The organism is Halobacillus yeomjeoni (genome assembly GCF_020171525.1).
GTDB classification, from domain to species: domain Bacteria; phylum Bacillota; class Bacilli; order Bacillales; family Halobacillaceae; genus Halobacillus; species Halobacillus yeomjeoni.
This window is the reverse complement of the sequence record NZ_JAIVAI010000006.1, coordinates 1-115343: the sequence shown is the minus strand read 5'-3', so window position 1 is coordinate 115343 and position 115343 is coordinate 1. Positions and strand designations below refer to the sequence as shown.

The following is a 115343-nucleotide window of genomic DNA, read 5'->3' as shown; positions in this document are numbered from 1 at the left end:
GTTTTTACCGGTGTATATACATACGACCATTCGGACGTTTATTGTCAAAAATATAATCGGAAAAATCCGACATTATTTGTAAGTAACTTACCACTACGTCTATTATAGTGAACAGTGCCAAAAGACCTATTAATGTGTTTGGTAGATATGTTCACCTTTTTTTTGAAATTTTCCATTTATGAAACTCACTTAAAAAACATGAACAAAGCAAAAAAAAAAGAACATTGATGGATTATTCATCAAGTTCTTATCCCTCTTACATTTTATAGTTCCTTAACTAAGTTGGTGGATGTCCAGGCAACAAACGAAGGGTGGATGCCATTCCAGTAGTAGGTAAACAGGTGGTTCAACATTTCATCCGCTGGTGTTTCTTTGTCCATCACCTGACCAAGTAACACGGATTGGACCAATCCTTGAAACATGCTCGACAACTGATTTGATGTAAAAGGTGAATTGATTTCTCCTTTTTGTATCCCTGCCTCTATAATCGATTGATAATAGGATTTGAACAACTGGTTGATGGTATCTGTTTTTTCCCGCACTTTATGCTCGATGACTTCAGGAGGTGACATCAGGCACTTATGCCAGAAGAGAATCATATACCTTTGTTGAGAGGCAGTGTAGTAGATATTATTTAAAGCGTGATGCAGGCGTTCCCGCGCATGGAACTCATGTGTATCTTCTTCAAATTGATCCACTAATCTTCGGCAGAAAGATACAATTCCATCCAGGACGGCTACGTAAATTTCTTCTTTACTTGAAAAGTGGCTGTAAACTGAGGATTTAGCTATGCCGGATTGTTTAGCGATTTTAGCTATCGATGCCCCTTGGAATCCCTCATACCCGAACTCTGCTAAAGCAGATTCTATAATCCTGCGTTTTGTTTCCATCCATACCACCTCTTTCAAAGATTAACGACCGAATGTTCGTAAAGTTTTATGAATAAATTTATTTAACTATACCATGATTTGCAGGAAAACGCTCTATTTATCTATGATTGACTGACTTATTTGAGGGGAAGACGGAAAAAATATCGAGGGCATTCATAGGAGAAATCATTCGGGGATTTTTCATTATCTTCATATGGCTTAATTCAAAAAACAGATAGGATTTTGGAAGGGGAAGTTTTAGATATTTTTATTGAATGTGGCAGAAAATCTATCTTTATGATTCACCCCTGTGTTAAAGAAGAAAAAGCAGGATTCTTCTCTAGTCCTTATCCAATAATGGTATTGAGGAGTTCGATGTAAACTCCTAACTCCTCCACTCCCATAAACCTTCTCTTTAAGCTTCGGATTTTTGAACGTGGCATACAAAAGTGTAACCTCAATGAGACGTGCTTGATGTGATTACTGACAAATCTGGTGGATTTTCATCTAGCAAAACAAGCTATACAATTTACAGGAAACGTGCTAAGCTATTTGATAGTTTTTTCAGATATGAAATCATCATAGAAATTTGAGGTATGTGTGCATGTCAAAGTTGAAGAAAGCTGCCATATGGACTACTTTGCTCGCTTTAGTCCTGAAGGTGATCGGGTTTGTCCGGGAAGTATTCATCGCGAAGGAATTCGGTGCAACCGATTATACCGATGGATTCATACTGGCTTTTACTTTTGTAACCCTTATGAAAACCTTGATAAAAAATGGATTCAATTCGGTTTTCCTCCCACAATATAAGAAAAATCAAAGGAAAGACCCTGAAGAAGCAGAACGGAATGCAAACAGCATGTTGAATTATACGGTTGTCTTGTTTGTCGTTCTAGGCGGACTCGCTTATGTCTTTACGCCTTACATCATATTGATTTATGGAAGTATGGCTGAGACCACGGAAATGGTTGCGATTCGTATCACGCGCTTCTTCTTCCTGTTTACAGTGATTATCGGATTGACGAGTGTACTCGAGTCCTATTTACAGGCGGTCAGAAGCTTTGTTCCGAACCAGATCGTAAACTTGCTTGGAACAGGTATGGCGACTGTTTTCATCGTCCTGTTCTCAGATCTTTGGGGGATCTATAGCATCGCCTATGGATTTATTACAGGTCTTGCGATCGGTTTAGCCCTGCAAGTCTACTATTTATACAAGTATGGGTATCGATGGACGCTGACGTTCAACATCAACAAAACGTTTGCCAAAACTTTCATCGTATTATTCGTTCCATCCATCCTCCATGCTTCGGTGGGGCACATCAATGTATTCATCGATAAGACATTCGCATCCAGTACAGTCAGTGGTGCGGTCACATACTTGAACAATGCTTCTTTGTTGATGAGTATTCCGAGTGCGATTTTTCAATCCACAGTAGTCGCTATCATATTCACGTTGCTTTCGGAACAAAATGAACAAAAAGATAAGTTCAAGGACACACTCCACATGGGCTATCAAATCGGCCTGCTCACATTGATGCCGATTGCTGCAGGATTGCTGCTGCTCGCTGATCAGGCGATTTCATTCATCTTCGAACGTGGTGCTTATTCAGCGGTTGATGCTCAAAATACTGTGACTGTCCTGTATTACTATATCCCTCTAGTTGTAACGCAAGGGTTGTTATTGATTCCAATCAAAGCGATGTATGCACTTGGCGAAACGAAACAATTGTTGAAAATCAGTTCGACGACGATCATTGCAAATGTCATATTGAACTTCCTCTTTGTCGAGTGGATAGGATATCCTGGCTTGGCCCTTTCCAGTACTGTCGTTTCATTTTATTACATCACCTTTGTAAGTATTTCGATTTATAAAGAGATGCCTGCAGGTGAAATGCCTCGTCTGCTGAAGCTGATCGTGCAGGTTACGATACCTACGGCGATCATGGCAGTCCCGATTCTATTGATAGAATTTTTCACCCCGATACATGAGTTGTATTCCTTGTTCCAGATGATGATTCTCATCCCGGTAGGAGCAGTCGCTTATGTCATCGGCCTATATCTTTTCTATCGTGAAGGATTCAACAGAGTGGTGGAATTTGTCCGTCGAAAAGCGAAGAAAGCATGATTGAAAGAGTTGGTCCTTGACCAGCTCTTTTTTTTGGTCGAGAAAAATCCTTTCGCTTATTTATCGGTTCCCGCCCCTGATAATTTGAAAAATCACCGATAAAGGTAGCAACAAAAAAGCAGGCTTCAACAGCCTGCTTTCTATTCCAGCATATCCTCATATAGATATTCCAGGTTCCTATTCAACATAGAAAAGTCATACTTCCACGCTTGCTCCTTATTGTGTTCGGAAATCCGGTGCATGGTTTCAGGTTCCAGTTCTAATATTTTCTTAACAAATGCATCGACATCCCCAGGCTTGAATAAATAACCTTCTTTGCTGTCTTGGATGATATCCGGGACAGCTCCGACACGAGTCGAAAGGACGACATGGCCAGCTGCCATCCCTTCTAAATTTGATAAACCGAGCGCTTCGAAATAAGAAGGGAGGATGAACATATTCGCACGGTTGAATTGCTCAGCCTTTTTTGTGCCATGCAACGTTCCCAACTGTTCGATATTCAAGTCATGTTTCCTGATTTCCATTTCCAAATGATGGTCGAGGGGACCATTTCCCATTACTAGAAATTTCACATCTGAATGATTTTTCAATATTTTCGCCATTTCGATGATATCCAGAATCCCTTTGTTTTCTCCTACTTTCCCGACAAAAAGGACCACCTTCCCTTGTTCAGGTGGAAGAGGCCTCACATCCTTGAACTGATCTACGAATATGGCATTGGGAACGATATGAAATCGCTCTGGTTCAATTTGAAATGTCTTTATGAATTGCTGTTTCCATATTGGAGATAAACAGACGATACGATCACATTTCTTTAATGTCTCCACCATTTTCTTTTGATGAGCTGAGGATGATTCACGGTAGAATTCAATGAATTTGCCGCTATGGATGTGAAGAACGACCGGAAACCCCATCCATTTAGCCATTGCAATCAAATATCGGCTTTTTGTAAAGGCGCGGTAGGCGGCGGTATGGACGTGGACAAGGTCCGGTTGTTTTTTCTTCAAAGCATAATAGAACTTTCCCAGTATCAATCCATTATGAACCGCCTTGTTCACGCGCGTGTCTTTTTTCGGAAAGATGTTGAAGAAATCAAGGGAATACTTTTCACTTCTGAAGTTCTTCAATTGTTGTAAAAAAACGGACATGCCTCCGATGGGGGGAGGCAGAGGTCCGACTTGTAATACATTCTTTTTCATAGTTTTGACTCCTGACTTATTTTAAAGCTTTCGCTTCACGATAGTCTTTATTCATCTTCAAAATGTTTATAGTCAGCAGAACGATCGAGATTGCAAGGTAAATGCTGACAGCTGGCGCATAAAGGACATGTCCAGCTAAGAATGCAATGCCTGTTCCGAAGCCGATGGACAAGAGGATGAGCATATTTTCAGGGTGCAGCAGCTTGCCTGGGACCAGGAACAGAAGTTTGATGCACATACCGATAATGAATAGGAAAGGAAGCAGGATCAAAATCATACCTAAAATTCCAAAAGAGAAAAAGAGATCGAAAAAGTCCATTTCAATCAATTTCGGATCTTCATAGGAATGGTAATTACCCGCATATCCCATACCGAAAAGTTTCTGGACCACATCCGCTTCGGTGTAATCTTCATAGAGCTCACTGAAGTACAAGTTCCGTGAGCTTAAGATGATGACTAAGATTTTAGAATCCATTAAGTTCGTTTTTTCCTTGGTTACTTCCGGATCATCTTGACTTCCACCTTGCCCGGTTTCTGCTTCATCTTCTGACTGCTTTTTCTGTTCTTTCTTCTGCTCCTCAATGGCTCCCATATCGCCGGAGACATTTGAGAACGTTGGCGAGAATGGTGTCGCTGCCAGGAAAAGCACGAGGAAGATAAATGAAATGATCAGTTTCATGTTGAGCAGGGATTCTTTTTGTTTTTTCAACTTTTGGACAATCCAATAAACCACATAACTGCCGAATACGATGATCGCTGCCCCGAGTACGGCGAAATAAGGAACCTTCGTCCCGATCAAGATTGAAATAGTTGCCAATAGGAAGACGGGCAGGAAGTATATGATTTTCTTCTTATCCTGTGCTTTATAAAGGGCGAACAGATAAGTAAGCGGAAAGCTGATGGCTACGATCGATCCTAATTCGTTACCGGAATAGAACCAGCCTTTGAAACCGAACTTGTTCCAGTCATACGTGGCAGAAGATGTACCGGTGATGATGGCTATGACAAGGGTGATCGAAACAATCAACATCGCTATATAGATGGTTTTCAATACACGCAATCGGACGAATGAGACTTTGTCGATTGTGGTAAACAATAAGAGATAGGCACAAAGCATAATTGAAAAATAGACAGTCTTAGCAAGGAATTGCAGTTCAAGGAACGGATTGAAGACGGGTTTTGCGAAGAAGTTGTACCCGAGGCCTATTCCATAAACGATGGCGATCGCTGCTAAATAATAGAGCACATATTTTTTCAACCAGCTATTATTGCCGAACACGATGAACCATAAGGACAGCCCCATGAACAAGACGCGCACGATGATTCCGATCGTCAAACTGGAATCCAGCGCCTTGATGGATACGTATGTAAGGATATCCAGGACAGGCTGCAATATGACAAACAAAAGCAAGAGCTTTGTATAAAATTCTTTATCCATTAATTTATTCATAGGTGAACACCTCAACGATTGATTTAGACACATTGAAGTATAAACCATTCCCTAATAACTGTCTATCCATCTAAAAGAATGTTACAACCTGTTTAAAAAGCGATGATTTTGTTGAATCCTCTGATTCAATAGAAGTATAATGAATCCATGTGAATAGATGATCAAATATAGTCAGATAGATGGTAGGAAAATGAAGGAGAGAATAAGATGGGTTTGACGGATCGCTTGAATATCAAGCTGATGGAGAAAATGAGAAAGACGAATGCTCTTCACTATTATGAGGAGTACAAAGAAAATCAGTGGAAAGATAGAGAAACACTTGTCGAAGAACAACGGCAGGCGTTTCAAAAGTTGATCCATCACATATATGATCAAGTGCCTTTTTATCAGGACTATATGAAAGAGCACGGGCTCACTCCACAATCCTTTGAATCTTTAGAATCGATTCAACAGCTGCCGATTGTAGGAAAAGAAACGATGAAACGTCATAAACAAAAAATGCTTGCGAATAATATAGATGAACTCGGTGCTGAAGAGAAGCGGACCGGCGGGTCGACCGGTGAGCCTCTGAAGTATTATGTCCCGAAACTGTCCCACTCCATCATGTGGGCCAACATTTGGCGCGGCTGGAACGTCACCGGCTATCAACCAGGGGATAAGATCGCTGTATTGGCAGGAGGTTCACTCCTCTCAAGCTTCGATTACAAACGCCAAATCTATTACTATTTGAACAATTGGATTCCATTTTCTTCGTATGATATGTCAGAAGAAACGATGGAAAACTATATCAAAGAACTTCAGAAAGACCAAGTTGACTATCTCTACGGCTACTCGTCCTCGACATACGAGTTAGCGAATCATATTTTGAAAAAAGGGCTGCGCGTACCTTTGAATGGTGTCATCACGACATCAGAAGTTTTACTTCCTCATTATAGGGAAGCGATAGAAAAGGCGTTCAGTTGTAAAGTCTTCGATCAATACGGAGCCAATGACGGCGGCGTGACTGCTTTCGAATGCGATCAGCATGAAGGGATGCATATCGGCATGGAACGCTGCTTTGTCGAAATCGTCGATGAGGAAGGTAACCCTGTCCCGGACGGGGAAGAGGGGCGCATCCTTCTGACCGACCTTACAAACGAGGCGATGCCTTTCATCCGTTATGAAGTCGGGGATTACGGAGCCATCAATCGGGAGCCATGCGCATGCGGGCGCGGCTTGATCCGATTCACACATATAAAAGGAAGAAAACAGGAATTCGTTTATGCCAAAGGCGGACGTAAAGTCCACGGCGGATTCTTTTCCACCACATTTCGTCAGTACGACGAAGTCGAACAATTTCAAGTTGTACAAGACAAACCAGGTGCGGTTCAGATAAAATTGAAGTTATCAGATCAAAAGTTCAAATCCCAGCTGGATAAAATCAAACAGACGATTGCCAGCCAGGCCGATTTGGATGAAGTTGAAATCACCATCACCGATCAATTTGAAAAAACCAAAGGTGGTAAACATAAATTCGTCATCAATCATGTTGAGGAACAAAGCTGAAGGTAGAGAGCACGAGAAAGGATGTATTAGGATGAAAAAGTCATTATGCGTTGTCGGTTTAGGCTATATCGGTCTGCCGACATCGGTCATGTTTGCGATACACGGACATAAAGTCCACGGCGTCGATATCAACCGAAAAGCTGTGGAGATGATCAATAATAAACAACTGCATATCGAGGAAAACGGTCTGCAGGAGCGCTTGGAAGAGGCTGTGGACAGCGGAATGTTCAAGGCTTCCCTTGAGCCGACAGAAGCGGATGTATTCGTCATCGCTGTACCGACCCCGATCAGGGAAGACAAAACGGCCAACTTGGAATATGTCAGGAAGGCTACGGAATCAATCGTTCCGTTTGTGAAAAAAGGCAACCTTGTCATTCTGGAATCGACAGTACCTCCTCGTACGGTCGAAGACGTCATGCTTCCGGTGTTGAAGGAGACCGGCTTTGAAATCGGAGAAGAGCTGTTCGTTTCCCATTCTCCTGAACGTGTCATTCCGGGCAAAGTCTTTCAGGAGCTGGTCGATAACGATCGGATCGTCGGCGGTATCAACGAGAAATCTTCAGAAATGACGAAGGAACTTTACCAGTCTTTCGTAAAAGGAAATATTCATTTGACCGATGCGACGACAGCAGAGATGGCGAAAGTAATTGAGAATACGTATCGAGATGTGAACATCGCTTTTGCCAACGAGCTTGCTCTCATCAGCGACCGGATCGGTGTGAATGCCTGGGAAGCAATCGAGCTTGCAAACTATCATCCACGCGTGAACATTCATACGCCTGGACCGGGAGTAGGCGGTCACTGCATCGCGGTCGACCCGTGGTTCCTGGCAGAAATCCAGCCGGATCTATCCAAAATCATTCAGTTGTCCCGTAACACCAACGACCATATGCCGCAATATACGGCCGATCAGATTGAAATGATGCTCAAAGAGAATGGCATCGATGATCCGAAGGTCGCGCTTTTCGGACTTTCATTCAAAGCGAATATTGATGATCAGCGAGAAAGCCCGTCCCTCAAAGTCATCACCAATTTGGTGGAAAAAGGAATCAGCTTCACGACGTTCGATCCACACATCAAAGAAAACGTCGCATCCAATCAGACACAGGACATGGACGAAGCGCTCGATGGTGCTGACATAGTCGTCATTCTGACAGGGCATGATGAATTCAAAAACCTTGACCCGAATGAGTTACAAGGTAAAATGAGAAATAAGCTCGTATTCGATACGAAAAATGCGTTGTCTCTCGACCAGTGGAAAGAAGCAGGATTCATTGCAACACGCTTGGGAGATTCCAAAAACGGTTAGGGGTTTAAACATGAAGGAAAAGTTTTTAGGAGTCGATGTAAGCAGCTACTCTTACGAAGAACTTAAACAAAATATTTCAGACGATATCGAGCAAAAAAAACAATCCTTTATCGTAGCAATTAATCCTGAAAAGATTCTTCAAGCGCAAAAAGATGCTGGTTTGTTAATGTTGTTGAATAAAGCTACGTATCAAATACCAGATGGTGTGGGAGTATTGATCGCCTCAAAATTAAGTGGCGGGAAGATATCCCAGCGCGTCACTGGGATTGATATGCTGCTTACTTTATGTGAGCTGGCTTCGAAAAATGATAAATCGGTTTTCTTATACGGGGCCAAACCCGGTGTCGCAGATAAAGCCAAGGACAGCTTACTTGAAAAGTATCCGAATTTATCGATTGCCGGAGTCATTGATGGGTATGAAAAAGATCAGGACTATATCAAACGTTCGATTAATGAAGCGAAGCCTGATATCTTGTTTGTAGCATTAGGAAGCCCGAAGCAGGAACATTGGATCGTGGATCATATGAAAGAGTTGGATGTAAGTATATTCCAGGGTGTCGGTGGTTCATTTGATGTTATTTCTGGAAGGATCAAACGTGCCCCGGTTGCTTTTCAACGACTAGGGCTGGAGTGGCTTTATCGCTTGATTGTAGAGCCATGGCGGATCAAACGCCAGATCAAATTGCCCACATTCATATATAAAGTATGGAAAAACCGCAAATAAAAAGAAGTACTCGTGTCCATACACGAGTACTTTTTTTACGAGGAGAAAGCTTCCAAGGCTTCCGCAGCCGTCCTCTCTGTTTGCGATTGATACGTTTCAGTCAGTTGTTGTGAATTTTTCATAATCCGCTCTCTATTCTCTTCAATATTTTTCACTTCTTGGTAAAGCAGATCTCCGTCCCACGTATCATGTTCAACATGAAAGATGGGACCGACGTCATAAAGGGCAGCGAAAGAGGCAATTTTGGGATCATAAGATAAAGGAATGAAAGGCACTGCGCTTACAGCAGCGAAAATGAGGGAATGCAGCCTCATTCCTATCAACAATTCTGATTCGCTGACGACTTTCAATTTCTCTTGAATCGTACAATCTGCCGGTAAAATAAAAGCTTCTTCCCGCATTCTTTTTAAAACTTCTTTAGAACTTTTTTCATCTCCTTCCCCATGCATAGGAACGAAGAGGATGGTGTACCCATCAGTTCTTAATCGATCAGCCGCATCAGCTATCTTATCTAAATACTTTTCTGTCTTCCATGGACGGACGCTAATAGCGACGATTGGTTCATCGATCTGTTGTTCCAAAAGCCATTTGCTTGGTTCTTCGGGAACCTTCATCCCTAATACAGGGTCTGGGACGATATCAATATCATGACGGATGTTCATGGATTCCAACAGCTTCTTAGAGTCCTCATCACGTACGGTGAGGCGATCTACGTGATTCAACGTGAATGTAGTCAACAATTTTCCGAACCGTTTCTCTATAGGTCCCATTCCTTGGGAATATACGAAGACCGGCTTCTTCAATAACCTTGCAATGTTTATTACAGATGTATAATAAATGATCGAGCGGGGACCAGTTGCGTCCTGCAGTAAACTTCCACCACCGCTGATTACACCGTCTGCTGACTTGATGACACGAAAGATGGCAGGAAGGCTCCAGCGGTTGACGGACTCGATATCGTAGGTTGTCGAAGTGTGCAAAGGATCATTCGATAAAGCTGTAATTCTTATATTTGGCTGAATTCTTTTTAATTGTTCAATCATCGAATAGAGTATTGCTTCATCACCTGTATTATGAAAACCGAAATAACCGGATAAAACGATATGCATCATGATCCCTTCCTTTTCCATTTCATAAGAAGTTTAAAAGCAGCTATGAAGAAAATCCCAATAAGATAGCCGAAAAGAATACTGTAAACTGACCTTAGAGTCGATACGTACAAGGGAATATGGAGGTGTGTGAACGTATTGACGATCGACAAGAACCCGATCACGCCAGGGATGAGTAACAGCATACCTAAACGCTTATTGTAGTTCATGACATACAAGGCAAGGATATAAGCCGGAAAGCCCAGCAAGAACTCTTTTGTACGAGGTCTTACATAAAGGATTTCTTCTAATTTAGTTCGCAGGAATAGTTCCCATTCACTCACCATCCCACTGTTTCCACTCCGCAACACATAATAGGAGACTCCTAACCCCGCCAGGAAGAGGCCGGCCCAATGTAACCAATTAAGGTTATTCTTTACATCCCTTATCGAAATTCCTTTGAATGCATAAATGATGAAGAAAATTAATGGAACGATGTATAAGAGTTTGACGCCTCTGAACAATTCGATACCAGTATAAAACATCGTTCCATTAAGGAGAGTGATAATGATTGATATCCCTATGAAACAAATGCCTAGAGCCTTTAAAAACGTCCAAGTCACTATTTTTATGGATGGGGCTTTATCAGCTGTCGATTTTATAGCGAAAATTGGAGTGATTAAAGCAATCAATAAAGTGTAGGTCTGCAAGAGTAAGAGTCGATCAGTGATGAAATACAATAAAGCGAGACTGATCGGTACCAGCAAAACGTATACAAAGCGCCGATTAGAAAAATTCATTAAAAATAATGTGATAAACAATAAGCCAGCAAGTAAAGAAGCTGTTGTGATGCCTATAGACGGTTTATAAAAGGGATACCCACGTGCTTCACTTCTCTGAAATTGTTCAGGGATTTCAGCCGTTACATTTTCTAAGTAACGGATCGTATGGGGGAAAGAGTCGGCGTTCATGGATGATAATAAAATGGAACGTTGATTTCGAACTTTAATCGCTCGTAGGGTTCGATCCACTTTAGCTTCTACGGATTGATGGCCATGCAAGGTATCCATATCGTGCAGACGGATGAGGTCATAGTGTATGTATTCGGCGAATTTTTTCATCCCTTTTAAAGCTTGGAATTCTGTGACATACACCCCCATACTATAATCATTCAGTAATTCCGCATAGGCAATCATTTTCACTTCTTCAGGGTATCCAGGTACAGCATCCCCGCTGAAATGGATATAATCTCCTCCGTCCTCCTTGTAGCTTTCGATTGCACGGCTGTAATTAAAGGATTTGTCGGAATTTTTCAGATCGAAGGATAGAATAATATCCAGTTCTGCTGAGCGGATATCATTGATTTTTCTCTTTGGATAGGTGCCGTCATCAGCGGTCACCATTACGGTAGTCAGACCGGCTTCTTTCAGCAGGCTCAGCTTCTCTATGAAAGGGATGTCGTCTGCCATTTCTTCAATATGTCTGTATGGCAAAGCCAATTCATAGTCGTTTTGTTCGACTTCTATGTTCCAGCGCTCATATAAACTTGGGATAGTGGCAAGTAATAGTCCTATCAGGAAAATCCAAAGCCAATGGTGCGTTTTCAAAATAACCCTACTTTCTATACGTCATTTGATATATTTCCCTGCAAACGGTAGTTGTTGTAAAAGTTGCCGGTCTACAGCTTTGGTGAAATAAAGTGCAGCACCATAAATAAGAGCACCCACAATAATCGCTGAGACGACGTAGACAAAAGAAAATGGGCGTCCCCAATATTCCATAGAGTAAATGAATGGAGGGAATCCGATAACAGCTCCCATTAGTAAAGAAGCGGAGATTATCTTAATATGAGATCGGTCTAAAACTGTAAAAGGGATTTGACGGAAGATGAAAATACCATTTCCTAAAGTCAGGTAGATGTATACGATCAAAGTAGAAAATGCTGCTCCTTCGATGCCTATCCAATTCACTAACCACACGTTCAATAGGATTTTCAATAGGACTCCGGTAATAATAATCCACGCTGCTTGTCTTACTCGATCGATTCCTTGTAAGATCCCGGTTCCTACAATAGTAAAAGAAGTGAAAATGGAGCTCGCTCCTAAAATGGCTATGATAAAACTTCCCTCTGCGTCTGTAAATAAAGCTACATTCATCGGAACAGCTAAAAAGACCAATCCCATCGCTGCCGGCCATGCGATAAGATGTGTCATTTTACTGGTTTGTTCAATCGTTTCAAGCATTCCTCTTCTATCGTTTTCTTTCATTTTAGATGTCAATAGTGGGATAAGAGGAAGAATGATAGACGTAGCGAAAACAGTGGCAATTTGAACTAAAGAGAGACCTCTTCCATAAATCCCGTACAAATATGGGATGGAAAGATCCGGATCTGTAAGCTTATGGTTTAAACTGGACGGTACAGTGAGAGAATCGACGAAGTTCAATAGAGCCATGGATAAGGTTCCTATGGCAATAGGTATAGAGATCCTCAGAATACTCCTGCTCCAAATGATAAATGTAGAGAATGAGTAGGAAATATTTTGTCTTATGGTGTATGGAGACCGGACATAAATCACTCTAAGATACAAAAGTGATGCAAGTACACCGCATATGGACCCTGCCATCACTCCTCCAGCGGTCCATGAATTTGAAAAGCCTTGACTGCTCAGTACATAGGCAAGAGCTATGACGAAGACGGCCCGGACTAATTGTTCGATGACTTGAGAGTACGCTGTAGGGTTCATGTCGCTGAAGCCTTGAAAATATCCTCGGTACACGGCCATATATGGTGCGAAAATCAAACTTACAGATACGAGGACCAAGGCAGGGTAAGTATCTTTTCCGCCTAATAACAAACTGATCGGCTCTGAAAAAACAACGATAGAACCAAAACTTACCAAACCAAACAGCAAGCCAAGTAGACTTGCTGTCACATAAATTCTTCTGATATTCATCATTTGATTCGATGCACGTTCTTCAGCGATCAATTTTGAAATAGCTAAGGGGATTCCTGCGACGGATAAAATAAGGATGACCATATAAACAGGATAAACCAAAGTGAATATCCCCAGAACTTCATCTCCAGCGATATTTTGTAAAGGAATACGGAACAAACTTCCCAATACTTTGGATAATAGTGTAGCTATAGTGAGTATCATTGTACTTTTCAAGAAAGTGGTTGTTTTCATGTCTTTTTCACCTTTTGCCTGAGCACGCAGTAAGCAAAACGGGGAAGTGCTAGCATCCTTCTCCAACGTCTTGGTTGTTTCAAAAGGCGATACAACCATTCTAAATTCCTGTTCTGCCAACTGATTGGAGCTCGCTCAGCTTTTCCACCCCATACATCCAAACTGCCTCCTACACATAGAAAAATTCCATGGTTGAATTTGTGGATGTTTTCAGCGATCCATTTTTCTTGTTTTGGAGCACCGAGAGCGACGAATATGATATCAGGTCGGGTTTGTAAGATTTCCTCTGATATTGAATTGGAATCCCAGTCGAAATAGCCTTCATGTGCTCCGACTATGTCCAGGTGCGGATATTGAAGCTTGATATTCCGCTTAGCTGCTTCGAGAGTATCTCGATGTGCTCCAAGTAAATAAATTCGATACTTTTTTTGGCTGGAAATCTGAAGTAAATCCATCATCACATCATAACCTGTCACTCTTCCAGGTAAGGGATGGTTGAATAATTCAGCAGCTTTTATTATTCCTATCCCATCCGCGGTGATATAGTCGGCTTTATGTATGGCTCGCATATAATTGTGATCTTCATTTGCACGCATAACGATTTCAGGATTCGCTGTAATGACGAATGACTTTTCTTTTTGTTCAATGTGTGTTTCCAGTTTCTGGACCAGTGTACGGTGGTCGATATGTGTGAATGGGATTCCCATTATTTTGACGTGCTTCATATATGATGTGGCCCCTTTGAGTTTTACACATTCTTACTCTAGTAATATAACATAAAAAAAGGACAAACGAATACGTTTGTCCCTTTTGTAATACCATTGTTATTTACTTTGCGATGTTCAATGTTTCAAGCAGCGTACCGTATGAACCGCCGTGACTATAGACATAAGCGTCTTGAACGTCACGAGTCAAAATGTTCTTCGGTGCAATCTTGTACCACGTTCCATCCGCTTCTACTTTTTCAAGGACTTGTACTGTGATGCCTTTTTTGGAAAGCTTGTACAAATCGTTTCCTTTGGAAACTTTCGCTTCGGAACGGACATTGATCTTATCAACCAGCGTTTTCGCTAAATCATGTTTTCCGTATTCCGGTTCCATATTGAACTCTTTGCTCAAGTACGTATCCATGGAATACATGAAGCTTGCAATCTTCTGACCCCAGTAAGGATCGGATGCGTAACGGATATTCATTCCCGTGCTCTTGTTCCCAAGGTGGGCACCGGCGAACTTCCAGTTTTCATCGTCGAAGTAACCAGGGACGATGAAGGATTCTGCAGCTTCGAGAATACCAGCTTCATAGCTTTCATAGGAGCGTGCATTTTCATAAGGATTATCATCTGTCGCATTGATTCCGAACAGGTTGTTCTTATCTTTTGCGATTTTACTTTCTCCCCAGTAACTTTCAAGAATCGCGTGGGAAAGGAAGTACATCGCGTTGACGCCGAATTCTTCTTCAGCCTTCTTGAATGATACGCCTTGTCCGATTAGTGGGCTTCCAGGACGCGCTGATTCAATGAATGCATCCAGTTGTTCAGCTGTGTACTGAGTCTCTGTGTACAACGGCATGCGGTTGAAATATTGGTGAGCTGTTCCAGCTTCTTTGCCGTTTGCATCATAAAAAGTGCTGCCGTTCCAGCTGTAGTATTTGGACCCTTCCGTCATGAAATCTGGTGCAGGACCGTACACATAGCTGTAATTTCTTTCTGTAATTGCGTTATAGACTTTGTGATAAAGCAAGCCGTTTTTTGAAAGGTAGTAAGACTTGTCTTTCACCATGTGCGTCGGCTTCAAGTTTACGGAATCCGCTTTGACATAACCGATGGTATCTGCAATTTGAACTTTGACATACTCTTCGGTTGCGCCCAGGTATTTCATTTCGATGCCTGAAGTGACATACGTAGCAGCTGTCGTCAATGCATCACTGGTGTAGATGTTCGTGAATTTGTTGGAAACGACTGCACCGTCTTTGATCCAAAGGATTTTGTTCCCTTTCATCACGACTTGGCTGCCAGTCGTTTTGCTTTTCGCCTGCTCAAACGTATCATACTCTCCGGATACGGCAGGCTCTTTACCTTGTTCAAGAGTAGCAACTTCGTACTTCGTCGGTGCAGGCGGTTCGATGATCTTCAGCATACGGTTGATGACACCGGACGTCTGTCCACGAGTCGTACTCGCCATCGGGTCGAAGTAAGACTTCCCATCTTTCACTTTACCGTTGATGATTCCAAGATTCGTCAAGCGCTGTACAGATTCTATGTAGTCATCGTGGATGTCCTCTTTGTCGGTGAAGTTCAATGGATCTTTCTCAGAAACGACACCTTTCAAATCTGTCGCTCTCACAATCATGACTGCCATTTCCTGACGGCTGATTTCTTTATTCGGCTTGAATTCTCCATTCGGATATCCGTTGACCAGCCCCTGGTTGCTTGCTGCAGTGACTGCAGAGTAGAACCAGTCATTCTCAGGGTCTACATCTGAGTAACTGGGAGATTCAGAGACTCCAGCTACTGAATAATCTCCGGAAGCCTGCAGTTCAATTTCCAACGAACGTACTAAAAAGGCAGTGAATTCAGCACGGTTTACAGATTCTTCAGGTTTGTATGTATTATCCCCGTACCCTTTCAAAATGCCTTTTTCAATCAATGTCCTCATATCTTCCTCAAAAAAGTGACCGGTGATATCGTCCTCGGCTTTAGCAACACTCGGTGTGACCAACGAAAGAACCATCGCCAGCAAGACACCGAGAAACAAAAAACGTCTCATGCGTCGCAATTCCCCCTTATTAATAATCTATTAATAATGTATCAGAAAAAAATGACGAATAGTAGTTAATTTTCGCCATAAAGTGCAAATATATCTATGTACCTAGAGGACTATTAACATAGTTTGAAGGGAATATTAACAATAATAGAAAAATTAATATAATATTCATAATGTGGTTATTATTGGAAAACTATGAGAATAGGATAGGACTATATTGAAGAAGGCACATGCAGGCGGATCTGCCTGCATGTGCCTCTAATTAGGAGGAACTTTATGAAAAGACGCCCCTTCGTTGTCCTTGCTATTGTCGTGCTGCTCTTCCAATTGCTGATTCCTGCTGCTGCTTTCTCCAAAGAGAATCATTACCAGGAACACCTGGACTCATTGAAGGATAAGGCAGAGGATACTCCGAAAGTCATCCCTTTGGAAAAAGTCGATAAAATCTTTCCTATGAAAGCCAATCAGTTGAAAGAATTGAATGATCTACGAAAAAATTACAGGAAAGATACGAATTTCAAAGCACAGAATTTGAACTCTATTAATATGAAGAAAGTCGAAAATCGTCGAATTCTCGTCAGTGCGAAAGAGGGATTTGATGCGGCTACATACGGGGTGGAAGAACTCCCTCTATCAAAGACCCTCTCTAAGCGTGGGTATCGTCTTGTGCGCGTACCGAAAGATGTGGATTACCAATCTACTTTGAAACAGATGAACAAAGATCAAAGCATCCACAATGCGGAACCGGATTATATTCATAAAATCTCTTACGTACCTTCCGATGGCTACTATTCGTATCAATGGCAGTACCGCCCCTTGAATATGGAAAAAGCCTGGGATGTGAGTCGTGGTTCGACCGATACCGTCGTTGCTGTTCTTGACACCGGGATTTACCCGAACCATCCGGACCTTAACGGAAAAATCCTCCGGGGGTATGATTTTGTCAACGAAGACTCCAATCCGATGGATGACCATGGGCACGGGACCCATGTAGCCGGACTGATCGGGGCTCATGCGGACCAGACGGGAATCATCGGGGTCAATCCGAAAACGAAGATCCTTCCTGTCAAAGTGGCAGACAGTGAAGGGATGCTTACGCTGGTAGATATTCTGCAGGGAATTTACTACTCCATCGATCAACAAGTGGATATCATCAACATGAGTTTCGGAGGTTATCAATATTCATGGGAAATCGATGACGCATTATGGGAAGCTTATTATAACGGAATCGTGTTAGTCGCATCGGCAGGAAATGAAGGGACATGGGAGCCGGCTTTCCCAGCTTCCTATTACCAGGTCATCAGTGTAGCGGCTACCGCACAGGATGATTTCATCACAGATTTCTCCAACTATGGTCCGTTTATCAATTTGACTTCTCCAGGGAAGGATCTTTTGAGTACTTATTACTTGAACGGCTATCAATCGGGGAGTGGAACGTCATTCTCAGCACCGATCGTCTCGGGGCTTGCAGCGCTCATCAAAGGCAAGCATAAAAACTGGACCCCTGCGGAAATCCAGTGGGCGATGGAAGCGAACGCAAAAACATGGAACAAAAAAGAGTGGGACACGTTCGATGGATACGGGATTCCTGATGGGTATAAAATGATCAAATCTTCGAAAGTCGACCTCACCAAGGATGTTCCGGACGAACTCTTCGAAGGACGTAGAATCGGGAGTGGTTACAGCACGTATGAAAAAATCGACCTTCCACTCGATTACGATGTTTATGAGTTTAAAGTCGACCGGGAGCACCCGAAGGTAAAATTGAGTGTGACATCTCCGACAGAATCGATGGATATGGTCATGTATGTGTTCGATGAAACGCTAGAAAATGGCTGGCTGATCGACGGGAATTTCCAGGGCGAAGGGGAAGAGGCGACTCTGAATCTGCCCGAAGGAATCTATCAATTGGTCGTCATGGATTACTATGGTCACTGGTCGGAAACACCGTATGAACTGCGGATGGATGATGGGACCCAGGACTTCCCGGATGTCGTCGGTAAATGGGCGGAACCTTTTATCGAATACCTCGTCGATGAAGGGTTGATGATCGGTTATCCAGACGGTACGTTCGGCTTCAGTAAACCGATCACCCGAGCAGCGGCAGCGACGGTCATAGGGCGGGAATTGGGACTACCGCAACAGCACGGAAGCTTCAAAGATGTACCGAAAAATCACTGGGCCTCCGGTTACATCGGAGCGATGGAAAAAGCGGGAATTCTGACCGGTTATAAAGACGGCACATTCCGCCCGGATCAACCGATGACTCGTGAAGAGATGGCCGCCGTAATCGTCCGGGCGTATGAACTGACGGGAAGTTCGAATGTACGCTTCTCAGATGTCGATCCTGACTCATGGTCGTATAAGTATATTTCGACACTCGTAGCAAACGGAATCGTCAGCGGTTACCCGGATGGAACGTTCCGCCCGGGACTTGATATCAAGCGCTCTGAATTCGCAACGCTGATGGCTCGCCTGTTAAGTGACAAGTTTTAACCAACAGCATAAGCTATAAAAAAGAGCACCCTGGATATCCCGGGGTGCTTTCGTCTTTCTGATCCTATGAACCTAGCAAATATTTTTTCGGAAAAAAATGATAGACAAGAATCCTTATAAACACTGGACTTTCTTCATATTTTTTATAAATGAACATTCATTCATTCCATTGATTTTTCAGAAAAATAAAAATATAATGGTTTTTGTAAGAATTTAGAAAGGAGTAGGATTTTTTGGAAAAAGAGAAAACAAGGAGGAGAAACGGTTGAATTTGAAAAAGAGCATCGTTTTATTCTTGATCTTCATGATGGCATTTTCAAACGCCGCTTTTGCAGCTGTACCTCAGAGTGCGCTGAAAGAAGCAGCCAAGCCTCAAAAGCAGACGGGGAATGTTTTTGAAGAGAAGAATAAAGAAAAAGAGTATGGTCCTGATGATGAAGTCCGTATCATAGTTGAATTGGAAGATGAACCAACGATTTATTCCGCGCAGAGCTTAGGAAAGAGTTTCAGTGAACTCTCTGATAAAAACAAGAAGAAGCTCCAAGCGGCGGCCCTAGAAGCCCAAAGCCTTGTTAAACAATCTATCAAGAAACAATCGATTCCGATGGATTATAAACAAAGCTTTACGACAGTTTTCAACGGCTTCAGTGGTACAGTGGATTACAAATCCATCCAGCTGATTGAAAAACTACCTAATGTCGGTAAAGTACATATTGCGAACGAATATGAGCGTCCGGCAGAAGAACCAGAAATGCTTTATAGTAAAGAGCTTGTCAAAGCACAGCAGACTTGGCAGGACTACGGCTATAAAGGGGAAGGAATGGTTGTAGGTGTCATTGATACCGGGATTGATCCGGATCATAAAGACATGGTCCTGAGTGATGGAACAGAAACAGCCATCACGAAAGAGCAGGTCGACACCTTGAAAACGGGCGGCTCTTTAGATGGTAAGTTCTTCACAGATAAAGTACCATTCGGCTACAACTATGCTGATGAAAATGATACGGTCCTTGACCTTGGTCCTGGAGCAAGCATGCACGGCATGCACGTATCAGGTACAGTAGGCGCGAATGGCGATGAAGAAAAAGGCGGCATCATGGGTGTGGCACCAGAAGCTCAAATCCTTGGATTGAAAGTTTTCGGTAACGACCCTGAAATGCCATCCACTTGGGGAGACATTTACATCAAGGCGATTGATGACGCGATTCTATTAGGCGCAGATGTCATCAATATGAGTCTTGGATCCACTGCTAGTTTCGTAGATGAAGCAGACCCAGAGCAGCAGGCTGTTGCAAGAGCAGTAGAAAATGGCGTCATGATGTCCATTTCCGCTGGTAACTCTGCTGATTTCGGTGAAGGATTCGCAGATCCATTTGCATCCAACCCGGATATCGGTGTTGTCGGTGCTCCAGGTCTATCAACGGATTCTCTTCAAGTCGCTTCTTTTGAAAACCAATATTTGATGCTTGATGGTTTCAACAAAAAAGTGGACGGAGAAGCTGGTGAGTCCGTGGCTTTCCTTTCTGCAAGTGACGTAGATCCTACATCTCTTGGTGAAGGATTCATTGAAGTCGAGTATGCAGGACTTGGAAGACTGCCTGGCGATTCTGAAGACAATCCAGATGCCAACGATTTTGAAGGCGTCGATTTAGAAGGAAAGATCGCACTGATTCAACGTGGCGAAATGACGTTCGTCAAGAAGACGTTGAACGCACAGGAAAGAGGCGCGGCTGGAGTCATCATTTTCAACCACAGCGCTGGTTATGTAAGCATGGCATCTGATTCTTCTATTAATATTCCTCAACTGTTCATTTTGAAAACAGCTGGAGATTTGATGAGAGAACAGATCAAAGACGGTAAAAATGTAGAAATTGCATTCAAGGGCGAAGAAGTCAAATCCTTGAACCCTGAAAACGGAAAAATGTCCGGATTCACATCCTGGGGTGTGACACCGAACCTTGATTTCAAACCTGAAATCACAGCACCGGGTGGAAACATTCTATCTACACTGCAAGACGACCAATACGGAATGATGAGTGGTACGTCCATGGCGGCTCCACACGTTTCCGGTGGATCAGCTCTTATGATGCAGCGCGTCGATGAAGAGTTCGGTCTTAGTGGATCGGATCGTGTCGTTATGGCGAAGAATATTCTTATGAATACATCCGTTCCACAGACCGATAAAGGTGCCATCAATGGTGGCTGGAATACAGGCATGGATTATTCTCCTCGTCGTCAAGGTGCGGGTCTGATGGATCTTCATGCAGCGATGAGCACGCCGGTCGTTGCGACAGAGAAGAATTCAGGCCTTGGAAAAGTAGCCTTGAAAGAAATGGAAACAAAAGAGTCCTTCACACTTGAATTGGAAAACGTAACGGATGAAAATCAAGTGTACAATGTACAGGGTTCTGTCCAAACAGACATGGTCATTGGTGGAAGTATGTACAGTGGCGAAACTCAAGGGATTTTCAAAGCAGGGACAACAAGTGCAGATGCCCCATGGCTTGGAGAATTTCCTATTGATATCACTTCACCAAATGGTAGTAAAGTGAAAGACGACTATCAGGTCATCGTTCCAGCAAACTCTACTGTTGAAGTGAATGTAAATATTGATTTGGAAAACACAGTCGACTGGGTTTACAACCAGCCTTTGAATGAGATCTTTGAAAATGGTCATTTTGTTGAAGGTTTCATCAAATTTGTTGACCCGAACGATACCAACCCTACATTGAATGTTCCATACGTAGGATTCCACGGAGAGTGGGATGATGCTCCAGTCGTGGATGCAACGATTTACGATAAAGAGGATCCTTCTTTCTACGGTGAAACAGCTTTGTTGACTCTGGATCGTGATGCAGGTCTTCTGCCACTTGGTGTCGACCCACTATTGGGTGAAGACGACGAGCTTGTTGGAGATGAAGATCGCATCAGTTTCTCACCGAACGGTGACGGCACGCATGAACTCGCTCTTCCTTCTCTTTCCTTCCTGCGTAATGCAAAGCAGGTGGCATTCAACGTATTGGATGAAGGCGGTAATCAATTACGTACGATCCGTACATTGGATGAAGTGAGAAAGAACTACTATGATGGTGGAGCTGCACCGATGAGCAAGATTTATGGTGAAGCTGCATGGGATGGAAAAGTGAAAGGAAAAGTCGTAGAAGATGGTCAATACTTCTATGAAGTGAAATCTGTCGTTGACTTCCCGGATGCGGAATGGCAGTCTCAGACAATTCCAGTCACGGTGGATACACAAGCACCTTCTTTAGAAGTCACATTCAATAAGGAGACTGGTGAGGTTAACTGGGATGCATTCGATGAACTTTCCGGCCTTGCATTCTTCGATATCATCGTGAATGGCGAAAGTGTTCTAGAGAAGCCGCTGGCTGCGGATGTTGATTCTTACACATTCAAAGAAATGAAAGGAATTGAAGGCGTGAAAGTCGCAGCGACTGACTACGCTGGAAACACAACAACTGAAAGCACGAATGAAGATACTGACGATGCTGTTCCTGGCCTGCACGTCCTCACTCCTGAAGCGTTGAGCACGACGAATGACAAAGAAGTTGCCGTGACAGGTTACGTGAAAGATGATTCGAAAGTTTCTTCTCTTACAATCAACGGCAATGAAGCGAAATTGTCCTGGAATGCGAAAGAACAACGCTATGACTTCAGTGAAACTCTGACGTTCAAGACGGATGGCGTGAAAGAACTCAAGTTCCATGCGGTCGATGAAAGCGGAAATGAAATCTCCTTCAAGAGAATGTTCATGCTTGATTCTACAAGCCCAGAACTTGCGGTCGAAGGACCACACACATCCAAGGAAAAACAAGTGGATCTTACGTTCACGATGAAAGACAACTTCGATGATCTTCGTTTGTTCATCGATGGTAGTGAAGTGTTCAAGCATGCGTTTGAAGAGCCATTCGAAAAGAGAGCGGCTGAAGAAACGTATACACACTCTGTAACACTTGAAGAAGGACAGAACACATTCGAAGTCAAGCTGGTCGATCTTGGTGGAAACGAAACGGTTCAAAAAGTTACCGTTTACCAATCCAATGACGGTCCGAAAAACTTCGATGACGTATCCAATAACTTCTGGGGTAAAGGAGCGATTGAAAAGCTGAACGTCGCTGGTGTAATCAATGGTTACACGAACGGTGATTTCGGAATCAATGATGAAATCACACGTCGTGACGCAGCTCGTATGATCGTCCGTGCTCTTAAACTGGATACGACTAATGTGAAAGATCCTGGTTTGGAAGATGTCGATAAGAATGACCCGGCATACAAAGAGATCGCTGCCATCGCGGCAAGCGGCATCATGGTCGGTAACCCTGATGGTTTCTTCAAGCCTGATGGATTGTTGACACGTGCTGAAATGGCGAAAGTCGTTGTAGAAGCCTACAACCTATCCGGCAGCACACAAGATCGTTTCCCTGATGTTCCTCTGAAACACTGGGCATTCGATTACATCAACACTCTGGCTGCAAACGGCATTTCCGAGGGTTATCCGAATGGCGAATTCAAACTGGGCAACAAGACGACACGTACAGAATTCGTAATGTTCTTAGCTCGTGCGGAAGATGAACGTTTCAAAACGAACTAAGTAAGTTGAAACCCGCCCAAGGGTACAATCTTTGGGCGGGTTTTTTTGATTTCGTACGACAAGCTTTATTAATGGTTTTTAAAGTTAAGTATGAGGGGACTTGTTTCGATGCTTTTGAGAGAGGCAGGTGGCTATCGAAAACGAGTCGCTTTCCGTGAGCATGTGGTGAGCTTCCTCAGGCGTTTCGCCTTCCGGGATCTCACCGATCATGTACCTCCCACAGGAGTCTCCCCGTTTTCAAAAGCCACCTTACGTTTTTATGCTATCGAAACTTCAATTTTTTGTATAAACATTATTATAATGACATATCCTCTTTCCATCTTTTTTTAATGATTAAGAGATTTAAATAAGGCAAGGGTCATCGGGGAAGGGACTACCTACGAACCTGCTCTCAACGTTTTCTCCAATTAAATCTAACCAAGACACCCTTTAGATAGAAGAATAGATATTATAAAATGGTAAGAAACGTATTTAAAGGTGATTTCAATATGCATTACATCAAAGATTACACACCCATATTCCTTTTCCTCGCAGGAGGATTCATTTTTCTTTTCTTGGTCATAACAAAGTACACAGAAGAAGCCCATAAAAAAGAAATGAAGAAAAACAAATGGATGAAGGAAGACTACTATAATTATGAAAACTTGATATTATACGGGCTTATGAGCAAGTCTTATTGGATTGCAAAAACAATGCTCATCATCGCAGCACTCATTCCTATCGCGTTTGGAATGTTACTTTTATGGTCAATGTTCTAATCCCATAGGCGAAGTCAAGAGCTATGGGCATTAAATTCGCTCCTGTTCACTATTTTCCATCTTTTTTCCTATTATGATAAATAAGTCCATTTCCCTGTATAAATCGACTTTAAACCTTCTTATTTCAGCCGATATATATAACGTAAGCACATATCAGATGAGAAAGGGAGAATTTATTTAATTATGGTAAGGAAAATTTGGAGTTTGTCGTTTATTGCTTTCGTTTTGGTGTTGACATCTTTCCTTCCTGTCCAATCAGTTTCGGCCAATCCATTGAGTGACATCCCGGATCGATCTTCAGAGGAAATCAACTATTTGATTCAACGAGGAGTCATTTTAGGCTTCCCAGACGGGACACTCAAACCTAAAGATCCAGTCACTCGACAAGAAGCAGCCACACTTGTAGGGCGTGCACTTGAACTCAACGGGGAAAAGCGATCAACGAATTTCCCTGATGTTCCAAAAGCCTCCTACGCATCCGGTTACATACAATCCGCTTACGATGAAAAAATCATTACAGGTTATCCCGATGGGACCTATAAGCCGCAAAACTATATAACACGAGGAGAAATGGCTTTTCTCATTTCTAAAGCTTTCTCACTCACATCCACTAGTGGTGAAAAATATAGCGATATACCAACCGACGGGGCTTTGACAACAGCCATCGATCGAGTATCGACAGCAGGTATTGCCAATGGTTACCCGGACGGCACTTACAAACCAGGGAAGTCTATCACACGTGAAGAGTTCTCGTTGCTGATCGCTCGGGGACTGAATCCGAAATTCAAAGTCGACGGCACGAATACGAAGCCCGATCAACCGATGGCTGAGAAATACGTATCAACGTCCATTTTGAATGTCCGAACAGGTCCTGGAGTCTCATATGAAAAAGTAGGGAAGCTCTCATTGGGTACAAAAGTCACGATTTATAAAGAAGTCGGTGACTGGTGCCAAATCTCTTATAATGGAACCCGCGCTTATGTCCACGGGGCATACTTGCTGGATAAATTGAAAGAGAAGCGAGTCATTGCGATCGACGCCGGCCACGGCGGTTATGATGGTGGAGCAAGCGCCAACAGCGTCCTTGAAAAAGAAGTCAACTTAGCCGTATCGAAAAAAGTAAGAGATCTTTTGGAAAAATCAGGGATCGAAGTCATCATGACAAGAGAAGATGATACGTATATCTCGCTTGATGGCCGTGTCAAACATGCCGTCGATAATGGAGCGGATACGTTTGTCAGCATCCATTCCAATGCGTTCCCTAACAATGAATCGGTCAGCGGTATAGAAACGTTTTATTCATCCGCCGCTTTGAATGATCGTGCTTACAAGAGTTACAAGCTGGCGTCTTTCATACACGACCGTCTCGTTGAAGCGATGGAAATGAAGAGCCGCGGTGTCAAAGATGTACCGTATCGAGTCATTCATGCCACTCCACTGCCATCTGCATTGGTAGAATTAGGATTTCTCACCAATAGTTCGGATGCTTCCAAGCTTGGATCCACTTATTGGCAGGAGAAAGCCTCCAAAGCTATTTACTTAGGCGTGATAGATTACTATAATTGGATAGACAAATAAAAAAAGAGCGGACAACTTTGTCCGCTTTTTATTTTATCTTTAGGAGCTGAAGAAATGAAAAACTTCCCTTTGCATCTATTGTTGTCCGTTCTGTTCTTGTTCACACTGCTTCCTTTAAGCGTGTCAGCGGAGGAATCAGTGAATGTAGAAAAGGCAGACCGGTATATCATCGGGTTTGAAGAGTCCATTGATTTGAACGTATTGGAAAAAACCGAGTATACATTACACCATGAATATGAAGGAATCCAAGCTATTTCAGCCTCTTTAGATAGAACAGCTGTACATACGCTTCAAAATGATCCGCGTATTGCATGGATAGAAGAAGATCAAAAAGTGACCGCAGACCGTCAAGTTCGGAACTGGGGTTTCAGCTCTGTCGGAGCTGACACGACGAAAAAGTTGAAAGTAAATGGAAACGGCGTCAAAGTCGCTGTCATTGATACAGGAATCAACCGTGGTCATCCGGACTTGAAAGTCTCCGGTGGGAAAAATTTCGTTGATGACGTAAACAGTTATGAAGACGATAATGGACATGGAAGTCATGTCGCAGGAGTCATCAATGCGCAAGACAATGATATGGGAACCCTCGGGGTTGCACCGGCAGCCAGTATGTACGCCGTCAAAGCACTGGATAGTGACGGAATCGGTAATGAAGCGGATGTCATTGCCGGAATCGATTGGGCGATTCAGAACGGGATGGATATTATCAATCTCAGTTTGACTTCACCTCAGTCCTCCACAGGTCTTGAAAAAATCATTAAAAAAGCACGTGATCAAGGAATATTCGTCATTGCTGCTTCTGGGAATGATAAATCCGGCAATGGACAGTTGACGAAAGACGTCATGTATCCAGCTCGTTATAACAGTGTCATCAGTGTCGGTGCTATTGATGAAGATGAAACCATTGCGGAGTATTCTTACCAAGGTGAATCTTTGGATTTTGTGGCTCCAGGAACACAAATTTACAGCACTTATATGGATACGCCTGAAGGGAATTACGCCCATATGAGCGGCACCTCTATGGCAGCTCCTTATGTATCTGGAATCATCGCTTTATACAAAAGCCAGTTTCCTGAATTAACCTATATGGAAATTAGTAATCTCTTAAACAAGCACGTGAAAGATTTAGGAGTAAAAGGGAAAGACAAGACATATGGCCAAGGTTTGATTCAAGCTCCGATCAGCTTGTTCATCGATTTGAAAGCAAGCGATTGGTTCACACCTTTTGTCAATGAGCTCAGTAAATCTCAGATGATCAAAGGCTATCCTGACTACACGTTCAAGCCACAGGGGGATATCACCCGCCAGGAAGTCATCACTCTCATCGGAAGAGCGCTTGAGCTGAATGGCGAAAAACGCGATACGATGTATACTGACGTAACGAAAAACCATTACGGCTCCGGATATATCGCATCAGCTACTTCCCGTGAAATCGTCACCGGATATCCTGATCAAACATTCAAGCCGAATGCGAACATTACTAGAGCGGATGTTGCTGTCATGGTATACCGTGCATTCAACATCCCGGTATCGAATGAACCGGTTTTTGAAGATGTCGATCCCGATAAATATTACTATGAAGCCATTCACTCTCTAGCGAATGAAGAGATCATCACTGGTTACAGTGAAACAGAATTCAAACCGATGAAGGCAATTACCAGGGCTGAATTCTCCAGTATCCTGGCGAAAACGCTGAATGGTTCATTAAGATAATAGAATAGAAGAAAAGCAGGTTCCAATCTAATTGGAACCTGCTTTTAATTTATTTGAATTTGTATTGGACTATATTTTCGTTTACTAAGAGGTGAGGGTGTCACGCCTAAAGGAGCATCTTGGGAGATAAATGCTGTCTCATTGAAATTTTTCCTTCATTATAATAGCGTCATTAAACAAAAAAGCCACTCTCAGATGAGAGTGGCTTTATCATTCATTTAGTTGATTGCGCGGTATAAGAATACAGTGAACTCAGCACGAGTCGTATCTTTAGAAGGCTTGAAGACGTTACCGTCATAGCCGGTAGAGATATCGTTCGCTACAAGTGCTCTGACTTCATCGTACGCCCAGTGGTTTTGAGGAACATCATTGAAGTTTCCTTCTGCTCCCTGCAAGTTGAATGAACGTTTGAATAAAGCTGAAATTTCTGCACGTGTAATGGCCTGGTCAGGTTTGAATGTGCCGTTTTCGTAACCTGTGATGTATCCAGCGTCTGCTACAGCGTTGATGTATTTCTCAGCCCAGTGGCCGTTATCATCAGAGAAATGATTGTTGGAAGATGGAGAAAGATCCAATGCAGCTGTCATCATCTTAGCGACTTCACCACGGGTAACGTCGTTTGATGGCTTGAAGTAGTCTCCATCATAACCATTAATGATTCCTTGCTTACTCATATATTCGATTTCACTTTGTGCCCAGTAGTCGTTCGAAACATCGTGATAATGCCCTGCTGGTAAAGAGTCGTCTTTGGATTCTGCTTGTACATCTTCTTTAATGACACGGCGTGCACCTACCATACGTTCGCCCCAGTAACGGTTAGGAGCAATAGAAGCCACGGTAACGTCGTCTCTTTCATTTTCTGCAGAAATCATTTTGTTATTTCCAATGTAGATCCCAACATGACTGATGGATCCGCCATCATAATAGTTGAAGAACAAAAGATCTCCTTTTTGCAATTCAGAGCGACTTACAGCATGACCGTTGCTGTATTGTGCTCTGGATGTACGATGTAAATCGATACCTACTTTATTGAATATGTATTGTGTATATCCTGAGCAGTCAAAACCGCTTGGTGAAGTTCCTCCGTAAACATAAGGTGAATCCGAATACTTGAACGCCAATTCTATTACTCTGTCTGCCGTGCTTTGTGCTGCAAAGGACTTAGGAGCAAAGAACGCAAAAACCATAGAAAACGCAACCAAAACCGTCGTCACTTTTTTTAACAATGTAATATCCCCCTGTTGTTTATGTTTCGTTTTTAACCTTGTTCAAGAATACCACAACAAAGTTCGTCATGATTTTACAGTTGTGTAACATTTAAGTTTCATAGGTTTTACCAATTGCTAGAAAGGGTATAAAGAATCTTTGTGGAATAACGGAAAAAGAAAGCGTTATCACATTGTGATTTTTTTTACAACCATAAGAGAAACCCTTATACTAATGTAATGTACATACAAAATTCAGTTTAATTGGACTTTTCGTGCATGTTTAAGATCGGCATAATACTTGAACAATGGAAAGTATGTTTACTTACATATCCATCATTATTCACTTATACTGGATAGTGGTGTAATCGTTAACTAACAGGAGGAACATATAAACATGGATAGTAATGAAAAGGATATCAATGTCAATGATCCTTTGACGAATGACGAAAACGTCATGGACAATATGACGTTCGTGTTGTTTGGAGCGACAGGGGATTTGGCCAAGCGTAAAATCTACCCTGCTCTTTACAACCTATATAGAGAAGGAAGAATGCCTGAAAAAATATCTGTCGTAGGATTAGGGAGAAGAGAATACACAGACTCTAAACTTCAATCGGTCATCAAAGAGGCTCTGGAATCCTTTTCACGTCGAGAAGTTGAACCTTCTGGTTTAGAGGAATTTCTGGAAAAATTCCGCTACTGCATCTTTGATGCGACGAAGCCGGAATCCTATGATAAGCTTCACCAATTCATAAAGGACCGGGAAAATGAACTGGACATACCGGACAACCGTCTCTTCTATTTATCTGTGGCTCCAACCTTGATCAAAACCATTACAGAAGGACTTCATGAGAGTGGAATCAGCAGCAATGCAGGTTGGAAGCGTCTGATGGTTGAAAAACCATTCGGAAGTGACTTGGAGACAGCGCAGGATTTGAACAAGAAGCTGAAAGAAGTGTTCACAGAGGATGAAATTTTCCGAATCGATCACTACCTGGGTAAACCGATGGTTCAAAAATTGGAATCCCTTGTCCACGCCAACCCGATGTTGAAAGCTTTGCTTGATCATGATCAGATTTCAAACGTCCAAATTACAGCAAGCGAAACGGTCGGAGTCGGTACACGCGCCGCTTATTACGATCAAGCAGGAGCAATCCGTGATATGGTGCAGAACCACCTGCTTCAGCTAGTGATGATGACGGCCCTCTATAACCCGGACAAAATGAGCACGGCTGAAATTGAAGCAGAAAAACGCGGCATTATGGAATCACTCAAGCCGATTACGAAAGAGAATATGGAAGAGAATGTCGTCCGCGGGCAATATGCGGCCGGCCAAATTGAAGGGCAGGCAGTACCTGCATATCTTGAGGAAGCTGGTGTCGCAGAAGACTCCAACAACGATACTTTCTTCGCTGCTCGTCTTGAAATCGATAATGAAAACTGGAAAGGTATTCCATTCTATATCCGTACCGGAAAGAGGATGAAGAAGAAGTCCACGCGAATCGTGGTTGAGTTCAAGTGTGATGGAGATGAGGAAGCATTGAAAGACGATGGCATCGAACCGAACCTTCTAATCATCGAAATCAATCCGAATGAAAGCATGACTTTGAAAATCAACATCAAGAACCAATCCGAAGAGAAATTCGAACCGGAATACATCACATTTTCCAATGTTTCCGCGACCCAGCCGGAAGCGTATGAATTACTTCTTCATGATGCGATGCAGGGAAATGAAACTTTCTTTGCCCACTGGAAAGAAGTCGAGCTTTCCTGGAAATGGGTGCAGCCATTGTTGGATGAATTTGAAAAAGACGGCTTGCCGCTTTACAAATATCCCGCAGGCTCGGACGGACCGGAAGCAGCTCATCAGCTGTTGAAGGAAGACGGTCATAAATGGTGGTACGTATAATAAAAAAAAGCTACTGACTTTAAAGTCAGTAGCTTTTTTCTATTTATGAATTTTCAAAAAGCAGGACACGTGCAGGCGAAGCATCTGTGCCCATCAGCTTCAATGGAGCAGCGACCATATGATAGCTTTTCGACTCCACATCTTTCAGGCGCAGACCTTCGATGACGATGATATCTGCTCCAAACAACGTCTTATGAGTCGGGTGGTTCGGCTGGCTGCGCTCGATCCCAAGAGCGTCGATGCCCACGCCACGGATTTTCTTCTCTGCCAGGTACTCAGCTCCATCTTCTTTCAGGAAGATGAATTCAAAGTTGAATTCATCATCAAAGGAGTTTTTCGTTTTGAAGAGTACGAAGTCCCCTTCATCAATGTTCAAGTCTTCAAGGTCGTCTTTACCGATTCCGTCTTTAACGTGAGTCAGGTCAAATACTTTCGCATCTCCAACCAAACGGTCCATCGAGATTGTTTCGAATGTTTCTCCATCATTGATCATATGAAGCGGAGAATCGATATGAGTTCCGGTATGAACATCCATCTCCAGACGGGACTCCGTTACGTGACCGTTGGTGTTGGTTTGTACTTTCGGCTGTTTTTCTGGCTTGTTTTTGTATACAGGCATACCTTCGTATACCGGTGCAGTTACATCAATCATTTTCATGTAGTCATTCACCTATCTTTCATGGATTTTATTGTTCGTATGTCCTCTTTTATTTTGTCATGGTTTCCGCTTGGTATCAACTTTGCGCACAACACCTATGAAAGTACGACATTGTTCTATTCAACTTTTAAAGTTATAATAATAAAAGTTTGTTAATTTTATAGTTAACTTGGAGTGAAATCAATGAACCGATCCAATCAACATATAAAGAAAAAGAAATGGTGGAAGATTCCACTGATTATCATAGCGCTTCTTGCTTTAGGAACCGGTGCATATGCATATACGGTTTACAGTGGTGCCAAAAATACAGTAGATAAAGAAATGCATGAAGAAGTCGCTTCGATAGATCATGAAGTGACGAAGAAGAAAGTGAAAGAACAAGAACCTTTGAACATCTTATTGATGGGCGTGGACGAAAGGACATACGACTCCGGACGCTCTGATGCCTTGATGGTCATGACGCTCGACCCAGGCGATAACCGCAGCCAGATAGTCAGTATCCCACGTGATACCCGTACTAAATTAGTCGGCGATGCTCCTGAATCAGGGATCATGGATAAAATCAATCACTCTTATGCTTTTGGCGGAGCGGATATGACTATCAATACAGTGGAAAATTTCCTTGATATTGAGTTGGATTATTATGTGAAAGTCAACATGCAGGGATTAGCCGATCTGGTCGATGCAGTCGGTGGAATTTCCATTAACAACCCTATTTCCTGGCGGGATGGAAGTTATACCTTCCCTAAAGGATCATTACAAATGGATGGAGAAAAAGCCCTTGGTTATGTACGGATGAGATATCAGGATCCAAGAGGGGATTTAGGGAGAAATGAACGTCAGCGATTGGTCATTCAAGGAGTGATCGATTCTGGAGCACAAGTAGGGGCAGTAAATAAAATCGGGGATGTCATGGATGCGCTAGGAAACAACGTGAGTACAAATATGGACTTCATGGTAATGAAAGATTTATTGATGAATTATCGTGATGCACGAAAAAACATGACGACCTATCAAATGACAGGTAGAGGAACCAAAATTGACGGAATCTACTATCTACAAGTCCCTGAACAGGAAGTTCAAAAGGTACAATCGAAGATAAAAGAATATCAATCCTAAAATAAAATCCCTCCTGACTCAGGAGGGATTTTGTCATCTTAATTATTCAGGGATCTGTTCAAAGACAGCAACGATGGATTTGTTTTCATTCATGTTGACAGAAGATAATGCCGAACTTCCTGACAATGCACCGCGCCACTCTACAAATTCCCATCCATCTGCCGGTAATGCCGTAACGACGATGGCTTCACCTTCTACGACTGTGGTAGCTGAAGTGTTGATGTACCCCTGACCTATGACAGATGTCGACAAGGAGTAGCGTTTTTCTGGTTCAGGTTCTTTCTTAAAATTGGCGGTGACATTCTTATTTGCATTCATTGTCAGAGTGATGGAACTGGAAGAACTGCTTGAACTCCCAGACCACCCGGTGAAGACCCAGCCTTCTTTTGGAGAGGCTGTCAGCTGTACTTTACTTCCTTCAGAGAAGCGGCTGCCGGATTTTGATTTTTGGACGGAACCTTCGCCGGATACATTTACATTCAGGGAGTAGGATTCAGGCTCGGGAGGAACTGGTTCCTCGTTTTCTTCATCGCCTTCATTCGAATCCCGCTCTACTTTTTCAAAAACGGCTTGTAACGTTTGATCTTCATCCATGATTACAGTCACTTCGGAAGACCTGCTTGTAACTGATCCTTTCCATCCTGCAAATTTCCATCCATCATCCGGGCGTGCTCTTAAGCTTACTTTTTCATTATATGGATAGGTGCTGGCTAGGGAGTCGCGAATGATTCGGCCATTCCCTCGTGTCGATAACCGGAGTTTGTAGGATTTCTGCTCAAAGATTGCTTTGAAAGCTAAGTCCTCTTCTATGGTTACTGTAGCAGGGTTCGGTGCACCAGACAGGTCGCCTTCCCAATGGATGAATTCCCATCCTTCAGAAGATTTAGCTTCTATAGTAACAGTATCACCTTCTGAATACTCCTCTTCATTTGGGTTAATCCAAACCGCCCCTTCACCTTCATGGCTTGAGTCTATAGAGAAAGTAGATGCTTCTACGACGATGTTTATAGGAATCGATAATTCCTGATCTTTATATTTTACTTTTATAGTCTCTTTTCCTTCCTTTATTCCTTCAATGGTCACAGATTTTCCTTTGTCTTCATCAAATTCAATCCGTTCTTTTTCAGAGGACCAGACAGGAGAGAAGTCAAAAGGTTCTCCTGCTTCATCAACCCCTGTCACCGATAGTTCTAAGATTTCTCCAACCGGCAAGGTGTCAATTTCTTCTTGCTCCAGGGTCATTTCTTTTAACACTTGCTCGTCTACTTTCATTTCAAAATCCCAAGTCAACGATTGCCAATCTGCTTGAATGGTTGCAGTTCCGGGTTCAATCGCTTTGAAGACAGCAACCTGATTTGAAGACGCCTTAACCTTACCAACTTCAGTGTTGTGGGAGGACCACTCGGCGTCCAAGGATATAACTGCATCTTCTTCTCCTTTCCATTGAAGCTCGACAGTTCTTGTAAAACCTTTTTGGACGAGTGTGCGAGGGGTGTGTATCGTAATTTGTGAAATCAATCGATTATACGCTTTCTGTATCGACTTATGGTTGTTGAACGTTTTTCCTTTGTCGAGTATTTCTAATGCATCTGTAACCTGTTTATTATGTAGGTAGAGGTCTGCGAGGTATGTATAAAACTTCGGTTCTTCTGGGGTGAGTTTGATGCCGTCTTCTAATAGTGTTTCCGCACGATCGAACTTTTGAGTTTTAAGGTAGGAGTCTGCCAACAGCAGGCGTGCTTCGGTGTTTTTCGGCTCTTTTTCTACCACACTTTCTAATAGTTGTATACTTGTTTCATAGTTTTCCTTTTCATAGGCAGTTCGGGCTTTTTCCAAGTCATCCGCAAATGCTTTCGTTTCAACTATGAAGAATGCAGTAATACCTATGCTGAAAGCTAATATACCAATCACAATCCATAAGGACTTTTTTCTCATAGGAACAAATCCTTTCTAATAATTTATTTCATGTATATCAAATTATACATGAAAGTTAATCAAAAAAAGTAAGTTCCTGTCGAAAAAATATTAATTTTTGTTGTAAATGTGATATTTTTCAAATTTTAACACTAATAAACGACTATTGTATGATATACTACTAACGTCTGTTTTATTTCTACTAACATTGGAGGTTCACGAATGGAAGAAACAATTTCATTGAAGGAAATTTTTGAGGTGCTGAAAAAACGTATCCTCTTGATTATCAGTTTGGCAGCAGGGGCAGCCGTACTTAGTGCACTCATTACATTTTTTGTCCTGACGCCAACGTATCAAACTTCTTCACAATTCATAGTCAACCAGTCAGAGAGTCAGTCGCAGAATACGCCTTATGATATCAACGACATCCGAACGAACGTCGAATTGATCAATACATATAACATTATTATAAAAAGTCCTCGCATTTTAGATCAAGTCATTGAAGACTTGGAGTTGAACATGACCGCAACGAGTCTCGCCAATAAAATCCAAGTTTCCAATGCGAATCAATCACAGGTCGTTAACGTTGTCGTAACTGATGAAGACCCGACACAAGCGGTTGCAATCGCAAACAGAACCGTTAAAGTATTCAAAGAAGAAATCCCGCAGTTGATGAATGTGGATAATGTCAACATCCTGACCGAAGCTGTTGTTGCAGCTGACCCATCACCGGTAAGTCCCAAGCCGGCATTGAATATCGCTATTGCGCTTGTCGTAGGATTGATGGTAGGAGTAGGTTTGGCATTCTTACTGGAGTATCTGGATAACACCATCAAAACTGAAGAAGATATTGAAAAATCCCTTGGTCTTCCGATTATGGGTGTCGTATCCACGATTTCTACGGAGGACATCAAACCGACACGCGGTCGATCAGAAAAAAAGTCTAATGTTTCAAGTATGAGAGGTGAGTCTGTTGGCACGTAAGAAAAACAACATCGTACAAAATCGCGCTCGTAGATTAATAGCAAATGACGACCCTAAATCACCGATTGCCGAGCAGTTCCGTACCATCCGTACGAATCTCGAATTTTCCTCAGTAGACTCTAAGTTGGAAACAATGCTGGTTACATCAGCGAGTCCTTCTGAAGGAAAGTCGATTACCACAGGAAATACAGCAGTCGTATTCGCTCAGCAAGGAAAGAAAGTGTTATTGGTGGATGCCGACTTACGTAAACCTACTATTCATTATACTTTCCGTTTGAACAATACAATGGGTTTGAGTAACTACCTTGTCAATGATTATGCAATCAACGATATTATTAATGAAACTCATGTTGAAAATTTGGATGTCGTAACATGTGGGCCGATTCCACCGAATCCTTCAGAATTATTGGGATCGATGAAGATGCAGCGGTTTATCCAGGAAGCAAAAAATCATTACGACATGATTATTTTTGATACCCCGCCTGTACTTGCTGTGGCAGACTCGCAAATTTTATCTAATTTTGTTGATGGTGTCCTTCTAGTTTTACGAAGTAAACAAACGGAACAGGAAGCTGCTATTAAAGCAAAAGAACAACTGGTACAAGCGAAGGCGAATATCTTGGGTGCTGTCTTGAATGATAGGGAAGTCAAGTACAGCAATTACTATTATTATTATGGACAATAAAGTTTGTGGAGGGGGGTGAATAACTCCTCTCTTTTTTTAGTGATTGGATATAAAAGGTCTTGCTTGTAGTAATCTGTGATATAATTCATATAAATTTATAAGTGAAATTAGATTTTGAAAGGAGATTTGGAAGTGATAGATATACATAGTCATATCTTACCTGGAGTCGATGATGGAGCACAATCTATCGAGGAAAGTATACAAATGGCAGAAGCGGCGGTGCGTGATGGAATTGATACGATCGTAGCCTCCCCTCATCACAAAAATGGTGTATATAACAACTATAGAAATGATATCCTTCTTCAAGTGGCAGAGTTGAACCGACATATTGAAACTAGGAATATACCTTTGAATGTCGTACCTGGACAAGAAGTCCGCCTTTACGGGGAATTAATTGAAGGGATTCACAGTGAAGAAGTACTGCCAATTAATATGGAATCAAATTACCTACTCGTAGAATTCCCCTCAAACACTGTACCGAGGTATGCCAGTCAATTGTTTTATGATCTTCAGATGTCAGGTATTCGACCAATTATTGCACATCCAGAGCGGAATAAAAAGATTATAGAAAACCCTGATGTCCTTTATTCCCTAGTGAAGGATGGGGCCTATGCCCAAGTAACGGCTGGTAGTGTATGTGGGAATTTCGGTAAGAAAATTATGAAGTTCTCCCATCAATTGATTGAACATAACCTTGCGCATCTGATTGCTAGTGATGCTCATAACACAACATCCCGCGGTTTCTGTATGACAGAGGCATATCAAGAAGTGAGGCAGTCTTACGGATTGGATATGGTGTACATGCTATCAGAAAATGCTCAAGATATTATTGAAGATAAAGTACTGGCAGCTGAGCCGCCAGAACATATAAAGACAAGAAAATTGTTTGATATTTTCAGAAAATAATAATAAGTAGGTGCGGGTTTATATACTTGCACCTACTTATTATTATTAATTGAAAGCGCATTCTTATAAAAGATTAAAAAAATGGTTTAATCTTTTAAAATGTTTTACAATTCCTCTTTATATGACACAATAAACCTGCTATACTTTAAAAAGTTACAAAATAATGACAGGTGTCAAAAAAGTCTGGGTTATTACATATTTCTAAGTTTTAAAATATAAATGATAAGAGTGTTAAAGTATTGTTAATTCAACCGACCTTAACTGAACACTTTTGAAAGGGGAAACTATTTAAAAATGACCACAGTGTACAAACAGAGGTTGCTCTTATTGATTGCGATTGACTCATTTATTGTCTCTTTTTCTATCTACATGTCGCATTTCTTTTTGAACCCTTATGTAGCCGTATTTGATCAAATTATGATTGTGTCGTCCTTTGCTTTGCTGGTTACTCATCACCTGTTTTCAGGTGTGTTTGGAATGTATAAGAAAAAATGGCGCTATGCAAGCACTGAAGAGTTGTTTGGTATTATCTCAGTCGTGACTTTATCAATCATAGCCACTGCACTTATCAAGATGTTATTTTTTGGTATGATTTACGAACGAGCCCTTACTATTACATGGATGTTACATATACTATTGCTCGGTGGTGTAAGATTGGCTTGGCAGTATTACCGGAACTATGGTCTGTCTATCAAGCCTATGTTCACTTTGCCGTCTCCAAAAGATAATGACTCATATAAAAAGAAAACGTTGATTATCGGAGCAGGATCCGCCGGGCGAATGCTTGCTAGGCAAATCATTAATTCCCAGGAATTCAAGGCTAAAATAGTTGGCTTTCTAGATGACGACTTGACGATTCATCACCTGACTGTTGGTGGATTACCTGTTTTAGGAAGTACAACAGATATTGACCCCGTTGTTGGGAAATATGAGGTTAATCATATAGTCATAGCAATGCCTTCAGTTGAACAATCAAAAGTAAAAGCAATCATAAAAAATTCTAAGAAAGTTGTAAAAGACGTGCAGACTTTACCGATGATTGAAGACATTGCATTAGGAAATGTATCCGTCAGTCAAATACGTGACGTACAAATTGAAGATTTGCTTGGACGTGAACCTGTAGAGCTTGACATAAATTCCATCGACTCTGAGATTAATGGAAAAACTATTATGGTTACGGGGGCAGGCGGATCGATAGGTTCAGAAATATGTCGCCAGTTAGTCAAATTTAATCCTAAACAATTACTTCTATTAGGTCATGGAGAGAACAGTATTTATACGATACATATGGAGCTGTCTCAATTAGGTATAGATACTGAACTGGTGACGGTAATAGCTGATGTCCAGGATCGGGAGAGGATTTTCGAAATTGTAGAAAAATACGAACCTTCTTATATTTATCATGCTGCTGCTCATAAGCACGTCCCATTAATGGAAGCGAACCCGAAAGAAGCTGTTAAAAACAATGTCATCGGGACCAAAAATGTTGCAGAAGCTGCGGATACATATGGTGTTGGAAAATTTGTATTAGTCTCTACAGATAAAGCTGTTAACCCTACCAATGTAATGGGCGCTACGAAAAGGATAGCTGAAATGGTTATACAACTATTGAATAAAAACAGCAAAACCGAATTTGTAGCCGTCCGTTTCGGGAATGTTTTAGGAAGTCGTGGAAGTGTGATTCCGATGTTTAAGAAGCAGATTGCCAATGGTGGACCAGTTACCGTGACCCACCCAGATATGACAAGGTATTTTATGACTATTCCTGAAGCATCACGTCTTGTGTTGCAGGCAGGAGCATTGGCACGAGGTGGAGAAATTTTCGTTCTAGACATGGGTGAACCAGTGAAAATTGTGGATCTTGCTAAGAACTTGATTCATTTATCTGGGTTTACTGAAAAAGAGATACCAATTCATTTCACTGGTATCCGCCCAGGTGAGAAAATGTATGAAGAGTTACTGGGAGATAAAGAGGTTTATACTGAACCAGTTTTTCCTAAGATATTTATTGGGAAAACTACTGAGATTAATGAGCGTGGAGTTTATTCAATTATAAATGAATTTGAGTCGTCCAGTACGGATAACGTTAGAGATTTTGCTGTAGATTTAGCGAATGAACGCCTGGACGTAGGTGAAGTGGTGAATTAAATTTAACATAATCTATGCAGAACATAATAAAGAAGGCTGTTCAAAAGAACTAGCCTTCTCCTTATGTAATATAATTTCTTCATTAATAACCTAAATACAGAATTCATAATATTAGATTTTTCTTCGAAATTAAGAGATGAAAAGATAACACCAGAAATAGAGAGTGAAGTTAAAAATAGCTTTTCAAGTGCTGTATCAAATAATTAAAGTATGCTAGTTGTGAAATTTCTGGAATATTTGTTGATAGGATGAAAATTATAACAAGATTTGATATAAAGGGAATCATAAGAAAGAAAAATTTGACAATCCACACTTTTATTAAGAGTTAGTCTAATAAAAATTTCAAAGGGTGTATGGCAGAATGTATATGAATGTAAAAAGATTAATTGATTTAATACTTTCAGTAATTGGCCTGATTTTATTAACACCATTTTTTTTAATACTGATCATTGCAATTAAAATAGAGTCTCCAGGACCTGTTTTTTTCAAACAAAAACGTGTAGGAATATATAAGAAGCACTTTTATATACTGAAGTTTCGTACAATGAAAATCGATACGCCAAAGGATACTCCAACTCATCTCTTAGATAACCCTAATCTTTATATTACTGGCATAGGAAAAATCTTAAGAAAGACTTCCTTGGATGAATTACCTCAGATATGGAATATATTCAAAGGTGAAATGAGTGTAATAGGACCTAGGCCTGCACTATGGAATCAATATGATTTAATAGCTGAGCGAGACAAATATGGTGCTAATGACCTTCCCCCGGGTTTAACGGGGTGGGCCCAGATAAATGGAAGAGATGAACTTCCAATTGATATAAAAGCAAAATTAGATGGAGATTATGCAAAAGAGATTAGTTTGTGCATGGATGTAAAGTGTTTTATTTTAACCTTTGTAAGTGTTATGAAAAAGGATGGAGTTCTTGAAGGTAGTTACGACATGAAAAAAGAAGTTTCTAAGTCTAAGGAGAGTATTTCTGAATGAAGAAAATTCTAATTACCGGAAAAAACAGCTATGTTGGTAACAGCCTGAAAAAATGGCTCATTAACCATTCTAATAGATATGAGATTCACACCTTAAGTTTAAGGTGTGAATCTTGGAAAGAGGAAGATTTCTCTATATATGATGTTGTTTTTCACGTAGCAGGAATAGCACATGTATCTAGTGATCCCAGGATGGAAGAGGAGTATTATCGGGTAAATCGTGACCTTACTATTAATGTTGCTAAAAAAGCTAAAGATGATGGTGTTGCCCAATTTATTTTTATGAGTAGCATTATTGTTTATGGTGATAGTAGCTTTAATGAAATGGTTATTGACCATAATACAGTACCTAACCCTAGTAACTATTATGGTAAAAGTAAACTTCAAGCTGAAGAGGGGATAAAATCGTTAGAGGATAAAGATTATAATATTGTGATTATAAGGCCCCCAATGATATACGGTAAGGGTTCAAAAGGTAATTACCCTAAGCTAGCAAGTGTAGCTCGAAAAGTACCATTATTTCCAAATGTAGAAAATAAACGCAGTATGCTACATATTGATAATCTTACTGAGTTAATTAGAATTTTAATAGACAGAGAGGATTGTGGGATGTTCTTTCCACAAAATGAAGAATATGTTAATACTAGTGAAATGGTGAGACTAATTGCAGAAGCTCATGGAAAGAGAATTAGACTTACAAAAGTTTTTAATCCTGTATTGAAGATTTTGGGGTTGAAAGTTGAAATAATTAATAAAGTTTTTGGAAATTTGATTTATGAAAAAAGTATGAGTGAATATAAAGTGAATTATCAAATAAGAAATCTTCAGAAAACAATTGAACTGACTGAAAAATAAAATTGGAGGGCAGAATATTGAAAAAACATATCTTGGTTATCGCACAATATTTTTACCCTGAGCAGTTTCGCATAAATGACATTTGTGCTGAATGGGTTGAAAAAGGATATAAAGTAACAGTAATTACTGGCATACCGAATTATCCACAAGGTAAATATTATGATGGATATGGGCTCTTTAAGAGAAGAAAAGAAACATTCAAAGGAGTTAATGTTGTTAGAATTCCACTGATACCAAGAGGAAATACCTCTTTTATGCTCGTTTTAAATTATTTATCATTTGTAGTTTCGGGGTTTTTTTGGAATATATTCACAAAAGTGAAGGCGGATTATGTATTCATATTTGAAGTATCTCCGATGACTCAAGCATTACCAGGTGTATGGTATGCTAAGAAAAGACAGATACCATGTTACTTATATGTTCAAGACCTTTGGCCTGAAAATGTAGAGATCATTACAGGGATTAAAAATAAGCAAATAATTGGCTCTATAGGCAAAATGGTAGATTATATTTACAAGCGTTGCACAAAAATCTTTACTACTTCTAATAGTTTTGTGGATTCAATTATCAAAAGAAATGTACCGAAGGAAAAAGTAGAATATTGGCCTCAATATGCAGAAGAATTTTATAAACCTCTAGAGAGAAAAAAAATTAATGAAATTCCAAGTGATGATACTTTCAACATTACTTTTGCTGGTAATATCGGAAATGCTCAAGGTTTAGAAATATTACCAAAAGCAGCATTGTTAATTAAAGAAAAGAAAGTGAATGCTAAGGTTCGGTTTAATATAGTTGGAGATGGGAGGTACAAAGAAACATTAGTTTCCATTGTAAATTCATATAAAGTATCGGATATGTTTAATTTTATAGATAAACAACCTGCAAATAAAGTTCCGGAATTACTGGCTTCTAGTGATGCAGCATTTCTAAGTCTTACAAGTGACCCTCTTTTTTCTATGACCATACCTGCAAAATTACAATCTTACATGGCATGTGGAGTTCCAATTATTGCATCTGCTGAGGGAGAAACATCCCATATCATTAAAGAATCAAGAGCAGGTTTATTTAGTCCTCCTGGTGATGCAAAGGCATTATCAAAAAATATTATAGAAATAATATATAAATCAAGTGAAGAATTAAAGCAATTAGGCATAAATTCCAGGAACTATTATGAAGATAACTTTAATAAAGAAGACTTGTTAAATAAAATGGACTTATATTTTAACAACAATTTAAAATCGGAGGAGAAAAAATTTGTTTAAAAATAAGACACTACTAATTATTGGCGGGACAGGATCATTTGGAAATGCTGTTATGAAAAGGTTCTTACATACTGACATTAAAGAGATTAGAATTTTCTCTCGAGATGAAAAGAAACAAGATGACATGAGAAAACAATATAACAGTGAAAAACTCAAGTTTTACATTGGAGATGTTAGAGATGAAGCAAGTTTGAAAAATTCAATGCACGGTGTAGATTACATTTTTCATGCAGCTGCGTTGAAGCAAGTACCATCTTGTGAATTCTTCCCATTGGAAGCTGTCAAAACTAACGTTATAGGAACAGAGAATGTTCTTAACGCTGCTATTGAGAGAGGAGTTAAGAAAGTAATATGTCTTTCAACGGATAAAGCAGCGTATCCCATTAATGCAATGGGAATTTCAAAAGCGATGATGGAAAAAGTATTTGTTTCAAAAGCAAAGACAGTTGATCCGGAGAAGACATTAATTTGTGGAACTCGATATGGAAATGTGATGGCTTCTAGAGGTTCAGTAATTCCCTTATTTATCGATCAGATAAAAAACGGTAAGCCATTAACTGTAACTGAGCCTAATATGACAAGATTTTTAATGAGTTTAGAAGAAGCAGTTGAACTTGTGGTTTTTGCATTTGAAAATGCAGAAGCTGGGGATATTATGGTGCAAAAATCACCTGCTTCTACTATCGGTGATCTTGCTCAAGCTCTAAAGGAGCTATTTAATGTTGAAAATGAAATGAAAGTTATTGGTACTCGTCATGGAGAGAAGTTATACGAAACATTACTTACAAGAGAAGAGCATGTGGTCTCTGAAGACTTAGGTGGTTTTTATAGAGTACCCGCTGATGTAAGAGACCTCAATTATGATAAATACTTTGTAGAAGGTGACCAAAAATTAACATATGAGAAAGAGTATAATTCTCATAATACACAAAGGTTAAAAATTGAAGAAATAAAAGAGAAATTATTGAAGCTTGATTATGTTCAAGAAGAATTGAAAAGGTTGGTTGAAGTATGAAGGTTTTAGTTACAGGAGCAAAAGGCTTTATAGGTAAGAATCTTGTGGCAGAATTAAAAAGCCAAAATCATTATGAAATTCTAGAATACAATAGGGACAATGATATTTCTACACTTGATAAATATTGTAGTGAAGCAGACTTTGTGTTTCATCTAGCTGGTGTTAATCGTCCAAAGGATAAGTCAGAGTTTATGGATGGAAATTATGGTTTTACATCAACACTGTTAAAAAAACTAAAAGTGTACAAAAATAATTGCCCAGTATTAATTTCTTCCTCTATTCAAGCCCAACTAGATAATCCGTATGGTATTAGTAAAAGAGCTGGAGAAGATCTACTTTTTGAATACAGTAAACAAACAGGAGCAAAAGCATTAGTGTATCGCTTACCTAATGTTTTTGGTAAGTGGTGTAAGCCGAATTATAATAGTGCAGTAGCTACTTTTTGTCACAATATTGCTAATAATATACCTGTCACGGTCAACGATGCTGATACAAAGATGAGTTTAGTATATATTGATGATGTTGTTGAAGAATTTATTAATGCTTTGAAGAGTAATGAAAATAAGAGGGGCGACTTTTGCGAAGTTCCAATAGTTCACAATAGTAGGTTAGGAGATATTGTCGACTTGATTTACTCATTCAAAAAAAGTCGAGAAGAACTATTAGTTCCTGATACGTCTAATACATTTACTAATAAACTTTATAGCACCTATTTAAGTTATTTACCAGAGGATAAATTTAATTACAATCTTAAAATGAATGAAGATGATAGAGGATCATTTACTGAGTTTATTAAAACACCAGATAGAGGCCAAGTTTCAGTTAACATATCTAAACCTGGTGTTACCAAAGGTAATCATTGGCATCATACTAAAAATGAAAAGTTTTTAGTAGTAAGTGGACATGGAGTTATCCGATTTCGAAGATATAATTCTGAGAAAGTTATTGAATACTTTGTTAGTGGTAATAAATTGGAAGTTATAGATATCCCTACTGGCTACACACATAATATAGAAAATCTTGGTAATACAGAAATGGTTACTTTAATGTGGGCGAATGAGCTATTTAACCCAGAAAAACCTGATACTCACTACTTGGAGGTTTAAGATATGAATAAGTTAAAAGTCATGACAGTTGTTGGTACTCGCCCAGAAATTATTAGGCTCTCATCTGTAATTAATAAGTTAGAAGAGACTGATTCAATAGACCATACACTTGTACATACTGGTCAAAATTATGACTATGAACTAAATGAAGTTTTTTTTAAAGATTTTAGTTTAAAGAAACCAGACTATTTTCTTAATGCAGCTAACGGGACAGCTGTAGAAACTGTAGGAAATATCCTTATTAAAGTTGATTCAATTTTGGGAAAAGTTCAACCAGATGCATTTTTAGTATTGGGTGATACTAATAGCTGTTTATGTGCAATTGCTGCAAAAAGGAGACAAATTCCCATATTCCATATGGAAGCAGGTAATAGGTGCTATGATCAAAGAGTACCAGAGGAAACAAATAGAAAAATTGTAGACCACACAGCTGATATCAATTTAACCTATAGTGATATTGCTAGAGAATATCTATTAAAAGAAGGTTTACCTGCAGACAGAATTATCAAAACCGGAAGTCCGATGTTTGAAGTTCTTAATTCAAAGAAATATGATATTGAGAAATCAAGCGTATTAGAAAAATACAACCTTAGGAAGAATGAATTTTTTGTAGTATCAGCACATAGGGAAGAAAATATAAGTTTAGATACTAATTTCATGGATTTAGTAGATAGTTTAAATGCAATTGCAGAAAAATATAAACTACCTGTAATTCTAAGTACACACCCTAGAACCAGGAATATGATTAATGCTAAAAAAGTCGAATTTAATTCATTAATAAAAATCTCAAAACCTTTAGGGTTTAATGATTATATAAAACTCCAAACTAACGCGAAAACAGTACTGAGCGATAGTGGAACAATAAGTGAAGAGGCTTCTATTTTAGGATTTAAAGCATTAAACATCAGGCAGTCTCATGAAAGACCTGAAGCGATGGAAGAAGCATCAGTCATGATGGTAGGACTGAAAAAAGAAAGAGTATTACAAGGTTTGACTATCTTAGAAGCACAAGATAATAATGTGGTAAGGCCTGTTGAAGATTATTGTATGCCTAATGTTTCAGAAAAAGTAGTACGATTGATTATTTCATATACGGACTATGTCAATAGAGTTGTATGGGGGAAATCCTAACTTAAAGAATGTTTAGTTGTTTTAAAAGATAAATTATTATAGAAGGTGAGTTCATGGAAATAATGGTGGTTCCGGATGGTCATTATTATAGAGACCCTAATGGAAGTGTATATGTCGAATCTGTTTATAACTATGATTTTTTCAAAAGATATTTATCAGTATATAATAAGGTGTATGTGGTAGGCAGAATAACCTCTTTACAATCTATACCAAACAATATGAAGTTAGCAAGCGGCAATAATGTAGAATTTTTAGAACTACCTGCCTATAAAGGGCCTTGGGGGTACGTGAAAAACTATTGGAAGATAAGAAATTTGGCTAAGGATTATTCTAAGAGATTTAATTGCGCAATTTTTAGAGTACCTGGAGCAACTGCGAATATAATGTGTAAGGAATTTGCGCTTACTAAAAAACCATTTGCTGTAGAAGTGGTTGTTGATCCTTGGGAATATTTCTCTAAGGGCTCCGTTCAAAGCATAACAAGACCTTTAGTGAGACGTATTTGGACAAATTTTCTAAAAAGAATTTGTAAAAAGGCTAATGGTGTTTCTTATGTTACTAAAAATTACTTGCAAAAAAAATACCCATCCTATTCTATAATAAATGGAGAAAGTAATTATTATTTTGATAGTAATTATTCATCTGTATCACTCAATGCAAATAGTTTTGGTGAGCCTAAAAAGTATCATGGTAAGTCTAAATTTACAATATCGCATGTTGCCAATGCTTTTGTAAGCTATGGTAAAGGGCATGTAACATTAATGAATGCTTTAAAAATAGTTCGAAATAAAGGGTATGATGTAGATATTGTGTTTATTGGAGATGGGCCGTTAAAGAGTGAGTTCATAAAAATGTCTAAAAGTTTTGGTATTGATAAATATGTAACGTTTACTGGTAGATTGCCAGATGGTGATGCTGTAAGGGAGCTAATTAGTAACTCTGATTTATTTGTTTTTCCCTCAATGGCTGAAGGATTGCCAAGAGTAGTACTAGAAGCTATGTCAGTGGGGCTTCCTTGCATTTCATCACCAGTAACTGGCATACCAGAAATTTTACCATCAGAATATTTAGTAGATCATAAAGATCATGAAGGCTACGCAAATAAGATAATCGAATTAATTCAGGATACTGAACGGTTAGAGGAGGCTAGCGAACGTAATATAGAAGTAGCTGGTAACTTCACTGAGGAAAAATTAAACGCCAAAAGAAAAAAATTCTACAAAAGATTAAAAAAATTAACTCTAGAAGAAAACACTTTAAATTAGTCTGGGTGTTGATAAAGCTTTATAATTTTTATTGATTTATAAAGTAGAGTGCATTTTTACCATCAGCTGTTAAAGGACTGTTTTAATGGGATTTATTTTTATTATAATAACTAATGTAATAATAGTGTTTTTGACACTTTTTCTGCTAAATAAAAAAATGTCAAAAATAACTATATTTAATTTCATTTTTATCGCATTATTCTATATAGGTGTAATGATAAGTTATTTTTATTTGGGTGTTTTCAATGGAGATATAACTAAATTACTATTTCCTGATGAGAGTGTTTATGTTTACGGTGATTATAATAGGGGAGTATTTGATCAACTGATACAATTATTAATTGAATTTGGTGGGTTTTCTTTTACAAGAGGATTGAATTTTTCATTATATATACTATCAATCTCCTTATTATTCAATGAGATATTTAAATTAACATCAAGAAATTATAATTTGAAGCTAGTAAATAATATCAGCATATTATTATTAATAGGATTGTCTGTAGTGGGGAGTTATTGGGCTTTCTTCCTGTTAAAAGAAGCTCTAACTGTGTCTAGTTTATGTATCATCTTTTGGGGTTTAATGAAAAATAAAAGGATTCCAATTTCTGTAGGGAGTATATTTTTGATTATCGCTAGACCACATTACTTTTTAATTTTTATAACCTTAATTCTTTTACAAAAAATTCGTAATTACTCAAAAAAAATTTTTAACATAACTCTCTTATTTATATGTGTAGTTAGCATAATGATTTTTTTCTCCCAATATTTCCTTGATTTAATGAACACATATGCTGCAATTAGATATACAGATTTAAAGTACAATATTTCTGTAACTAAACACGAATTAAAGCAAGAAATAACGTTTGCTTTTAATAATTTGGGATCATTAAAGTTTATTACATCCAATATATTTATAGAGATGGTTTGGAATAACATTGCTAGGTCATATAATCCTTTTATTCAGAAAGGAATTTGGTTAAAACTAATTGTATTCTTAAATGTTATTAGTTTAGTATGGATAATTTTTTTCATAAGACCTAAAAAAGATTATTTGTATTACATGTTTATCATTACGTTACTATTACTTATTTTCACTCATTCAAACTTTAGATATGTTAATACGATAATGATACCTTTTACTATCTATTTTACTTACTCTTCCTTTCATCTATTATGTGAAAAGAAGAATTTAAAGCACAACTGCAAAAAAATTTAGTAAGGAAGTGCAAAACATTGGACTTATCTATAGTGGTAATTTCAAAAAATGAAGAACTAGTAATTGATAAGTGTATTAAGTCAATACTAAATGCTTGTAAAAAACTTTTTAATGTAGAAGATTATGAAATCATTTTGGTTGACTCAATGTCCACTGATAAAACAGTTGATATTTCAAGAGAAATTCTTAAAGTTGCTGAGATAAAGTATTGGACTATCATAAAATATAGATCTAATAAGCATACAGCTGCATTGGGAAGAGAAATAGGGAGGAACCATGCACATGGTAAAAATATATTGTTTTTAGATGGTGATATGGTTCTATATACCAGTTTCCTGAAGAATATTTTTAATAATATGCAAATGTTTGAGAACAACGTTGCTGGAGTTGTAGGAAATAGAATTGATGCATATTATAAACAAAGTAATATAGTGAAGTTAAAAGAATTCAAAAGAAATATTAAGAAAGATTATTCTACTACCCACCCTGGAGGAGGATTATTCTTAAATCTTAATAATACTGATTCAACTTCATATAATATAGAACAAAAATCACGAGAGGAAGAAGCATTTGCAAAGAAATTGTTAGCAAAAGGTAAACAAATTAAATACATAGAGGATAATATGTACTTACACTTAAATTATAAACATAGTGAAAGAGGTTTTCGAAAAAAATTAGAAATGATCAAAGATGTTAATTTCTCTTATGTTATTGCTTTCAAGAGACACATAAATGAATATGGAGTTTTAAGTTTACTTAAAAACTATTCGAAATATTTATCATATTACATTTTTTTACCTGCTTTGTTGCTTATTAGTTCTCTTGTCAGTACAATTTATAAATCATGGATTACATTATTAATTATAATGTTGGCTTTTTTTGCCTTTCTACTGAAGGAAAAGATGCAAACTTTTAATCTTTTTTTCTTTTTAAAAGGCATAATGATAAGAGATGCTTCTAGTATAGATTATGATGTAGTTGAAATTAATGGTTCTTATGATATTAAATAGTAAGATATCAAGCACTATATTAGTCAAGTAATGAACCCAATCTGATTATTTTTATTAATTTTAATTAATGGGTTGTTAATAATAAATTTCAAGTAAAGGAATCAAAAATGGGTAATAAATATAGTAAATTAGGAAAAAACACTTTAATATTTGCTATTGGAACAATAGGATCAAAAGGAATACACTTCTTGTTAATTCCTTTTTACACACGTATTTTTAATTCATATCAGTATGGACAACTTGACATAATTCAAACTTCGATAAATTTATTAATCCCTCTAATAACATTACAATTAGGGGAAGCAATATTTAGGTTTACAATGGATAAAAATGGTGATAGGAAAAGTGTTCTCACTAATGCATTAATTTATAACTTTGGGTTAATTTTATTATTGATTATAATATTAATAATAAATAAGAGTCTGGTGTTATTTAATGTGTCATTTTATTTAGTGATATCTATTATTATTGGTGAGATGTTGTTAATCCAGTTTAAACATTTTATAAGGGCCATCGGACAAATTTATACATTTGTTATTACAGATATTATTCAAGTTATAATGTTTCTATTGTTTAATTTAGTATTTTTAGTAATACTTAGTATGTCAATAGAAGGCTATTTTTTAGCATTAGCTTTATCAAAAATAGTAGCTTTAGTCTTTCTTGTAATAAAATGTAATATATTTAATTATATAGAATTTAAATATATTGATGAAGCTCTTATAAAAAAAATGTTGCTGTATTCTATTCCGCTAATTCCTAACACTTTAATGTGGTGGGTAATGAATGCTTCTGATCGTTATATTATTTCATACTTTTTAGGATTTGAAAGTACCGGAATATACGCCATTTCATATAAACTTCCATCATTATTAGTTTTAATGTATGGAGTGTTTGCATATGCATGGCAGATATTTGCTATAGAAGAGTCTGAGGCAGCTGATAAAAATGAATCCTATGCTACTATATTTCTATATAACCGGATATTTTTTATTATTTCCATAAGTTTACTACTACCTTTCTTAAAGAGTTTTATTACAATATTAGGCTCTAAAGAATTTTATGATTCCTGGAAATATATTCCGATATTACTATTTGCAACAATGTTTTCAGCTTTTTCAAAATTCTACGGAACCGGGTATATAATATCTAAAAAAACTGGAGGGGCTTTTACCACTTCTTTATATGGCGGTATAATTAATATTGTTGTTGGAATATTAATTATACCTTACCTTGGTTTATTCGGAGCATCCCTTTCGACTATGATTGGTTTTTTGGTTATGTGGTTGTTTAGGATGAGGCAGACAAAAAAATTCTTTTATATTAGAATAGAATGGCTTTCTTTTATATCATCTTTAACTATACTAATTATACAAAGTTTACTTCTATTTGTTAATATGCATTCCTTCTTTTCTAGTTTATTACATTTGTTGTTATTTTCATTAGTTGTAATTATAAATAAAAAACCTTTAAAGAGAATATTTTTATTCTTTTTAACTAAAATAAGGATGAATGGTAGTAACAAAACTTTAAAATGAAGAGTTACACTATTAAAAAGCATCAAGTTTCCATAATAAAGGCATTAATATACAAAAGTGATAAAAATACTTAATATTCATCAATAAGACAAAGGGCGTGGTTATTATGCTAAAAAGAATATATAACAAAGTGAATTCCCCTAAATTTAAACCTTCCAATATACAATTATCTCGTCAAGTTGCAGTAGATTCAAACACTATAATTGCTAGTTGGTCAGAATCAAAAGAAACGTCTAATAATTTTGGTGATGCTCTTAATCCATGGCTCTTTAATAAATTGGTTGGGAAAAAACCAGTTAATGTTAAAAACATAATTAATTATAAAAGGAAACCTGTTTATAGTGTAATAGGTAGCGTATTAGATAATAATCCAATTAATGAGTTAATTGTTTGGGGGTCAGGGTTTAAATATGAAAATAGTACTTTAAAAAAAGCTCCTAAAAGTATACATGCAGTTAGGGGGCCTCTATCAAGAAATAATTTAGTGAAATTAGGATTATATTGTCCGGAGGTTTATGGGGACCCAGCATTATTATTACCTAAATTTTATAATCCTGAAATAAATAGAAAGTATAAATTAGGTATAATTCCGCATTATGTTGATAAAGAAAATAAATATTATCGTAATTTGATTAAGAATATAGATTCTGAGGTGCTGCTAATAGATATTGAAGACAATATAGAAGTAGTTATTGATCAAATAAAAAGTTGTGAATTAATAGCCTCAAGTTCATTACATGGTTTAATAGTAGCTGATGCTTATGAGATTCCCTCACTATCGATAAAATTTTCCAATAATGTAAAAGGAGGTAATTTTAAATTTAAGGATTATATGTATTCTGTAGGAAGGGCAGATGTGGAACCTTTAGAAATTACAAATGATATTACAATTAACAATATTATAGATAGTTTTACAGATTATAAAATAGACATTGATTTGGATAGGTTACTAAATTCTTGTCCTTTCAATTAAGAAGTTCCTTTAATATTCAATATTAACAATCTTCACTTTATTCTACGATACACAACTATATTATATAAACAATTTTAATATGAAGTAAAATAACTAGTTTGAGATGTTCAAAGAGCATATTTTATTTAATTAAAAGTGAAGTTATGAGGTACTTAAATAAAATTAGAAGGATGGTTAGAATGTATAAGATAGCAGTAGCAGGTACAGGTTATGTAGGCTTAGTAGCAGGTGTATGTTTTGCAGAAATTGGCCATCAAGTAACCTGTGTTGATATCGACGAGGAGAAAGTAAAATTAATGAAAGATGGTATATCACCAATTTTTGAGACTGACTTGGAAGAATTAATGCAAAAAAATTATTCTTTAAATAAAATAGATTACACAACGAATTATAAAGAGGCTTATAGGGATGCAGACGCAATCTTTATTGGTGTTGGTACTCCTGAGCAACCGGATGGTTCTGCAAATTTATCACACATTGCAACAGTTGCCAGGCAAATTGCTGAGTCGGTAGAAAAAGATTGTTTAGTAATTGTAAAGTCTACTGTACCTGTTGGTACAAACGATAAAGTTGAACAATTTATTCAAGATTTCCTAGTTAATGATGTGAAAGTAGAGGTAGCTTCAAACCCTGAATTTTTAGCACAAGGATCTGCTGTTCATGATACTTTTAAAGCTCAACGCATAATTATAGGAACGGAAAGTGAATGGGCGGAAGAAATATTAACTGAAATATATAAGCCATTCAATTTACCAATTGTTTCAGTAAATAGAAGATCGGCTGAAATGATTAAATATGCTTCAAATGACTTTCTAGCACTTAAAATATCTTATATGAATGACATTGCTAACCTTTGTGAGTTAGTGGGTGCTGATATTGAGGATGTAGCTGAAGGAATGAGTTATGATGAGCGAATAGGAAGTAAATTTTTAAATGCGGGGATAGGATTTGGAGGTTCATGCTTTCCTAAGGATACAAAAGCCTTAGAGTATTTATCTCGACAAAATGGTTATCACCTAAACACAGTTAGAGCAGCTATTGACGTAAACAAAGTACAAAAAACAATGTTATACAAAAAAGCTAATAATAGATTAATTACTTTTGATGGACTTAAAGTTGCAGTTTTAGGCTTAACGTTTAAACCTGGAACTGACGACTTAAGAGAGGCTCCATCACTTGAAAACATTCCTTTATTATTGGACCAGGGAGCAGATATTTATGCTTATGACCCTATAGGTGCCGAAAATTTTTCTAATGTATATCCGGAAGGAAAAAATGGTAACGGTAGTATAAAATATGCTTCCACTATTGAACAGGCTTTAAAAGGAGCTAATGTATGTTTTATCTTTACAGATTGGGGAGAAATCAAGTCTGTAGCTCCTAAAACTTATAAACAGTTGATGAGAACCCCTTTATTGTTTGATGGTAGAAATGTATACAGAGTTGAAGATATGTTAGAAGTTGGGGTAGAATATCACTCAATAGGAAGAGAGCCTGCAACAATAAAAGTTAAGGAGTCTAAAGACGTTGAATTACAAAAATCTTGATCCTAGTAAAATATATTTAATTACTGGTGTAGCTGGCTTCATTGGTTATCACTTAGCTGAAAAATTATTGGAACAGGGATGTATTGTGGTTGGCATTGATAATATAAATGATTATTATGATGTATCTCTTAAACATTCTCGCTTGGAGAAGCTTATACCGTATGACCAATTTACCTTTAAAAAAGGTGATATATCTGACAAGGGTATGTTAATGAATGCGTTTAAGGAATATAAGCCGAATATAGTAATTAATCTTGCAGCTCAAGCTGGGGTTAGGTATTCAATTGAGAACCCTGACACTTATATTAAAAGTAACATAATAGGTTTTTATAACATACTTGAAGCATGCAGATACCATTCAGTTAATCATTTGCTATATGCATCATCTAGTTCTGTTTATGGGGCTAATAAAAAAGTCCCGTTTGAAGAAAGTGATTTTGTAGATACTCCTGTATCATTATATGCTGCTTCAAAAAAATCCAATGAATTAATGGCACATACTTATAGTCACCTTTATGATATTCCTACTACAGGACTTAGGTTCTTTACTGTCTATGGTCCTATGGGGCGTCCAGATATGGCTTACTTTGGGTTTACAAATAAATACTTTGATGGTAAACCAATAAAAATATTTAATAATGGAAATTTTGAACAGGATCTTTATAGAGACTTTACTTATATTGATGACATTGTAGAAGGGATTAACCGACTTATAAATAAACCACCTAATACAGATGTTCAACATAAAGTATATAATATTGGTAATAACAATCCTGAAAAATTAATGGGATTTATATCTGCATTAGAAAAAGCTTTAAGTAATGCTTTAGAGAAAGAAGTGGAATTTGATAAGAGTTTTGAACCTATAAAACCAGGGGATGTACCAACTACATATGCTTCTATCGAATTGTTGAATGAGGCTATAAATTTTCAACCAAAAACTACCTTAGAGGATGGACTCCAAAAATTTGTTGATTGGTATGTGGATTATTATAAGGTGAAGTAACTTTTTGGGTTTAATTAATAAAATTCATTGTTTTTGTAATCTTTCTATTATGGATTGTGTGATAATAACATTATATTTTGACACTTATAAGTTTAAAAAGCGATCTATCTTATTATATAGATCGCTTTTTCTATATATACTTGTCTTGTTATAGGTGAATTTGTATCTAGTAAAATCTAGCTTAATTTAAAATACATTGAAATTTCCAAATCACCATGGCAGAATAAGAGCTTGTCTTCAATCCATAATCAAATGTGGGTGAAAGAGTCGTGATTACAGCCACTTAAATGTACCAGCGTTGACATAGATTTTACCACTAAGTGACAAGGAATGAACCAGTTAATGACAGGGCTTTACCACTCATACCTTTGTATAATTAATGGGCACACCTATGTGAAAGAGTCGCATCTAAATACTACAGAACATTCAAGGCGTTAAAGCAGCTGATGAACGATGAAGAATATGGTAAGTATGCAAAAGATAAAACCTACCTTTTTTCTCTTATGGAAGAAGCAATCGGTAAGCGTGCTATTAAGGATAATTGGTTAGGTTGGAAAGAAGAAGAGTTTTCGTTTACCAACAAGGAAAATCTAAAAGATTTTTATAAATTAGTAATTGGGGATAAGGAAAAGGATGCTGATAATGATCCTGTGATTTCGAATCCCAATCACATGAGGAAATTTGTTAAGCTTTTGGAAGGAAATAAGAATACTCAAGTTATGGGTATTATCGATGGTACGCTAGATGTTGAAGAAGCATACCATAAAGCTTTTCCGACTAAAAAGGTGCCGATAAAAGAGGTTTTATCCAATTTTATAGATGAAATCGGAAAGTTAGAAACCGATGAGGTTGAAGGCCTAGGTCAGGATGAAATTAAAATGTTAGAGCAAATCAAAAAGTTGGTTGTAAAAAGGGCCAAGCAACATTTGGCGCTAAAGGCAATTGATACCGATGAAGATGAGAATGATGAATAAGATTACTCCAATATCGGTTGCTAAATTGGTTAGTCAACATTTTAATCATGTAAGTCCACCTGTTGATATAAAGCAATACTTGCAGCAGCTGATCATTAGCGAGGGTTCAACAAATCTAGGAGAAGTTCAGGTTTTTGAGGAAATAAACAGGAGCTACTCCATGATAAAAAGTGAATTAATTAAGATGCAGAAGAATGCAGAGTCAACAGGTGTATTTTGTCCCTTTATTGTGATTGACCTAAGGGACAAAATACTGGGGTTTTGCTATGAACTGGAATCAGACTCAGCCGAGGTACGCCAATTAAAAAGGGTAGCGCCTTTTGTTGAACAAATGCTTGCGGCAATCAAAATCGGTGCCTGACCCCCATAACGTTAAAGCGATAAAGTAAATAAGGAGAGGCTTTTCAGTAATAAGGCCTTTCTTTAAAACATCATGCTCACTATTGAGCATGATAATAGTTTGGGATTTATAGGAATGAGAAGTTGGGCTGCTTTTTATGAAAGGTTACTTCGCTTATGGAAACGGCCTATTCTCCAACTCATCTATAGAAAATTTAAATTTGGTAATAAGAGATGGAATGGAATTGCCCCTATCGGGAAAGAATCAATGCTTTTTTAATACACTGATAGCATTCAAAATTAAAATATATATGTTCGATAATTTAATTAAGTTTTATTATACTTTACTCAATCCAAATAGGAGGTGGAGGTTATGTCTAGAAAACCTCGATCCTGGTTTCCTGGAGCTCGGTTTCACATTACTGCTAGAGGAAATCGTGGGACAGATTTATTTTATGATGATCTTGATTTCAAGGCTTATTTGGATTTTATCCAGCTCTGCAAGGAAGAAACCCCTTTTATCCTCCACGCATATTGCTTAATGACTAATCACGTCCATCTCCTTATTGAAGTTCTTCAACATCCCCCGGGTGACATAATGAAATTCATCCAATTCCGTTATGCAAAGCATTTCAATAAACGCCATAAACTCCATGGTCATGTTTTTCAGGGACGCTATTATTCCAAGATGATTCAGACACGACCATATTTTTTGGCAGCGAGTAAATACATCCACCTCAATCCTGTTACAGCGAGGATGTGTTTGCTTCCTGATCGTTATGTATGGAGTAGTTACAGACAGTACTTAAGTGAGGGTGAAGGATCAATTGTTTATACCAAAGCTTTACTAGATTGTTTTGAAGAACCTAAAAGAAAGCGTTATGAAGCATATATCATTGAAAAGGGAGGAGTGGCATTTGACAACTATTGTGAAGAGTATCGGCCTCAAGGGTCTTGAAGGGTATGTCGTTGGAGCGGAGGCCCAGTCGTTGAGCGGAGTGGAACAGATATCTGTCATTGGTCTCCCAGATGCATCCATCAAAGAATCGAAAGATCGTTTGAAAGGAGCTCTTCATTCTGTGGGTGCTGATGTTTCGGGAAGACACATGATACTTCTTTTGTCTCCGACTGAACAGAAAAAGAATGGTCCAATGGCAGATTTAGCTATGGCGATTGCTATGTTAAAAGAAACGCATCAATTGGTTGGAGATGTCAAGCCAAGTACTGCCTTTGTAGGAACGTTGTCACTGGATGGATCCATCCATGAAACAGAAGGAATGTTAGCTGCTGTAATGCAGGCCAAAGCACTGGGGTTTTCTTCTGTATATGTTCCTGCTGAAATGGGAGGCTTGGATTATCTTCAGGATATTTCTTTTCTGAAACCAGTCCATCACCTTCAAGAGGTCATGGATCATTTAAATGGAACAGGACAATTGAAATGGTCTTTCGTACCTTCCACAGTAAATGAAACTCCCTTTGAAAAGCATGGTTATTCACTCGATTTTTCCGAGATTGTTGGTCATGCAGTAGCGAAGCGGGGACTCATGGTTGCAGCAACAGGCGGTCATCATGTGTTAATGAGCGGTCCTCCTGGATGTGGAAAGAGTATGTTGGCTACAGCTTTTCCATCTATATTGCCTGAAATGACGGAAAGAACTATGATTGATAGCTACAGTTTATATCAGCTAGCTCATGAAACAAAAACTATTACAGGTGTTGCTCCATTTCGACATCCGCATCATTCTGCATCTTCTGTTTCTTTAATTGGTGGAGGTGCGACTCCTCGTCCAGGAGAGGTCTTACTCGCTCACGGCGGTGGGCTTTTTCTAGATGAAATGGCCGAATTTCCTAAAAAGACGTTAGATATGCTGCGCCAACCTTTGGAAACTGGAAAGGTTACAATCAGTCGTGTTAGTGGAACGGTTACATACCCGGCGCGCTTCATTTTGATTGGAGCGACAAACCCCTGTCCATGTGGTTATCACGGAGCTAAAGATAAATATTGCACATGTACAACGAAACAAATCCATAGTTACCAACAGCGATTATCAGGACCCATATTGGATCGGATCGACATTATGCTACGTTTGACTCCAGTAAACTTAGAAGAAAAATATGAGAAATGGACATCGGTGGATATGAAAGCAAAAATAACTGATGCAAGGAAAATGCAATATGAGCGATACAACGAAGAAATTTTGAATAGTCAAGTTTCTTATGATCGTTTACTCGATAATTCTCCCATTCTTGAAGAGCTAAAAGAAAGACTTCAAGAATGGAGCATGAAATATCACTATAGTAACCGTGTTCAAGTGAATATTCTCCGAACGGCGAGAATAATAGCAGATTTGAATGGTGAAGAAGGAATTTCCATAGCAGCTTTAAATGAAGCAATTCAATTTCGTGTTGGTCATGTGACTCTAGTTGATAATGTGTATAGATAGAATGAAATGATTTTATGGTGTATTAATCGCAGAAGGTTGTAGACGTTGCGAAGATTTTTCAATAAGTATAAAGGAGCGGTCTATCTTTTAAGGTAGACCGCTCTTTTTTTTCTATGTAAGGCCTTTAACGTTACTAAGTATAGCAAAGAAATTGTAATGGAAAGATTCTGTAAATAGTTTTCTAGGGTCGTTACTTCGTTTTATGACTTAAAACTTTAATGCAATGGGGGTCAGGCACTGTTAAAGTTGTCATCACCCTCACCTCAGTTAAACATATGCGGGCTTATGTTTGTCTCATTCAAGTGTATTTTCCTTTTTATTACAAATATTTGTCCTACTTTTCAAAAAAATCAATAAGAATAGTACAAGGAGGGCTAGAAAAAAGGAGGAAATGGATATGGGTAATTGGAAGTTGGGCATTATGATTTTTGGTATACTGGCAGCTTTAGGGTTTCATGTAAGGGCAGACTATTTAACTACACCTATTCAGGGGAAAGCTGCCGGTGAGTTATCTTCTGAGATGGCCAATAGTATGGGTCATCTATTTCTGCCATCTTTCTTGAAGCATTTGATAAACCCTATGAACTAAATGAAATGTCGTATGATCTAGTATGTAACTTGGGTGTACCTTTATTATTACTTCTTATTGCAACGGCTGTATTCGGTTATGTGTTATACCACCTATGTTTATCAATTTTTCGTGACGAGAATACTAAACTCACATATGTATGGAAAGGGATTTTATCGTTAGCACTCATTTATATTTTGGCAAACTCTGCAATAAAAACATTTGGGGTCTTAGTCTTAAACTTAGCTGTTGCAGCTACAGTTGTATTATTCTTTTTGTTCATTGGCTATTATTCTTAATTCTGTCTTTAACAGTGAAGAAAGGGAAGCTTGAGGCTAGTAAGTTTAGTGGATGAAAGCAGAAGGGCTTACAAGAATATGAGAAACAACCAGGTGATCGTACAATCTTTATACAGATACCTGGTGTTTTTAATTTAAGTTTTATAACCACTAATAAAGTAGAATAAACGTTTTTAAAAATAAGGGGGGCTTATTATTGACAACTATTTATTTAGTATCATATACACCGCTATGTTTTAATGCAACAGGTCGAAAAGCGGTAAGTAAGTATAATCTGCATCCATTCTTAGATAGTTCAGTTAGGCGAGAACCGAGTCTAGAAAATGAGCATCCCAGTATAACTTGATTATGTCGAGCATCAAAATTTGCTCCTAAACTAAGGAAAGGTGACATAGTTGTATATATTACGAGAAAAAGTAATTTCGGAGTAAAAATTAACAAAAGCCATTGGAAGCTTACAGCCGTTCTATGTGTTAAGGAGATAATGAAAAACCATTCGGATGCAGCAAAATGGTATAAAAATAGGAATTTTCATATTCCAAAAAATTGCGTGGTTCCAGAAAATCCTCCATTGCCTAGAGAGTTGTCAGGATTCTCACAAAGAACAGAAAGTAGAGCACTAGTTGATTATCGAAGAAGGTCTAGAAAATATTCTAATTATGTTATTTGCGATGTGGCTTTTAAAGATACAGTAAATCCCCCACCAATATTTGAATCAGATTTCAAACGTATCTTGGGTAGAGTCCCAGTTACGCAAGAAGCAAATATAATTTCTTATAAAGCGTTAGATCAGTTACTTCAACTAGCAGTAAAGCGTAAATTAATCAGTGAGAAACGTAGGTTTTATAAAACATTTGTAGAATAATAATGTATGGTAGTAAATGACGGATGAGATTCAATAGAAATCTTTAATAGCAGGTGGTTAAGGGATAATGAAGTTAGCGGAATTAGATCAATTATATAGAAATCTTTTTAAAGATTATTTAGAAAATCAAGAAGGTATAAAATGGGATAGTTATATCAAACAAGAAAAGAAAATAGTGGAAAGTTATTTGATAGATTTACTCAATAAAGGGGATAATTTAAAATCTAGGCAAACGGATACTCCTATAATTGAGACCCACCGAGAATTAGTTAATGAAATTTGGGACTGGGAAAGTAACAGTCAATTAGAGATATTTCCTGATAGATATAGTAGTGGATCCCAGCAGTCTGCAATCTTCATTTGTCCAAACAACAATACACACCCTCCTTATATAAAGAAAATTTATCAGCTATTTCATGAAACACAAGGCTGCCCATATTGTGCTGGTAATTATAAAAGATGTATTACTAACTCTTTTGGTTATCTAAAAAAAGATTTTACACAGTATTGGGATATCAAACAAAATGGTGAACTTACCCCTTTTCATGTTGGGATTGGGGCAGAAGAAGAGGTTTCTTTTATTTGTGCAGGGTGTAAAAAAGAAAGCAAAATATGTAAAGTTCAAAATTATAAAGTGCTTCGTTACTGTGACTCATGTAAACCTCACTTTAAAACAAAGAGGAAAAATAGGAATCCCATTTTAAATGATGAAATGGAAAGTTTTTATAATAGCGTGTGGGATGAATTTTCTGCAGGTGTACCTCATAATTGGGAAGAAATATTTGAGAAGGAAAAAGAAATAACAGAACGAGAATTTATGAAAAAGATAGAACTAAAGAAGCGAAATAACAAAAAAGTTGAACCTCTAGATTTAAATTCAGACTTGATTCAAAAAGAATGGAACATTGAATTAAATTTAAAGCTAGGCATTGAACCGGAAAAATTTTCAAAGGGTAGTAGCCAGATCGCCGTGTTTAATTGTATTGAAGAGGAGCTTCATCCTTTTTATGATACAGAAATTTCTAATAAAACTTTAAATGAAAATAAATGTCCATATTGTAATCTTCAAAGAATTTGTATACACAATTCATTTGGGTACAGCTATCCTGAGGTGGCTATTTCTTGGAGTGACGAAAAAAATGGGGAAGTAAATCCTTTTAAGATTTCACACGGGGTTAATAAAAAGTATTTTTTTACTTGCCCTGTTTGCGAGAATGAGGAATGGTACACAACACCAATAAATCGAGTTAAACGATATGCTTGCCCGACCTGTATGAAAGGCAAAAATGTTTCTTTTCCTCAGCATGCAATTTACTACTATTTTAAAAAGTTGGTTTCAAAAAAAACGGAGCTTTGTTTTGATTTAAATCGTGAGATTCCTAAAGCGCATGTATTAGAAATAGATGTTTTTTTACCATATTTTAAATTTGGTATTGAGTATCACGGTGAATATTATCACAAGGATAAAGAAGAGTCGGATCTCGTAAAGAAACATAAAATTACTAAGAGAGGGATCGATCTGATTATTATTCGGGAGTCAGATAGATTAGAATTCAAGGAAACAGAAACTCAGTATATTCACTATACAAAAAGTGGGTTTGGAACAATAGAATATTTTAATTCTTTAAAGGAATGTATCTTAAAAAGTTTTGATTATTTGTGCAGTAATTTTCCTGAATTATTAAGTGTGAAAAACCGATTTGATGAAATTGATATTAAGAAAGATGCCTTTGAAATTCAAAAACATCTTTTTTATCCAAAGGAAAATCATTTTTTTGTAACACATCCATACTTAGAAGAACATTGGGCCGACGAAAAGAATAAGAAAGAAGGGTTTAGGCCAGAATTTTTTACAGCAGGGTCTAACACCAAGGTCTTTTGGAAGTGTTTAACGTGTAATAAGGAGAGTTATGAACGTCCTATTAAAACGATGTGTAATTCTCAACAGATTATTGGCTGTAAATCATGTATGTCTTCGTATATGTCAAAGATAAAAACTGATTATTTTAAAAATAAACCTAAATATGAAGTGGTATCAGATAGCATAGCTGAAACTCACCCTGACATTTTGCATATATGGATGTACGATAAAAATGGAGAAATGAGGCCAGAATATTTAAAGGCAAACTCCAGTGAGGAGATTATTGTAATGTGGAATGGGGAAGAAAGAACGACAACTGTTCGTAACATTATAGATAGCCTGGAGAGAAAAGAAAAAAGAGATAAAGAAACTAAGAAAAAAGAGAAAGAAATAATAGATGGTTTTTTAAAAGGACATACTAAGCAGAAAATTAAAGACGATTGTAAAGTGTCGGATAAGAGAATTAATAATGTTTATGAAAAATATATTGAGAGCGGAATATACCAAATTCAAGATCAACCATTTGACTTTGATAGTGAAATGGAATTACAGTTTAAAAAGCTTAGGGATTACGGCCAGAGCTTTTTGGAAATAAAGCAGAAGATGGGCTTTTCGCATAGTGAGTTTCAGCAATATAAGGAGAAGCTTCTTAAAGAGAACAGAATTTCAAAGGTTCAAAAAATTTCTCCAGAAGTGATTCAAAATCTACTAAATGAAGATTATAGTATTGAGGAGATCTCTGAAATATTAAACAGATCAATAAAGACGATTTATCATTATATATATCTGCATAAGCTATCGCTACCTGAAAAACCGATAGAACATATCTTTATGACACATCATAATTTATCGGAATTTTATGATTATGAAAAGAATGCTGAAATGGGTATTGATTATAATAACCTTACGAAGTCAAGTGAGGAAAGTGTGTATTGGATCTGTAAAACACATGGCTCTTATAAACAACGAGTTGATACAAAGGCTCGGTCAGAACATTACTGGCTCTGTAGTGAGTGCAATCAGGAGCGGTTTGTTGATTATGTAAAACAAATGAGAGAAGAAGAAAAATACGAAGTTAAAGAGAACAGTTTATATGATATTAACCCGAAAGTATTAAATCAAATATGGATGAAAGACCGAAATGAACGGAGCCCTAAACAATACAGTGCAAACACTCCAAGGGAAACAGTTTGGGTCAAGATAGATGGAAAACCAAAAGAGATGAGAATTGATCATTTAAATACTTATTTAAATCAATATGATGAAAAATGTAAGAAAAATAAAAAGCTAGAAAATGAGGAAAAGGAACTTAAAAAGAAAATCAGTAAATTACTCTCAGGAAACACACCGTATAAAAAAATAATGGAAGAATTGAAAATTGGTCAAAAAAGATTTTATAGATTAAAGGATGAGCTAGAATAATCTTTATTTTGAGTCCAGCCTTGTGAAGAACCTATTCTAGAGGATAAGACTTAAAGTGAAATTTAAAAAAACGAAATCAGAGTAATCCACTTAATAGGTAGACAAAGTATCTATGGGTGGATTATTTTTTTGTTTAAGAAGGACAATCAACTTAGTAATGTTAAATAATGATAGGTTCTGCATAATAAAGTTAATCAATCCGCATATTAATTTTTTATCCATCCATCCTCACGGCGATGCTGAGACAGCCTCTTGAAAATGGTCAAGTCACAATCAGCCGTGCTCATTCGACAGTTACATACCCGGCGAAATTCATCTTGTTAGCTGAGATGAATCCATGTCCATGTGGATATGCGGGAGCTATAGATAAATATTGCACATGCAGTACTCAACAGATTCGTTCCTATCAGAACCGAGTGTCTGGACCAATACTCGATCGTATCAACATACTACTAACCCTTGTTCCGGAAAAATTGAACCGTAGTATGTCGGGCGAGGAGACATCAGAAACCATTCGAATGAGGGTAATGAAAGCGAGAAAGATTCAATTCGCCCGATATGGACGGTCGATTTCAAATGCTCGTGTAGCCTTTAAAGAACTTATCCAATCCAGTCCACTTACATCAAAACAACAAGAATTCCTCCAAACCATTTCGGCAAAAGAAGCTTTGAGTAACCGGGTACAGATCAAAATGATTCGGGTGGCAAGAACGATTTCCGACTTGAACGAAGAAGAACGCATAAGTGACCTAGCATTAGAAGAAGCTCTCAGCTATCGGAAGGTTTCAGGGAGGTTGACCAACCAACGGGAACTTTTACTTTCGGAAAAGAAAGACAGGGAGACCTATGCCAAGACGTCCGAGGAAAAAGAGTAAGAGTGGAATCTACCATGTGATCCTTCGAGGAGCAAATCGCCAGGAAATTTGTCATAAACAGGAAGACCGATTTCGTTTTTTAGATACACTGAAACGATATATACATGAAACAGATACGCAGGTTGTAGTTTGGTGTTTGATGGATAACCATGTGCACTTTCTTCTTAAAGAAAAAATACCACAAGTATCAGAAGTGATGAAACGGCTGGGGATTAGCTATGCTTCTTATTACAACTGGACCTATGGGACAAACGGTCACCTGTTCCAGGACCGGTTCAAGAGCGAGGAGGTGGAAACAGACGGCTATCTATTGACAGTCGTCCGCTATATCCACATGAACCCGGTCAAATCAGGACTTATTCTGAAACCGGAAGATTATCGGTGGAGCAGCTGTGGGAGTTTTTATGGAAAGGTGGTCTACCCACCAGACCTTCTCTCTTCGTGGTTCATACTCTCTTTATTTTCAAAAGACGAAAAAGAGGCGCGAAAACGGATGAAGGACTTCCATTCCCGGCAGTGCGAAGAGGAGTGTTTGAGTGCATGGGGCAGGAATCGGAGGAGGTTGACAGATGAGGAAGCGAGACGTGAAATTATTGCTGTTCATGGGAGTTATGCGATTCCGCAGGTGAAGTCCCTCCCAGGGAAAGAACGGGATATGATTTTGAGGAAAGTAAAGGAGATTGAGGGATTGTCACAGCGTCAAGCGGCTAGGGTTCTTGGAGTATCTGTTTATTTGGTGAACCGTTCTTAAGATGGAGACCCCGCTTGATCAAGTAACTTAGGTGAGGTAAGTGTATAGGGAGTTTAGATGACTCTGTAGGTTTCTTCATTTATGTATTTACCTTTCTATAAAGTCATATGTTCATTGTTTAATAAAACGCGAGAACCCTCCCTGTGTTTTTTCAGCAAAGTTTGCATAAGATAAATAAAATGTAAATGCTAATGCGAATACTGTAATAAATTTCTTCATTTAAATCCCCTTTCTATATATCCGTAGATAAGCCTTTCCAAGATTATCAAATTTAAATAGAAAAAATATTTTTATTCATATTTTAATGCTGCTAGACACATATCAAGAATTTAAAATTAGTTAAGCAAATCAAAACCCAAAATGAGAGAGAGATAAATTTTATAATTAGTTCTTTTCTCTACTAATTATTGTGACACACCAAACCTTCACACCGATATATATGTTTTAATTATAAATTTTTCTAAATAATGGTAATTTAAAAGCGAGGAGGTGATGACATATGACTAAGAAAGTAAAGGTCGGTTTGATAGCTCTTACAGTTGTAATTACTTTCACTACTGGACTAGTAGTACCAGGTGATTCAACTACATACGCTAGAGACACTGATTATTGTGGAGTTCCAATTCAATGCTAGTAATAGTCAACCGTTAAAGTGCCTATTTCCGTAGAAGGTATTTGTTTGTATTTGAGTTTCCTTATCTTTTAAGGTTCTTCTATTCGATAGTGTTTACTAACGTTATTTCTTTTTAATATGGTTAGTGAATAAAAAAACTGGAACCAAGCCGTTACTTAACATTTTTGTAGATAGCTTGATTCTGAACTTTTGGTTGGAAGTAGTGATTGACTATTTTTATTATCTACGGCAAGAGCTTGTGATCAATTAATAAAAAACCCCCTCAGAACTTAAAATACAAGTTTTGAGGGGTTTTTATAATTGCTTTAAAATCCCTGACTTCCTTCAATACCTTACCTAACCTCACTTCTCATCCTCCCTTCCAAAAACAAGTGCTGAGGCTGGAGGCTTTTCAACGCCTTCTGGAAATCCTTGATCAAATCTTCCGGGTGTTCTAAGCCGACCGATAACCTCAGCAGTCCATCGGTAATTCCCCGCTTTTCCCGTTCTTCTTTCGGCATGGACGCGTGGGACATGGCTTTTGGATACGAGAGGATGGATTCCACCGCGCCTAGACTGACGGCGAATACCGGCACTTCGGCTTGTTTTGTGAACGTCCGGACCGCTTCTTCGTCTTTCAATTCGAAAGAGAGGACAGCGCCGGGTCCGTCGCATTGGTAGCGGTGGGTGGGATGTCCAGGATGCGTCGAGAAGCCGGGGAAGTAGACGTTTTCTACCGCTGGGTGCCTGGATAAGAACGTCGCCACTTTTTCAGCGGTTTTCTGGGACTGCTCGAGGCGGCAGTGCAAGGTTTTCAGCCCTCGTAACACGAGCCAACAATCGTGTGGGCCTAAAATCGACCCGAAGGCATTTTGTAGAAAACCGAGCTGTTCGCCGAGCGTCTCATTATTGGCGACGGCGAGGCCTGCGACGACATCACTGTGCCCGGCGATGAATTTGGTCGCGCTGTGCAGGACTAGGTCGGCACCGAAATTAAGTGGCCGCTGCAGGGCGGGGGTCATGAACGTGTTATCGACGAACGTCAGGCAGTCATTCGCTTTCGCGAGTTTTACGACCGCCTGGATATCGGTGATGTTGAGAAGCGGGTTGGACGGTGTTTCGATATACAGCACTTTCGTGTTCGGCTGTATCGCTGTCGCGACCGCGTTCAAGTCGGTCATGTCGACGAATGTATGCTGGATGCCGAAGCGGTGCAGGACGTCGTGGGTCATGCGGAAAGTGCCGCCATACACATCTTCAGAGATGAGGATATGGTCGCCCTGGGATAACAGCATCAGGGACGTCGAGATCGCAGCCATTCCGGAAGCGAAGGCAAACCCGTGGGTTCCGTTTTCGAGCTGGGCGATCGTTTTTTCGAGCGCTTCTCGCGTCGGATTACCGGAACGGCTGTAATCGTATTTCGTTGGTTCATCGAACGACTGGTGAAAGGTGGAAGCGTGCTGGACGGGGACACTGACACCGCCGGTCGCAGGGTCGAATTTATAATCGTTATGCAGGAGACGGGTTTGAAGCGTGTGATCGGTCATCGTACAGATTCCTCCTTTAGTATTTGGTTCAAGGTTTGATCGAGATTTCCAATCAAGTCATCGATATGTTCAATGCCGACAGAAAAACGGAGCAGACGGTTGCAGACGCCGTAGCTGGAGCGGACTTCTTCCGGGATATTCGCGTGGGTCTGGGTGGCTGGATAGGTGATGAAACTTTCTACGCCGCCGAGACTTTCGGCAAAGCTGATGACATTGAGCTGGCTTAAGAATGTATCGATCCAATATTCGGAACGTAGCCGGAATGAGAGCATGCCGCCTTTTCCTGGATAGAGGACGTCTGTTACGGCTTGGTGATCCTCGAGATACGCAGCGACTGCTTTGGCGTTTTTCTCATGCTGTTTCATTCTTAGCGGCAGCGTCTTCATCCCTCTCATGAGAAGCCATGAGTCGAAGGGGGAGAGAACGGCACCGGATGTATTTTGAAGAAAGGCGATTTGTTCACTCAGTTCTTCTCCTTTTGTGACGACGAGCCCGGCGAGGACGTCATTGTGGCCGCCGAGATATTTCGTGGCACTGTGAATGACGAGGTCCGCGCCTTTTGTGATCGGTTTTTGCAGGTAAGGGGTGTACAGCGTGTTGTCGACGATGACTAGAAGGTCGTGCTCTTTAGCGTTGGAAACGATCTCATACAGGTCTACCGTTTTCATAAGTGGATTCGTCGGTGTTTCTACATACACCGCTTTTGTATTTGGGTTGATGAGTCCTTGTAGTGTAGCTGGGTCGTCCCCCGTCCAATAATGGAACTGAATGCCGTATTTATTCGAGAACTCTTCAAACAATCGGTACGTGCCGCCGTATAGATCTTCCGATACAATCAGCTCATCGCCTGGTTTGAACAAGGAGAGCACCGTGTGGATAGCGGCCATCCCTGAGCTGAACGCAAAGCCTTGATCGCCTTGTTCAATCGATGCGATCGACTCTTCCAAAATCGTCCGGGTCGGGTTGCCGGTGCGTGTATAATCAAAGCCGGTCGATGCCCCGAGCCCCGGGTGACGGTAAGGGGTGGAGAAATAGACCGGAGGATTGATTGCTCCCTTCGGGTCGTGGTTGTGATTTCCGGTTTGTACGAATTGTGTATCGGTGTGAGATGACATGGTGTTGCTCCTTTCTTTTTTACCAACAAAAAAAGCCTTCTCTAAGAAGAAGGCTTTTGGTTTATTACGGCGCTTCTTCTTATCTCTCAAGCCTGGTATAAGGCTTGCTGGAGTTAGCACCTTTCTGGTCGAAACCAGTGGTTGCTGAAGCTTCTACGGGCCAGTCCCTCAGCTTCTCTTGATAAGAATGTATGGCATTCAATTTTTGGTAAATCTTTTGTCCAACTCTACACTATGAGTAGTGGTTTGACAATATGATAGAGTGAATTTTCTGAAAAAGTTTGTGGGATGGTTATGGGGGGGCATTTATCAGCGAAAACCACTGATTTATCAGCGGAAAAATCATTTTATCAGCCAAAAATAGCATTTTATCGACCAAACTGACGCGCGCACATCCAACCCACGATGTTTAGTTATTCAATTTCATAGTCAACAATCCACGAAGAATACGGAAAATATTTAATTACAAAATAACGACCTTCTGCTTCTTCTTCTGACACTTCGGGGACGGGATTTAAAGGAAGTCTAACACCCTCCACAGTAACAAAAAGAGATTCACCGGTTTTTCCTGAGGGTGGGAAATATTCAACTTCAGAGGGAACTCCCTCTAGAGTACGATAATCTCCAGTTATATAATTGGGGAAATCCACCCAGAAAAAATGACTCATTATTAGCACCAGTAACCCCATCCCGCCCAAAACAATTCGAATCGGCAGTCCATTTTTTCCTCGAAAACCTTTCCAATCTTTTTGAACAAAAATACTAAATGAAACCAAGGATAAACCTGAAATCGTACCAGCCGCCATGATGAAGATAAAACTGTTTATATCTTCCGCCATATAAATAGGGATGAACCCTAAAATACCAATACCTAATAAGATATAGAAAAACATTTTTTATTCATCTCACTTTTAGTTTGTGATTATACGTACACCTATATTTCTGCTAAACTGATTTGTTAATTTAACAAAGAAGTTATATTGAAAAATGAACAAGAAACGAATGAAATAGGATCGTTTCTATTTTAGCACTCATAGAGGTGCTTTTTCCTTGGGAATCTCTGTTTGTAATTAGTAAAAATTGGATGATAAAATCAATAGATTTTTATTATTATTTGTTCCAATCTCCCTACGATAATTCAACTTTTTTCTATATACTAGAAATATAAGCGAGGGATGGAAATGCTACGAAATTCTACTATTATATATATAATTCTGCTCATGCTGGTGTCGGTTCTCTCAATAGGGTGTGAGGATACAACCCGAAATGAAACCGGTTTCTCCAAAGAGGAAGAAAGCCAGGAGGAAGAGGTCGGTCCTGATCAGCAAGGATGGAAGGTCGATACCTCTCCGATTACGTTTGATTGGTATGTGAACTTTTCCTGGTTTACGACGAAGTGGGGACACAATGTGGTCTCGGATTATATCACTGAAAAAACAGGGGTTCGGATTAATTTCATTTCCCCGAAAGGCAATGAGAGTGAAAAGATCAATACGATGATCGCCTCGGGTTCTCTCCCAGACTTCATCACGATCGGCTGGTGGGAGGATGGTTTTGAAAAAATGATCGAGCAGGCTCTTGTGCTCCCTTTGGATGAGCTGGCGGATACGCATGATCCTTACTTTTATAAAGTGACGGATGATGCCAAGCTGGAATGGTACAAGCAGGAGGACGGTCATGTGTATGGCTATCCGAATGCTTCATCATCACCTGAAGATTTTGATAGATACAAAGACATCAAGCCTTCGAACCAGACGTTCTTGGTACATAAGGGGATGTATGAAGCGATTGGTGAGCCAGATATGAGAACACCGGAAGGGTTCCTGAACGCTTTGAAAAAAGCGAAAGAACAATTCCCTGAAGTGAATGGGGAACCGCTCATTCCTTTGGGGCTGCATGAATTCACTTACGAAGGCAATGATTCACTGGAAGATTATCTTCAAAATTTCCTGGCGATTCCTATGGAGAAGGATGGAGAAATCTATGACCGGAAAACGGACCCTGAATATATCCGCTGGTTGAAGACGTTCAGACAGGCGTATGAAATGGGGCTGTTAGCTAAAGATATTTTCATAGATAAGCGTTCTCAAATGGAAGAAAAAATTGCGGACGGCAGATATTTTGCGATGCTATATCAGCGCAGTGATATGGAAGCCCAGCAGAAACTGCTTTATGCGAAAGATCCGGATTCCGTCTATATAGCGGTGGATGGTCCGGCGAATACCGATTTGGATGAACCAACACTCCCGGCCGACGGGATTTCCGGTTGGACGGTTACGCTCATTTCTAAGGATGTAAAAGATCCGGAGAGAGCGATCCGTTTCTTGAGTTACCTCATCAGCGATGAAGGGCAGAAAGATGTGTTCTTCGGGAAAGAAGGTGTGACTTGGGACACGGTCGATGGAGAGAAACAATTTCTACCTCAGGTTCTGGATCAGCTGCAGTCGGACCGGGGAGCATTCAACCAAAAATATGGCGCTTCCTATACGTATTGGATGATGATGGACACGAATAAATACTTGGAATGGTCGCCGGAACCGATTGATCCGATCAAACAGCCGATCGAATGGACGAAAGGAAAGACCGTTAATTTCAGTGAATACGAAGGCATCAATCCTGCCGGTACATCGGAATCGGGAATAGCTGCGAGAAAGATAGATGAGGAATGGGGCAGGGCCCTGCCGTTGTTGTTATTAGCTGAATCAGACGAGGAATTCGATCAATTGTTCCGCTCCTTTTTAGAGAAGCGGGAAGAACTCGGATTTTCCTTAGTGAAACAGCATCGCCAAAAGGTATTTGAAGAGAATCAAGAGAAGTTGAATGATTAGGTCTTCCAAGGATGGAAAGCGGGGAGGTGAACAACGATGCGTGAGAAATGGAAAGAGATGTACCGCAAATCAGCGGCTTGGATCAGTGGAATGTCCCTGCAGAAAAAGCTGGTTTTTCTATATGTGGTGATCATCCTTGCTCCTGTGCTGATTTTCACATGGAATATTTCCAAAAATAGATTCGAAACGTCGATTCATGATGCCAGGCAGGAAAGTGAATACCTCCTGGAACTTGAAAAAATGAATATCGAGGAGAACAAGGAGAAAATCCGTCGGACTGCTCAAATCGTTGTCGCCAATCAAGCGCTCACCGAATTTATCAGCCAGGATGAAGAACATACCGTCAAAGAGCTCCTCGATTTCAAGAGAAGTACGTTCTCCGAAGTTCTACAATTGAAATACAACAATCCTGCCATTGAAGATATTAACGTGTATGCCGCCAATCCTGACGTGAAGGAAATGTGGCCGCTGCTTTATGATGAGGATAGGGTCGAGGAATCCGGCTGGTATCAGGAAGTTTTGGAACATGACGGTATTGAGATGTGGAGGTTGAATGAGGCTGGAGGTGCTACGCAAAAGCTTTCCCTATACCGGGAACTGGAATACCCGAAAGATGAGCACCTCGGTATCGTTGAAATCACGATGCTCCTTACGAACTTCTTTCCGAAGGTGTTCAATGATTTGGAAAACAGTGACTCGCAATTGTTCGTCCTGGATGAGCAGGGCTCGATCCATTTTCAACAAAGGCATTCGCTATTGAAGGACCTAGGAATCAGCGCTCTGGAGTTGAAGGACCATTTTTATGAAAGGACTTCAGGTGAGAAGAATCAAACGATGATGTTCACCAACAAAGAATATCCCTTTATGGTCGTATCTTCCTACGTAGAGGACCTGGAGATCCAACTGCTGCGTGTGGTGTCACTGGAGGAGATTTTCCTTGAAAAAAACCAGCTTCGAATGGTTATCATCTTTGGAGCGATCGTCCTGGTTATCCTGCTTTCCTTTATCACCCATGGGTTGATTTCATTGATCTTGAAAAAACTCCACCTATTGATCGAATCTATGAAAAAAGTGGAAAAAGGAGATTTCACCGTGGATGTGGACATCCAGGGGAAGGATGAAATCGGCCGGTTATCGAATCATTATCGTAATATGTTAAGTAAAATCAACACGTTGATTGCAGAGTCGGTCCATAAAGAAGCGGCTACGAAAGAAGCAGAGTTAAATGCTTTGAAAATGCAGATTGATTCTCACTTCCTTTATAACACCTTGGAAAATATAAAGATGATGGCAGAGATTGATGGGAAATATGACATCTCTGATGCCTTGACTTCATTGGGAGAAATGATGCGTTACAATTTGAAGTGGAAAAAAGATATTGTCTCGTTACAGGAAGAGGTCAGTCATATCCGCAACTACGTGGATTTGATGAATATCCGTCTGGATCAACGGCTGGATGTTCAAATGGCTATTCCGCCTCATCTGGCAGGGCAGGATGTATTGAAGATGTCGTTCCAGCCAATTGTTGAGAATGCAGTGAAGCATGGCCTGCAGCCTGTTTTACATGAAAGGAAAGGACTCATTACAATCGAAGTTTTTACAGAGGAGAAAGATATAAAAATAGTCATCTCAGACAATGGAATCGGCATGGATGCTGCCACGCTCCAAAAGTTGAGAGACTCTTTACGGGAAGGCACAGACATGTCTGACACGTCGAACCGGATGAAGACCGGGAGTGGAATCGGTCTTTACAACGTCCATGAACGTGTCCAGCTGTATTATGGAAAAGAATATGGGCTGACGATCAACAGTGAAGAGGGAAACTACACCGAAGTAATCGTCACCTTGCCTTGTTTAGTTCTTGAAGGAGGGGGAGACTTATCCGCATGATGAATATTGTAGTGGTCGATGATGAACGAATGATCCGGGCAGGAATAAAAGCGATGATTGAAAGAAAGTTTACAGAAATGAATATCATGCTCGCGGCTGATGGTATGGAAGCTTTGGAAGTTTGTCGGAAGAACCCTGTCGATCTCATCATCACCGATATCAAAATGCCTCGCATGGATGGGATGGAACTCATTGAGAACGTGCAGGGGATGGAAGTGCCTCCTCTTGTCATCATCCTGAGTGGATATGATGATTTTTCCTATGCCAAACAGGCCATCCGGTTTCAAGTCATGGATTACTTACTGAAGCCTGTCGACCGGAATGAACTGTTTTCGTTGATTGAAAAAGCAGAAGAGAAGGTGGATGCAAAGTCATCCTTACAGAAGGATAAGAATGAGTATCTTGTGAATCAATTGAATTATATGTTGCTGAATCCACAGATGAATGAAGCGAAAGTGGAGGAAGCGGTGCAAAAGTTCCACCTGCATCAATATTCTTCCGGGTTCTATGCGGGTATTTTCCAATTCAAGGGGAGCATTGGGACGCTGATCAAGGATGAACTTATTGAAAATATCGTGAAGCAGGTTCAACAGTATGACGATGATTCTTTATGCTTCGTGGACAGTTACGAAAACCTTGTGGTATTTACAGAGCGTCTTGATGGGATCTATGGAGTTTTTGAAGAAGATGGACTCGAAAAAGCCGGCCATCTCGGGGTTGGAATCAGTGAGCGTCAGACTTCAATGGGAAAGTTAGTGGAAGCCTATGAACAGGCGAATGACGCGTTAGCGTATCAGTTTATTTTTCCTCATCAAACCATCTTCCTATATGAACAAGTGAAAGCTAAAAAAGAGGACAACTCCATCGTTGACGAACCTTCACTCCAAAAAATCTTCAATCGGTTAGGCACCGATCGTCAAAATGAAATCCGCGCCTCCCTTGCGCAGGTATTTGATATAGAAAAAATCAAGGAGTATAAACTCTCCTCTCTGGAACGGTTAAGTGAAGCGGTCAACAAGATACTCTTCGATCAGGCCTTCCACCAAATAGGAGAGGAGTCCATCGAAGTGTTCAAGCTTTATGAGGAGGTCGGAAATCTATCCAATTTCGAAAGTGTCCATGAATATTTTCATGCGGTTGAGAAGTTGACAATGCGTCTCCATGAATATATGAAAGAGATGCAGAGTGTGTATGCGAGAGAGAATGTCATGGACAAAGCGATCGAGTTCATTCATGAAAATGCTCATAAAGATTTGAATATGGCTGTAGTATCCAACCATATCTCTTTGAACTACTCTTATTTCAGCCATGCCTTTAAAGAATACACAGGAAAAAACTTCGTCGACTATTTGAAGAAGGTGCGAATAGAAAAAGCGAAGAAATTATTGGCGGAATCTGATAACAAAATCCTTGAGGTCAGTGAGCGTGTCGGGTTCAGTAATTCGAAACAATTTTCGAGGGTGTTCCGGGATTTGGAGGGGGTTTCTCCTAAGGAATATAGAGAAAAATCTTATAACTAAAGGAGTTTCTGCTTCGATCTGCTTGTGTCTTTGGCACAAGCGTTTTTTTTTGCTCTGTTAAAGTTTAATGTTGATATTACTCATAAATAAGGACTTCTAATTATGTGGAAATCCTTTTGGCTATATCTCACTCGTTTGTTGAAGATAAGAAACTATTTACCTTTGCTTTTTTTCCATAGTGACAAGTATGCTTTTCTCTTTCTTGCCAGCCCTAAAGTGTATCCTAATGATATTAACATCATTACTCCAATGACTACTAAAGACTCCAATAGTGTTCCTTTTGCCATAATGCTTATCACAAGTCCGAACCCTATCCCCATAACGAGACTGGGAATAATTAATGCACTTTTTACAGCCCCTTTATTCGTAAGGTATTTGGACAGAAATATTGAAATTATAATAAACGCAATAGTACAAGAAACAAAAATTATCGCATCAGTTCTCAATCGAAAGCCTCCCTTTACTTATCCTTTTTCTTAAACTAAATCGACGTTAGTGTTATATAAAATGACACCTGGACCAGAGTCAGCTTATCACAGTTTTAATTTAGGTGTACAAATGAAATTATCCAAGCTACATATTGATAGTTTATGGGTTGTTCAGAGATGTTCCGTAGGGTGGGATTGGAAACGGCGAGACTCCCGCGGGAGAAGGGTCTAGGCAAGATCCCACAGGGCTGTAGCCCGAGGAAGCTTGCCAGGTCCCCCGCAGGAAAGCGAGTCGTTTCCAATCCCACCCCCTCCTGAATCTACTTTTCTACCCTTAATTCTACAAAAGTATCCCCCAACCTAAAAATCTGTCACCTAATGTAAAATTCAGTACATACTTTTAGAAGATGAAGTCGATTACAATAACAATGTAAGCGGTTAATCAAACGGATAAGGAGGGTAAGGGGGAAGGTTGCAACAGTTTTCTGAAGAGAAATAAAAACAGAAAGCCCTATTTTTTTAATCACGATTGTAAGGGTTTTCACTTCTTGCGATTCGTGTTTTGAAACACAAGAGGTGTTCGAAGATGGTAACGATTTACCACATTGCAAAGGCGACAGGATATTCGCCTTCAACAGTTTCCAAAGTGTTGAACAATTATACGGATGTCAATTTGAAGACTAAGAAAAAAATCCTCGATGCCGTAGAGGAACTGGGGTATCTTCCAAACTCCCATGCTCGGTCTCTGACGACGAAAAAGTCATGGATCATTGGTGTCGTCTTCGTTGAATCACTCGGTATCGGAGTCAAACACCCATTTTTCAACGCTGTGATTGAAAGCTTCAGGCAGCATGTAGAAATTGAAGGGTACGACCTGCTTTTCGCCTCGAGAAACATCAGCAACAAGCAGAAGAGTTACCTGGATTATTTTACATACCGCGGTGTGGATGGTGTCGTGATCGTCAGTTCGACTTATGAAGATGAACAGGTACAGGAGCTGATCAACAGCAGGCTGCCATCTGTCGTCATCGATCTGAAGAGTGACAAGTCTTGCGTAGTCTACTCCGATAACGTCCGCGGCAGTTTTGATGCGGTTCAGTATCTGCACTCATTGGGCCATCGGAAGATCGCTCATATTGCCGGTCATTCCTCGACATTTGCAGGACTTCAGAGGTTGAAAGGATTCGTTGAGGTGATGAAGAAGCTCGAGTTGCCCGTACCTGAGGATTACATTGTGAATGGAGAGTACTTTTCCAGAGATAGTGGTTATGTAGCGATGAAGAAACTGTTAAAACTGAAAAACCCGCCTTCAGCGATCTATGCAGCAGGAGATAACCTGGCCATAGGAGCGATGGTAGCCATCCGTGAAGCTGGGTTAGGAGTACCGGAAGATTTTTCGGTGATCGGGTTCGATGATATTGAACTATCCGAAATGTTTCAGCCGTCCTTAACTACGATCCGCCAGCAAACCGAATTGATCGGTAAAAAGTCAGGAGAGCTGCTGCTCCATCAAATCAATACAAGAATGAAAAATGTAGAAAGTGTCGTTGTCCCCGTGGAATTGATGGTTAGAAGTTCTTGTAGAAGTATTTAATTTTTTTTACTGTTTTTCGAAACCGGTTTCCATATACTGTTACCCAAATCGAAACCGGTTCAGGTTCAGCGTCTTTATTAATTTTTTTATATGAAATAGGAGGTAAGTTGTATGAAGAAAATGTTAGGTATGGTCCTTACCCTGGTTTTGCTTGCTGGATTGATCGCGGGATGTTCAAATTCTGCTTCTTCCACGACTGAAAAAGGGAAAGACTCCGATGTATTGAAAGTCTGGTCGTTTACGGATGAATTGAAAGAGCCGATCAAAACGTTTGAAGAAAAAAATGGAGTGAAAGTGGAACTGACAATCATTCCGATTGCTGACTACCCTACAAAGCTTAAGCCGGTATTGGAAAGCGGCGTTGGTGCACCGGACGTATTTACGGGTGAAATTGCTTTCTTGAAGCAGTGGATCAACCGTGATTACTGGGAAAACCTATCTGCTGACCCTTACAACGTAGATGAGTGGAGCGACGATTACGTTCCTTACGTTTTTGACTTAGGAAAAGATAATGAAGGAAACGTCAAAGCTCTATCTTGGCAGACGACTCCAGGCGGTATCTTCTATCGTCGTAGTATCGCGAAAGAAGTTCTAGGTACAGATGATCCCGCTGAAGTAGGAAGCATGATGTCTTCTTGGGAAAAGATGTATGAAGTGGGAGATAAGTTGAAAGCAGAAGGCTACCGCTTGTTCCCGGATGAAGGATCTGTTCGTTGGTTCTCTAAGAGTGAAGACCCACAGCCATGGGTGAACGAAAATGATGAATTGATCATGACACAAGCTAAATTGGATTATTTCGATCAAGCGAAAGAGCTTCGTGAAAAAGACTACACTGCTTTCGCACCAGAATGGTCTCCATCTTGGTTCGCTTCCATGAACGGCCCTGTTGCTTATAACGGTGGATGGGAAGAAGTGGATGAAAAAGCTTCAGGAGACAAAACAGAAGTCTTCTCTTACGCTCTTCCTACATGGGGATTGCACAGTGTACTTAAACCGAATGCTGAAGAAACAGCTGGAGACTGGGCAGTTACAACTGGTCCGGCACCTTATTTCTGGGGTGGAACTTGGTTAGGTGTGTACAGCGGTTCTAAGAACAAAGATCTTGCGTTTGAGTTTGTGAAAATGATGACACATGACGAAGAGTTCTTGACTGATTGGGCGAAAGAAACTGGAGACGTTTTGTCTTACCTTCCTGTAACAAACAAAATCAAGGATGATTTCAGCGAAGAATTCCTTGGTGGACAAAACAACTACACATTCTTCCTAGAAGAAGCGAAGAAGATCGAGCCTGGTATCGTAACTGAGTACGATCAGCAGATTGATACACTTCTTGGTTCTAAAGTATCTGAGTATGTTGAAGGTAAGCTGACGAAAGAAGAAGCGGTTCAAGAATTCTACAAAGCCGTTAAGAATGCTTATCCAAATATCAAAACACCATAAAAAATTGGAAAGTAAGGATAGGGATCCTGGATTCCTATCCCCTCTTTCTATCAACACTTCGTTGATGAACGGAAGGTTGATAGAAAGAGAGAAGGGAGCCTGCCATCTCCTGTACGGGGGATGGACTTGTCTTCTTTCAAGCAAATAGAAAGAAGGTGTACATAGTGAAGAGGTTAGATCATAAAGGCTATTATTTTATCGCTCCGTTCTTTGTCATTTTCCTTGTTTTTAATATTTATCCTGTTCTTTTAACTTTTTACTATACGTTTACTCATTATGAAGGGTATGGGAAGCCTGAGTTTATCGGCTTAGCAAACTATGCCCGTATTCTTACAGACTCGTATTTCCTGGAAGCGTTCGTGAACACATGGAAAATATGGGGTCTGAACTTCGCTCTTCAATTGGGAATTGCGCTGTTCCTGGCTGCATTGTTTTCTGATCTTCGTTTCCGTATCAAAGGCCTTGGATTCTTCCGTGCGGTCTTTTACCTGCCGAACTTGATTACGATCAGTTCCGTTGCGATTTTGTTCAGTATCATGCTGGATTGGCAGTACGGTTCCATCAACCAGTTCTTGATGAAAATCGGATTGATTGCTGAGCCGATCAACTGGCTGAATTCACCGTTCGCATCTCAAGCTTCCGTTTCCCTGATTTTGACGTGGATGTGGTTCGGATATACCTTCATCGTTTTGATGGCCGGGGTATCCGGGATTTCGAAAGAGTATTACGAAGCCGCTTTGATTGACGGTGCCAACCGTATTCAAACGTTCTTCTATATCACGCTTCCATTGTTGAAGCCGATCATGCTTTATGTCTTGATCACTTCTCTGATCGGTGGACTTCAGTTGTTCGATTTGCCGATGCTTTTGACCGATGGTCTTGGAAGTCCGGATGGGGCCTTGAACACGATGGTTTTGTATCTTTATAATCAAGCGTTCCGATACAACAACTACGGTTATGCAGCTACGATTGCTTACATGTTGTTCTTGATTACGGTGGTCTTCTCTGCCATCACCTTCAAATCCATGTACCGGGAAGCTAAGGGAGAAAAAGCTGCAGCTAAAGAAGAAAAACGTAAAATCAAAGCTGCGAAGAAGAGAGGGAATACGAATGCACAAGGAAAAAAAGTTGCTTAATAAAACATTGATCTACATTCTCTTGACGGTACTAGCGATTGTCAGCTTTATTCCATTTTACATGATGATCATCAATGCCACGCGGGAGACGAAAGACATCATTATGGGGTTCACTTTCATTCCTGGTACTGAGCTTGTAGAAAACTATAAGAATATGATGAGTTACGTGAACATTTGGGCAGGCTTTAAAAACAGTTTGATTGTGTCTGTGACGGTGACCATTTTGAGCGGGTATTTTTCCGCACTGACTGCCTTCGGGTTTGCGGTGTATAACTTCAAAGGGAAAAATCAGTTGTTCATCTTCATGCTTTTGATGATGATGGTTCCTGGTCAGCTGGGGCTGATCGGTTTCTATGAACTGAACAAAGCGCTTGGTTTCTTAGATACTTTCATTCCACTGATTGTACCTGCGATTGCTAGTCCGTTCGTTGTCTTTTTCTTGAAGCAGTATCTATCATCGACCCTGCATCCTTCTCTATTGGAAGCAGCGCGGATCGATGGAGCTGGTGAACTGAAAATCTTCCATACCATCGCTCTTCCGATCATGATGCCGGCGGTAGCGACGATGTCGATCTTTACGTTCATCGGTTCATGGAACAACTACATTCTGCCTTTGGTCGTGATTTTCTCTCCGGAGAAGTACACGTTGCCAGTGTTGATGGGCTTCCTGAAGGGTTCTCAAGTGGCTCAGAATCTAGGTTCATTGTATCTAGGCATTGCGATTTCTGTCGTGCCGATTATGATCGCGTTCCTATTCTTCTCTAAATATATTATTACGAGTATTTCTGCTGGGTCTGTTAAGGGGTGATATCTCTTATGTGTTATCCTTACTGCTAAGGCAAAGGTTAACTCATCTGATATAAAAGCCCGTTTAACGAAGTGTGCAGGGGGAGGGAAGGGAAAACAGTCCGCTTTCCGCGGGCAGCTGTCGAGCCTCCTCGTTTCACTGCGGGGTCTCGCCTAACCTGTTCTTCCCGCAGCAGTCTCCCTGTTTTCCCTTCCCACCCTGCCTAAAGGAATTTAAACGGACACATAGAAGTATAAGAAATAGACCTTTTTAGAGATTAAAAGAATTCTGCAATGTGGTGTTTTAAAAGATTATTGGTGATTTCGATCATCATATTCGACAAGGACGCCGGGAACGGGTGAGACTCCCGCGGGAGTAGGGAGCAGGCGAGATCCCGCAGGGGTTATAGCCCGAGGAAGCTTGCCGGTTCCCCCGCAGGAAAGCGAATCCTTTCCCGGCCACCTTACATCCGTACAAACATATCGAAATCAACCTTAAGAAAAGCTGAAAGTGCGATAACTATAAGCAATTTCGAAACCGGTTTAGTATTATCTTTGAAAAAAAGAATCAAGGGGAAGGAGAAAATATTTCTCCTTCTTTTCCTGTGTAAAGATGAAACCCATACATACTTAGAAAGAGGTGCTTTTGCATGGTGAATTATACGTTTAATGATGATAAATATTTTGTGATTGAAGACTTTGATCAGGCGAAGACGTTCTCAAGCTTTCTGCCTGGTTTAGCCGGTTTGTACGGGGTACCGATGTGGGCCTTTTATGTGAACCGCGGGCAGGGCATGGTGAGTTTCGGCGTCCAGGATAAAAACAACGCGATTACAGAATTTTATCCAGCGAACCAAGCTTATGAACGAGTGTCAACGAATGGTTTCCGTACATTCATCAAAATAAAGCGCAACGATGATTCCGTTGTATTTGAACCTTTCAGTGATGGTTCGAAGAAAAAGGTGAAACGTACGATGTTCATTAAGGAAAATGAACTCATCGTAAAAGAACGTAATGAAAAATACGGGATTGAAACGACCGTAACTTATTTCACTCTGCCTCATGAAAACTATGCTTCCCTGATGCGGAAAGTGGATGTAGAAAATATATCTGACAAGGAATTGAGCATCGAAGTCGTGGACGGCCTGCCTGCGATTCTGCCTTTCGGAATCGAAGATGCGGCCTACAAAGCGGTGGGGAACACGTTGAAGAGTTGGATGGATGTGTTCAACTTAGAAAATGATATTCCTTACTACCGTGTCCGCTCATCTACGGGCGACACAGCTGAAGTAGAGGAAGTGACGAAAGGTCACTTTTATGCGAGCTATGCAGAAGATGGATCTTTATTAAAACCGATTGTCGATGCGTCGATCCTTTTTGGTGAAAATACATCCCTGCGCTTCCCGGACCGTTTTGAAACGGACTCTGTTTCTGAACTTTTAGAGAAAGAACAAATCACAGCAAACAAAGTACCGTGTGGTTTTTCAGCATATTCCGTGCAGCTTTCTCCTCAAGCATCAACCGTTTTACGAACGATGGTCGGTCATGTGAATGATCTTGAGATCCTTCAGGAGAAGAAGGAAGACTTGGCTTCTGCTGCATTCTTTGATGAAAAGTATAAGGAAGCCGAGCGATTGGTAGAGGACCTGACAAGCGATATTGGAACTCAGACCGGCAGCGATATGTTCGATGGCTATACGAAGCAGAGTTATTTGGATAATGTGCTGCGTGGCGGGTACCCTGTACTTTTGGAAAATGAAAAAGAACCATTCCTTTATTATGTGTATTCCCGTAAACACGGCGATCTTGAAAGAGATTATAACTTCTTCTCTGTGGCACCGGAATTCTTCTCTCAAGGGAACGGGAACTTCAGAGACGTCAACCAAAACCGCCGGAATGATATCTTCTTCAAGCCGGAGGTCGGCGATTACAATATCAAGTTGTTCATGAGCCTGATCCAGGCGGACGGGTATAATCCGTTAGTCGTTAAGGGTGCGTACTTTGAATTGATTGAAAAAGAAGACCTTGGATGGCTGGAAAACCTGTTTACTGATGATGATGACTTCCATTATATGAAGAAACGACTACAATTATCGTTCACACCAGGTGCGATTGTGCAGTCGATCGTCGACCGCAATATCGCGTTAACCGTCACACCTGAAGAATTTTTACGTACTGTCCTTTCTCATAGCGAGCAGGAAATCGATGCAGAATTCGGAGAAGGGTACTGGGTCGATCACTGGACATATAATCTGGATTTGGTCAAGAACTACCTGAAAGTTTTCCCAGATCAAAAGCAGAACTTGTTGTTCAACGATCGTTCTTATCGTTACTTCACAAGCCCTGTCTTTATCAACCCACGCTCTGAAAAATATGTACTTGCAGATGACAAAGTCCGTCAGTACGGGGCGATTACAGAACTTCATGAGTCTAAAGCCGGCAACTGGCTGAAGACGAAAGATGGCGAGCTTTACAAGAGCACGTTATTTTCAAAAATGTTCTCACTAGCTCTTCTTAAATTCGCGACCCTTGATCCTTATGGCATGGGGGTTGAAATGGAAGCGAATAAACCGGGTTGGAACGATTCCATGAACGGTCTGCCGGGTATTTTCGGTTCTGGAATGAGTGAAACGGTAGAGTTGAAACGACTGCTTCAATTTATGATGGATAGTGAATTAGAAGATACAGTCCTGCCGGTCGAGGTTGCTGCACTCGTGCAGGACGTGAAAACGGCACTTCAGAAGAACCTATCAGACTATGAATATTGGGATACAGTATCTACAGCGAGAGAATCCTATCGTTCTGCGATAAAAGACGGTCTTGATGGGAAAGAAGAAGTTCTGACAGCGGCTGATGTTCAGGAACTGCTGCAACTCTTTATGGGAAAAGTGGATGCCGGAATTGAGAAAGCGAAAGATTTAGGCGGAGGGTTAGTGCCGACCTACTTCTATTATGAAACTGCTCAGTATGAAGTGAAGCGGGATGATGAAGGACAAGTGGTCAAGAACGAGAAAGGCTACCCTCTTGTACATGTTCAGTCCTTTGATGTTCAAGTGCTTCCTCACTTCTTGGAAGGTCCGGCAAGAGCTTTGAAAGGGATGGATGCAGAACAAGCCGGAGAGCTTCATCAATCTGTCCGGAAATCCGATCTTTATGATAAAAAGCTGCACATGTATAAAACATCCACGCCACTTGATGACATGAGTTTCGAAGTGGGAAGAGCGAGAGCGTTTACTCCTGGGTGGTTGGAACGCGAATCCGTGTTCATGCATATGGAGTTCAAATATTTATTGAGCCTGTTGAATGCCGGCTTGTACGAAGACTTCTTCGATGATTTAAAAACGACCCTGCCGCCGTTCATGGATCCGTCCGTGTACGGAAGAAGTACGCTTGAGAATTCGTCGTTCATCGCAAGCAGCGTGAACCCTGATGAAAACATGCATGGTAGAGGTTTTGTCGCGCGGTTGAGCGGCACGACAGCTGAGTTTTTATCCATGTGGCAGGTGATGATGACTGGAAAAGAGATGTTTGGAGTCGAAGAGGATGAATTGACCCTGAAACTTCAACCTATTCTTCCGGAATGGCTGTTTGATGACCAGAACCAGGTCACGTTCACATTCTTAGGAAAAATCGATGTGACCTACACCAATGAAAATCGGAAGCCGACCTTCGGGGACGACGGAGCCTCTGTGGTTCAGTATGTGCTGCATGATGATACAGGCTCGACCGTCATTGAGGGGGAGAAGCTCCAAGGTGAATGGGCGGAGAAAGTCCGGGAACGTGCAGTTACGAAGATTGATGTGACTTTAAAATAAAATCCACCCTCCCCGCCGATCACGACGGGGAGGAATTTGACTTTTTAGGAGGAGATACACTGTGAAACTGATTCAAACGATCAAAGATACGAATGACCGCCTTGCAGAGGTTGAAGGACTTTCTTTTACAGAGCAGGAAACAAAGGGTACACCGACGGTTACCCTATTCCCGGAGGAACGCTACCAGAGGATCATGGGATTCGGGGGAGCTTTTACCGAGGCGGCTGCCTACACGTTGTCACAAATCTCAGAGGAACAGCGCATCGAGGTCATCAAAAGCTATTATCATCCTACTGAAGGATTGGGGTACAACCTTGGACGAACGCATATACATAGCTGTGATTTTTCATTGGAGAATTACACGTATGTGGAAGAAGATGATAAGGATTTACGTACGTTTTCCATCGATCGGGAGCATAAATATGTCATTCCGATGATCAAGGATGCAAGGGAAGTGAGAGGGGAGGAAATCACTCTTCTATCTTCTCCATGGAGTCCGCCTGCCTGGATGAAAACGAATAAAGAGATGAACCATGGCGGAAAACTTTTACCTGAATATCGTGAAACATGGGCGCTTTATTATGCAAAATATATTGAGGCAATGGAAGAGGCCGGGCTGCCGATTTGGGGAGTGACGGTCCAGAACGAACCGGACGCCACCCAGGTGTGGGATTCCTGCATCTATACAGCGGAAGAGGAACGGGACTTTGTACGTGACCATTTAGGGCCGAAGCTTGAAGCGGAAGGTTACAAGGATAAAAAAATCGTGATCTGGGATCATAACCGTGATATCGCTTATGAACGCGCGAAAACGGTTCTTTCCGACCCGGAAGCAGCGAAGTATGTATGGGGTACAGGTTTGCACTGGTATGTGAGTGAGGAATTTGAAAACCTGACGAAAATCCACGATGATTTTCCAGACAAGCATTTGATCTTCACAGAAGGTTGTATCGAAGGCGGCGTCCAGCTTGGAGCCTGGCATACAGGAGAACGCTATGGCCGGAACATCATGGGCGATTTGAACAATTGGCTCGAAGGCTGGATCGACTGGAACCTTGTCTTGAACGAGCAAGGCGGTCCCAACCATGTAGGGAATTATTGTGACGCTCCGATCATTGTAGATACTCAGGAGAAGGAAGTTCATTACAATAGTTCTTATTACTATATTGGCCACTTCAGCAAGTACGTCAAACCGAATGCGGTCAGAATCAAGCACGAAATGGACCACCACTCGCTTCAGTCCGTCGCTTTTCAAAATGAGGACGGCTCGATTGTGCTTGTCGTCATGAATGAAACGGATGTAGCGGAAGAGGTCAGTGTTGTGTTGAATGGAGAGTCTTGTAGGCTGACGTGTGAGGCGCATGCGATTTATACGCTGGTAATTTGATGATTTTCATAAAGAAGTGTCTGTCTTGGGCAGGCGCTTCTTTTTTGTGGGAGCGGGAGTGCGTTTATCAGCGGGAATCTCTATTTATCAACCAGAAATGTGGATTTATCGGCAGAAAAGTGATTTTATCAACCAAAAATCCAACTTTATCGACCAAACAAGCAAAAAACCCCCTCAAGGAGGGGGCACTTAAAATTATGCTGCTTCTGAATCTTTCGCTTCTTTCAATGATTTAGACTTCCATCCAAGAGCGAACAGCACAGCGATCAACAACAATGTCACTCCGATGAACAACGGATTCGATTCGATCACACGAACCAGGTTACCTAGCACGATTCCTACGACACCGAAGTCGGAATCGCCGAAGGTCGTTCCTTCAAATCCGAGGGAACCGAGGACGGGTAACAGAACCGCCGGCAGGAAGCTGATGAGGACACCGTTGGCCATGGAACCGAAGATAGCACCTTTTCTTCCTCCTGTCGCATTACCGAATACGCCGGCTGCGGCACCTGTGAAGAAGTGCGGGACAAGACCTGGAACGATGACGCTCAGTCCAAGCAGTGGAAGGAACATCATGCTGATCAATCCTGCGATGAAACTGAACAGGAACCCGATAATTACGGCGTTACTTGCGAATGGGAAGATTGCCGGGCAGTCCAGTGCAGGCTTCGCATTCGGTACAACTTTATCTGCGATACCTTTGAAGGCAGGTACGATTTCACCAAGCAGCATGCGTACACCGGCAAGGATGATGTAAACACCAGCTGCGAATGTCAAACCTTGCATGAAGGCGAAGACAAGGAAGTTCTGGCCGCCACTGAGTTCTGCTTCAATGAACTGTGGTCCAGCGAAAAGGGCGACGACGAAGAACAAGAGAACCATTGTCAGGGCTACAGAGACGGAGGTGTCTCGTAGGAAGCCAAGGGATTTCGGGACTTTGATTTCTTCTGTGGACTTCGAATTTTTCCCGACTGCTTTTCCGACTAGTGAAGATACGAAGTAACCGGCAGAACCGAAGTGTCCGATCGCAAAATCGTCGGAACCGGTAATTTTACGAGTGAAGGGTTGTAAAATAGCTGGAGATAAGACCATAAGTGTTCCAAGGATGATGGATCCTAAGATGATCATGGAAATTCCGCTCATGCCACCGGTTGTAAGAATGACGGCGATCAGGCAGGCCATGAACATCGTGTGGTGACCAGTCAGGAAAATGTACTTGAATGGAGTCACACGGGCAAGGATGATGTTGGCGACCATACCGAACAGCATGATCATGGCAGTTTCCGTACCGAAGCCTTCCTGCGCAAGTGCAACGATGGCTTCGTTATTCGGAATGACACCGTTTACAGAAAATGCCTCGTTGAACATCGAGCTGAACTTGCCAAGCGATTGCACGATCACCTGGGCACCGGCACTCAAGATCACGAATCCCATGATAGTCTTGAGTGTGCCGGAGACGATGTCGGCGGTATTCTTTTTCTGGAAGATCAAGCCGAGAAAAGCGAATAACCCGACAAGGATAGCAGGTGTTCCTAAAATATCTTTCATTATTAAATCGACCATGGTGGATTCCCCTTTTTAATTAGATTTTACAGATTCTGTTCCAAAGCTTCACGAAGCTCATTTTTGTCCATCAAGTTCTTCAGCTTCACAACGTTTTTGTTGCTGTCCTCTTCAAGGTTTCCTACGATGTCTTCAGAGCCTAGAAAAAGGTCTGCCTGTTCCGTTTTGGCACTCGTCAAATCTGTGTGAGAAACATCTGCTTCTTTCCCCATGTCTTTCAGTGCTGCTTTTACGTTCATCTCCACGATCATGCTGCTTCCTAGACCATTTCCACATACAACTAATACTTTTTTCATTTTGATAACCTCCAGTGTTTTTTTATGATGTCACGTAATGTTCTTCAATGACGCTTAAGATTTCTTTTTCGTCTTTCGCTTCTTTCAATTGTTCAATGGCTTGTTCTTCTGAAAGAACTTCACTCAACTGGGCAAGGGCTTTCAAGTGCGTTTCATTATCGATCGCTGCGAGCACGATGACCAAGTGAGCCTTGTGTTTAGCCTGCTCTGAGAAATGTACAGGCTCTTTTAATTGCAGTAAACTCATCCCAAGTTTGTTGACGCCTGCTTCCGGTCGAGCGTGTGGAAGAGCGATATCAGGTGCGATGACGATATATGGACCGAGTTCATGGACGTTTTCGATCATCGCCTGGACGTACTCTTCTCCGATCGATTGATTATCAAGCAGAGGCTTGGCCGCCGTTTGGATCGCTTTTTCCCAGTTTTCTTCCCGATCTTTCAACTGTATGGTTTGTTCTGTCAGTAAGTCTGTGAGCATCGGTTTTCTAAGCTCCTTCGTTTTTGTCGTATCTTCTTTTAAATAATGAGTCAACTCTTCCATAAGGGCTTCTTTATCATGAATGGATGCGTGGTCCTGGATGATGTCCATCAATGCATGCATAGAATCTTTTGATTCAGCTGCTGATGTAGGGACGACTTCATCCATTCGACGTTTGATCCACTGCTTATCCATGTTGGACAAAATCGGTGGTACATGGATGATCGGCGTCTCGTTCTCTTTTAAATAGTTGGTAGAAAAAATGACATCGACATCAAAGTCTCGGGCCTGATATTCTCTCATCGATAGAGAATCGATGATATAGAGGCCGGGAACCGTCTTTTCCAGTTGGGTCTGGAGCATTTTCGATGTGCCGATTCCATTTTCGCAGACGATGATCGCTTTGCATGAAATGGTTGCTTCTTTTTTCTCCTTCGTGAGCCAGCCGCCAAAGTGAAGAGTCAAATAGGCGGTCTCATCATCAGGAATTTCTTTTCCTACAAAACGTTTGAGATGCTTCATCCCTTTCGCTGTCAGAAGATACAAATCGGGATAATTTTCTTTGATGCTTGCCGTCAGTTCATTCGACGTGTGAACGCCATATTTCAACCGGTAATAGGCCGGTTTGATATGGGTGAGCAGATTAGTCTCCAACTCTTCCTTATTTTCAAAAATGACACAGGCATTGGTTTCAAAGTCTGCAATCATCCGCCGGACGACTTTCTTCAAGCCTTTGATTTCACTCGTATGGCTTCGTGCGTCCACATGCTGGACTTTGGAACCGAGGAGATTCATCGTAATGAATCCCACTTCTTCCGGAGGGAAGGCGACATCATAGATGTCCTCAAGCTTCCGGCATATCATTTCTGATGAAGGATGAGCGGCTGATTGCTCCAACACATGCCTTTCCTCTTGTTCAATGAAAATACGATTCTCATTTTTTATGCGTAGAATCAAGATCAAAACGAAAAGGGTGAGATATTCGACCATTTGATCAGTCAATGTCAGTCCGAGTTCGTCTTCCGCTTCAAATAGCAGCGCCTTTACTTCCTGGAAGTGCTCCTCATTTTTATGAAAAGGAGAAACACTGTCTTGAATCATCCGGACAATCGTCTTTTTGACTTGCTTCGAATGACTGCTTGTAAGAACTGAAGAAAGTAGATTTGAAATGATAGAACGTTGGATTTCTTCCATCCCTTGAATGGTGTATCCCGTTCCTCGTTTATAGAGAAGGGATAACTCGTGGGCTTGGAAATCTCCTTTGATCTCTTTTAAATCTTTGGCGACTGTTCCTCTGCTCATCCCCGTAAGTTCCATGAATCGCTCCATAGATGAGGGAGTGATTTCCAGCAAAAGGCTCGCTTTGATCAATGTCTTTCGCTCTTCTTCAGAAAAGCGATAGTGCCAGCCTGTTTCCTGGATACTCTGATTCTTAGAAACATAGGCTTTGCTCTTTTCAGGGAGGAACAACCCTTGTTTGTATTCGCTTTGGACGGGAGGGAGGTTTTCCGCCTCCAGCCAGTCGTTGATTTGATCCACGTCATAATAGATGGTTCGTTCTGAAACCCCGACCTTTTCCGTCATTTCAGGAATCGGAAGCGGGCGGTCAGAATGAAGAAGGAAGGATAATAAGTGTGCACGTCTTTTATCCAGTACCACCGGGAGGCCCCCTTTTGGAAAAACTTTCTGCAAAATTATATTCAAGTAGTTTTGATGATCATCTTGAATCCAATTGTAAAGGAAGTGTGTCGTTTATGAAAGGGGTTTCAAGATTCAAGATTTGTAGAATATGAATTTGCAAAATTGAACAGTAAGTAAAAAGGAGTGCGCCGTTCCATCGATCCGTTCCCCATTCATAGACTATAAAGTTGATAGGATGGGATTTTCCTCTGTCTACAAATGCACGTTGATGGCAAAGCTGACACTAGGAGGGGATGGACGTGGCGTTAGACTATCAACTGATGTTCGGGATTGATAAGCAGATTCATTTTATATTCTTCGCAGGGATCGCATGGATTACCGGCCTGTTTATCTTGTTGCTTGTGGATCGATCCCGTTGGCGGAAGACACTCATGGATGCGGGATTTGCTTTAGTCATCATTGGTATATTAGAAGAATACCGTCAGTACTTTGATGCATCGAGAAGTGCGGAATTTCTGGATGCTGTGGCGAACCTATCGGGGGTGGCGGTGGGTTTGATTTTTCCATTTTTCCTTTGTATAGTATTCAGTCGGTCTCGTGGGATAGAGGTGCGGCGGTCGGTGACGCGCAGTCTGATCTTAGTACCTTTGTTCATCGGATTATTCATGATTAATGAAAGACCCTTCTTTGTATTGAATGAGACTTTATTATTGAATCATTTTCTCACCCTGATCGGTATGGGATGACCTGCACTATTTCAATAGGTGCAGGTTATTTTTTTGTATTCGTATATAGGGATATGGGAGTACTTTTTCTTATAGACAAAGAGTAGGATATACAGAAAAGGAGGGTTGGATCATTTTCTGAATGGGGGGGCGCTTAGGTGGAGTTTTGCACTTCGTGTGGAAATCGGCTCGGTAATGGGGTTTCTTTTTGTACAAATTGTGGAGCGAAGCACGCGGATAAAACTGTGGATTTAGAGGAAGATTCGACTCTTGTTAGGAAACAGAAGCGCAGATGGTGGATTGACGTAACGGCAGCTGTCCTATTGATGGGCGCACATTTGACGATGATGTCCATGTTTGACCCTATGAAAGACGTGCAGGCGATGGACCGGGCTTTGAACGAACAGGATGCTGATCGTTTTTTGGAGTTTTTGAAGCTGGATGAAGATGCTCTCATTCATCCTGAAGAGTTTCTCCGTTTCGTTGATGAGTCCGGGTGGGAAGATGTGCGTACCCAAATGATGGATGTCATTCAAAGCAAGGGAAGCAATGCCTTTGATGTGAAGATTTATGATTCTTACGGACATCCGTTATGGATTATGAAAAAGAAAGCGATTGTGCCAGGACTGTATCATACATACCAAATGGAAGTCATCCCCGATCAACTCCTTATTTCCAATACGTATGGTCCGGCAGCTTTTTCTATTGAAGAAGAAACGATGGAAGTGGAAGCGGCTGATGCTGAGGTGCGCTTCATCAAATTGTATCCCGGTGAATATGAAATGGAGATTCAGGCGGAAAATGAATTCGGCCAGCTTACGATATCCGATTCCATTGTAGTTGATTCTTTAGGTGGGGAGGAAATCACCTATTATGCACGTTTGCCGGAGGAACGCTACAGAATCGTGACAGATCATGAAGATGCGGTTTTGTTTGTGAATGGAGAAAGTACTGGAAAGATGTTGGAAGAATATGAAGAACTGGGACCTTTCCTGGGTGGGGAAGAGACCGAGGTTCACGCGGAATGGACGAATCCGAGAGGCGAAATTATTAAAACAGATCCGCTCTATCCAGCGGATGCCTATAGAACGGATTTAGCGTTTATCTTTGATCAGCCTATTGTGGAAAAAGAAACAGAGAGTGTTGGTCTGAACGACCGGGACGCGGAAGAGCTGGTTTTGAATTTCCGAAAAGCATATGAAGAAGCGTTGAACAACGATGATTACAGTCGAATAGATCCATATATCGCTGCAGGGAGTCAGGCAGACAAAGACTTGAAAGAATACCTTAATGACATGAGAGGTGCTGATTTTTCCTATAATTTCACCGATAATAAAGTGCTCGCCGTGGAAGAAACGTCGGACGGAGTGGTGGTCACGACAGAAGAGAGGTTTATTTTCACCAATCATAAGGGCGATCAAATCGAATACTACAAAAACAAAGATTACTATTTAAAGGAGGAAGCTGGAACATATAAGATCACTCTTATTGAAATTACATTCACTGAACGGAATCACCGTTGATTTCATTATGAACAAAGGAGATGTGGGGATTATGAATTGTTCAAAATGTGGAACGGAAATTGTCAATGAGGCGAAGTTTTGTGGAGGGTGCGGGGCGGCGGTCGTTTCCAACGAAGCCAATGGAGAACAGCTTGAAATGTTCGAGATGAACCAACAACAGCCCCAGCAGCAAAGGGCTTCGAAAGCGGTGCCTCAAGGGAAAAAGGATAGCGAGTATGTCGAAAAAGCGAAAGTCACAAGCCGGCTTTATCTCAACTTTGCGACGGGATCGCTGAAAGCACCTTTCAAGGCAAGTCAGAATGTGAATGGATCTGAGAAAGTCAATGGCGTCATATCCATGGTACTATTAGCTTTCTTCATTCCTCTTTTCTCTTACTTGGCGGCCCGAAGCTTCAGTTACGGCGTGGTCGATGTCTCATTTGGAACAGTCTTTCAGCCTTTCTTTTATCTATTGATATTTTTAACGGTGTTCATTACCGTCACGTTCGGTGTGGCTAAACTGATGCGGGTCGATGTGTCGTTCATGGACGTTCTTGCCAAGTATGGATCCTTAGCAGTTTTGCCGGTTGTTTTCCTTGCAGCTGCTTGCTTATTTTCAATCCTTTCGATGGATACGCTGAGTGCGTTTGTCTTTTTCGTAGGAATCGTTCTCGGATCGGTCGCATCGTCCTTACTCTTGTTTTCCGTTCATTCCGGTAAGACTACTGAAGGCGGTCTCGATTTGTTCTATGGAATACTGGTATTGAATGTGCTGCTATCGATCATCTTCTTTGTTGCTGGAGTGAATTTTATTGAGGGGATTGTTGAGCAGATCGGTAGTAATATGTTGTGGTTTTACTAATTTAATTAAAGAACCACTGTAACGGGTAGCTGACTTCCTGTCTTCTTTATTTATGTGTCATAAAAATAAATTTCTATATGCTTCAATATGTAATTGTAATCCTATTTCAACAAAAAAGGGCTAATGAACTAGAGGTTATTAGCCCTTTTTTTGTTTTTAACCGGTTTGCTTATTATTACGGATATTATCTAATACAACATGTAAATCAATTGCAGTTGCAAGGTAATCAAAAGCAGATTTCTGGCTAATACGGTTGTTCATAATTTGACTCTTTTCATTTACTATTTTACCAACCCATTCTGTATTTTTCTTGCTCATTATATTTACTTCTATTATATTATTATCGTCATCTGTCACTCTTCTATCTTGGGCGAGTTTGGAAATTAGAACATCAAGCTGGTAGTCGGACTTCCAATCTTTTCCGTAATCAAAATAGGTTTTCCATAAATTAAACGCAATTTTCATTAATGGAATAAACATTATGTTTTTAATTATGAAGCTCTCATCACGAGATGTCCTCCTTAATACAGATGATGCATTAGGTTGCATTTCGGGATAATGAGTTGATAGTTTTTCAAAAAAAACCTGCACAAAAGAAATTAGATCGTCATATACTGCTTTTTTATTTTCTAAATTATAAATTAAGGACTTAAAAGGTTTGATAGCAGTATGAAGGGTAGAATTAGGAACCATTTTTCGTGATTTTGGAGCAATTGTGGTCCGGTTGGTTTCAATTTCATTCTCATGAAACACACCATTTTGAGAGAGTAATTTTGCAATGAACCTGTAAGTAGGAGTGCTCTCAGGGGCGATACGAATGGACTGTGCTGATGTAGGTTTCTTGACAAAATTATTTAGTTGACGAAATAAAACCCCTTCTTCAGACGAATCGATATTGTGCACAGTAACAAAAATATGATAATTCGGGTCAAATTGATCAACTAGTGGCTGAATTTCTTCCTTCGTAATAATCATGTCATCCACCGTGATTTTTTTAGGGATTAAATTTGACTTTTCTTTCCATTCAAAAATGCGATAGTATGCTTTGTGTCTATGAGCAGAATCGGGGATAGTAATATTACCTTTCATTTCCAATTTTCTTTGGCTGTGATCATAAATAAGTGTGGTATTGCCTTCTTCCCACCTAACATTCCAACGTAATTCATTCCAGTAAAGTTTTCTTTGTAAAATCTGATAAGCCATTTCCTCAACGGTAGAGTCACTTATTAATAATTTTTCATAATAAATTGGATAAAAATCATCCACATTTGACATATCTTCATCTGGACTATCCTTATCATACTTTCCTCGTTGTGTAGCAGGACAGTAGGTTATTATATGCCTTTTTAAAGCATCGTAAAGCTCATATGCCGTCACTACACCTTTATAAGTATCACCCGATTGATCGACATTTTCTAAATAAATTGAAGATAGCAAAGACATGATTAACACTCCTTTTCCTTAAGGGAATAGCAATAGCTTTCTAGGTGGGACAATCTATCTTCATTCCAAATTTCTAGCCTCACTGAGCTAATTAGTCGCTCTTTTTCCAAAAAATTGTACAAACTTTTAATTTTTTCGTGAATCTGCTGGGCATCCATCTTTTGACGCGCCCAGCGTGCTACTATTTCTCCTTCGTGTATGAAAACTACTGCAATTGTTGGCTTGACCTGTTCAAGAGTCTTAATACTCCCCCTTATAGTCTTAGGACTCTCACTGACAATGACTTCTACTGCTAAAAAAGGAATGAATTCAGAGATAAGAAGAGGGTTTTTAATTAGCCAAACACCGTCTGTAGGCAAGGACTGGGAAAAGGTTTTCTTTACTATAAAGTTCATCTCTTCTCCAAGCTTTAATAACCTTTCCTGGGATAGTTTATGACCAGCCCGCATATAATCCCTCACTTCACTTTAGTTACTAAGTGATACCCAACCGCTAACTAAATGAAACTTAATTAGGTGCTAATAATTAATAAAGTTTCCACAAATGCTTTTTTTAGTATAAAAAGCATTTGTGAGTGATATCTCTATTACAAGGTATAAGGTGTTATGATATTCTTACGAAGACTCGATTGCATCATTAAGAATTCTACAACTTCTTATCTTCTTTCCTTCTTTTAAGAGACTGTTTTTTTATGTTAGTTTCACCTGGTATCTATACTTTTTACTAATTTTAGATAGCTACAAAAGGTTGTACTATATAGAAATTTCTAAGGTGCATTTAATTCTAATTAAAACCTATATGCTTTTTTATTCCAGACACAATATGAAAGGGGGCAGCTATGCTTTTTAATAACATCCATCATGTTGCCATCATTTGTTCAGACTACGAACTATCCAAAAGTTTCTATGTTGATACGTTAGGGTTGAAAGTCGTCAATGAAATATACCGCGAGGACCGTGACTCATATAAGCTGGATTTAGAAGTCGGGGGAGTCTATCAAATTGAACTGTTTTCCTTCCCGAATCCACCTGAACGACCGAGCACCCCTGAAGCTCAGGGACTTCGTCATTTGGCGTTTGAAGTGGATGACGTGGAGGAAGTGAAGCGAGAATTGGAAGGCAGGGGAGTAAACGTGGAGGATGTAAAAATCGATCCTGTGACGGTGAAAAAGTTTACGTTTTTCAAAGATCCAGATAAGCTTCCACTTGAAATTTATGAAAAATGAGGAAAGCGCTCCTGACCGTTATGGTCAGGAGCGCTTTTTTTATTCATTATGTTCTCTAATTGCGTCAGCAACAAATTCAACATGTGTCCCTACAATCACTTGAAGATTCGTTTGACTCGTTTTAAAAACTCCCTTGGCACCGTGACTCTTCAAAGCTTCCTCATCCACCTTTTCCATATCCTCCATTTGCAGTCTTAAGCGCGTAGCGCAGTAATCCATGGAGCGGATGTTTTCTTTTCCTCCAAGGTCCTTGATGAAGTGAGTGGCCATTTGTTGATACTGGTCTCCATTTCCACGTGGACTCTCTTCAACCATCGTGTCCACATCTTCTCGTCCCGGTGTTTTCAGGTTTAGTTTTACAATCAGGAAATAGAAAATGAAGAAATATATGGCCCCGAATACGAGCCCCTGGACAAGGAGAAGTAACGGTTTTTCGGCAATGCCGAAGTTCAATAAATAGTCGAGGGCTCCAGCAGAAAAGCCGAATCCATGCCTGATGTCCAGCCAAAACGAAACCATCATGGATAAACCTGTCAATAAGGCGTGCACGACGTAAAGCAGCGGAGAGAGGAACATGAAGGAAAACTCCAGTGGTTCTGTGATCCCCGTCAAGAATGATGTCAGTGCAATTCCGATCATACCTCCGGCAATGGCTTTTTTTCGTCCTTTTTTGGCAGCGGCAATCATGGCGAAAGCAGCGGCAGGAAGTCCGAACATCATTATAGGGAAGAAACCGGCCATAAAGAATCCAGCGGTCGGGTCTCCGGCAAAGAATCGCCCGATTTCACCAGTCGCACCTTCATATTCACCAAAAACAAACCATATCAGTGCATTAATGACGTGGTGGAGTCCAACAGGAATGAGGATACGGTTCAAGAATCCATACACTCCTACACCCAAAGCTCCTGCATCAATGATCCATTCACCGAGTGAGTTTATACCTTCCTGAATCGGCGGCCACACGAAACCGAATATTCCAGCCAGGGCTACCATGACGGCACCGGTAACTATCGGTACGAAGCGCCGGCCTCCGAAGAAACCTAACCATTCGGGAAGTTTGATGTCATAAAAGCTGTTGTATAAAAGGCCTGCGATGACACCGGAAAGTATCCCTCCTAAGATGGACATATCGATGTCTCCATCAATCGCTTTCGCTCCTTCGGTCAACACGAAGTATCCGATTGCTCCCGCTAAAGCGGCCGCCCCGTTGCCGTCCTTGGACAAACCGATCGCAACTCCAATCGCGAAAATGAGTGCGAGGTTCGCGAAGATGGCGTTCCCGGCTGCCGCCATGAAGGGAATGCCTAACAGGTCATCCTGACCCAAACGCAGCAATAGTGCAGCTGCAGGGAGTGCGGCGACCGGAAGCATCAAGGCTTTACCGATTCGTTGTATAAAATTGATCATTCTTATGTACCCCTTTCTAAATTCAAATCTATTATTGGTAACGCTTACACACGAATGTATCACAGCGTATTTTGGATGTATATAATATATATGGAATCTATTTTATTCCTTATTAGGAACTTAGAATGGTATATACATCAAGCGTTACGGTTGCTATTCTATGGTTAGTAGAACGAAGAAGGCAGGTGACTTGAATGAAGAGGTTATTGTTAGGTGGAAACATAGTGACCGAAACAGAAGTTATCCGTGACGGTTATCTCATTATCAATCAAGAGAAAATAGAGGAGATTGGTTATGGACAGCCGTCTAATCCTTCAAATATAGACGAAGCGGTCGAATTGGATAAAGGTGACTACATTTTCCCGGGATTCATCGACATCCACATCCACGGCGCTGCCGGGGCAGACACGATGGACGCCACTCCTAAAGCTCTTGAAACGATGGCTGAAACGTTACCGAAAGAAGGGACTACCAGCTTTTTAGCGACGACCATCACCGATGAGGAAGACCGGATTAGTGAGGCGCTGAAGAATGCTTCTGAATTCAAAAAGACCGATTCGATTGGAGCTGAAATGCTGGGAGTCCATCTGGAGGGACCTTTTATCAATAAAAAGCATGCAGGAGCCCAGCCTTTATCGTGCATCGGACCTGCTTCCGTCGATCAATTCAAAAAATGGCAGGAGACGGCAGAGGGCTTGATCCGTGTCGTAACGCTGGCACCTGAAGAGGATCAGGACCACCAGCTTATACAATACTTGAACGATACCGGGGTCATCCCGTCTATCGGCCACAGCCATGCAACATACGAAGAAGTGAAGCAAGCTGCAGAGAACGGATTAAAGCACGCTACACATTTATTCAATGCCATGCGCCCAATGCATCATCGTGAGCCAGGCGTTGTTGGAGCGGTGTTTTTGAGTGAAGATTTAATGGCAGAGATCATTTTCGATAGAATCCATGTAGCTCAAGAAATGGTCGAGCTCGCCTATAAAAACATAGGCAGTGATCGAATGATACTCATCACGGATTCGATGAGGGGCAAATGTCTGCAAAACGGCACCTATGATTTAGGGGGGCAGCACGTCCACCTGAAAGATGGTGAAGCTCGGTTAGAAGATGGGACGCTCGCTGGAAGTGTGTTGAAGATGAATGAAGCGGTAAAGAACATGTCTCAATTAGGTGTAAGTCCACTGGATTTGATGAAAATGTCATCTTGGAATGCGGCGAAGTCACTTGGAGTAGATGATCGGAAAGGGAGTATCGCTGCAGGAAAAGATGCTGATTTGGTGATTATGGATAAGGACTTCAATATAAAGCAGACGTATTGCAGAGGGACAGCCTATTAAGTTTATCAGCCAATTGCTGGCATTTATCAGCGGAATTCGTGATTTATCGATCAAAAATTCTATTTTATAAGCGGAAAAGGAGATTTATCGACCAAACACCTTTGAATCTCCTACTGAAGTGGTTACTCTTTAATGCGGCAGGGTAGACATTAAAATGTAAAGGGCGAAATTATAGAGAGTGGAGGAATCCCTATGCAAGTCATACAAGTCTCAGACTATGAAGAAATGAGCACAAAAACCGCCGCATTCTTTTACTGTTCCACCAAAGGCAGACCAAATCTCCATTTAGGGTTAGCGACAGGAAGTACCCCGATCGGATTCTATGAAAAACTCGTAGAAAGGCTGAAGTCCAACCTTGTGGATGTTTCCCATTTGAGAACGTTCAATCTCGATGAATATATAGGCCTGCACCGGGATCACCCCCAAAGTTATCATACATTTATGAGGGAGTTATTCTATCAACCTCTTGGACTATCAGAACATCAAACGTTTATTCCAGATGGAACAGCCGAGGGTATAGAACAGGAGTGCGAGCGTTACGAGAAGCAGATTCAGGAACTTGGAGGACTGGACATTCAGCTTTTAGGCGTCGGGAAAAACGGGCACATCGGTTTTAACGAGCCGGGAACTCCCTTTGACAGCCGTACACACAGTGTGGAATTGAAGCCTTCGACGCGAAAAGCGAATGCACGTTTTTTTGACTCGATGGAAGATGTACCGACCCATGCGATTACAATGGGGATTGGAACGATTTTGGATGCGGAAAAAATCGTCGTATTGGCCAGTGGAGAAGAAAAAGCGGAAGCGATCTATCAGTTGGTGCATGGGGAGTACAGTGAAAGTTGGCCGATCACTGCCCTTCAGAAACACCCGGATGTAACGGTATATGTAGATGAGCAGGCAGGTAAATTACTAAAATGATAGAAAAGTCGTTCTATTCTTTCATGAAGTGTTAGAATAGTAACGAATCTATTTTCATAAAGGAGTTTTTCAATGAACGTTTTAGTATGTGGAGGCGCTGGATACATAGGAAGCCATGCAGTCGCAGAACTTTTGAAAGCCGGTCATGAAGTCGTCATTCTCGATAACTTGCAGACGGGGCATGAAGGGGCCGTTTTTGAAAAAGCGACGTTTGTAAATGGAGACTTGAGGAATATTGAAGATTTACATAAATTATTTGAGCACCATTCCATCGATGCCGTCATGCACTTCGCTGCAAGTTCCCTTGTAGGAGAAAGTGTGGAAGATCCTCTGAAATATTATGAGAATAACGTTTACGGCACGATGAATTTACTGAAAGTGATGGCGGCTCAAGACGTCGATCGAATCGTCTTTTCTTCTACCGCCGCCACTTACGGTGAACCTGAAGAAGTACCGATTGTCGAGACGGCTCCGACCGTACCGACCAATCCTTATGGAGAAACGAAGCTGGCTGTAGAAAAAATGCTCAAATGGGCCGAACAGGCGCATGGCATCCGCCATGTTGTCCTTCGTTATTTCAACGTCGCAGGTGCTCATCCTGAATTTGATATCGGTGAAGACCACCAGCCGGAGACCCACCTTGTACCGATCATCTTACAAGTGGCTTTAGGTCAGAGAGAGCACATTTCTATCTTCGGAGATAATTACCCAACACCTGATGGCACATGTATCCGTGACTATATCCATGTCATCGACTTGGTCCATGCGCATATGCTCGCCCTGGACCACCTGCAGGAAGGGAAGGAATCCAGCATTTTCAACTTGGGGAATGGACAAGGATTTTCCGTCAAAGAAATGATTGAGGCTGCACGTGAAGTTACCGGCCATGACATTCCTGCAAAGCTTGCCCCAAGACGGGCAGGGGATCCTGCTCAACTGATCGCCTCCTCGGCCAAAGCGCAAAAGGAACTTGGCTGGGAGCCGAAGTATACTCAGATGAAGGATATAATAGCTACGGCCTGGGAATGGCATCAAAAGAACCCTTCTGGGTATAAGAGAACAACCAATATCCTATAAGAAATCAGAAATCCGTGTAGATTCTATTCTGCACGGATTTTTCTTTTAGTTTTACAAAAATGGGGAATAGAACTTATAACTATAGATGTAATTTAATGGAATTCATGTCTCAAGCTCCAATATACTAACTTATAAAGAGGTGGAAATGTTGATTGATTTGCATTGTCATATCCTCCCTGGTATGGATGACGGACCGGAAACTATGGAAGAGAGTATTTCAATGGCCCGTGCTGCAGCTGATGATGGGATTGATAAGATCATAGCCACTCCTTCCCATCTTCATCCTGAGTACCGAAACCCTAAAGTTAAGATCTTGAAAAAAGTGAAAGAGTTAAATGATTCGGTTAAAGCTGAAGGAATTTCTATAGAGGTACTGCCGGGACAACTCGTGCGTCTCGGTCCCGAGGTGGAGGAAGCATTTGAGAAAAATGAAATCCTTACGATTGATCAAGATAGTGGATATGTACTGGTGGATCTGCCTCCTCAAAAGGTTCCAGCAGATGCAGTAAACATGGCGCAGGAAATACAGTCTTATGGATATAAAATGATTGTTGCTAATCCGGAAAGTCATTCTTCTCTTCAAAAGAATCCGAATATCTTGTACGAGCTGGTGAAGAATGGAGCAATCACTCAAATTTCATCTGGAAGCTTAACCGGCAAGAACGGCAAGTCCGTCCAAGACTTTGCATTCCGGCTCATCGAGGCCAATTTAGCCCACGTCATTGCTTCTGGTACGCAAGGTACGAGAAAAAGAAGAGTCTCCTTGTCCGGAGCTTTACAAAAGATTGAGAAAAAGTACGGGGCAGGTTTGATGTATCAATTCTCCGAGAATGCCCACTTCATCATCAACGGAGAAATGGTTTATACGGATCGCCCTTCTATGATAAGGCCTAAAAAGTTGTGGGGAATATTTTAGATTAAGCCAGAGTAGCACGTATGAATTAATACATGGGATAGTCTCCTCTTTTGCTTTTTAATCGACTCTTCAAAAGGTGGCGTTCTATTCATCGCCACCTTTCTTTGTCTTTCCTGAACCCTTTCACTGTCCCTATCCCCCCTTACATATTCATTGTGCTTCCGTGCTTTAAAACGAATAAATTAGTAGGTAATGTAAGAAAACAAAAGATAATGAACGGATACACATGGATAATCATCTTATAATAGGAAAAACCACCTGTTTTGCGTGTTTTAAAATGAGATATATCCCCATATACTAAAGTTAAGTTCTTAATAATGAACGAAATGATTCTCATATTCTTTTCCAAGAACAAAAATGTAGAGAGAGATGGTGGTGAGGAAGTGTTTTATTTTGAAGCAGTAAAGAACTTGCTTGCGGTTAAAACAAATGTCCATGAGTTTAACTGGTCTTTCGGTTCAGCGATGCCACAAATCAATGAAGAAGAATTCGAACTGCACCGAATCAGGTTGGAAGTGATCGTCGAAGACTTTGAGCTGCCGGAAGACTTAGGGGAGCGGGAGAGTTTTCATTACTTTTACCATATCCCAGAGTCTAACGGGATGGTTTATGTAAGAGACCTTGTCTTCAACAAAAAGCTGATGTGGAAAATTGTGAACGCAGATACCTCCCATCCGTCTCTCGTCATCAACCCGGCTTATTACAAGTATGTGAAGTTTCGTTTCATCAATCTTCATTCGGTGTATGAATTATTGACGGATTTAGCTGCTTATCTACTATTGAAGGAAGGTTATGCACCGCTTTATGGAGCAGCTTTCGAGTTGAATGGCAGAACGACACTGACTTTCGCTCCACCGAACACAGGGAAAACCCTCACCAGCATGAAAGCCTGTACGGACTTTGAAGCCAGATATATATCAGAAGATTTATCCATCACGGACGGTGAGCATATTTATGCCGTCCCCTGGACGTGTTCCTATCGTCCCTCCACCTTCAGATCCTCATCAAGTGCATCGAAATGGAAGGAAAAATGCTTCGAGATCTTTCCGATTCTGGAGCTTTTGAAGAATAAGCGTCCGTCTTTGATCCATATATGGAATCAAAGCAACCGGATCGTTCATCGGTCCAAATGCAGTCAAATTTTTGTTTTGGAAAAGTCTCCGAATATAAATATGGAAGAAAAAGATTCAAAAGAGATTTACAGAAAGGTTCTACAATTGAATGGATACCGATTTCATTACATGAAGTCACCACTTTTAGCAGCGTTCACCTACTTCAATCCTTCCTTCACCTTGGAAGAAGCGTATAAAAATGAGATGAATATAATTAAGAGTCTCGTGGAAAATGCAGATCGTTCTTTTGTCCTTCAGGGACCGGATGCGTCGGATTATATGAATTCCATTCAAGGAGTGAACGATAATGAAAAAAGCACAAGGATCTCCTAAGATTCTTCACGTGGCTACAGTCCCGGAGTTTCTACCATTTCTTGAAAATCAGCTGAGTTATTTCAAATATCATGGCTTCGATACACACATACTCTCCTCACCAGGCAGACAGCTCGATGAGTTCGCTGAAGCAGAAGGAATTACGAAGCATGAAATTCCGATGAGAAGAGAGATCTCTCTTCTCAAAGACTTGAAGTCTCTATGGAAATTTTGGATTTTGTTAAGAAAAAATAGATTCGATATCGTTCACGTCCATACCCCGAAAGCTGGACTTCTAGGGATGATCGCCGCTTTTTTAGCGGGGGTGGAGGTAAGGATTTATCATATGCACGGATTGACCTATACCACCCGTACTGGAATGAAGAAAAATATTCTAAAGTGGTCAGAAAAGTTGACGTGCCGCTTATCCACACAGACTTACGCTGTAAGCAAGTCATTGAGAGAATATGCAATCGAACAGAAGCTGATCTCATCCGAAAAAATCCGGACGATTCAAAACGGGTCAATCAATGGTCTCGATTACGAATACCGGTATAAGCGTTCCACCTACCCTATTGAAGAATTCTACAAGGATTATCAGCTTTCTATCGACCACTTCGTCATCGGCTTTGTGGGCAGACTGGTCAAAGATAAAGGGGTCGCTGAACTGGTAGAAGCTTTTCACAAGTTAAAGGATAGGCATAAGAAAGTGAAACTGCTTGTTGTGGGTGAAATGGAGGACCATCATGGGTTACCGGAAGAAGTGCTTCAAACCATTGAAGAAGACCCGGAAATCATTTATGCAGGCACAGTTGAAAATGCAGCTCCATATTATGCACTGATGGATGTACTCGTTTTTCCGACGTACCGGGAAGGGTTCGGAATGGTAGCCATTGAGGCGATGGCGATGGGGACACCAGTGATCGCGAGCGAAGTCCTCGGCTGCGTCGATACTGTAGAAGATGGAAAAAATGGTTTTCTTATACCGCCACGAAACGTTGAAGCAATCATTGATAAAGTTGAATTTTATATGAACCATGAAGATGTCCGCCGCCAGCATGGAGATTATGGCAGAGAGGTCGTCTGTGAAAAGTATGAGCAGTCGACGATTTGGGGAGAGATGCTGGGTGATTATCAGACACAGATGAAAAAAATTTAACGTTTCGTTCGTTATATGGAATATAAAAGCTCGATAAAGTGAGAATATTGAAGAATTCTATGGGGGAATGTCTTGTAACTCCTAAATATGTATAAAAATCGTTCTATATAATGTTTTTATTTCGATTGACCTAGACGTATAATGAAAAAAAGTTCTCAATAATGAACTGAAGTATCGATCTGTGGACTCGATATTTTTTTAGCACTCATCGTTCTTTTTAAAGAACTAAGCAGTTCCTATACATTCAAGTTCGAAAGGTGGAGAGGGTGGATGGATAAATCGTTCAGAGATGTTTTCCTTGTATTGAAAAAGAGGGGATGGACGATCGGACTGACGGTGGTTTTTACAGTGGCATTGGCTGGTATCCTCAGCTTCTACGTGATTCAACCCACTTATGAGGCAACTTCACAATTCATTGTGAATGACGAATACGAACAAAGACTTTCGGAAGTCAGTATTGAAAAAATCCGCACGAATGTCGAGTTGATCAACACCTACAATGTGGTCATCAAAAGTCCGGCCATTCTTGATAAAGTCATCGATCGAGAAAACCTATCGATGTCCGATAAGGAATTGAGCCGGCAGCTGGATGTTTCGAGTGCAGAAGATTCCCAAGTTGTTGCCGTCACGGTCACTGATGATAGTCACGAACGCGCGGTCAGAATAGCGAACGCAACGGTGGATGTTTTCCAAAATGAAATCTCGCATTTGATGAACATCGATAATGTCCGTATTTTATCAACCGCTGAAGTAGAAAAAAATCCAAGTCCAGTCGCACCGAATCCGATGCTTAATATAGCGATCGGACTACTGCTCGGAATCATGCTCGGTGTTGCTATCGCTCTCTTCAAGGAGTATATGGACTTTTCCATCAAGACGAAACGTGATTTGCAGGAATGCATTGATATTCCTGTCGTAGGGGTCATTTCAAGAGTGGAAGAGAAAGACTTGAAATCAATGAATGAGGAAGCATCGCAAAGGACTCGAAGTCAGAAAGGGGCTCACCTCCATGTTGTCAAGAAGAGCGAAAAGATTGGTTGACTCAAAAGCCCGGACGTTAGTGACGTTAATTCAACCTCGGTCTCCGATATCTGAACAGTACCGCTCCATCCGTACGGATATCCAAATCGCCTCAGAAGATAGAGAGATTCAAACGATGGTAGTGACATCTGCCGGCCCGGCTGAAGGTAAATCGATGACCGTTTCGAACTTGAGCATCACCTTTGCGCAGCAGGGGAAGAAAGTTTTGTTGATTGATGCCGATCTGAGAAGGCCGACCCTTCACCACACCTTCCGCCTGGATAATCCTATCGGGTTAAGTAATGTCCTTGAAGGGAGTCACCGAGGCAGTAAACAGCATTACATCAAGCAGAGTGGAATCGAGGGGCTGGATTTACTCCCGTCAGGTACGATCCCGGAGAACCCTTCGGAACTGCTGGCTTCCCAGGCGATGAAGAAGCTGCTGGGTGTCTGTAAGAAACATTATGACTTGATCATGATTGATACGGCCCCTTTGTTGGCAGTTACGGATGCTCAGGTGCTCGCTACAATGTGCGATGGAGCTTTACTCGTCACCCGCAGCAAAAAAACATCAGTAGAAAATGTCCAAAAAGCTGTCGAATTATTGAAGTCATGCAAACTGAACTACTTCGGAGCTGTCTTGAATGATGTCAATGAGAAGGGTTCTGATCATTATTACTATTATGGTTCATGATCAAATGCACCAAGAAAAGAGGTGAACTGAAATGATTGATTTACACTCCCATATCCTTCCCGGCATAGATGATGGAGCTCAGACGCTGGAAGAGAGTCTAATGATGGCGCGGGCAGCTGTAAAAGAAGGAATTAACCAGATTGTGGCAACACCCCACCATCTCACGACACGCTATACGAATACAAAAGCTTCGATTATCAAGCAAGTTGAAGATTTCAATGAACATTTGAAGCAGGAGGGAATCCCACTTGAAGTTCTACCCGGGCAGGAGGCCAGGCTGAGCGCAGACTTTTGGGAGGCTTATCGGCAAGGGGAAATCCTTCCTGTTAATGGGGATAGCGGTTATCTTTTCATCGAGCTTCCGAATATGGATGTTCCCGGTTATACAGAAAGAGTGATTTTCGACTTACAAAAGGAAGGCTTCAAACCGATCATCGTCCATCCGGAAAGAAATCAAGTGCTCCAAAAACAGCCTGACCTGTTATTTAGAATGGTAAGAAACGGGGCTTTCACCCAAGTGACGGCCGCAAGCCTGATTGGAAAGTTCGGTAAAGATGCTAAAAAGTTTGCGTTTCAATTGATTAAGTCGAATTTGACCCACCTTGTCGCATCAGATGCTCATGATACGAAAAAGAGAGGGTTTTACATGAAAGCCGCCTATGACTCTATCGGGAGGAAATTCGACAACTCCCTCGTCTATCAGTATATGGAAAATGCGCACTATGTCCTGAACGGAGAAATGGTTCTGACCGATAGGCCGACGCCAATCAGGAAAAAGAAAGGTATAGGAATCTTCTGATGCGGGCCTATCAGGTCAAAGAGCATCTGAATACTTCGGAACATAGGAAGGCAGCGGTCGGGAAAAAGTTATCACTGAAAATGAACTCCTTATGGAACGTGAGCGGCATTGTCCTCTATACGCTTTCCCAGTGGGGGATCCTGGTGGTGATTGCAAAATTCAGTACAGCGGAAATGGTCGGGATTTTCACTTTAGGTCTTGCTCTGACAGCTCCGGTCATGATGTTGATGCGTTTCAACTTGAGGGTTGCGGTTGCTTCGGATGATCAGAATCAATATTCGTTCAGTGAATACTTTACTTCAAGGGTCTATACGACAGTCGGCTTCATCCTCATCATGGGAATCGTTTCCATTGCATATTCCGATCAATTCTACACCATGACTGTCATTCTTCTGTTGAGCCTGGCCCGTGCTGTCGATTCGATCAGCGACATCCTGCACGGCCGCCTGCAAAAAGAGGAGCGGATGGATCTTGTAGCCAAGTCTTTGATTTTAAAAGGGATTTTGTCCCTCGGCTTATTTTCATTGCTGATGATTGTGATCCATGATCTTTTTATCTCTATCATCGGAATGTTGGTTGGATGGCTGGTGATTCTTGTCGTTTATGACTACCGGAAGACACGTAATTTTACTCACATCCAATGGAAGTGGAAGCGGAAAGACCAAAAGGCGATATTTTTTTTAACCCTTCCACTCGGTCTGGCCCTTCTGGTCGATTCACTGGTAGCCAACATCCCGAGATATTTCATCGAGTCATTTCAAGGAGTGGAAGCTCTCGGGTTTTATGCGGCGATCTTCTACATCATTCATGCAGGCAGTAATGTTGTCATTGCCATCAGTAATGCTGTGCTTCCCCGGATGTCGAAAGACTTTCAGGCATTCCGGTTGAAGAAATTCATTCAATTGAACACGGTGCTCGTTCTGCTCTTATCGCTGGGCGGACTGTTGGCAGTCGGATTTGTCTACTACTATGGCGGGGACGTCCTGTCTCTTCTTTACACGAGTGAGTACGAAGGATATAACCATTTGTTTTTCCTTTTGATGGTGGCAGGGGTTATCAAATATTTGGGTAAATTCATCGAAACCGCTCTGTTCGCAACCCGGAAGTTCAAAGTCCAGCCCTATATCAATGGGGTGACGATGCTGATCATTGCGGTCCTTTCCTTCCTGTGGATTCCATCATACGGATTGAATGGAGCTGCTTATGCCTTGTTGGTGGCAGAACTCATCCAACTGATCGTCCGAGGGTTGATACTGGCTCTGTTTTTATATCAGCAACATTCGATTTCTAAACAAAGGGGGGAGCATGCGTGACATGGATATGGGGGACATTCGCAGGAGGTCTGTTCTTTTATTTTCTTATCAAGCCTTTGTTTTTTGAGGAACCATCCCTGGCAATCCTTTTCATTACCTTGCATTCGATCGTAATGCTGCTCATCCTGACACGTTATCAAATGACGCTCAGTCTTCTGCTGATTGCCGGATTCCTCACAAGGATGTGCTTTCTACTATGGGATATTTATGGAAGGCATATATACGAACTGCCCCACAGTGGAACGGATACAGAAGGTTATTTAGCCTCTGGTATGCAGATTGCCGGTGATTTGTCGCTCCTCACTTCTGATATTTATGGGGGATTATATTCGAAAGTGCTCGGTGTACTCTTCTTTCTTGGCCCGGAAGATCGAATCATGGGCCATTACCTTAATGTACTGATCGGGATGACCACACTGCTCCTCGTCCTGAAAATTCTAAAGGAATGGAACATCAAGTCTGTCGTACAAAATTACTGTGTAGCAGGAATGGCCTTCTTTCCATCAGCTCTCATCTTTTCAAGCATCCTCTTGAGAGAAGCCTTGATCAGTATGCTGGTCGTCCTGTCGTTCTATTGTTTTATGCAATGGTATCAGAGTTTACGTCTCTTCTATATGGGAGCGGCGGTCGCGATTGTACTCATCGGTTCCGTCCTTCACTCAGGCGTTATCGGAATTCTAGTCGGTTATGCGTTCCTTTTCATTTTTTATAATCATGAAGAGAAAAAGCTGGTCTTTTCCGTCCGCTCGGTCGTTCCGTTTCTAGTGATTGTTATGGCGGCTTTATCCATGAGTGTGGTGTCCATGAAAAACATTCCGTTCCTCGGGAAATTTGCCTTTTATATGGAAAACAGCCAAGACTTATACAAAATCGCTTCCGGGAACGACAGTACAGATGCTGGAGGCTCTGCATACTTGACCAGTCTCAATATCGATACCTTATGGGAAGTGGTTCTGTACGCACCGATCAAAATGTTTTACTTTCTTACATCGCCTTTACCGTGGGGGTGGAGGGGATTTTCAGATGCAGCATCGTTTTCTTACGACGGATTGATTTATTTCGTTCTTCTCATCCTCGTGGTTATCAAGTTCAGGGATCAGGTAATGAACCAGCCGATTTTACTGGGGCTGTTGGTCATGATTTTGACAACAGTTTTCATCTTCGGAATCGGAGTGGATAATGCCGGAACATCGATGAGGCACCGATACAAACTGGTATACTTAGTAGCCATGCTTGCTGTGTTCGTGATCGATCAGATGATGAAGGGGAAAGAGGATAGGAATACAGGTTAGTAATTATTTTTTTAAACTAAGGTTCTTTATTAAGAACTTATGTGTTTTATAAAGGGTTCAGGGGGAGGGATAGGGGAGCCGGGGAAGGATTCGCTTTCCTGCGGGGGAACCGGCAAGCTTCCTCGGGTAAGCCCTGCGGGATCTTTCCTGTTTCCTTCTCCCGCGGGAGTCTCACCCTTCCCCGGCTCCCCTTACCTTAATTGATTTTTCAATATCATCCTGCTTGAGAAAAGGGTGATTAGAAAGGAATACTGCATCATGCATAACCAGTTCTAACCTGCATTATAAAAGCTTTTCAAAGGGTGTTTCGAATCTGACATAAACGTGAAGGTGGCTTTTCAAAGCGATCCGTTTTCTAAATCCGCCATCCACCCATCATAAATCTCGAAACAAAATAATTTAAGAGCATGTGACAAAGGAGTGAGGAGATGAAACGACTCTTGGACGTGATTGTCAGCCTGCTTATTCTTACTTTGTTCTCCGTGATTATCGCAGGAACCGCCATCGTAGTGAGGTGGAAGCTGGGGGCGCCGGTCATCTATACACAGGAGCGGATCGGCTATCAGGGTAAGCCGTTCCGAATCTTTAAATTCAGAACGATGACCAATGAACTGGATGATGAGGGGGAGCTGCTGCCGGATGAAATGAGGATGACGAAGGTGGGCAAATGGATCAGGAAAATGAGCCTGGATGAATTCCCTCAATTGATCAACGTATTGAAAGGCGAGATGAGTCTCATCGGACCGAGACCTCTCCTGCCGAGGTACCTGCCTTATTACACGGAGCAGGAAGCAAAACGCCATCATGTACGACCGGGGATCACCGGTTATGCACAGGTTCATGGACGTAATTATGTGAATTGGAAAAGAAGGTTTGAACTGGATGTCTATTATGTAGAAAATCAATCCTTCTGGCTCGACCTCGCGATTATTTTCAAAACGATAAAACTCGTATTGAAAAGAGAGGACATTGAAGACGTGCCTGGCCAAAGCATGCTGGATTTCGATGTAGAACGGAAACTGGAATTGCAGAAGAATGAGCCTGCTGAAGGAGGTCAAGTTCATGACTATTCATATTTATGATACGACTGAAAAGGAAAGCTGGCATCACTATTTGGAGAGAGTACCCGGGAAGGATGTTTACTTCACTCCGGAATACGCGGAACTCTATGAGAAAAACGGGGAAGGGAAAGCATTTCTATTGGTCTATGAGGAAGGAGATAGTTTCATCTATTATCCTTTTCTAAAAAGAGCGCTTAATCAGATTCCTTTCCTGAATAACAAACTGGAACGATACGGAGACTTATATGATCTCACTACACCCTATGGATATGGGGGGCCGATAACGAACGCTGATGAAGGTGAAAGCAGGCGGCAGTTATTCGAAAGATTCACCCCCATCTTCGAACAGTTTTGTCAGAAGGAAGGGATCGTGACCGAGTTCTTACGCTTCCATCCGCTCCTTGAAAATCATAAAGATTACACCGATGTAGAATCCATTCACCTCAGGGATACCATCCATATCGATTTGACCCTCGATTGGGAGGATGTATGGAGCCATTATGACAGCCCCAATCGGAACCGTATTCGAAAGGCGAAGAAAAAAGGATTGAAAGTCATTCATAAACCACTCAGTGACCACGCAGATTTTCAAAGAATCTATCGCGGAACGATGCAGAAACTGCAGGCAAGCAGCTACTATTATTTTTCAGAAGAGTACTTTCAAAATAAAGCAGATTTACTAAGTGAACATGCAGAAATTCTAGAAGTCGTCTACCAAAATGAGGTCGCTTTCTCAGGGATTTTCATGAGTTACGGGGATTTTGTACACTACGATCTAGTCGGATCCAATCCTGAATTCTTGAAGTTATGCCCGAACAATTTCGTCATCGATTATGCAGCTCAATGGGCGAAGTCGAATGGCAGAAAGTATCTGCACCTGGGGGGCGGATATGCCGGAGAGGATAGTCTGTTCAAATTCAAAAAACGTTTCAACAAATATGGAGACCGGCCTTTTCATATCGGAAAAAGAATTCATAACAAAGAAATCTATCAGGAGTTGACGGCAGGGTTACGAGGGGTGGAAAGTTACTTCCCACTTTATCGTCACCCATCGCTCACGGAAGTGAAGAAAGAAGTGGTCGGTTGAATCGTAGAAAGCAAAAGGAGGAGATATTCATTGGAAAACAGACTGAAAAAAATTCATTTGTCCGCTCCTCATATGACAGGAAATGAAGAACACTACATTCAAGAGGCTTTCACGTCCAACTGGATCGCTCCACTCGGTCCCAATGTCGATGCCTTTGAAGAACGCGTCGCCTCATATGTTGGAGTGGGCCATGCGCTTGCGGTCAGTTCAGGAACCGCCGCCATCCACTTAGCTTTGAGGGTACTGGAAGTAAAACCCGGTGACACTGTGTTCTGCCCGTCATTCACATTTGTTGCGACCGCCAATCCGATATTGTATGAAGGAGCCCAGCCGGTATTTATCGATTCAGAGGAAGACACATGGAACATGTCTCCCAGAGCTTTGAATAAAGCATTCAAAGATGCACTCCTCCGAAATCAATTACCGAAGGCTGTCATTGTTGTAAATCTTTATGGTCAAAGTGCAAAGATGGATGAAATCACAGCAATATGTAATCGGTATGGAGTTCCTGTCATCGAGGATGCAGCAGAATCGCTGGGAGCAGAGTTTCAAGGCAGGAAAAGCGGGACGTTCGGTAAATTCGGAGTGTTTTCCTTTAACGGAAATAAAATCATCACCACTTCAGGTGGAGGAATGCTGGTTTCTGATGACCAAGAAGCCATTGAAAAAGCGAAGTTTTTGTCTACTCAGGCGAAAGATCCTGCCCCTTATTATCTACACCACCAGCAAGGATACAATTATCGGTTGAGTAATGTCTTGGCGGGGATCGGATTGGCGCAAATGGAAGTTCTCGATGAAAGGGTTCAGCAAAAGAGAAAGATTTTTGATGTATATAAGACGAATTTGAAAGCATTGGATTACATGCCGGAAATCAAAAACAGTCTGCATACACGCTGGTTGACGACCGTCTTGCTGCCCCCGGGGACTCGGATGGGTCCGCTTGAGTTGGTTGAAGCTTTATCGAAAGAACAAATAGAGGCAAGGCCTGTGTGGAAGCCGCTTCACACTCAACCTTTATTCAAAGGGTGCAAATATTACACACACGAGAAGGACCGGAGTATTTCTGATGAGTTATTCAAACGAGGTCTCTGCCTCCCATCTGGTACAGGGATGACCGAATTCGACCAGGGGAGAGTCATTGAAACAGTTCGGACGATGTTGAAGCCGAAAGTACAGTTGGAGTTTAAGCCTGCCTCAACATTAGTGATGAAGGATGATTCGTTATTAAGAACTGGAGAACAAGGATAAGGGAGTGGTTTGATGAGTAAACAACAAAGGTTGGTTTATTTCAGCATTTTAGACACGTTCATCGTTTTCGCTGCCATCTACATCAGTACCCTGTTCATGTTTCCGTCTTCTCCGGTGTTCACCTTCCAATTGTTTATTTTATCCTCGACTTTGATGGTGAGTTATCTGGTGTTTGCTTCCATATATAAAATTTATCAACGTGCTTGGGAGTATGCCAGCGCGGAAGAAGTCGTCGTGTTAGTGAAATCCGTGACTTTCGCTGTACTTACAGCCGCTCTCATTCAATCGTTTATCTCCTCAGACGTCTATTACCGCGTCCTTGCTTCAACTTGGATGATGCAGATCTTGATGATTTTAGCATCGAGGTATTCTTTTAGACTATATAAGGATCGTAACAAGGGGACTCTCAACAAGGAAGGAAAACGAACACTCATCATTGGAGCCGGCATGGCAGGGACATACGTAGCCAAACAATTGAAATCAAATACCTGCGAATTGAACCCTGTCGCTTTTATAGATGATGATCCTCTGAAACAAGCTTTACACATCTTGAACATCCCGGTTGTCGGCGGGGTGGAACATCTAGAAGAATACGTCCAGGATATGGACATAGACAATATTGTTATCGCCATACCTTCATTAAGTAAAAAGAAACTATTTGAAATACAAGCGGCTTGTCACCAGACAGGTAAAGAGACGCAGATGATTCCTATGATTGAAGATTTGGTGACGGGAAAACTTGCAGTTGATGATATGAAAAAAGTAGAATTCAATGATCTGCTCGGAAGAGATCCGGTAGATTTGGATACACAATCCATGAAATCTTTCATTCAAGGTGAGATTCTTTTAGTAACCGGTGCAGGGGGATCGATCGGATCAGAAATCTGCAGGCAGGTTTCCTCATTTGAGCCTGCTGCTGTCATTCTCCTGGGCCATGGCGAAAACAGCATCTATACGATCGAGCGTGAGTTGAAAGAATCCTATGGCGACCGGATTCAATATTATACCGAAATTGCAGATATCAAGGATCGGGATCGCATGATGAAAGTGATGAGTCAATATCGACCTAAGGTCGTCATCCATGCGGCAGCTCATAAGCACGTGCCTTTAATGGAAAGAAACCCATTCGAAGCGGTCACGAATAATGTTTATGGTACAAAAAATGTCGCAGATGCAGCAGATGCTTCTGGTGTGGATACGTTCATCATGATTTCTTCTGATAAGGCGGTCAACCCTACCAGCGTCATGGGATCTACAAAACGGATTGCGGAAATGGTCGTTCAGGATTTGAACAAAAAGAGCGGCACCAGGTTTGTAGCCGTACGATTTGGAAACGTACTCGGAAGTCGTGGAAGTGTCATTCCTTTATTTTTGGATCAAATCAGAAAAGGTGGTCCTGTAACGGTTACGGATCCAGAGATGACCCGTTATTTCATGACGATCCCTGAAGCTTCCCGTCTAGTATTGCAATCCGGAGCGTTGGCACAGGGGGGAGAGGTCTTCGTTTTGGATATGGGCGAACCGGTGAAAATCGTAGACTTGGCCAAGAACTTGATCAAGCTTTCAGGTTATACAGAACAGGAAATCGGTATTCATTTTTCAGGCATCCGTCCAGGTGAAAAGTTGTATGAAGAACTTTTGAATGATAATGAAATCAAAGACATTCAAGTCCACCCACGCATTCATGTAGGGAATACGGTAGATTTTGATATTGAACTCGTTTTAAAAACGATTGAAAACCTATCAATGAAAGAAGATGAAGAAATCCGTGAAGTCCTTCTGAGTATTCCAAGACAATACTCGAAGTCCGTAGCTGCCGTTCAATAAGCAAAATGACTGAGAGGTGAAATACAAGTGAGTCGATTGAGGAACTTAAAAAAGAGAAGGAAAAAAAGATGGACGATCGTACTTTTCCTCTTATTCTTATCGGTCGCAGGAGGAACCATTTTTGCTCTCAGTCTCTACAGTGAAGCTGAAGAAACGGTGAATAAGAAGATGTATCGGGAAGTATCATCGATCGATCATCAGCTGACGAAGAAAAAAGTCAAATCACACGAACCATTGAGCATTTTACTGCTGGGTGTCGATGAGCGGTCAGGGGATCGAGGGAGGTCGGATGCAATCATGGTCCTCACACTTGATCCTGAGGAAGAACGAAGTTTTTTAGTCAGTATCCCTAGAGACACGAGAACTCTCATGGTCGGGGATGGTTATCAAGCTGGTTCAGAAGATAAAATCAATCACGCATATGCCTTCGGAGGGCCTGAGATGGCGATTGATACTGTAGAAGCTTTTTTGGATATCGAATTGGATTATTATATGAAAGTGAATATGGAAGGGCTCGCATCCATCGTTGATGTTTTGGGCGGAATTACTGTCCATAACACGATGGACTGGGTGGATAACGATGGATACCACTTTGAGAAAGGCTTGATTTCCTTGGGGGGAGAACAGGCATTGGAATATGCACGCATGAGGTATTATGATCCGAACGGGGATCTAGGACGGAATGATCGTCAGCGGCAAGTCATTAAAGCGATAGTTGAAAAGGCAACCGATGTTGGGGCATTGAGTAAAGCTCAGGCAGTGATGGAAGCACTTAGTGAGAACCTGACAACGAATATTGAATTTAGTGAAATGAAAGATTTAATCTTTCATTACCAGAGTGCTCAAAAACAACTTTCAACCTATCAAATGACAGGAACAAGTACGACGGTTGGTGGGATTTACTATTTGAATGTGCCGGATCAAGAGGTTGAATGGGTGAAACAGAAAATATCCGATTATAGCTCTTGAAGCGGGTGATACTCTGCTCGTTTCTTTTTGTGGAAAAACTCGATGTTAAATATAAATAGAAGATATTGTAAGATAATCCGAGATATGAGTAGAAAGGACCTTATAGGTGTCTAATAACCTGGTTTTTTACTTGTTTTTACAGTTTTTAAAACTGAGGGGGGGCAGTTATAATGAACTTAAGTTCTTAATAAAGAACGGTTTCAAAACGGGTTAAACTTTATATTTTATTGTTTTTTGAAATGAAAAAGTGGAAGAAATTTTTTTACACTAAAGTTCTTTATAAAGAACTAGAGTTAGGTAGTCCGTTGGTTAGAGGGAAAATCAAAATATATTAAAAGAGGTGTTTGGTATGAACGATCTTCATTGTCATATTCTCCCTGGGGTGGATGATGGTCCACAGTCCTTGGAAGAAAGTTTATCAATGGCACGTATGGCGGTGCAAGAAGGGATTGAAACGATTGTCGCAACCCCGCACCACTTGCATTCTGCATATAAGAATCCAAAAGGTTCCATAGTTAAAAAGGTTGATCAATTCAATAAGGCACTGAAGAATGAAGGGATTCCCCTGGAGGTCCTGCCAGGTCAGGAAATAAGGATGACCGGAGAAGTCATGGACTCGCTCAAACGAGATGAACTTCTGTCAATGAATCATACGAGCGACCATGTGTACATTGAATTTCCAGACCACGAAGTGCCTACATATGCGAGTCGCGTGCTGCAAGATATGCAGCAGGCTGGTCTTAAACCAATCATCTCTCATCCAGAAACCAATCGTATATTCCTTCAAAAGCCTGACCTTTTATATCAAATCGTAAAAAATGGAGCAATTACACAAGTGACAGCCGCTAGTATTGTCGGAAAGAATGGTAAATCCGCGAAGAAGTTCGCTTTTCAAATGATCGAAGCGAATCTCACCCATATAATCGCATCAAACGCCCATCACCCCAAAAAACGTGGCTTTCACATGGCAGATGCCTACGAAAAAATCGAGAAAAAATTTGGTTCCAGTGTCGTTTATCAGTTCATGGAAAACGCTCATGTCGTCCTAGATGGGGAGATGGTTTATACCGATCGTCCTTCGCCAATGAAAACGAAAAAAGTATTGGGGATTTTCTAAAGTAAGAGCGGTAAAACCGCTCTTTTTTTGCTGTGTTTATATCTAATTTTCTTATGAGTATCCATCACTTGTAAGACTCTAATTCTATGGGATTCGGATCCGTAACGATGAAGTAATAGAGCAGGCTTTTAATTTAGTAACTAATCTAAATACAGAGTCTTTTCTTTTGGCTCTGTTAAAGTTGATTGTTGATATTTAGTCTTCAAAATAAGGACATAATAGTTGAAGAGTTTATATCGGTGTGAGCGTAGGGGCTGCGGGGAATCACTCGCTTTCCGCGGGAGTGCGGTGAGCCTCCTGATATGAACGAAACTGTCAAATTCCTCTACTTCCCGTAGGTATTGGGTTGATTTTAACCGATTTTAAGAAGAGAAGCGTTTTTCGGCCTCCTTACCAGTCTTGATATAGAGCCTGCTGGCTAAAGTGTCTCCTTCTTTCGCTTGTTGACTTCTTCTTATGGGTTGGCAAGAGGGTCAAGTGCTTTCCTTGAGGCTCTTGCCAACCCATGAGATGCTTTTTAAAGCGAAAGAGGAATTCGTTCCTCCTCTCAAATCAATCTCTAATGAGAACGTAAG

87 protein-coding genes and 1 riboswitch are annotated in these 115343 nt (G+C 40.7%); of the genes, 66 read left to right on the top strand and 21 right to left on the bottom strand.

The annotated features are described in order from the left end of the window. Nucleotides 1–263 precede the first annotated feature (263 nt). On the bottom strand, nucleotides 264–890 hold the full coding sequence (locus tag LCL89_RS14370; RefSeq protein ID WP_224810662.1) for a TetR/AcrR family transcriptional regulator: 627 nt from the start codon (nucleotides 888–890) through the stop codon (nucleotides 264–266). A 583-nt stretch (nucleotides 891–1473) separates the two neighbouring features. On the opposite strand from LCL89_RS14370, the gene murJ reads away from it, so the two are divergent. Continuing rightward, nucleotides 1474–2994 carry a murein biosynthesis integral membrane protein MurJ gene (gene murJ, locus LCL89_RS14365; protein WP_224810661.1) on the top strand — a complete coding sequence of 507 codons (1521 nt, stop codon included), beginning with the start codon at nucleotides 1474–1476 and terminating at the stop codon, nucleotides 2992–2994. A gap of 140 nt (nucleotides 2995–3134) precedes the next feature. On the opposite strand, the gene LCL89_RS14360 is transcribed toward murJ, so the two are convergent. After that, nucleotides 3135–4193 (bottom strand): glycosyltransferase family 4 protein, encoded by a 1059-nt coding sequence (locus tag LCL89_RS14360; RefSeq protein ID WP_224810660.1) that lies wholly within the window; start codon nucleotides 4191–4193, stop codon nucleotides 3135–3137. Between the two features lie 16 nt (nucleotides 4194–4209). After that, entirely contained in the window at nucleotides 4210–5643 is a 1434-nt protein-coding gene (locus tag LCL89_RS14355) for an O-antigen ligase family protein (protein ID WP_224810659.1), read from the bottom strand. Between the two features lie 207 nt (nucleotides 5644–5850). Here LCL89_RS14355 and LCL89_RS14350 point away from each other — a divergent pair, with 207 nt between their 5' ends. Genes LCL89_RS14350 through LCL89_RS14340 form a run of 3 tightly spaced genes read left to right on the top strand, consistent with a single transcriptional unit; the run spans nucleotide 5851 to nucleotide 9221 of the window. Next, nucleotides 5851–7188: a phenylacetate--CoA ligase family protein gene (locus tag LCL89_RS14350; protein WP_224810658.1), complete on the top strand. Its 1338-nt coding sequence runs from the start codon at nucleotides 5851–5853 to the stop codon at nucleotides 7186–7188. 31 nt (nucleotides 7189–7219) lie between these two features. Then, a complete protein-coding gene (locus LCL89_RS14345; RefSeq protein ID WP_224810657.1) occupies nucleotides 7220–8497 on the top strand; it encodes a nucleotide sugar dehydrogenase in 1278 nt (425 codons plus the stop codon). Between the two features lie 10 nt (nucleotides 8498–8507). Beyond that, entirely contained in the window at nucleotides 8508–9221 is a 714-nt protein-coding gene (locus LCL89_RS14340) for a WecB/TagA/CpsF family glycosyltransferase (RefSeq protein WP_224810656.1), read from the top strand. 35 nt (nucleotides 9222–9256) lie between these two features. Here LCL89_RS14340 and csaB read toward each other — a convergent pair whose 3' ends face one another. The 5 genes from csaB to LCL89_RS14315 all read right to left on the bottom strand — a co-directional run bounded on the left by csaB (nucleotide 9257) and on the right by LCL89_RS14315 (nucleotide 16263). After that, on the bottom strand, nucleotides 9257–10333 hold the full coding sequence (gene csaB, locus LCL89_RS14335) for a polysaccharide pyruvyl transferase CsaB (protein ID WP_224810655.1): 1077 nt from the start codon (nucleotides 10331–10333) through the stop codon (nucleotides 9257–9259). Beyond that, nucleotides 10330–11916, bottom strand: a complete 1587-nt coding sequence (locus LCL89_RS14330) for a DUF5693 family protein (protein ID WP_224810654.1) — start codon at nucleotides 11914–11916, stop codon at nucleotides 10330–10332. Before LCL89_RS14330 ends, csaB begins: the two co-directional genes overlap by 4 nt. Before the next feature lie 21 nt (nucleotides 11917–11937). Further along, nucleotides 11938–13497 (bottom strand): putative polysaccharide biosynthesis protein, encoded by a 1560-nt coding sequence (locus LCL89_RS14325; RefSeq protein WP_224810653.1) that lies wholly within the window; start codon nucleotides 13495–13497, stop codon nucleotides 11938–11940. After that, nucleotides 13494–14222 (bottom strand): WecB/TagA/CpsF family glycosyltransferase, encoded by a 729-nt coding sequence (locus LCL89_RS14320; protein WP_224810652.1) that lies wholly within the window; start codon nucleotides 14220–14222, stop codon nucleotides 13494–13496. Before LCL89_RS14320 ends, LCL89_RS14325 begins: the two co-directional genes overlap by 4 nt. 103 nt (nucleotides 14223–14325) lie before the next feature. Then, nucleotides 14326–16263, bottom strand: coding sequence for an S-layer homology domain-containing protein (locus LCL89_RS14315; RefSeq protein ID WP_224810651.1), 1938 nt, complete (start codon nucleotides 16261–16263; stop codon nucleotides 14326–14328). 273 nt (nucleotides 16264–16536) lie between these two features. Between LCL89_RS14315 and LCL89_RS14310 the strand changes: the two genes are divergently transcribed. From LCL89_RS14310 to LCL89_RS14290, 5 genes are all read left to right on the top strand, one after another. Next, nucleotides 16537–18756 carry a S8 family serine peptidase gene (locus LCL89_RS14310; RefSeq protein ID WP_224810650.1) on the top strand — a complete coding sequence of 740 codons (2220 nt, stop codon included), beginning with the start codon at nucleotides 16537–16539 and terminating at the stop codon, nucleotides 18754–18756. A 265-nt stretch (nucleotides 18757–19021) separates the two neighbouring features. Further along, nucleotides 19022–23365 (top strand): S8 family serine peptidase, encoded by a 4344-nt coding sequence (locus LCL89_RS14305; RefSeq protein WP_224810649.1) that lies wholly within the window; start codon nucleotides 19022–19024, stop codon nucleotides 23363–23365. 488 nt (nucleotides 23366–23853) lie between these two features. After that, nucleotides 23854–24123, top strand: a complete 270-nt coding sequence (locus tag LCL89_RS14300; RefSeq protein WP_224810648.1) for a hypothetical protein — start codon at nucleotides 23854–23856, stop codon at nucleotides 24121–24123. A gap of 183 nt (nucleotides 24124–24306) precedes the next feature. After that, nucleotides 24307–25701, top strand: a complete 1395-nt coding sequence (locus LCL89_RS14295) for an N-acetylmuramoyl-L-alanine amidase (protein WP_224810647.1) — start codon at nucleotides 24307–24309, stop codon at nucleotides 25699–25701. Nucleotides 25702–25755: 54 nt separating this feature from the next. Continuing rightward, nucleotides 25756–27414: a S8 family peptidase gene (locus LCL89_RS14290; protein ID WP_224810646.1), complete on the top strand. Its 1659-nt coding sequence runs from the start codon at nucleotides 25756–25758 to the stop codon at nucleotides 27412–27414. A 218-nt stretch (nucleotides 27415–27632) separates the two neighbouring features. Here LCL89_RS14290 and LCL89_RS14285 read toward each other — a convergent pair whose 3' ends face one another. Beyond that, a complete protein-coding gene (locus LCL89_RS14285; RefSeq protein ID WP_224810645.1) occupies nucleotides 27633–28640 on the bottom strand; it encodes a C40 family peptidase in 1008 nt (335 codons plus the stop codon). A gap of 436 nt (nucleotides 28641–29076) precedes the next feature. Here LCL89_RS14285 and zwf point away from each other — a divergent pair, with 436 nt between their 5' ends. After that, nucleotides 29077–30531, top strand: a complete 1455-nt coding sequence (gene zwf, locus LCL89_RS14280; protein ID WP_224810711.1) for a glucose-6-phosphate dehydrogenase — start codon at nucleotides 29077–29079, stop codon at nucleotides 30529–30531. Between the two features lie 43 nt (nucleotides 30532–30574). Here the strand turns inward: zwf and LCL89_RS14275 are convergent, their stop codons facing one another. Beyond that, nucleotides 30575–31189, bottom strand: coding sequence for a cyclase family protein (locus LCL89_RS14275; RefSeq protein WP_224810644.1), 615 nt, complete (start codon nucleotides 31187–31189; stop codon nucleotides 30575–30577). A gap of 183 nt (nucleotides 31190–31372) precedes the next feature. Here LCL89_RS14275 and LCL89_RS14270 point away from each other — a divergent pair, with 183 nt between their 5' ends. Then, nucleotides 31373–32308, top strand: a complete 936-nt coding sequence (locus tag LCL89_RS14270; protein ID WP_224810643.1) for an LCP family glycopolymer transferase — start codon at nucleotides 31373–31375, stop codon at nucleotides 32306–32308. A gap of 42 nt (nucleotides 32309–32350) precedes the next feature. Here the strand turns inward: LCL89_RS14270 and LCL89_RS14265 are convergent, their stop codons facing one another. Then, entirely contained in the window at nucleotides 32351–34243 is a 1893-nt protein-coding gene (locus LCL89_RS14265) for an InlB B-repeat-containing protein (protein ID WP_224810642.1), read from the bottom strand. 201 nt (nucleotides 34244–34444) lie between these two features. On the opposite strand from LCL89_RS14265, the gene LCL89_RS14260 reads away from it, so the two are divergent. The 25 genes from LCL89_RS14260 (at nucleotide 34445) to LCL89_RS14140 (ending at nucleotide 64257) form a co-directional block, all read left to right on the top strand. Then, complete coding sequence (locus LCL89_RS14260; RefSeq protein WP_224810641.1) at nucleotides 34445–35206, top strand: YveK family protein; 762 nt, start codon at nucleotides 34445–34447, stop codon at nucleotides 35204–35206. Beyond that, nucleotides 35196–35891, top strand: a complete 696-nt coding sequence (locus LCL89_RS14255) for a CpsD/CapB family tyrosine-protein kinase (RefSeq protein WP_263620729.1) — start codon at nucleotides 35196–35198, stop codon at nucleotides 35889–35891. The genes LCL89_RS14260 and LCL89_RS14255 overlap by 11 nt, the downstream gene beginning before the upstream one ends. A 132-nt stretch (nucleotides 35892–36023) precedes the next feature. Beyond that, nucleotides 36024–36797 carry a tyrosine-protein phosphatase gene (locus tag LCL89_RS14250; RefSeq protein ID WP_224810640.1) on the top strand — a complete coding sequence of 258 codons (774 nt, stop codon included), beginning with the start codon at nucleotides 36024–36026 and terminating at the stop codon, nucleotides 36795–36797. A gap of 327 nt (nucleotides 36798–37124) precedes the next feature. Further along, complete coding sequence (locus LCL89_RS14245) at nucleotides 37125–38945, top strand: polysaccharide biosynthesis protein (protein WP_404813433.1); 1821 nt, start codon at nucleotides 37125–37127, stop codon at nucleotides 38943–38945. 361 nt (nucleotides 38946–39306) lie between these two features. Beyond that, on the top strand, nucleotides 39307–39936 hold the full coding sequence (locus tag LCL89_RS14240) for a sugar transferase (RefSeq protein WP_224810638.1): 630 nt from the start codon (nucleotides 39307–39309) through the stop codon (nucleotides 39934–39936). Next, the gene (locus tag LCL89_RS14235; protein ID WP_224810637.1) at nucleotides 39933–40790 is read left to right on the top strand and encodes an NAD-dependent epimerase/dehydratase family protein; all 858 of its coding nucleotides are present in this window, start codon (nucleotides 39933–39935) and stop codon (nucleotides 40788–40790) included. The genes LCL89_RS14240 and LCL89_RS14235 overlap by 4 nt, the downstream gene beginning before the upstream one ends. A 17-nt stretch (nucleotides 40791–40807) precedes the next feature. Then, the gene (locus LCL89_RS14230; protein ID WP_224810636.1) at nucleotides 40808–42052 is read left to right on the top strand and encodes a glycosyltransferase family 4 protein; all 1245 of its coding nucleotides are present in this window, start codon (nucleotides 40808–40810) and stop codon (nucleotides 42050–42052) included. Further along, on the top strand, nucleotides 42045–43067 hold the full coding sequence (locus tag LCL89_RS14225) for a polysaccharide biosynthesis protein (protein ID WP_224810635.1): 1023 nt from the start codon (nucleotides 42045–42047) through the stop codon (nucleotides 43065–43067). The genes LCL89_RS14230 and LCL89_RS14225 overlap by 8 nt, the downstream gene beginning before the upstream one ends. Then, nucleotides 43064–44173, top strand: a complete 1110-nt coding sequence (locus tag LCL89_RS14220; RefSeq protein WP_224810634.1) for a capsular polysaccharide biosynthesis protein CapF — start codon at nucleotides 43064–43066, stop codon at nucleotides 44171–44173. The genes LCL89_RS14225 and LCL89_RS14220 overlap by 4 nt, the downstream gene beginning before the upstream one ends. A gap of 3 nt (nucleotides 44174–44176) precedes the next feature. Beyond that, nucleotides 44177–45304, top strand: a complete 1128-nt coding sequence (wecB, locus tag LCL89_RS14215) for a non-hydrolyzing UDP-N-acetylglucosamine 2-epimerase (RefSeq protein WP_224810633.1) — start codon at nucleotides 44177–44179, stop codon at nucleotides 45302–45304. Between the two features lie 53 nt (nucleotides 45305–45357). After that, nucleotides 45358–46569 carry a glycosyltransferase family 4 protein gene (locus LCL89_RS14210; RefSeq protein WP_224810632.1) on the top strand — a complete coding sequence of 404 codons (1212 nt, stop codon included), beginning with the start codon at nucleotides 45358–45360 and terminating at the stop codon, nucleotides 46567–46569. A gap of 1233 nt (nucleotides 46570–47802) precedes the next feature. Further along, nucleotides 47803–48795 carry a glycosyltransferase family 2 protein gene (locus LCL89_RS14205; RefSeq protein ID WP_224810631.1) on the top strand — a complete coding sequence of 331 codons (993 nt, stop codon included), beginning with the start codon at nucleotides 47803–47805 and terminating at the stop codon, nucleotides 48793–48795. A gap of 107 nt (nucleotides 48796–48902) precedes the next feature. Beyond that, nucleotides 48903–50333, top strand: a complete 1431-nt coding sequence (locus LCL89_RS14200) for a lipopolysaccharide biosynthesis protein (protein WP_224810630.1) — start codon at nucleotides 48903–48905, stop codon at nucleotides 50331–50333. A gap of 106 nt (nucleotides 50334–50439) precedes the next feature. Beyond that, nucleotides 50440–51306: a polysaccharide pyruvyl transferase family protein gene (locus tag LCL89_RS14195; RefSeq protein WP_224810629.1), complete on the top strand. Its 867-nt coding sequence runs from the start codon at nucleotides 50440–50442 to the stop codon at nucleotides 51304–51306. A gap of 179 nt (nucleotides 51307–51485) precedes the next feature. After that, nucleotides 51486–52853 (top strand): UDP-glucose dehydrogenase family protein, encoded by a 1368-nt coding sequence (locus LCL89_RS14190; RefSeq protein WP_224810628.1) that lies wholly within the window; start codon nucleotides 51486–51488, stop codon nucleotides 52851–52853. Further along, nucleotides 52834–53859 (top strand): GDP-mannose 4,6-dehydratase, encoded by a 1026-nt coding sequence (locus LCL89_RS14185; RefSeq protein ID WP_224810627.1) that lies wholly within the window; start codon nucleotides 52834–52836, stop codon nucleotides 53857–53859. The genes LCL89_RS14190 and LCL89_RS14185 overlap by 20 nt, the downstream gene beginning before the upstream one ends. 446 nt (nucleotides 53860–54305) lie before the next feature. Further along, the gene (locus LCL89_RS14180; protein WP_224810626.1) at nucleotides 54306–54833 is read left to right on the top strand and encodes a hypothetical protein; all 528 of its coding nucleotides are present in this window, start codon (nucleotides 54306–54308) and stop codon (nucleotides 54831–54833) included. After that, the gene (locus LCL89_RS14175) at nucleotides 54823–55194 is read left to right on the top strand and encodes a hypothetical protein (RefSeq protein WP_224810625.1); all 372 of its coding nucleotides are present in this window, start codon (nucleotides 54823–54825) and stop codon (nucleotides 55192–55194) included. Before LCL89_RS14180 ends, LCL89_RS14175 begins: the two co-directional genes overlap by 11 nt. 351 nt (nucleotides 55195–55545) lie before the next feature. Continuing rightward, the gene (locus LCL89_RS14170; RefSeq protein ID WP_224810624.1) at nucleotides 55546–56130 is read left to right on the top strand and encodes a transposase; all 585 of its coding nucleotides are present in this window, start codon (nucleotides 55546–55548) and stop codon (nucleotides 56128–56130) included. Continuing rightward, nucleotides 56090–57616, top strand: a complete 1527-nt coding sequence (locus LCL89_RS14165) for a YifB family Mg chelatase-like AAA ATPase (protein ID WP_224810623.1) — start codon at nucleotides 56090–56092, stop codon at nucleotides 57614–57616. Before LCL89_RS14170 ends, LCL89_RS14165 begins: the two co-directional genes overlap by 41 nt. Before the next feature lie 397 nt (nucleotides 57617–58013). Beyond that, nucleotides 58014–58205, top strand: a complete 192-nt coding sequence (locus tag LCL89_RS14160; protein WP_224810622.1) for a hypothetical protein — start codon at nucleotides 58014–58016, stop codon at nucleotides 58203–58205. A gap of 762 nt (nucleotides 58206–58967) precedes the next feature. Then, nucleotides 58968–59348 carry a hypothetical protein gene (locus tag LCL89_RS14155; RefSeq protein WP_224810621.1) on the top strand — a complete coding sequence of 127 codons (381 nt, stop codon included), beginning with the start codon at nucleotides 58968–58970 and terminating at the stop codon, nucleotides 59346–59348. 67 nt (nucleotides 59349–59415) lie between these two features. Then, a complete protein-coding gene (locus LCL89_RS14150; protein WP_224810620.1) occupies nucleotides 59416–62631 on the top strand; it encodes a zinc-ribbon domain-containing protein in 3216 nt (1071 codons plus the stop codon). A 236-nt stretch (nucleotides 62632–62867) separates the two neighbouring features. After that, the gene (locus tag LCL89_RS14145) at nucleotides 62868–63506 is read left to right on the top strand and encodes an ATP-binding protein (protein WP_224810619.1); all 639 of its coding nucleotides are present in this window, start codon (nucleotides 62868–62870) and stop codon (nucleotides 63504–63506) included. Then, the gene (locus tag LCL89_RS14140; protein ID WP_224810618.1) at nucleotides 63478–64257 is read left to right on the top strand and encodes a transposase; all 780 of its coding nucleotides are present in this window, start codon (nucleotides 63478–63480) and stop codon (nucleotides 64255–64257) included. Before LCL89_RS14145 ends, LCL89_RS14140 begins: the two co-directional genes overlap by 29 nt. 966 nt (nucleotides 64258–65223) lie before the next feature. On the opposite strand, the gene metC is transcribed toward LCL89_RS14140, so the two are convergent. The 3 genes from metC to LCL89_RS14125 form a co-directional block, all read right to left on the bottom strand. Further along, nucleotides 65224–66417: a cystathionine beta-lyase gene (metC, locus tag LCL89_RS14135; protein WP_224810617.1), complete on the bottom strand. Its 1194-nt coding sequence runs from the start codon at nucleotides 66415–66417 to the stop codon at nucleotides 65224–65226. Continuing rightward, complete coding sequence (locus LCL89_RS14130) at nucleotides 66414–67532, bottom strand: methionine biosynthesis PLP-dependent protein (RefSeq protein ID WP_224810616.1); 1119 nt, start codon at nucleotides 67530–67532, stop codon at nucleotides 66414–66416. Before LCL89_RS14130 ends, metC begins: the two co-directional genes overlap by 4 nt. A gap of 76 nt (nucleotides 67533–67608) precedes the next feature. After that, nucleotides 67609–67720, bottom strand: a riboswitch (SAM riboswitch). Nucleotides 67721–67945: 225 nt separating this feature from the next. Then, a complete protein-coding gene (locus LCL89_RS14125; protein WP_224810615.1) occupies nucleotides 67946–68371 on the bottom strand; it encodes a hypothetical protein in 426 nt (141 codons plus the stop codon). 342 nt (nucleotides 68372–68713) lie between these two features. Here LCL89_RS14125 and LCL89_RS14120 point away from each other — a divergent pair, with 342 nt between their 5' ends. Genes LCL89_RS14120 through LCL89_RS14110 form a run of 3 tightly spaced genes read left to right on the top strand, consistent with a single transcriptional unit; the run spans nucleotide 68714 to nucleotide 73770 of the window. Further along, entirely contained in the window at nucleotides 68714–70360 is a 1647-nt protein-coding gene (locus LCL89_RS14120) for an extracellular solute-binding protein (RefSeq protein WP_224810614.1), read from the top strand. A gap of 36 nt (nucleotides 70361–70396) precedes the next feature. Then, the gene (locus LCL89_RS14115) at nucleotides 70397–72250 is read left to right on the top strand and encodes a sensor histidine kinase (protein WP_224810613.1); all 1854 of its coding nucleotides are present in this window, start codon (nucleotides 70397–70399) and stop codon (nucleotides 72248–72250) included. Next, the gene (locus tag LCL89_RS14110) at nucleotides 72247–73770 is read left to right on the top strand and encodes a response regulator (protein WP_224810612.1); all 1524 of its coding nucleotides are present in this window, start codon (nucleotides 72247–72249) and stop codon (nucleotides 73768–73770) included. Before LCL89_RS14115 ends, LCL89_RS14110 begins: the two co-directional genes overlap by 4 nt. Before the next feature lie 152 nt (nucleotides 73771–73922). On the opposite strand, the gene LCL89_RS14105 is transcribed toward LCL89_RS14110, so the two are convergent. Then, a complete protein-coding gene (locus LCL89_RS14105) occupies nucleotides 73923–74216 on the bottom strand; it encodes a hypothetical protein (protein WP_224810611.1) in 294 nt (97 codons plus the stop codon). 568 nt (nucleotides 74217–74784) lie between these two features. Here LCL89_RS14105 and LCL89_RS14100 point away from each other — a divergent pair. From LCL89_RS14100 to LCL89_RS14075, 6 genes are all read left to right on the top strand, one after another. Continuing rightward, complete coding sequence (locus LCL89_RS14100) at nucleotides 74785–75792, top strand: LacI family DNA-binding transcriptional regulator (RefSeq protein ID WP_224810610.1); 1008 nt, start codon at nucleotides 74785–74787, stop codon at nucleotides 75790–75792. Nucleotides 75793–75903: 111 nt separating this feature from the next. Then, nucleotides 75904–77232, top strand: a complete 1329-nt coding sequence (locus LCL89_RS14095) for an ABC transporter substrate-binding protein (protein ID WP_224810609.1) — start codon at nucleotides 75904–75906, stop codon at nucleotides 77230–77232. 164 nt (nucleotides 77233–77396) lie between these two features. After that, nucleotides 77397–78368, top strand: a complete 972-nt coding sequence (locus tag LCL89_RS14090) for a carbohydrate ABC transporter permease (protein WP_224810608.1) — start codon at nucleotides 77397–77399, stop codon at nucleotides 78366–78368. Continuing rightward, entirely contained in the window at nucleotides 78361–79176 is an 816-nt protein-coding gene (locus tag LCL89_RS14085; protein WP_318245631.1) for a carbohydrate ABC transporter permease, read from the top strand. The genes LCL89_RS14090 and LCL89_RS14085 overlap by 8 nt, the downstream gene beginning before the upstream one ends. A gap of 628 nt (nucleotides 79177–79804) precedes the next feature. Next, nucleotides 79805–82969: a cellobiose phosphorylase gene (locus tag LCL89_RS14080; RefSeq protein ID WP_224810606.1), complete on the top strand. Its 3165-nt coding sequence runs from the start codon at nucleotides 79805–79807 to the stop codon at nucleotides 82967–82969. A gap of 61 nt (nucleotides 82970–83030) precedes the next feature. Further along, complete coding sequence (locus LCL89_RS14075; protein ID WP_224810605.1) at nucleotides 83031–84356, top strand: glycoside hydrolase family 30 protein; 1326 nt, start codon at nucleotides 83031–83033, stop codon at nucleotides 84354–84356. 195 nt (nucleotides 84357–84551) lie between these two features. Here LCL89_RS14075 and LCL89_RS14070 read toward each other — a convergent pair whose 3' ends face one another. The 3 genes from LCL89_RS14070 to LCL89_RS14060 are packed head-to-tail and all read right to left on the bottom strand — an operon-like array spanning nucleotide 84552 to nucleotide 88352. After that, entirely contained in the window at nucleotides 84552–85919 is a 1368-nt protein-coding gene (locus LCL89_RS14070; protein ID WP_197317397.1) for a PTS ascorbate transporter subunit IIC, read from the bottom strand. A gap of 26 nt (nucleotides 85920–85945) precedes the next feature. Next, nucleotides 85946–86215 carry a PTS sugar transporter subunit IIB gene (locus tag LCL89_RS14065; protein ID WP_197317398.1) on the bottom strand — a complete coding sequence of 90 codons (270 nt, stop codon included), beginning with the start codon at nucleotides 86213–86215 and terminating at the stop codon, nucleotides 85946–85948. A gap of 22 nt (nucleotides 86216–86237) precedes the next feature. After that, the gene (locus tag LCL89_RS14060) at nucleotides 86238–88352 is read right to left on the bottom strand and encodes a BglG family transcription antiterminator (protein ID WP_224810604.1); all 2115 of its coding nucleotides are present in this window, start codon (nucleotides 88350–88352) and stop codon (nucleotides 86238–86240) included. Nucleotides 88353–88633: 281 nt separating this feature from the next. Between LCL89_RS14060 and LCL89_RS14055 the strand changes: the two genes are divergently transcribed. The 3 genes from LCL89_RS14055 to LCL89_RS14045 all read left to right on the top strand — a co-directional run bounded on the left by LCL89_RS14055 (nucleotide 88634) and on the right by LCL89_RS14045 (nucleotide 91423). Further along, nucleotides 88634–89080, top strand: a complete 447-nt coding sequence (locus LCL89_RS14055; RefSeq protein ID WP_224810603.1) for a VanZ family protein — start codon at nucleotides 88634–88636, stop codon at nucleotides 89078–89080. Nucleotides 89081–89217: 137 nt separating this feature from the next. Next, nucleotides 89218–90582, top strand: coding sequence for a TcaA NTF2-like domain-containing protein (locus LCL89_RS14050; protein WP_224810602.1), 1365 nt, complete (start codon nucleotides 89218–89220; stop codon nucleotides 90580–90582). Between the two features lie 31 nt (nucleotides 90583–90613). Further along, complete coding sequence (locus LCL89_RS14045; protein WP_224810601.1) at nucleotides 90614–91423, top strand: zinc ribbon domain-containing protein; 810 nt, start codon at nucleotides 90614–90616, stop codon at nucleotides 91421–91423. Nucleotides 91424–91579: 156 nt separating this feature from the next. Here LCL89_RS14045 and LCL89_RS14040 read toward each other — a convergent pair whose 3' ends face one another. Both LCL89_RS14040 and LCL89_RS14035 read right to left on the bottom strand, forming a co-directional pair. After that, on the bottom strand, nucleotides 91580–92866 hold the full coding sequence (locus LCL89_RS14040) for a DNA sulfur modification protein DndB (protein WP_224810600.1): 1287 nt from the start codon (nucleotides 92864–92866) through the stop codon (nucleotides 91580–91582). Between the two features lie 2 nt (nucleotides 92867–92868). After that, nucleotides 92869–93315, bottom strand: coding sequence for a hypothetical protein (locus LCL89_RS14035; RefSeq protein ID WP_224810599.1), 447 nt, complete (start codon nucleotides 93313–93315; stop codon nucleotides 92869–92871). Nucleotides 93316–93704: 389 nt separating this feature from the next. On the opposite strand from LCL89_RS14035, the gene gloA2 reads away from it, so the two are divergent. Further along, nucleotides 93705–94091, top strand: coding sequence for an SMU1112c/YaeR family gloxylase I-like metalloprotein (gloA2, locus tag LCL89_RS14030; protein WP_224810598.1), 387 nt, complete (start codon nucleotides 93705–93707; stop codon nucleotides 94089–94091). A 39-nt stretch (nucleotides 94092–94130) separates the two neighbouring features. Here gloA2 and nagE read toward each other — a convergent pair whose 3' ends face one another. Next, entirely contained in the window at nucleotides 94131–95498 is a 1368-nt protein-coding gene (nagE, locus tag LCL89_RS14025; protein ID WP_224810597.1) for an N-acetylglucosamine-specific PTS transporter subunit IIBC, read from the bottom strand. 194 nt (nucleotides 95499–95692) lie between these two features. Here nagE and nagA point away from each other — a divergent pair, with 194 nt between their 5' ends. From nagA to LCL89_RS13940, 17 genes are all read left to right on the top strand, one after another. Beyond that, on the top strand, nucleotides 95693–96844 hold the full coding sequence (nagA, locus tag LCL89_RS14020) for an N-acetylglucosamine-6-phosphate deacetylase (RefSeq protein ID WP_224810596.1): 1152 nt from the start codon (nucleotides 95693–95695) through the stop codon (nucleotides 96842–96844). A gap of 192 nt (nucleotides 96845–97036) precedes the next feature. Then, nucleotides 97037–97765, top strand: coding sequence for a glucosamine-6-phosphate deaminase (gene nagB / locus LCL89_RS14015; protein WP_224810595.1), 729 nt, complete (start codon nucleotides 97037–97039; stop codon nucleotides 97763–97765). Between the two features lie 72 nt (nucleotides 97766–97837). Continuing rightward, on the top strand, nucleotides 97838–98842 hold the full coding sequence (gene galE / locus LCL89_RS14010) for a UDP-glucose 4-epimerase GalE (RefSeq protein ID WP_224810594.1): 1005 nt from the start codon (nucleotides 97838–97840) through the stop codon (nucleotides 98840–98842). A 145-nt stretch (nucleotides 98843–98987) separates the two neighbouring features. After that, a complete protein-coding gene (locus LCL89_RS14005; RefSeq protein WP_224810593.1) occupies nucleotides 98988–99758 on the top strand; it encodes a tyrosine-protein phosphatase in 771 nt (256 codons plus the stop codon). Between the two features lie 317 nt (nucleotides 99759–100075). Then, complete coding sequence (locus tag LCL89_RS14000) at nucleotides 100076–101203, top strand: hypothetical protein (protein WP_224810592.1); 1128 nt, start codon at nucleotides 100076–100078, stop codon at nucleotides 101201–101203. Continuing rightward, nucleotides 101178–102341, top strand: coding sequence for a glycosyltransferase family 4 protein (locus LCL89_RS13995; RefSeq protein WP_224810591.1), 1164 nt, complete (start codon nucleotides 101178–101180; stop codon nucleotides 102339–102341). Before LCL89_RS14000 ends, LCL89_RS13995 begins: the two co-directional genes overlap by 26 nt. Nucleotides 102342–102611: 270 nt before the next feature. After that, nucleotides 102612–103382, top strand: a complete 771-nt coding sequence (locus LCL89_RS13990; protein ID WP_224810590.1) for a YveK family protein — start codon at nucleotides 102612–102614, stop codon at nucleotides 103380–103382. Next, nucleotides 103351–104055 carry a CpsD/CapB family tyrosine-protein kinase gene (locus LCL89_RS13985; RefSeq protein WP_224810589.1) on the top strand — a complete coding sequence of 235 codons (705 nt, stop codon included), beginning with the start codon at nucleotides 103351–103353 and terminating at the stop codon, nucleotides 104053–104055. The genes LCL89_RS13990 and LCL89_RS13985 overlap by 32 nt, the downstream gene beginning before the upstream one ends. Before the next feature lie 31 nt (nucleotides 104056–104086). Next, the gene (locus tag LCL89_RS13980) at nucleotides 104087–104854 is read left to right on the top strand and encodes a tyrosine-protein phosphatase (protein WP_224810588.1); all 768 of its coding nucleotides are present in this window, start codon (nucleotides 104087–104089) and stop codon (nucleotides 104852–104854) included. After that, nucleotides 104854–106167 (top strand): lipopolysaccharide biosynthesis protein, encoded by a 1314-nt coding sequence (locus LCL89_RS13975; RefSeq protein ID WP_224810587.1) that lies wholly within the window; start codon nucleotides 104854–104856, stop codon nucleotides 106165–106167. Before LCL89_RS13980 ends, LCL89_RS13975 begins: the two co-directional genes overlap by 1 nt. Then, nucleotides 106164–107459: a hypothetical protein gene (locus tag LCL89_RS13970; RefSeq protein ID WP_224810586.1), complete on the top strand. Its 1296-nt coding sequence runs from the start codon at nucleotides 106164–106166 to the stop codon at nucleotides 107457–107459. Before LCL89_RS13975 ends, LCL89_RS13970 begins: the two co-directional genes overlap by 4 nt. A gap of 428 nt (nucleotides 107460–107887) precedes the next feature. Beyond that, on the top strand, nucleotides 107888–108541 hold the full coding sequence (locus tag LCL89_RS13965; protein ID WP_224810585.1) for a sugar transferase: 654 nt from the start codon (nucleotides 107888–107890) through the stop codon (nucleotides 108539–108541). Beyond that, nucleotides 108522–109607, top strand: coding sequence for a lipid II:glycine glycyltransferase FemX (locus LCL89_RS13960; protein ID WP_224810584.1), 1086 nt, complete (start codon nucleotides 108522–108524; stop codon nucleotides 109605–109607). Before LCL89_RS13965 ends, LCL89_RS13960 begins: the two co-directional genes overlap by 20 nt. A gap of 72 nt (nucleotides 109608–109679) precedes the next feature. Further along, nucleotides 109680–110855 (top strand): DegT/DnrJ/EryC1/StrS family aminotransferase, encoded by a 1176-nt coding sequence (locus LCL89_RS13955; RefSeq protein ID WP_404813435.1) that lies wholly within the window; start codon nucleotides 109680–109682, stop codon nucleotides 110853–110855. A gap of 12 nt (nucleotides 110856–110867) precedes the next feature. Then, nucleotides 110868–112682 (top strand): polysaccharide biosynthesis protein, encoded by a 1815-nt coding sequence (locus LCL89_RS13950; RefSeq protein WP_224810583.1) that lies wholly within the window; start codon nucleotides 110868–110870, stop codon nucleotides 112680–112682. 27 nt (nucleotides 112683–112709) lie between these two features. Continuing rightward, nucleotides 112710–113651: an LCP family glycopolymer transferase gene (locus LCL89_RS13945; RefSeq protein ID WP_224810582.1), complete on the top strand. Its 942-nt coding sequence runs from the start codon at nucleotides 112710–112712 to the stop codon at nucleotides 113649–113651. 349 nt (nucleotides 113652–114000) lie between these two features. Continuing rightward, a complete protein-coding gene (locus LCL89_RS13940; RefSeq protein ID WP_224810581.1) occupies nucleotides 114001–114768 on the top strand; it encodes a tyrosine-protein phosphatase in 768 nt (255 codons plus the stop codon). Nucleotides 114769–115343 lie beyond the last annotated feature (575 nt).

Excerpts from the sequence above, each read along its gene's own strand:
- LCL89_RS14370 (WP_224810662.1), bottom strand. The coding sequence starts at position 890 with ATGGAAACAAAACGCAGGATTATAGAATCTGCTTTAGCAGAGTTCGGG.
- murJ (WP_224810661.1), top strand. The coding sequence starts at position 1,474 with ATGTCAAAGTTGAAGAAAGCTGCCATATGGACTACTTTGCTCGCTTTA.
- LCL89_RS14360 (WP_224810660.1), bottom strand. The coding sequence starts at position 4,193 with ATGAAAAAGAATGTATTACAAGTCGGACCTCTGCCTCCCCCCATCGGA.
- LCL89_RS14355 (WP_224810659.1), bottom strand. The coding sequence starts at position 5,643 with ATGAATAAATTAATGGATAAAGAATTTTATACAAAGCTCTTGCTTTTG.
- LCL89_RS14350 (WP_224810658.1), top strand. The coding sequence starts at position 5,851 with ATGGGTTTGACGGATCGCTTGAATATCAAGCTGATGGAGAAAATGAGA.
- LCL89_RS14345 (WP_224810657.1), top strand. The coding sequence starts at position 7,220 with ATGAAAAAGTCATTATGCGTTGTCGGTTTAGGCTATATCGGTCTGCCG.
- LCL89_RS14340 (WP_224810656.1), top strand. The coding sequence starts at position 8,508 with ATGAAGGAAAAGTTTTTAGGAGTCGATGTAAGCAGCTACTCTTACGAA.
- csaB (WP_224810655.1), bottom strand. The coding sequence starts at position 10,333 with ATGATGCATATCGTTTTATCCGGTTATTTCGGTTTTCATAATACAGGT.
- LCL89_RS14325 (WP_224810653.1), bottom strand. The coding sequence starts at position 13,497 with ATGAAAACAACCACTTTCTTGAAAAGTACAATGATACTCACTATAGCT.
- LCL89_RS14320 (WP_224810652.1), bottom strand. The coding sequence starts at position 14,222 with ATGAAGCACGTCAAAATAATGGGAATCCCATTCACACATATCGACCAC.
- LCL89_RS14315 (WP_224810651.1), bottom strand. The coding sequence starts at position 16,263 with ATGAGACGTTTTTTGTTTCTCGGTGTCTTGCTGGCGATGGTTCTTTCG.
- LCL89_RS14310 (WP_224810650.1), top strand. The coding sequence starts at position 16,537 with ATGAAAAGACGCCCCTTCGTTGTCCTTGCTATTGTCGTGCTGCTCTTC.
- LCL89_RS14300 (WP_224810648.1), top strand. The coding sequence starts at position 23,854 with ATGCATTACATCAAAGATTACACACCCATATTCCTTTTCCTCGCAGGA.
- LCL89_RS14295 (WP_224810647.1), top strand. The coding sequence starts at position 24,307 with ATGGTAAGGAAAATTTGGAGTTTGTCGTTTATTGCTTTCGTTTTGGTG.
- LCL89_RS14290 (WP_224810646.1), top strand. The coding sequence starts at position 25,756 with ATGAAAAACTTCCCTTTGCATCTATTGTTGTCCGTTCTGTTCTTGTTC.
- zwf (WP_224810711.1), top strand. The coding sequence starts at position 29,077 with ATGGACAATATGACGTTCGTGTTGTTTGGAGCGACAGGGGATTTGGCC.
- LCL89_RS14275 (WP_224810644.1), bottom strand. The coding sequence starts at position 31,189 with ATGAAAATGATTGATGTAACTGCACCGGTATACGAAGGTATGCCTGTA.
- LCL89_RS14270 (WP_224810643.1), top strand. The coding sequence starts at position 31,373 with ATGAACCGATCCAATCAACATATAAAGAAAAAGAAATGGTGGAAGATT.
- LCL89_RS14265 (WP_224810642.1), bottom strand. The coding sequence starts at position 34,243 with ATGAGAAAAAAGTCCTTATGGATTGTGATTGGTATATTAGCTTTCAGC.
- LCL89_RS14260 (WP_224810641.1), top strand. The coding sequence starts at position 34,445 with ATGGAAGAAACAATTTCATTGAAGGAAATTTTTGAGGTGCTGAAAAAA.
- LCL89_RS14240 (WP_224810638.1), top strand. The coding sequence starts at position 39,307 with ATGTATATGAATGTAAAAAGATTAATTGATTTAATACTTTCAGTAATT.
- LCL89_RS14235 (WP_224810637.1), top strand. The coding sequence starts at position 39,933 with ATGAAGAAAATTCTAATTACCGGAAAAAACAGCTATGTTGGTAACAGC.
- LCL89_RS14220 (WP_224810634.1), top strand. The coding sequence starts at position 43,064 with ATGAAGGTTTTAGTTACAGGAGCAAAAGGCTTTATAGGTAAGAATCTT.
- wecB (WP_224810633.1), top strand. The coding sequence starts at position 44,177 with ATGAATAAGTTAAAAGTCATGACAGTTGTTGGTACTCGCCCAGAAATT.
- LCL89_RS14210 (WP_224810632.1), top strand. The coding sequence starts at position 45,358 with ATGGAAATAATGGTGGTTCCGGATGGTCATTATTATAGAGACCCTAAT.
- LCL89_RS14200 (WP_224810630.1), top strand. The coding sequence starts at position 48,903 with ATGGGTAATAAATATAGTAAATTAGGAAAAAACACTTTAATATTTGCT.
- LCL89_RS14195 (WP_224810629.1), top strand. The coding sequence starts at position 50,440 with ATGCTAAAAAGAATATATAACAAAGTGAATTCCCCTAAATTTAAACCT.
- LCL89_RS14190 (WP_224810628.1), top strand. The coding sequence starts at position 51,486 with ATGTATAAGATAGCAGTAGCAGGTACAGGTTATGTAGGCTTAGTAGCA.
- LCL89_RS14180 (WP_224810626.1), top strand. The coding sequence starts at position 54,306 with ATGAACGATGAAGAATATGGTAAGTATGCAAAAGATAAAACCTACCTT.
- LCL89_RS14175 (WP_224810625.1), top strand. The coding sequence starts at position 54,823 with ATGATGAATAAGATTACTCCAATATCGGTTGCTAAATTGGTTAGTCAA.
- LCL89_RS14170 (WP_224810624.1), top strand. The coding sequence starts at position 55,546 with ATGTCTAGAAAACCTCGATCCTGGTTTCCTGGAGCTCGGTTTCACATT.
- LCL89_RS14160 (WP_224810622.1), top strand. The coding sequence starts at position 58,014 with ATGGGTAATTGGAAGTTGGGCATTATGATTTTTGGTATACTGGCAGCT.
- LCL89_RS14155 (WP_224810621.1), top strand. The coding sequence starts at position 58,968 with ATGAAAAACCATTCGGATGCAGCAAAATGGTATAAAAATAGGAATTTT.
- LCL89_RS14150 (WP_224810620.1), top strand. The coding sequence starts at position 59,416 with ATGAAGTTAGCGGAATTAGATCAATTATATAGAAATCTTTTTAAAGAT.
- LCL89_RS14145 (WP_224810619.1), top strand. The coding sequence starts at position 62,868 with ATGCTGAGACAGCCTCTTGAAAATGGTCAAGTCACAATCAGCCGTGCT.
- LCL89_RS14140 (WP_224810618.1), top strand. The coding sequence starts at position 63,478 with ATGCCAAGACGTCCGAGGAAAAAGAGTAAGAGTGGAATCTACCATGTG.
- metC (WP_224810617.1), bottom strand. The coding sequence starts at position 66,417 with ATGACCGATCACACGCTTCAAACCCGTCTCCTGCATAACGATTATAAA.
- LCL89_RS14130 (WP_224810616.1), bottom strand. The coding sequence starts at position 67,532 with ATGTCATCTCACACCGATACACAATTCGTACAAACCGGAAATCACAAC.
- LCL89_RS14125 (WP_224810615.1), bottom strand. The coding sequence starts at position 68,371 with ATGGCGGAAGATATAAACAGTTTTATCTTCATCATGGCGGCTGGTACG.
- LCL89_RS14120 (WP_224810614.1), top strand. The coding sequence starts at position 68,714 with ATGCTACGAAATTCTACTATTATATATATAATTCTGCTCATGCTGGTG.
- LCL89_RS14115 (WP_224810613.1), top strand. The coding sequence starts at position 70,397 with ATGCGTGAGAAATGGAAAGAGATGTACCGCAAATCAGCGGCTTGGATC.
- LCL89_RS14110 (WP_224810612.1), top strand. The coding sequence starts at position 72,247 with ATGATGAATATTGTAGTGGTCGATGATGAACGAATGATCCGGGCAGGA.
- LCL89_RS14100 (WP_224810610.1), top strand. The coding sequence starts at position 74,785 with ATGGTAACGATTTACCACATTGCAAAGGCGACAGGATATTCGCCTTCA.
- LCL89_RS14095 (WP_224810609.1), top strand. The coding sequence starts at position 75,904 with ATGAAGAAAATGTTAGGTATGGTCCTTACCCTGGTTTTGCTTGCTGGA.
- LCL89_RS14080 (WP_224810606.1), top strand. The coding sequence starts at position 79,805 with ATGGTGAATTATACGTTTAATGATGATAAATATTTTGTGATTGAAGAC.
- LCL89_RS14070 (WP_197317397.1), bottom strand. The coding sequence starts at position 85,919 with ATGGTCGATTTAATAATGAAAGATATTTTAGGAACACCTGCTATCCTT.
- LCL89_RS14065 (WP_197317398.1), bottom strand. The coding sequence starts at position 86,215 with ATGAAAAAAGTATTAGTTGTATGTGGAAATGGTCTAGGAAGCAGCATG.
- LCL89_RS14045 (WP_224810601.1), top strand. The coding sequence starts at position 90,614 with ATGAATTGTTCAAAATGTGGAACGGAAATTGTCAATGAGGCGAAGTTT.
- LCL89_RS14040 (WP_224810600.1), bottom strand. The coding sequence starts at position 92,866 with ATGTCTTTGCTATCTTCAATTTATTTAGAAAATGTCGATCAATCGGGT.
- LCL89_RS14035 (WP_224810599.1), bottom strand. The coding sequence starts at position 93,315 with ATGCGGGCTGGTCATAAACTATCCCAGGAAAGGTTATTAAAGCTTGGA.
- gloA2 (WP_224810598.1), top strand. The coding sequence starts at position 93,705 with ATGCTTTTTAATAACATCCATCATGTTGCCATCATTTGTTCAGACTAC.
- nagE (WP_224810597.1), bottom strand. The coding sequence starts at position 95,498 with ATGATCAATTTTATACAACGAATCGGTAAAGCCTTGATGCTTCCGGTC.
- nagA (WP_224810596.1), top strand. The coding sequence starts at position 95,693 with ATGAAGAGGTTATTGTTAGGTGGAAACATAGTGACCGAAACAGAAGTT.
- nagB (WP_224810595.1), top strand. The coding sequence starts at position 97,037 with ATGCAAGTCATACAAGTCTCAGACTATGAAGAAATGAGCACAAAAACC.
- galE (WP_224810594.1), top strand. The coding sequence starts at position 97,838 with ATGAACGTTTTAGTATGTGGAGGCGCTGGATACATAGGAAGCCATGCA.
- LCL89_RS14005 (WP_224810593.1), top strand. The coding sequence starts at position 98,988 with ATGTTGATTGATTTGCATTGTCATATCCTCCCTGGTATGGATGACGGA.
- LCL89_RS14000 (WP_224810592.1), top strand. The coding sequence starts at position 100,076 with ATGAACGAAATGATTCTCATATTCTTTTCCAAGAACAAAAATGTAGAG.
- LCL89_RS13995 (WP_224810591.1), top strand. The coding sequence starts at position 101,178 with ATGAAAAAAGCACAAGGATCTCCTAAGATTCTTCACGTGGCTACAGTC.
- LCL89_RS13990 (WP_224810590.1), top strand. The coding sequence starts at position 102,612 with ATGGATAAATCGTTCAGAGATGTTTTCCTTGTATTGAAAAAGAGGGGA.
- LCL89_RS13985 (WP_224810589.1), top strand. The coding sequence starts at position 103,351 with ATGTTGTCAAGAAGAGCGAAAAGATTGGTTGACTCAAAAGCCCGGACG.
- LCL89_RS13980 (WP_224810588.1), top strand. The coding sequence starts at position 104,087 with ATGATTGATTTACACTCCCATATCCTTCCCGGCATAGATGATGGAGCT.
- LCL89_RS13975 (WP_224810587.1), top strand. The coding sequence starts at position 104,854 with ATGCGGGCCTATCAGGTCAAAGAGCATCTGAATACTTCGGAACATAGG.
- LCL89_RS13965 (WP_224810585.1), top strand. The coding sequence starts at position 107,888 with ATGAAACGACTCTTGGACGTGATTGTCAGCCTGCTTATTCTTACTTTG.
- LCL89_RS13960 (WP_224810584.1), top strand. The coding sequence starts at position 108,522 with ATGACTATTCATATTTATGATACGACTGAAAAGGAAAGCTGGCATCAC.
- LCL89_RS13955 (WP_404813435.1), top strand. The coding sequence starts at position 109,680 with ATGACAGGAAATGAAGAACACTACATTCAAGAGGCTTTCACGTCCAAC.
- LCL89_RS13950 (WP_224810583.1), top strand. The coding sequence starts at position 110,868 with ATGAGTAAACAACAAAGGTTGGTTTATTTCAGCATTTTAGACACGTTC.
- LCL89_RS13940 (WP_224810581.1), top strand. The coding sequence starts at position 114,001 with ATGAACGATCTTCATTGTCATATTCTCCCTGGGGTGGATGATGGTCCA.